The organism is Mediterranea massiliensis (assembly GCF_900128475.1).
In the GTDB taxonomy this organism is placed as follows: domain Bacteria; phylum Bacteroidota; class Bacteroidia; order Bacteroidales; family Bacteroidaceae; genus Bacteroides; species Bacteroides massiliensis_E.
The window spans coordinates 1,333-116,675 of sequence record NZ_LT635834.1; the positions used below are offsets into that span (position 1 = coordinate 1,333).

General features: G+C 53.6%; 101 protein-coding genes and 5 tRNA genes. 59 read left to right on the forward strand and 47 right to left on the reverse strand.

The window, feature by feature from the left end; all coding sequences use genetic code 11:
• From BQ7483_RS01260 to BQ7483_RS01280, 5 genes are all read right to left on the reverse strand, one after another.
• On the reverse strand, positions 1-725 hold a 725-nt coding region (locus BQ7483_RS01260), incomplete at its 3' end, for an ATP-binding cassette domain-containing protein (protein WP_139247506.1).
• Between the two features lie 541 nt (positions 726-1,266).
• Positions 1,267-2,604 carry a peptidoglycan DD-metalloendopeptidase family protein gene (locus BQ7483_RS01265; RefSeq protein ID WP_317041258.1) on the reverse strand — a complete coding sequence of 446 codons (1,338 nt, stop codon included), beginning with the start codon at positions 2,602-2,604 and terminating at the stop codon, positions 1,267-1,269.
• A 36-nt stretch (positions 2,605-2,640) separates the two neighbouring features.
• Positions 2,641-4,638, reverse strand: a complete 1,998-nt coding sequence (pulA, locus tag BQ7483_RS01270) for a type I pullulanase (RefSeq protein WP_072544562.1) — start codon at positions 4,636-4,638, stop codon at positions 2,641-2,643.
• Between the two features lie 67 nt (positions 4,639-4,705).
• Positions 4,706-5,272 (reverse strand): crossover junction endodeoxyribonuclease RuvC, encoded by a 567-nt coding sequence (gene ruvC / locus BQ7483_RS01275; RefSeq protein ID WP_072544563.1) that lies wholly within the window; start codon positions 5,270-5,272, stop codon positions 4,706-4,708.
• Positions 5,269-5,574: a DUF4286 family protein gene (locus BQ7483_RS01280; RefSeq protein WP_022021167.1), complete on the reverse strand. Its 306-nt coding sequence runs from the start codon at positions 5,572-5,574 to the stop codon at positions 5,269-5,271. The genes ruvC and BQ7483_RS01280 overlap by 4 nt, the downstream gene beginning before the upstream one ends.
• Positions 5,575-5,678: 104 nt before the next feature.
• Between BQ7483_RS01280 and BQ7483_RS01285 the strand changes: the two genes are divergently transcribed.
• The 11 genes from BQ7483_RS01285 to BQ7483_RS01335 all read left to right on the forward strand — a co-directional run bounded on the left by BQ7483_RS01285 (position 5,679) and on the right by BQ7483_RS01335 (position 17,370).
• Positions 5,679-5,752, forward strand: a tRNA-Ala gene (locus BQ7483_RS01285).
• A 138-nt stretch (positions 5,753-5,890) separates the two neighbouring features.
• The gene (pheS, locus tag BQ7483_RS01290) at positions 5,891-6,925 is read left to right on the forward strand and encodes a phenylalanine--tRNA ligase subunit alpha (protein WP_072544564.1); all 1,035 of its coding nucleotides are present in this window, start codon (positions 5,891-5,893) and stop codon (positions 6,923-6,925) included.
• 123 nt (positions 6,926-7,048) lie between these two features.
• Entirely contained in the window at positions 7,049-8,245 is a 1,197-nt protein-coding gene (locus BQ7483_RS01295) for an MFS transporter (protein ID WP_072544565.1), read from the forward strand.
• Positions 8,242-8,904: an endonuclease III gene (gene nth, locus BQ7483_RS01300; protein ID WP_072544566.1), complete on the forward strand. Its 663-nt coding sequence runs from the start codon at positions 8,242-8,244 to the stop codon at positions 8,902-8,904. Before BQ7483_RS01295 ends, nth begins: the two co-directional genes overlap by 4 nt.
• 140 nt (positions 8,905-9,044) lie before the next feature.
• Complete coding sequence (locus tag BQ7483_RS01305) at positions 9,045-10,304, forward strand: phosphoglycerate kinase (protein ID WP_139247495.1); 1,260 nt, start codon at positions 9,045-9,047, stop codon at positions 10,302-10,304.
• 69 nt (positions 10,305-10,373) lie between these two features.
• On the forward strand, positions 10,374-11,432 hold the full coding sequence (locus BQ7483_RS01310) for a porin (protein ID WP_072544567.1): 1,059 nt from the start codon (positions 10,374-10,376) through the stop codon (positions 11,430-11,432).
• Between the two features lie 31 nt (positions 11,433-11,463).
• Positions 11,464-12,378: a glutaminase gene (locus BQ7483_RS01315; protein ID WP_072544568.1), complete on the forward strand. Its 915-nt coding sequence runs from the start codon at positions 11,464-11,466 to the stop codon at positions 12,376-12,378.
• Positions 12,379-12,488: 110 nt separating this feature from the next.
• Positions 12,489-14,219 (forward strand): lysine--tRNA ligase, encoded by a 1,731-nt coding sequence (gene lysS, locus BQ7483_RS01320; RefSeq protein ID WP_022021160.1) that lies wholly within the window; start codon positions 12,489-12,491, stop codon positions 14,217-14,219.
• A gap of 10 nt (positions 14,220-14,229) precedes the next feature.
• Positions 14,230-15,225, forward strand: a complete 996-nt coding sequence (locus BQ7483_RS01325) for an NAD(P)H-dependent glycerol-3-phosphate dehydrogenase (protein WP_022021159.1) — start codon at positions 14,230-14,232, stop codon at positions 15,223-15,225.
• Between the two features lie 56 nt (positions 15,226-15,281).
• Positions 15,282-16,619 carry a glucose-6-phosphate isomerase gene (locus tag BQ7483_RS01330; protein ID WP_022021158.1) on the forward strand — a complete coding sequence of 446 codons (1,338 nt, stop codon included), beginning with the start codon at positions 15,282-15,284 and terminating at the stop codon, positions 16,617-16,619.
• A gap of 4 nt (positions 16,620-16,623) precedes the next feature.
• Positions 16,624-17,370 carry an inorganic diphosphatase gene (locus BQ7483_RS01335; protein WP_072544569.1) on the forward strand — a complete coding sequence of 249 codons (747 nt, stop codon included), beginning with the start codon at positions 16,624-16,626 and terminating at the stop codon, positions 17,368-17,370.
• Between the two features lie 63 nt (positions 17,371-17,433).
• Here the strand turns inward: BQ7483_RS01335 and BQ7483_RS01340 are convergent, their stop codons facing one another.
• Entirely contained in the window at positions 17,434-17,607 is a 174-nt protein-coding gene (locus BQ7483_RS01340) for a hypothetical protein (protein ID WP_022021156.1), read from the reverse strand.
• 149 nt (positions 17,608-17,756) lie between these two features.
• Here BQ7483_RS01340 and BQ7483_RS01345 point away from each other — a divergent pair, with 149 nt between their 5' ends.
• The 5 genes from BQ7483_RS01345 (at position 17,757) to BQ7483_RS01365 (ending at position 21,273) form a co-directional block, all read left to right on the forward strand.
• Positions 17,757-18,401, forward strand: a complete 645-nt coding sequence (locus BQ7483_RS01345) for an AlbA family DNA-binding domain-containing protein (RefSeq protein ID WP_072544570.1) — start codon at positions 17,757-17,759, stop codon at positions 18,399-18,401.
• Positions 18,402-18,423: 22 nt separating this feature from the next.
• Positions 18,424-19,827, forward strand: a complete 1,404-nt coding sequence (locus BQ7483_RS01350; RefSeq protein WP_072544571.1) for an alanine/glycine:cation symporter family protein — start codon at positions 18,424-18,426, stop codon at positions 19,825-19,827.
• Positions 19,828-19,907: 80 nt separating this feature from the next.
• The gene (locus BQ7483_RS01355; RefSeq protein WP_072544572.1) at positions 19,908-20,537 is read left to right on the forward strand and encodes a hypothetical protein; all 630 of its coding nucleotides are present in this window, start codon (positions 19,908-19,910) and stop codon (positions 20,535-20,537) included.
• Between the two features lie 8 nt (positions 20,538-20,545).
• Positions 20,546-21,121 (forward strand): uracil-DNA glycosylase family protein, encoded by a 576-nt coding sequence (locus BQ7483_RS01360; protein ID WP_072544573.1) that lies wholly within the window; start codon positions 20,546-20,548, stop codon positions 21,119-21,121.
• Positions 21,122-21,197: 76 nt separating this feature from the next.
• Positions 21,198-21,273 (forward strand) — tRNA-Trp (locus BQ7483_RS01365).
• A 60-nt stretch (positions 21,274-21,333) separates the two neighbouring features.
• Here BQ7483_RS01365 and BQ7483_RS01370 read toward each other — a convergent pair.
• The 5 genes from BQ7483_RS01370 to queD are packed head-to-tail and all read right to left on the reverse strand — an operon-like array spanning position 21,334 to position 24,930.
• Positions 21,334-21,912: a LutC/YkgG family protein gene (locus BQ7483_RS01370; RefSeq protein ID WP_072544574.1), complete on the reverse strand. Its 579-nt coding sequence runs from the start codon at positions 21,910-21,912 to the stop codon at positions 21,334-21,336.
• Positions 21,909-23,297 (reverse strand): lactate utilization protein B, encoded by a 1,389-nt coding sequence (locus BQ7483_RS01375; protein WP_072544575.1) that lies wholly within the window; start codon positions 23,295-23,297, stop codon positions 21,909-21,911. Before BQ7483_RS01375 ends, BQ7483_RS01370 begins: the two co-directional genes overlap by 4 nt.
• Positions 23,294-24,034, reverse strand: coding sequence for a (Fe-S)-binding protein (locus BQ7483_RS01380; RefSeq protein WP_072544670.1), 741 nt, complete (start codon positions 24,032-24,034; stop codon positions 23,294-23,296). The genes BQ7483_RS01375 and BQ7483_RS01380 overlap by 4 nt, the downstream gene beginning before the upstream one ends.
• A 31-nt stretch (positions 24,035-24,065) precedes the next feature.
• Positions 24,066-24,611 (reverse strand): 7-carboxy-7-deazaguanine synthase QueE, encoded by a 546-nt coding sequence (locus BQ7483_RS01385; protein WP_072544576.1) that lies wholly within the window; start codon positions 24,609-24,611, stop codon positions 24,066-24,068.
• Entirely contained in the window at positions 24,598-24,930 is a 333-nt protein-coding gene (gene queD / locus BQ7483_RS01390; RefSeq protein WP_022021147.1) for a 6-carboxytetrahydropterin synthase QueD, read from the reverse strand. Before queD ends, BQ7483_RS01385 begins: the two co-directional genes overlap by 14 nt.
• A gap of 112 nt (positions 24,931-25,042) precedes the next feature.
• Here queD and BQ7483_RS01395 point away from each other — a divergent pair, with 112 nt between their 5' ends.
• Positions 25,043-25,402, forward strand: coding sequence for a YbaN family protein (locus BQ7483_RS01395; RefSeq protein ID WP_072544577.1), 360 nt, complete (start codon positions 25,043-25,045; stop codon positions 25,400-25,402).
• Between the two features lie 10 nt (positions 25,403-25,412).
• On the opposite strand, the gene BQ7483_RS01400 is transcribed toward BQ7483_RS01395, so the two are convergent.
• Together BQ7483_RS01400 and BQ7483_RS01405 are read right to left on the reverse strand one after the other, a co-directional pair.
• Complete coding sequence (locus tag BQ7483_RS01400; protein ID WP_072544578.1) at positions 25,413-26,282, reverse strand: NHL repeat-containing protein; 870 nt, start codon at positions 26,280-26,282, stop codon at positions 25,413-25,415.
• Between the two features lie 21 nt (positions 26,283-26,303).
• Positions 26,304-27,539: an MFS transporter gene (locus BQ7483_RS01405; RefSeq protein WP_072544579.1), complete on the reverse strand. Its 1,236-nt coding sequence runs from the start codon at positions 27,537-27,539 to the stop codon at positions 26,304-26,306.
• A gap of 242 nt (positions 27,540-27,781) precedes the next feature.
• On the opposite strand from BQ7483_RS01405, the gene BQ7483_RS01410 reads away from it, so the two are divergent.
• Positions 27,782-28,090 (forward strand): hypothetical protein, encoded by a 309-nt coding sequence (locus BQ7483_RS01410; RefSeq protein WP_139247496.1) that lies wholly within the window; start codon positions 27,782-27,784, stop codon positions 28,088-28,090.
• 113 nt (positions 28,091-28,203) lie between these two features.
• Here BQ7483_RS01410 and BQ7483_RS01415 read toward each other — a convergent pair whose 3' ends face one another.
• From BQ7483_RS01415 to BQ7483_RS01425, 3 genes are all read right to left on the reverse strand, one after another.
• The gene (locus BQ7483_RS01415; RefSeq protein WP_407657196.1) at positions 28,204-30,882 is read right to left on the reverse strand and encodes a putative LPS assembly protein LptD; all 2,679 of its coding nucleotides are present in this window, start codon (positions 30,880-30,882) and stop codon (positions 28,204-28,206) included.
• 134 nt (positions 30,883-31,016) lie between these two features.
• The gene (locus tag BQ7483_RS01420; RefSeq protein WP_072544582.1) at positions 31,017-31,553 is read right to left on the reverse strand and encodes an HD domain-containing protein; all 537 of its coding nucleotides are present in this window, start codon (positions 31,551-31,553) and stop codon (positions 31,017-31,019) included.
• Positions 31,554-31,559: 6 nt separating this feature from the next.
• Entirely contained in the window at positions 31,560-33,290 is a 1,731-nt protein-coding gene (locus BQ7483_RS01425; protein ID WP_072544583.1) for an ArnT family glycosyltransferase, read from the reverse strand.
• Positions 33,291-33,379: 89 nt separating this feature from the next.
• Here BQ7483_RS01425 and BQ7483_RS01430 point away from each other — a divergent pair, with 89 nt between their 5' ends.
• A complete protein-coding gene (locus BQ7483_RS01430) occupies positions 33,380-33,790 on the forward strand; it encodes a GtrA family protein (RefSeq protein WP_072544584.1) in 411 nt (136 codons plus the stop codon).
• Between the two features lie 38 nt (positions 33,791-33,828).
• Complete coding sequence (locus BQ7483_RS01435; RefSeq protein ID WP_072544585.1) at positions 33,829-34,776, forward strand: glycosyltransferase family 2 protein; 948 nt, start codon at positions 33,829-33,831, stop codon at positions 34,774-34,776.
• Positions 34,777-34,782: 6 nt separating this feature from the next.
• Here BQ7483_RS01435 and BQ7483_RS01440 read toward each other — a convergent pair whose 3' ends face one another.
• A complete protein-coding gene (locus BQ7483_RS01440) occupies positions 34,783-35,748 on the reverse strand; it encodes a hypothetical protein (protein WP_022021138.1) in 966 nt (321 codons plus the stop codon).
• A 216-nt stretch (positions 35,749-35,964) separates the two neighbouring features.
• On the opposite strand from BQ7483_RS01440, the gene BQ7483_RS01445 reads away from it, so the two are divergent.
• The 3 genes from BQ7483_RS01445 to dnaA all read left to right on the forward strand — a co-directional run bounded on the left by BQ7483_RS01445 (position 35,965) and on the right by dnaA (position 39,842).
• Positions 35,965-37,179: an N-acetylmuramoyl-L-alanine amidase family protein gene (locus BQ7483_RS01445; RefSeq protein WP_072544586.1), complete on the forward strand. Its 1,215-nt coding sequence runs from the start codon at positions 35,965-35,967 to the stop codon at positions 37,177-37,179.
• A 27-nt stretch (positions 37,180-37,206) separates the two neighbouring features.
• A complete protein-coding gene (locus BQ7483_RS01450; RefSeq protein WP_022021136.1) occupies positions 37,207-38,100 on the forward strand; it encodes an MlaD family protein in 894 nt (297 codons plus the stop codon).
• A gap of 344 nt (positions 38,101-38,444) precedes the next feature.
• The gene (gene dnaA / locus BQ7483_RS01455; protein ID WP_072544587.1) at positions 38,445-39,842 is read left to right on the forward strand and encodes a chromosomal replication initiator protein DnaA; all 1,398 of its coding nucleotides are present in this window, start codon (positions 38,445-38,447) and stop codon (positions 39,840-39,842) included.
• A gap of 32 nt (positions 39,843-39,874) precedes the next feature.
• On the opposite strand, the gene BQ7483_RS01460 is transcribed toward dnaA, so the two are convergent.
• On the reverse strand, positions 39,875-40,609 hold the full coding sequence (locus tag BQ7483_RS01460; RefSeq protein WP_022021134.1) for an NADPH-dependent oxidoreductase: 735 nt from the start codon (positions 40,607-40,609) through the stop codon (positions 39,875-39,877).
• A gap of 346 nt (positions 40,610-40,955) precedes the next feature.
• On the opposite strand from BQ7483_RS01460, the gene BQ7483_RS01465 reads away from it, so the two are divergent.
• The 6 genes from BQ7483_RS01465 to BQ7483_RS01490 all read left to right on the forward strand — a co-directional run bounded on the left by BQ7483_RS01465 (position 40,956) and on the right by BQ7483_RS01490 (position 49,849).
• Entirely contained in the window at positions 40,956-43,493 is a 2,538-nt protein-coding gene (locus BQ7483_RS01465; protein WP_022021133.1) for an adenosylcobalamin-dependent ribonucleoside-diphosphate reductase, read from the forward strand.
• Between the two features lie 131 nt (positions 43,494-43,624).
• Positions 43,625-46,315: a 4-alpha-glucanotransferase gene (locus BQ7483_RS01470; protein ID WP_072544588.1), complete on the forward strand. Its 2,691-nt coding sequence runs from the start codon at positions 43,625-43,627 to the stop codon at positions 46,313-46,315.
• 351 nt (positions 46,316-46,666) lie between these two features.
• Positions 46,667-46,960 carry a hypothetical protein gene (locus BQ7483_RS01475; RefSeq protein ID WP_072544671.1) on the forward strand — a complete coding sequence of 98 codons (294 nt, stop codon included), beginning with the start codon at positions 46,667-46,669 and terminating at the stop codon, positions 46,958-46,960.
• 18 nt (positions 46,961-46,978) lie between these two features.
• Entirely contained in the window at positions 46,979-47,275 is a 297-nt protein-coding gene (locus BQ7483_RS01480; RefSeq protein ID WP_022021130.1) for a cell division protein ZapA, read from the forward strand.
• 144 nt (positions 47,276-47,419) lie between these two features.
• On the forward strand, positions 47,420-48,958 hold the full coding sequence (rny, locus tag BQ7483_RS01485) for a ribonuclease Y (protein WP_022021129.1): 1,539 nt from the start codon (positions 47,420-47,422) through the stop codon (positions 48,956-48,958).
• 132 nt (positions 48,959-49,090) lie between these two features.
• Positions 49,091-49,849, forward strand: coding sequence for a copper homeostasis protein CutC (locus BQ7483_RS01490; RefSeq protein ID WP_072544589.1), 759 nt, complete (start codon positions 49,091-49,093; stop codon positions 49,847-49,849).
• Between the two features lie 165 nt (positions 49,850-50,014).
• Here the strand turns inward: BQ7483_RS01490 and BQ7483_RS01495 are convergent, their stop codons facing one another.
• The 3 genes from BQ7483_RS01495 to panC all read right to left on the reverse strand — a co-directional run bounded on the left by BQ7483_RS01495 (position 50,015) and on the right by panC (position 52,929).
• Positions 50,015-51,526 carry an IS1182 family transposase gene (locus BQ7483_RS01495; RefSeq protein ID WP_072544590.1) on the reverse strand — a complete coding sequence of 504 codons (1,512 nt, stop codon included), beginning with the start codon at positions 51,524-51,526 and terminating at the stop codon, positions 50,015-50,017.
• 185 nt (positions 51,527-51,711) lie between these two features.
• On the reverse strand, positions 51,712-52,065 hold the full coding sequence (panD, locus tag BQ7483_RS01500) for an aspartate 1-decarboxylase (protein ID WP_022021127.1): 354 nt from the start codon (positions 52,063-52,065) through the stop codon (positions 51,712-51,714).
• An 18-nt stretch (positions 52,066-52,083) separates the two neighbouring features.
• Complete coding sequence (gene panC, locus BQ7483_RS01505) at positions 52,084-52,929, reverse strand: pantoate--beta-alanine ligase (protein ID WP_072544591.1); 846 nt, start codon at positions 52,927-52,929, stop codon at positions 52,084-52,086.
• Positions 52,930-53,173: 244 nt separating this feature from the next.
• On the opposite strand from panC, the gene BQ7483_RS01510 reads away from it, so the two are divergent.
• Positions 53,174-53,992 carry a glycogen/starch synthase gene (locus BQ7483_RS01510; RefSeq protein ID WP_022021125.1) on the forward strand — a complete coding sequence of 273 codons (819 nt, stop codon included), beginning with the start codon at positions 53,174-53,176 and terminating at the stop codon, positions 53,990-53,992.
• A gap of 39 nt (positions 53,993-54,031) precedes the next feature.
• Entirely contained in the window at positions 54,032-55,630 is a 1,599-nt protein-coding gene (locus BQ7483_RS01515; RefSeq protein ID WP_072544592.1) for a BamH family beta-barrel-assembly machinery protein, read from the forward strand.
• Positions 55,631-55,715: 85 nt separating this feature from the next.
• On the opposite strand, the gene BQ7483_RS01520 is transcribed toward BQ7483_RS01515, so the two are convergent.
• From BQ7483_RS01520 to BQ7483_RS01530, 3 genes are read right to left on the reverse strand one after another with little or no spacing between them, the layout of a single operon-like run.
• On the reverse strand, positions 55,716-57,116 hold the full coding sequence (locus tag BQ7483_RS01520; RefSeq protein ID WP_072544593.1) for a glycoside hydrolase family 57 protein: 1,401 nt from the start codon (positions 57,114-57,116) through the stop codon (positions 55,716-55,718).
• Between the two features lie 17 nt (positions 57,117-57,133).
• The gene (locus BQ7483_RS01525; RefSeq protein ID WP_022021122.1) at positions 57,134-58,402 is read right to left on the reverse strand and encodes a glycosyltransferase family 4 protein; all 1,269 of its coding nucleotides are present in this window, start codon (positions 58,400-58,402) and stop codon (positions 57,134-57,136) included.
• Positions 58,399-60,366: a glycogen debranching enzyme N-terminal domain-containing protein gene (locus BQ7483_RS01530; protein WP_072544594.1), complete on the reverse strand. Its 1,968-nt coding sequence runs from the start codon at positions 60,364-60,366 to the stop codon at positions 58,399-58,401. Before BQ7483_RS01530 ends, BQ7483_RS01525 begins: the two co-directional genes overlap by 4 nt.
• Before the next feature lie 198 nt (positions 60,367-60,564).
• Here BQ7483_RS01530 and BQ7483_RS01535 point away from each other — a divergent pair, with 198 nt between their 5' ends.
• The gene (locus tag BQ7483_RS01535) at positions 60,565-61,269 is read left to right on the forward strand and encodes a rhomboid family intramembrane serine protease (protein ID WP_022020068.1); all 705 of its coding nucleotides are present in this window, start codon (positions 60,565-60,567) and stop codon (positions 61,267-61,269) included.
• A gap of 138 nt (positions 61,270-61,407) precedes the next feature.
• On the forward strand, positions 61,408-62,919 hold the full coding sequence (locus BQ7483_RS01540; protein WP_022020069.1) for a TrkH family potassium uptake protein: 1,512 nt from the start codon (positions 61,408-61,410) through the stop codon (positions 62,917-62,919).
• A gap of 15 nt (positions 62,920-62,934) precedes the next feature.
• Here BQ7483_RS01540 and BQ7483_RS01545 read toward each other — a convergent pair whose 3' ends face one another.
• Positions 62,935-63,531, reverse strand: coding sequence for a MarC family protein (locus BQ7483_RS01545; protein WP_072544595.1), 597 nt, complete (start codon positions 63,529-63,531; stop codon positions 62,935-62,937).
• Between the two features lie 264 nt (positions 63,532-63,795).
• Here BQ7483_RS01545 and BQ7483_RS01550 point away from each other — a divergent pair, with 264 nt between their 5' ends.
• A complete protein-coding gene (locus BQ7483_RS01550; protein ID WP_072544596.1) occupies positions 63,796-64,464 on the forward strand; it encodes a Crp/Fnr family transcriptional regulator in 669 nt (222 codons plus the stop codon).
• On the opposite strand, the gene BQ7483_RS01555 is transcribed toward BQ7483_RS01550, so the two are convergent.
• From BQ7483_RS01555 to BQ7483_RS01570, 4 genes are all read right to left on the reverse strand, one after another.
• The gene (locus BQ7483_RS01555) at positions 64,465-65,151 is read right to left on the reverse strand and encodes an SGNH/GDSL hydrolase family protein (RefSeq protein ID WP_072544597.1); all 687 of its coding nucleotides are present in this window, start codon (positions 65,149-65,151) and stop codon (positions 64,465-64,467) included.
• A 121-nt stretch (positions 65,152-65,272) separates the two neighbouring features.
• Positions 65,273-66,826, reverse strand: coding sequence for a glutamine-hydrolyzing GMP synthase (guaA, locus tag BQ7483_RS01560; protein WP_072544598.1), 1,554 nt, complete (start codon positions 66,824-66,826; stop codon positions 65,273-65,275).
• A 231-nt stretch (positions 66,827-67,057) separates the two neighbouring features.
• A complete protein-coding gene (locus BQ7483_RS01565; RefSeq protein WP_072544672.1) occupies positions 67,058-67,603 on the reverse strand; it encodes a GNAT family N-acetyltransferase in 546 nt (181 codons plus the stop codon).
• 361 nt (positions 67,604-67,964) lie between these two features.
• Positions 67,965-69,611, reverse strand: a complete 1,647-nt coding sequence (locus BQ7483_RS01570) for a diphosphate--fructose-6-phosphate 1-phosphotransferase (protein WP_072544599.1) — start codon at positions 69,609-69,611, stop codon at positions 67,965-67,967.
• A 154-nt stretch (positions 69,612-69,765) separates the two neighbouring features.
• Between BQ7483_RS01570 and BQ7483_RS01575 the strand changes: the two genes are divergently transcribed.
• On the forward strand, positions 69,766-71,127 hold the full coding sequence (locus tag BQ7483_RS01575) for a DUF3667 domain-containing protein (protein ID WP_072544600.1): 1,362 nt from the start codon (positions 69,766-69,768) through the stop codon (positions 71,125-71,127).
• 35 nt (positions 71,128-71,162) lie between these two features.
• Positions 71,163-72,437 (forward strand): DUF3667 domain-containing protein, encoded by a 1,275-nt coding sequence (locus BQ7483_RS01580; protein WP_072544601.1) that lies wholly within the window; start codon positions 71,163-71,165, stop codon positions 72,435-72,437.
• Between the two features lie 148 nt (positions 72,438-72,585).
• Here BQ7483_RS01580 and BQ7483_RS01585 read toward each other — a convergent pair whose 3' ends face one another.
• From BQ7483_RS01585 to BQ7483_RS01595, 3 genes are read right to left on the reverse strand one after another with little or no spacing between them, the layout of a single operon-like run.
• Positions 72,586-73,974, reverse strand: coding sequence for an efflux transporter outer membrane subunit (locus tag BQ7483_RS01585; protein WP_204245996.1), 1,389 nt, complete (start codon positions 73,972-73,974; stop codon positions 72,586-72,588).
• Positions 73,974-77,108 (reverse strand): efflux RND transporter permease subunit, encoded by a 3,135-nt coding sequence (locus BQ7483_RS01590; protein ID WP_072544602.1) that lies wholly within the window; start codon positions 77,106-77,108, stop codon positions 73,974-73,976. Before BQ7483_RS01590 ends, BQ7483_RS01585 begins: the two co-directional genes overlap by 1 nt.
• A 48-nt stretch (positions 77,109-77,156) precedes the next feature.
• Positions 77,157-78,341: an efflux RND transporter periplasmic adaptor subunit gene (locus BQ7483_RS01595; RefSeq protein ID WP_072544603.1), complete on the reverse strand. Its 1,185-nt coding sequence runs from the start codon at positions 78,339-78,341 to the stop codon at positions 77,157-77,159.
• A 1,021-nt stretch (positions 78,342-79,362) separates the two neighbouring features.
• Between BQ7483_RS01595 and gap the strand changes: the two genes are divergently transcribed.
• From gap to BQ7483_RS01630, 6 genes are all read left to right on the forward strand, one after another.
• A complete protein-coding gene (gap, locus tag BQ7483_RS01605) occupies positions 79,363-80,373 on the forward strand; it encodes a type I glyceraldehyde-3-phosphate dehydrogenase (RefSeq protein WP_072544605.1) in 1,011 nt (336 codons plus the stop codon).
• Between the two features lie 138 nt (positions 80,374-80,511).
• Entirely contained in the window at positions 80,512-82,563 is a 2,052-nt protein-coding gene (locus tag BQ7483_RS01610; protein WP_407657197.1) for a M3 family metallopeptidase, read from the forward strand.
• A gap of 4 nt (positions 82,564-82,567) precedes the next feature.
• Positions 82,568-83,062 carry a DUF4847 family protein gene (locus BQ7483_RS01615; RefSeq protein ID WP_022020083.1) on the forward strand — a complete coding sequence of 165 codons (495 nt, stop codon included), beginning with the start codon at positions 82,568-82,570 and terminating at the stop codon, positions 83,060-83,062.
• Between the two features lie 15 nt (positions 83,063-83,077).
• On the forward strand, positions 83,078-83,509 hold the full coding sequence (locus BQ7483_RS01620; RefSeq protein ID WP_022020084.1) for a deoxycytidylate deaminase: 432 nt from the start codon (positions 83,078-83,080) through the stop codon (positions 83,507-83,509).
• 28 nt (positions 83,510-83,537) lie between these two features.
• Positions 83,538-85,271, forward strand: coding sequence for a S41 family peptidase (locus BQ7483_RS01625; protein ID WP_072544607.1), 1,734 nt, complete (start codon positions 83,538-83,540; stop codon positions 85,269-85,271).
• A complete protein-coding gene (locus BQ7483_RS01630; protein WP_072544608.1) occupies positions 85,186-85,716 on the forward strand; it encodes a 5-formyltetrahydrofolate cyclo-ligase in 531 nt (176 codons plus the stop codon). The genes BQ7483_RS01625 and BQ7483_RS01630 overlap by 86 nt, the downstream gene beginning before the upstream one ends.
• 22 nt (positions 85,717-85,738) lie before the next feature.
• Here the strand turns inward: BQ7483_RS01630 and BQ7483_RS01635 are convergent, their stop codons facing one another.
• Both BQ7483_RS01635 and recF read right to left on the reverse strand, forming a co-directional pair.
• A complete protein-coding gene (locus BQ7483_RS01635) occupies positions 85,739-86,029 on the reverse strand; it encodes a DciA family protein (RefSeq protein WP_022020087.1) in 291 nt (96 codons plus the stop codon).
• Positions 86,026-87,138, reverse strand: coding sequence for a DNA replication/repair protein RecF (recF, locus tag BQ7483_RS01640; protein WP_072544674.1), 1,113 nt, complete (start codon positions 87,136-87,138; stop codon positions 86,026-86,028). The genes BQ7483_RS01635 and recF overlap by 4 nt, the downstream gene beginning before the upstream one ends.
• A 160-nt stretch (positions 87,139-87,298) precedes the next feature.
• Between recF and BQ7483_RS01645 the strand changes: the two genes are divergently transcribed.
• The 4 genes from BQ7483_RS01645 to BQ7483_RS01660 all read left to right on the forward strand — a co-directional run bounded on the left by BQ7483_RS01645 (position 87,299) and on the right by BQ7483_RS01660 (position 88,865).
• Positions 87,299-87,982 (forward strand): tetratricopeptide repeat protein, encoded by a 684-nt coding sequence (locus BQ7483_RS01645; protein WP_022020089.1) that lies wholly within the window; start codon positions 87,299-87,301, stop codon positions 87,980-87,982.
• A gap of 163 nt (positions 87,983-88,145) precedes the next feature.
• Complete coding sequence (gene ribH / locus BQ7483_RS01650) at positions 88,146-88,640, forward strand: 6,7-dimethyl-8-ribityllumazine synthase (protein WP_022020090.1); 495 nt, start codon at positions 88,146-88,148, stop codon at positions 88,638-88,640.
• A 61-nt stretch (positions 88,641-88,701) separates the two neighbouring features.
• Positions 88,702-88,784, forward strand: a tRNA-Tyr gene (locus BQ7483_RS01655).
• A gap of 8 nt (positions 88,785-88,792) precedes the next feature.
• Positions 88,793-88,865: transfer RNA gene (locus BQ7483_RS01660), tRNA-Gly, on the forward strand.
• 314 nt (positions 88,866-89,179) lie between these two features.
• Here BQ7483_RS01660 and BQ7483_RS01665 read toward each other — a convergent pair.
• The gene (locus tag BQ7483_RS01665) at positions 89,180-90,223 is read right to left on the reverse strand and encodes an IS110 family RNA-guided transposase (RefSeq protein ID WP_072544395.1); all 1,044 of its coding nucleotides are present in this window, start codon (positions 90,221-90,223) and stop codon (positions 89,180-89,182) included.
• Positions 90,224-90,859: 636 nt separating this feature from the next.
• Between BQ7483_RS01665 and BQ7483_RS01675 the strand changes: the two genes are divergently transcribed.
• The 8 genes from BQ7483_RS01675 (at position 90,860) to BQ7483_RS01700 (ending at position 94,787) form a co-directional block, all read left to right on the forward strand.
• Positions 90,860-91,162 carry a hypothetical protein gene (locus tag BQ7483_RS01675; RefSeq protein ID WP_139247497.1) on the forward strand — a complete coding sequence of 101 codons (303 nt, stop codon included), beginning with the start codon at positions 90,860-90,862 and terminating at the stop codon, positions 91,160-91,162.
• A gap of 196 nt (positions 91,163-91,358) precedes the next feature.
• Positions 91,359-91,559 (forward strand): hypothetical protein, encoded by a 201-nt coding sequence (locus tag BQ7483_RS17420; protein ID WP_139247498.1) that lies wholly within the window; start codon positions 91,359-91,361, stop codon positions 91,557-91,559.
• A gap of 484 nt (positions 91,560-92,043) precedes the next feature.
• Positions 92,044-92,397 (forward strand): hypothetical protein, encoded by a 354-nt coding sequence (locus BQ7483_RS01680; protein ID WP_072544611.1) that lies wholly within the window; start codon positions 92,044-92,046, stop codon positions 92,395-92,397.
• 1 nt (position 92,398) lies between these two features.
• Positions 92,399-92,743 (forward strand): hypothetical protein, encoded by a 345-nt coding sequence (locus BQ7483_RS01685; protein WP_072544612.1) that lies wholly within the window; start codon positions 92,399-92,401, stop codon positions 92,741-92,743.
• A gap of 10 nt (positions 92,744-92,753) precedes the next feature.
• The gene (locus BQ7483_RS01690) at positions 92,754-92,957 is read left to right on the forward strand and encodes a hypothetical protein (RefSeq protein WP_072544613.1); all 204 of its coding nucleotides are present in this window, start codon (positions 92,754-92,756) and stop codon (positions 92,955-92,957) included.
• Between the two features lie 4 nt (positions 92,958-92,961).
• Entirely contained in the window at positions 92,962-93,357 is a 396-nt protein-coding gene (locus BQ7483_RS17425) for a hypothetical protein (protein WP_139247499.1), read from the forward strand.
• The gene (locus tag BQ7483_RS01695) at positions 93,338-94,249 is read left to right on the forward strand and encodes a penicillin-binding transpeptidase domain-containing protein (RefSeq protein ID WP_139247500.1); all 912 of its coding nucleotides are present in this window, start codon (positions 93,338-93,340) and stop codon (positions 94,247-94,249) included. The genes BQ7483_RS17425 and BQ7483_RS01695 overlap by 20 nt, the downstream gene beginning before the upstream one ends.
• Positions 94,250-94,355: 106 nt before the next feature.
• Positions 94,356-94,787 carry a DUF6078 family protein gene (locus BQ7483_RS01700; protein WP_072544614.1) on the forward strand — a complete coding sequence of 144 codons (432 nt, stop codon included), beginning with the start codon at positions 94,356-94,358 and terminating at the stop codon, positions 94,785-94,787.
• A 291-nt stretch (positions 94,788-95,078) separates the two neighbouring features.
• On the opposite strand, the gene BQ7483_RS01705 is transcribed toward BQ7483_RS01700, so the two are convergent.
• Complete coding sequence (locus BQ7483_RS01705) at positions 95,079-98,447, reverse strand: glycoside hydrolase family 2 TIM barrel-domain containing protein (protein ID WP_072544615.1); 3,369 nt, start codon at positions 98,445-98,447, stop codon at positions 95,079-95,081.
• Positions 98,448-98,698: 251 nt separating this feature from the next.
• Positions 98,699-98,771 (reverse strand) — tRNA-Arg (locus BQ7483_RS01710).
• A gap of 228 nt (positions 98,772-98,999) precedes the next feature.
• Between BQ7483_RS01710 and asnA the strand changes: the two genes are divergently transcribed.
• The 3 genes from asnA (at position 99,000) to folB (ending at position 101,195) form a co-directional block, all read left to right on the forward strand.
• Positions 99,000-100,037, forward strand: coding sequence for an aspartate--ammonia ligase (gene asnA / locus BQ7483_RS01715; RefSeq protein ID WP_022021209.1), 1,038 nt, complete (start codon positions 99,000-99,002; stop codon positions 100,035-100,037).
• Between the two features lie 114 nt (positions 100,038-100,151).
• Positions 100,152-100,814, forward strand: coding sequence for a uracil-DNA glycosylase (gene ung, locus BQ7483_RS01720; protein WP_072544616.1), 663 nt, complete (start codon positions 100,152-100,154; stop codon positions 100,812-100,814).
• 21 nt (positions 100,815-100,835) lie between these two features.
• Positions 100,836-101,195, forward strand: coding sequence for a dihydroneopterin aldolase (gene folB / locus BQ7483_RS01725; RefSeq protein WP_072544617.1), 360 nt, complete (start codon positions 100,836-100,838; stop codon positions 101,193-101,195).
• Between the two features lie 9 nt (positions 101,196-101,204).
• On the opposite strand, the gene BQ7483_RS01730 is transcribed toward folB, so the two are convergent.
• From BQ7483_RS01730 to mtaB, 3 genes are read right to left on the reverse strand one after another with little or no spacing between them, the layout of a single operon-like run.
• A complete protein-coding gene (locus BQ7483_RS01730; protein WP_072544676.1) occupies positions 101,205-102,221 on the reverse strand; it encodes a glycosyltransferase family 2 protein in 1,017 nt (338 codons plus the stop codon).
• Complete coding sequence (locus BQ7483_RS01735) at positions 102,214-103,116, reverse strand: lysophospholipid acyltransferase family protein (RefSeq protein WP_072544618.1); 903 nt, start codon at positions 103,114-103,116, stop codon at positions 102,214-102,216. The genes BQ7483_RS01730 and BQ7483_RS01735 overlap by 8 nt, the downstream gene beginning before the upstream one ends.
• A complete protein-coding gene (gene mtaB / locus BQ7483_RS01740; RefSeq protein ID WP_072544619.1) occupies positions 103,113-104,429 on the reverse strand; it encodes a tRNA (N(6)-L-threonylcarbamoyladenosine(37)-C(2))-methylthiotransferase MtaB in 1,317 nt (438 codons plus the stop codon). Before mtaB ends, BQ7483_RS01735 begins: the two co-directional genes overlap by 4 nt.
• A 232-nt stretch (positions 104,430-104,661) precedes the next feature.
• Here mtaB and BQ7483_RS01745 point away from each other — a divergent pair, with 232 nt between their 5' ends.
• Positions 104,662-104,865 (forward strand): hypothetical protein, encoded by a 204-nt coding sequence (locus BQ7483_RS01745; protein ID WP_021847091.1) that lies wholly within the window; start codon positions 104,662-104,664, stop codon positions 104,863-104,865.
• 250 nt (positions 104,866-105,115) lie between these two features.
• On the opposite strand, the gene BQ7483_RS01750 is transcribed toward BQ7483_RS01745, so the two are convergent.
• The 4 genes from BQ7483_RS01750 to BQ7483_RS01765 all read right to left on the reverse strand — a co-directional run bounded on the left by BQ7483_RS01750 (position 105,116) and on the right by BQ7483_RS01765 (position 111,359).
• Entirely contained in the window at positions 105,116-107,797 is a 2,682-nt protein-coding gene (locus tag BQ7483_RS01750; RefSeq protein WP_072544620.1) for a transglutaminase domain-containing protein, read from the reverse strand.
• A gap of 103 nt (positions 107,798-107,900) precedes the next feature.
• Entirely contained in the window at positions 107,901-108,314 is a 414-nt protein-coding gene (locus BQ7483_RS01755) for a DUF2141 domain-containing protein (protein ID WP_072544621.1), read from the reverse strand.
• A 56-nt stretch (positions 108,315-108,370) separates the two neighbouring features.
• Entirely contained in the window at positions 108,371-110,311 is a 1,941-nt protein-coding gene (locus BQ7483_RS01760; protein ID WP_072544622.1) for a TonB-dependent receptor plug domain-containing protein, read from the reverse strand.
• A 142-nt stretch (positions 110,312-110,453) separates the two neighbouring features.
• A complete protein-coding gene (locus BQ7483_RS01765) occupies positions 110,454-111,359 on the reverse strand; it encodes a LytTR family DNA-binding domain-containing protein (RefSeq protein ID WP_235847285.1) in 906 nt (301 codons plus the stop codon).
• A gap of 224 nt (positions 111,360-111,583) precedes the next feature.
• Between BQ7483_RS01765 and BQ7483_RS18130 the strand changes: the two genes are divergently transcribed.
• The gene (locus BQ7483_RS18130; protein ID WP_022021218.1) at positions 111,584-111,712 is read left to right on the forward strand and encodes a hypothetical protein; all 129 of its coding nucleotides are present in this window, start codon (positions 111,584-111,586) and stop codon (positions 111,710-111,712) included.
• A 101-nt stretch (positions 111,713-111,813) separates the two neighbouring features.
• Here BQ7483_RS18130 and BQ7483_RS01770 read toward each other — a convergent pair whose 3' ends face one another.
• The 3 genes from BQ7483_RS01770 to BQ7483_RS01780 form a co-directional block, all read right to left on the reverse strand.
• Positions 111,814-112,188 carry a YccF domain-containing protein gene (locus tag BQ7483_RS01770; protein WP_022021219.1) on the reverse strand — a complete coding sequence of 125 codons (375 nt, stop codon included), beginning with the start codon at positions 112,186-112,188 and terminating at the stop codon, positions 111,814-111,816.
• An 81-nt stretch (positions 112,189-112,269) separates the two neighbouring features.
• Positions 112,270-113,364: a DNA polymerase IV gene (gene dinB, locus BQ7483_RS01775; protein WP_072544623.1), complete on the reverse strand. Its 1,095-nt coding sequence runs from the start codon at positions 113,362-113,364 to the stop codon at positions 112,270-112,272.
• A gap of 439 nt (positions 113,365-113,803) precedes the next feature.
• A complete protein-coding gene (locus BQ7483_RS01780) occupies positions 113,804-115,159 on the reverse strand; it encodes an MATE family efflux transporter (RefSeq protein ID WP_022021221.1) in 1,356 nt (451 codons plus the stop codon).
• Between the last annotated feature and the right edge of the window lie 184 nt (positions 115,160-115,343).

Below are 115,343 nucleotides of genomic sequence, written 5' to 3' on the forward strand. Positions count from 1 at the left end.
TCGGCCCGGCGGAAGGCAGCCAGATACTCGTCGCGCGTCTGCTTGCGGCCCACGCGCCGCTCCGCCACGGGCACCACGTGGGTGATGAACGGGGGCACGTCGTCGAGCATCGAGAGTACCAGCACCAGCTGTACCGTGCCCGTGCGGGCGATACGCTCCAGCAGGTCGGCCAGCAGCCGGCGCGTGTCGGCGTCGAGGCCGATGAAGGGGTTGTCCATCACCAGCACGCGGGGCTGGGTGAGCAGGGCCTTGGCCAGCTGGAACTTGCGCAGCTCGCCGCTGCTCAGCAGGATGATTTTCTTGTCCATGAGCGGCTCCAGCCCAAAGAGGTCGAAGAGGTGCCGGCGCCGTTCCTCGTCCCTTACAGGGCCCAGCTGCTGGCGCACGGTGGGTGCCTCGTCCTGGTCGTGGGCATTCCAGCGCTGCTGGTAGTAGTAGTTGGCATCGGCGCTCCCGTAGGTGTCGCGGAAGGCGATGGTGCGGATGTTGTCGTAGGCCGAGGCCGAAGCCGAGGGGCGGAAGTCGTAGGCCAGCGTGCCTCCGGCCAGCGGATACTTGCCCGTCAGCAGGTCCACCAGCAGGCTCTTTCCCGCGCCGTTGGGGCCCATGATGGCAATGTGTTCGTCCGCCCCGAAGGCCACCGTAGCAGGCTCAGCCAGCCTCACCTGCGGCAGGCGGGGCACGCCGGCAGTGAGGCATATTGTTTGTTGTCCGTTCGTTTCCATATCATTCTGTTGCATTTACGCCGCGAAGATACGACATTTTCACTTACGATGTTGCTCCCCGGCCGACAAATAGTTTCCGGCAAAAAACGGACGGATGAAGAGCCGAAAATCTGAAGCGAGACACCCATCCAGCCCGTTACGTTACAATTGTTACAACGTTACAATTAGTTTTTTCAATTTCCTCCTCCCTGTAAAGAAAAAAGTGTTAAATATTTTAATACTATATATTATATATATAAATATATATAATATATAGTATTAATTTTCTCTCCCGCATTTTTTCGTGTGACAATTTTGCTAATTGTAACGTTGTAACAATTGTAACGCGTAACGCCCAAAATGTCTTTTCCTGAATTCAGTAGACTAACCCAATCCTGCAAAAATCCTCAAACAAATCGGCGGAAAGCCCGAAATACATTTAGAGACCGCGCGCGCCGCGCACGAAAAGCACCGCCCTGCGCATGCAAAAACGGTGCCTTCCCATCAGAAAATCAGCGAGTTATTTTTATTAACACAAAAAGCATATTTCGTTAACAGATTTTCACTGAATACCGATATCCTGTTTTTGGCCGCCGGCCGCGGAAACGGTATCTTTGTCAGTGCCGGCCGGTTCGGAGGGCGGAGCGAGGGTCGCGAGCCGCTTCACCAACGAATCGCACAGCTGGCCGAAGGCCGCACGGTGGGCCGGGGCGATGGGTTTCTTGGGTTGCGACTTGATGGTGAGCGGGTTGATGGGGCGCCCGTTCTCGTAGACGCGGAAGTCGAGGTGGGGTCCCGTAGAGAGGCCGGTAGACCCCACGTAGCCGATAATCTGCTTCTGCTGTACCATGTCGCCCACCTTCAGGCCCTTGGCGAAGCGCGACAGGTGCATGTAGGTGGTGGTGTAGGTGCTGTTGTGGCGTATCTTCACGTAGTTGCCCCCGCCGCCGGCCTGGTAGGCACGGGCGATGACCTTGCCGCTGCCGATGGCATAGACGGGGGTGCCGGCAGGAGCGGCATAGTCCACGCCGTGGTGGGCCCGGTAGCGCTTCAGCACGGGGTGGTAGCGGCTGTTCGTGAAGCGCGAGGAGATGCGGTAGAAGTCGAGCGGTGCCTTCAGGAAAGCGCCCTCGAGGCTGTTGCCCCGCTCGTTGTAGTAGAGCTCCTCGTCGTCCTGCACGAAGGGGATGGCATAGTAGGTGCTGTCCGAGGCACGAAACGAGGCCGCCAGGACGTGGAAGTTGTCGAGCGCCTGCCCGCGGACGTACTCCTGCTCGTAGATGACGCGGAACTCGTCCTCCTTCTGCAGGCCGAAGAAGTCGATGGTCCAGCCGAAGATGTGCGACAGGGTGACGGCCAGCAGGGGCGACGTGCCGCTGCGCTGCATGGCCACCCAGAGCGACGACTCCACCTGTCCGACGACCGTCTGCGTGCGCCACTCGGCAGGGTTCTGCCCGCGGCTGACGGCCAGGTCGCCGCGGAGGTCGAAGACGACGTACGACTTGGGGTCTTCCTCGTAGACAAAGAAGCGCGGAGGAGCCAGGCTGTCGCGCTTGCTGAAGAACAGGGCGTAGGCCTGGCCGCTACGGATGCGGCGCACGTCGAACACGCCGCGAGCCTTCTCGCCCAGGCGGTGCACCGTGCGGGTGTCCACGCCATGTCCGCCCAAGATGGAGCCCAGGCTCTGGCGGGGCTGTACGATGCCATACTTCAGGTTGTAGCGGTCCACCGGGATGCCATATTCGCAGACCATCTCCTGCACGTCGGCAGAGTCGGTCACCGTCACTTCGTCGAGCTCGCCGCCACCCCGGTAGGTGGGCAGGAAGAGCAGCAGCGCTCCTGCCGCCACCATCACCAGCAGGGCAGAAAGCCATATTTTCTTGTTACTGAACTTGAACACTTCTTTAATTGAAAATGGAGAATGGATAATTGAGAATTATTTCCAGGCGATGAGGGCCGACTGGGCAGGCACCGTCAGTTCGGCACCCGACACCTTGGCCAGGCCGCCTTCATTAATCGCCCCGTCCTTGCACACTATAGTATAATTCCCCTGGGGCACGGCCACACGGGCGGGCTCGCGACGCGAGTTGAGCACCACGACAATGTCTTCCCAGCGGTCGCCGCCGGCATGTTCCTTCAGGCGCCAGGCCACGAGGTTCTTGCCCTCGACAGGCAGGAACTCCAGATGGCGGCGCACCAGCTCGGCCGAACCCAGGCGGAAGGCCGGATGGTTCTTGCGCAGCTGTATCAGGCCCTTGTAGTAGGCAAAGACATCGGCATGCAGGGCCTTGCGGCTCCAGTCGATGGCGTTGATGGAGTCGGGACTCTGGTAGCTGTTGTGCACGCCCTTCTTGTCGCGCATCACCTCCTCGCCGGCATAGATGAAGGGGATGCCCTGCGAGGTGAAGACGGCCGTCTGGGCCAGCTTGTCGAGGCGGGCCAGCTCGTCGTCCTTGATGCCGGGGATGCTGGCACGCAGGCGGTCGACGAGGCACATGTCGTCGTGACACGACACGTAGCTGATCATCTGCGTAGGTTCGCCCGCCCAGGGTGCCTGGCTGTAGTTGACGGAGTCGTTGCACACCTGCGGATGCTGCACGGCACCCACGATGCCAAACTTGATGCTCTCCTCACCGCCCGGCAGGCCTGCCAGGAAGGCGCCCTGCTTGTTGTCGTTGAAGGGGCCGCGGAGGGCGTCGCGCATCTCATCGCTGAAGGCGGCGATGCCCGGCATGCGGTAGGTATTGGCCTTCATGGCCAGCGAGTCCTGCGGGAGCTGGGGCGCCTGGGCCGCCCATCCCTCGCCGTAGACGATGATGGAGGGGTCGAGGGCCGTGAGGGCGGCACGCACCTCGTTCATCGTACGGATGTCGTGGATGCCCATCAGGTCGAAGCGGAAGCCGTCGATGTGGTACTCGCGCGCCCAGTGGAGCACGGACTCGACGATGTACTTGCGCATCATGGGACGGTCGCTGGCCGTCTCGTTGCCGCAGGCCGAGGCGTCGGCATAGGTGCCGTCGGGGCGCTGGCGGTAGAAGTATCCGGGAGCGGTGCGCTCGAAGTTGCTCCCGTCGATGCTGAACGTATGGTTATAGACCACGTCGAGGATGACGCGGATGCCTGCCTGGTGGAGCGCCTGCACCATCTGCTTGAACTCGCGGATGCGCACGTCGGGGCGGTAGGGGTCGGTGGCATACGAGCCGTCGGGCACGTTGTAGTTCAGCGGGTCGTAGCCCCAGTTGTAGCGGTTCTCGTCCAGGCGGGTTTCGTCGATGGAGGCATAGTCGTAGGAGGGCAGCAGGTGGACGTGCGTCACGCCCAGCTCGCGCAGGTGGTCGATGCCCGTGGCCAGTCCTTCGGGCGAACGGGTACCCGCCTCCGTCAAGGCCAGGAACTTGCCCTTGTGCTCGATGCCCGATGCGGGCGAAATGGAGAAGTCGCGGTGGTGCATCTCGTAGATCACCACGTCGGCCGCCGAGCGGAGGGGCGGACGGCGGTCGTCGGCCCAGCCTTCGGGGTCGGTAGAGCGAAGGTCGATGATGGCGGCCCGATGGCCGTTCACGCCGACGGCCTTGGCAAAGATACCGGGCGTATCGCCCAGCCAGCGGTCGCCGGTCTTGACGTTGAAGGTGTAGAACTTGCCCAGGAGGTCTTCCGCAACGGTGGTGTGCCACACACCTTCTTCACCCGCCTCCATGCTGACGGTGCGGTAGGCATGTCCGCCCTCGCCCTCGTTGTAGAGCATGAGGCGCACCTCGTCGGCCGTCGGTGCCCAGAGGGAGAAGCGGGTGCCCTCGGGGGCATATTCCATCTCCGCCAGGCTGCCCGAGCGCACGGGGTAAAGCTCGTAGGAGGCATACTCGTTCTTCGCGGGCGCACAACCGGTAGCCGTTGCCACCGCCACACCCAAAATGGCCAAATCATTCAGTTCCATGGCTTATTTCTCTATTAATTGTTACATTATATATATAATTCTCAACTCTTCACTCTCAACTCTCCACTCACCTCACCTTGTCGGGATTCTTGGCAATGAAGTCTTTCCAGCCGCGGTAGGCCTTGTCCACCGTGGGCCGCCCCATCTGTAAGTAGTGGCAATAGGCGGCGGCCAGGGCATCGGTGGCGTCCATGAAGGTAGGCATGTCGGCCTTGTCGAAGCGGAGCATGCGCTGGAGCATGTCGGCCACCTGTTCCTTCGAGGCCTGCCCGTTGCCGGTGATGGCCATCTTGATCTTGAGCGGCGCATACTCGGTGATGGGGATGTCGCGCCCCAGGGCGGCGGCCATGGCCACTCCCTGCGCCCGCCCCAGCTTGAGCATGGACTGGACGTTCTTGCCGAAGAAGGGGGCCTCGATGGCCAGCTCGTCGGGCAGGTAGCTGTCGATGATGCCCAGCACACGCTGGTAGATGTGCTTCAGCTTGAGGTAGGTGTCGCCCACACGGCGCAGGTCCACGACCCCCATGGCCACCATCTCGGGCTTGGTGCCCGTGACGCGCAACACGCCGTAGCCCATGAGGTTGGTGCCCGGGTCGATGCCCAGGATAATCTTTTCCTTGACCGGCGCTATCACTCCACCACCTCCATCAACGTGGGAAATCCCACCACCTTGTCCTTGAACATACGGAGCAGCTCGTCGTTGAGCTTCACCCCCTGGGTGCAATGCCAGCGGTGCAGCAGGGCCGAGCTTTCCACCTCAAACTGAACGGAGTAGCAGGTGCTCCCCTCTTCGCGATGACTCAGGATGCGCAGGATGCGCGGGGCATGCAACGTGCCCTCCTTCTCCACCTCGGGCAGGTAGCATTCCTTCATCCAGATGAGGAAGTATTTCTCCTGTCCCTCTTCCACGTGATACGTCGTATTATAGACCAACATAATTTTTTTCGTTATTTTTTCTGCAAACATAGCAATTATTTCAGAAATATGCATTATCTTTGCGCCATCAAAACGAAAGCCATGGTGCAAACGTTTACAATTTTGGGGTATTAGCTCATCTGGCTAGAGCGCGACACTGGCAGTGTCGAGGTGAGCGGTTCGAGTCCGCTATGCTCCACGCAAAGTCCTTGACAACGGAAGTTTCAAGGACTTTTTTCGTATCTTTCCGGCTCTTGGCGAAACGAAGTGACAAGAAAGTTGTATCTTTGCAACGTTTTCAAGACAAAAGACGAAAAATCAAAAAGACAACAACGATATGATAGCTAAAATCAACGAGCTTCTGCAGGAAGTGGAAGCACTGACGGCCTCCAACGCCGAAGAACTGGAGGCACTCCGCATCAAATACCTCAGCAAGAAGGGTGCCATCAACGAACTGATGGCCGACTTCCGAAGCGTGCCCGCCGACCAGAAAAAGGAAGTGGGCATGAAGCTGAACGAGCTCAAGAACAAGGCACAGGAGAAAATCAACGCCCTGAAGGAGCAGTTCGAAAGCCAGGACACGGGTTGCGACGACCTGGACCTGACACGCACCGCCTACCCTGCCTCGCTGGGCACACGCCACCCCCTGTCCATCGTCAAGAACGAAATCATCGACATCTTCTCGCGCATGGGCTTCAACATTGCCGACGGCCCCGAGGTGGAGGACGACCTGCACGTGTATACCAAGCTGAACTTCGCCGCCGACCATCCGGCACGCGACATGCAGGACACCTTCTTCGTGGACGTGAACCCCGGCGACGTGACCAAAAACATCATCCTGCGCTCGCACACCAGCTCCGTGCAGGTGCGCACCATGGAGCACGCCCAGCCGCCCATCCGCATCATCTGCCCGGGACGCGTGTACCGCAACGAGGCCATCAGCTACCGCGCCCACTGCTTCTTCCACCAGGTAGAGGCCCTGTACGTGGACAAGGGCGTGTCGTTCACCGACCTGAAGCAGGTATTGCTGCTCTTCGCCCAGGAGATGTTCGGCAGCGACACAAAGATACGTCTGCGTCCGTCCTACTTCCCCTTCACGGAGCCCAGCGCCGAGATGGACATCAGCTGCAACATCTGCGGTGGCAAGGGATGCCCCTTCTGCAAAGGTACCGGTTGGGTGGAAATCCTCGGTTGCGGCATGGTGGACCCCAACGTACTCGAAGCCTGCGGCATCGACAGCAAGGTCTACTCCGGCTACGCCCTGGGTATGGGCATCGAGCGCATCACCAACCTGAAGTATCAGGTGAAGGACCTGCGCATGTTCTCTGAAAACGACACCCGCTTCCTGAAGGAATTCGAAGCGGCCCGATAAGACATAGAGCAGCGGCGAGCGGTGAGCGGTGAGTGGTGAGCATCCGTCCGAAAATCCACTGACCGCTGACCGCTCATTACTAACCGCTAACCACTCACCACTAACCGCTAAAACCGACCGTTCATGAAAGACCGGCTCATCACTCCAAGTTACTGCTTCATTCTGGCAGCCAACTTTCTGCTCTACTTCGGCTTCTGGCTGATGATGCCCGTACTGCCCTTCTACCTGACGGAGGTATTCGGGGCAGACAAGTTCACGATGGGGCTCGTCCTGTCGTGCTACACTATTGCGGCCCTGTGCATCCGCCCCTTCTCGGGCTACCTGCTCGACACGTTCGCCCGCAAGCCCCTCTACCTGGTGGCCTACTTCATCTTCACGTCCATCTTCGGGGGCTATCTGCTGGCCGGCACCCTGACCCTCTTCATCATCCTGCGCATCGTCCACGGCGTGTCGTTCGGCATGGTGACGGTGGGCGGCAACACGGTGGTCATCGACATCATGCCCTCGTCGCGCCGCGGCGAAGGGCTGGGCTACTACGGACTGGCCAACAACATCGCCATGTCCATCGGCCCCATGGCAGGCCTCTTCCTGCACGATGCGGGCATCGGCTACACGTGGATATTCTGCACCTCGCTGGGTTCGTGCCTGGCCGGTTTCTGTTGCGCCACGCTGGTCAAGACACCCTACAAGCCGCCCGTGAAGCGCGACCCCATCTCGCTCGACCGCTTCATCCTGCTCAAGGGTCTGCCTGCCGGAGCCAGCCTCCTGCTCCTGTCCATCCCCTACGGCATGACGACCAACTACGTGGCCATGTATGCCCGCCAAATCGAGATAAACGCCTCCACGGGCTTCTTCTTCACCTTCATGGCACTGGGTATGGCGGTGTCGCGCCTCTTCTCGGGCCGACTGGTGGACAGAGGCAAGATTACGCAAGTCATATCCGCAGGACTGGTGCTGGTGGTGTTCAGCTTCTTCCTGCTGGCCGCGTGCGTGTACATCATCCGCTGGGACAGCCAGGCCTGCACGGTGGTGTTCTTCACCATCGCCCTGCTGCTGGGCATCGGCTTCGGCACCATGTTTCCCGCCTACAACACCCTGTTCGTCAACCTGGCGCCCAACAGCCAGCGCGGCACGGCCACCTCGACCTACCTCACCTCGTGGGACGTGGGCATCGGCATCGGCATGCTGGCCGGCGGATACATTGCCGAAATCAGCACCTTCGACAAGGCCTACCTCTTCGGTGCCTGCCTGACGGTGGTGTCCATGCTGTACTTCAACCTGAAAGTGGCTCCCCACTATCACCGCAACAAACTGAGATGAGAAAGAAAGAACGATACGAAAAGATACTGGCCTGGTTCAGGGAGAACCGGCCCGTGGCCGAAACGGAGTTGCACTACAACAACCCCTTCGAGCTGCTCATCGCCGTCATCCTGTCGGCGCAATGCACGGACAAGCGTGTCAACATGATCACGCCTCCGCTCTTCCACGACTTCCCCACCCCCGAAGCGCTTGCCGCCACCACGCCCGAGGTGGTGTTCGAATACATCCGCAGCGTGTCCTACCCCAACAACAAGGCCCGCCATCTGGTGGGCATGGCGCAGATGCTCGTCAAGGACTTCAACAGCCAGGTGCCCGACACGCTGGAGGAACTCATCAAGCTGCCCGGCGTGGGACGCAAAACGGCCAACGTCATCCAGTCTGTCGTGTTCAACAAGGCCGCCATGGCGGTAGACACGCACGTCTTCCGCGTGAGCCATCGGCTGGGGCTGGTGGGGCCGAGCTGCACCACCCCGCTGAGCGTGGAGAAGGAGCTGACCAAGCACATCCCTGAGACCGACATCCCCATCGCCCACCACTGGCTCATCCTGCACGGACGCTACGTGTGCCAGGCCCGCACGCCCCAATGCGATGCCTGCGGCCTGAAGATGCTGTGCAAAGACTATGAAAAAAGGACGGGCGCCAAAGAGGCAGAAAGCTAAAGCGGCATGCCCCACCCCCTATATTTTTAAGATTCACAACGTAAAAAAACACGCTTTGCGAACATTTTACAGAAAATAATGCTAACTTTGCGGGCAAGTTTAAAAGAGAATATTCGTAACACTTTTAAATAAAATAGAGCATTATGACAATTGATCAATTCAACTTTGCCGGTAAAAAGGCATTCGTCCGCGTGGACTTCAACGTGCCCCTGGACGAGAATTTCAACATCACAGATGACACCCGTATGCGTGCCGCTCTTCCCACTCTGAAGAAGATCCTGGCCGACGGAGGCAGTTTGATTATCGGCTCTCACCTGGGCCGTCCGAAAGGCGTAGCCGACAAGTTCTCCTTGAAGCACATCCTGAAGCACCTGGACGAGCTGCTGGGCATTGAAGTTCAGTTTGCCAGCGACTGCATGAGCGAAGAAGCCGCCGCAAAGGCCGCTGCCCTGCAACCGGGTGAAGCCCTGCTGCTGGAAAACCTGCGCTTCTACGCTGAAGAGGAAGGCAAACCCCGTGGCCTGGCCGACGACGCTACCGACGAAGAGAAGAAAGCCGCCAAAGCAAAAGTTAAGGAAAGCCAGAAGGAATTCACCAAGAGACTGGCTTCGTATGCCGACTGCTATGTGAACGATGCCTTCGGTACCGCTCACCGCGCACATGCTTCTACGGCACTCATCGCTAAATATTTTGACAAAGACCACAAGATGTTCGGCTACCTGATGGAGAAGGAAGTGAAGGCCGTCGACAAAGTGCTGAACGACATCCACCGTCCGTTTACCGCCATCATGGGTGGTTCGAAGGTTTCTTCCAAGATTGAAATCATCGAGAACCTGCTCAACAAGGTAGACAACCTCATCATCGCCGGCGGTATGACCTATACCTTCACCAAGGCTATGGGCGGCAAGATCGGTATCTCCATCTGCGAGGACGACAAACTCGACCTGGCTCTCAACCTGATGAAGGAAGCCAAGGAAAAAGGCGTGAACCTGGTACTGGCTACCGATGCCAAAATCGCCGACTCCTTCTCGAACGACGCCAACACGAAGTTCTGCAAGGTGAACGAAATTCCTGACGGATGGGAAGGCCTCGACATAGGCCCCGAGAGCGAGAAGCTCTTCGCCGACGTCATCAAGACTTCCAAGACCATCCTGTGGAACGGCCCGACGGGCGTATTCGAATTCGACAACTTCACTCACGGCTCTCGTGCCGTAGGCGAAGCTATCGTAGAGGCTACAAAGAACGGCGCCTTCTCACTGGTAGGTGGCGGTGACTCCGTAGCTTGCGTCAACAAGTTCGGCCTGGCCAGCGGTGTATCTTATGTATCGACCGGCGGCGGCGCTCTGCTCGAAGCCATCGAAGGCAAGGTACTTCCGGGTATTGCAGCCATCAACGAATAAGACATAATCACCAACCGAAAGAGGGTGTGTCAAGGAAAGATACGCCCTCTTTTCTTTTTTAAAACTTCCATGAAGAAACTGCTGATACTATGGCTTGCCTGCGCCTTCATGGCTTCGGCCGCCGCACAAGAAAAACAGGAAGAAGGAAAGAAATCCCAGGCCAAGACGCTGACCAACGTCGTGAACACCCTGAAGGACCGCATCACCCTCGAAGGATACATCCAGCTGGGATATACCTACAACGACCAGCCGGCAAGCAAAACCAATACGTTCGACATCAAACGCGCCATCCTCATGGCCCGCGGACGCATCACCGACCACTGGTCGTGCTACTTCATGTACAGCCTGGCCAACTCGCCCAAGATACTGGAAATCTACACCGAGTATCATTTCCTGCCCGAAATCAGCGTGCGCGTTGGCCAGTTCAAGACGATGTACACCATCGAGAACCCCATGTCGCCCAGCGTACTCGAACTGATCAACGTCAACTCACAAGCCACCAACTACCTGGCCGGATACAACGGAAGCGACCCGCTCTACGGCTCGACCACCGGCCGCGACATGGGTCTGATGATTTACGGCGACCTCTTCAAGGGCCTGCTGAACTACAAACTGGCCGTCATGAACGGACAGGGCATCAACCTGAAGGACGGCAACAACCAGAAGGACATCGTGGGCAACCTGATGGTCAACCCATTGGAATGGCTGTCCGTGGGCGGCTCCTTCATCAAAGGAAAAGGCTGTGCCGTAGCCACTTCGGACATCAACCCCGACATCCAGGTGGGCGACAGCTATACACGAAACCGCTGGGCCGCAGGCTTGAAAATCAAACTGAAACAACTGGACCTGCGAAGCGAATACCTGGCCGGCAAGGACGGCACCGTGAAGAGTGACGGCTACTATGCCACGGCCAACGTGCACCTCATCAGCAACAAACTGGACTTCATAGCCTCCTACGACTACTTCAACAAGAACAAGGCCGCCGACAACAAGCAGACCAACTACATCGCCGGCCTGCAATGGTGGTTCTATCCCAAATGCCGCCTGCAGGTGCAATACACCTATTGCAACCCTCATCTGGGCGAGAACTACAACCTGCTACAAACCCAAGTACAAGTCCGATTCTAAAACTCACCCTGCTTCCCAAACCTTACCAACCATGAATTACGACCGCATTCTGCAAGAAATTTATCAGGAAATACAGCCATACGCCCACCAGGGAGAACCCGCCGCATATATCCCCGACCTGCTGAAAGTAGATCCCGACCGCTACGGCATCTGCCTCCATACCCTCGACGGGCACGAGCATGCCATGGGAGATTGCGACGAGCGCTTCGCCATCCAAAGCATCTCCAAGGTCTTTGCGCTGGCTATGGGTTTCGCCCGATTGGGCGACCGCCTGTGGCAACGCATCGGTGTAGAGCCGTCGGGCAACGCCTTCAACTCCATCTTCCAGCTCGAGCTGGAGCACGGCATTCCCCGCAATCCCCTCATCAACGCGGGCGCACTGGTCATGACCGACATCCTTCTCTCTTCACTGGAGTATCCCGAACGTGAATACCTGGCCTTTGTACGAAGCCTTTGCGGATGCGACTCCATCCAGTATGACGAAAGCATGGCCGCCTCGGAGCGTGACCACGGCTACCTGAATGCAGCCATCGTGAACATGTTGAAATATTATGGCAACATCGAGAACGATGTGGAGCGCGTGCTCCGCTTCTACTTCCGCCAGTGCTCGCTCAAGATGAATTGCCGCGAATTGTCACGCGCCTTCCTGCCCTTCGCCGACCATACGCACGCCTTCAGCTTTGACGGCACCGACCTGACCACCTCACAGGTAAAGCGCATCAACGCCATCATGCAGACATGTGGCTTCTATGACGAAGCGGGTGAATTCTCCTACCTCGTGGGTCTGCCCGGCAAGAGCGGTGTGGGAGGAGGTATCGCCGCCATCTGTCCCCGCCAATACTCGGTAGCCGTCTGGAGCCCCCGCCTCAACAAGAAAGGTAACTCCATCATGGGCCTGAAAGCACTCGAATTGCTCACTACCAAGACCGCCGTCAGCATTTTCTGATTGCCTGACGCCCCTATCCGCCTGCCTCTCCTGTCATTTTGCTGAAAAAAGCATGCGAATGTGAAAAATGTTTCGTATTTTTGTACCCAAATTGAGTGAATTTTAACGATATGAACGTTTTAGAACTAAGTGAACAGGAAATCATTCGCCGCAACAGCATGAATGAACTTCGCGCGATGGGCATCGACCCCTATCCCGCAGCAGAGTATGTAACCAACGCTTTCTCTACCGACATAAAAGCCGAATTCAAGGACGACGACGAACCGCGCCAGGTGTCCATCGCCGGACGTATGATGAGCCGTCGTATCATGGGGAAAGCCTCTTTCATCGAATTGCAGGACTCCAAAGGACGTATCCAGGTATACATCACCCGCGATGACATCTGTCCCGATGAAAACAAGGACATGTACACCACCGTGTTCAAACGTTTGCTCGACCTGGGCGACTTCATCGGCATCGAAGGCTTTGTCTTCCGCACCCAGATGGGTGAAATCAGCGTTCATGCCAAGAAACTGACTGTACTCGCCAAGAGCCTCAAGCCCCTGCCCATCGTGAAATACAAGGACGGAGTGGCTTACGACTCGTTCGAAGATCCTGAACTCCGCTACCGCCAACGGTACGTAGACCTCATCGTGAACGACGGCGTCAAGGAAACGTTCCTGAAACGCACCAAAGTCATCTCGACCATGCGTGCCGCCCTCGACGAAGCCGGCTATACCGAAGTGGAGACACCCATCCTCCAATCTATCCCCGGCGGTGCAAGCGCCCGTCCGTTCATCACCCACCACAATTCGCTGGACATCGACCTGTACCTGCGTATCGCCACCGAGCTGTACCTGAAGAGACTCATCGTAGGCGGATTCGAAGGTGTATACGAAATTGGAAAGAACTTCCGCAACGAGGGTATGGACCGCACACACAACCCCGAATTCACCTGCATGGAGCTCTATGTACAGTATAAGGACTATAACTGGATGATGAGTTTCACAGAAAAGCTGCTGGAGCGTATCTGCATCGCCGTAAACGGTTGTAGCGAAACCGTCATCGACGGCAAGACAATCAGCTTCAAAGCTCCCTACCGCCGTCTGCCCATCCTCGATGCCATCAAGGAAAAGACCGGCTACGACCTCAACGGCAAGAGCGAAGAGGAAATCCGCCAGATTTGCAAGGAACTGAAGATGGAAATCGACGACACCATGGGCAAGGGCAAGCTCATTGATGAAATCTTCGGAGAATTCTGCGAAGGGACCTTCATCCAGCCGACCTTCATCACCGACTACCCCGTCGAAATGAGTCCGCTGACCAAGATGCACCGCAGCAAGCCGGGCCTGACCGAACGCTTCGAGCTGATGGTGAACGGCAAGGAACTGGCCAATGCCTATAGCGAGCTGAACGACCCCATCGACCAGGAAGAGCGCTTCAAGGAGCAGCTGCGCCTGAGCGAAAAGGGCGACGACGAAGCCATGTTCATCGACCAGGACTTCTTGAAAGCCTTGCAATACGGTATGCCTCCCACATCGGGTATCGGTATCGGTATCGACCGTCTGGTCATGCTGATGACAGGCAAATCCTATATCCAGGAAATACTGCTCTTCCCGCAGATGCGTCCCGAAAAGGTGGCTCCCAAAGACGCACCGGCCAAATATATCGAACTCGGCATCCCCGAAGCATGGGTACCCGTCATTCAGAAAGCCGGCTATAACCAGGTGAGCGACATGGCGGAAGTCAATCCTCAGAAACTTCACATGGATATCTGTGGCATCAACAAGAAATATAAGTTGGAACTGACCAATCCAAGCGTCAACGACGTGGCCGGATGGATAGAAAAATTGAAGAACTAACCGAACAGAAATGAAAGTTCCCGGAAAGATAGCCATCATGGGCGGAGGTAGTTGGGCGACAGCCATTGCCAAAATGGTGCTCAACCAAGCCGAGTCGATCAATTGGTACATGCGGCGCGACGACCGCATTGCCGACTTCAAACGGCTGGGCCATAACCCCGCCTATCTGACGGGCGTCAAATTCGACACCAAGCGTATCAATTTCAGCTCCAACATCAACGATGTAGTGAAGGCTTCCGATACGCTGATATTCGTCACTCCGTCTCCCTATCTCAAGTCGCACTTGAAGAAGCTGAAGACCAAAATCAAGGACAAGTTCATCATCACGGCCATCAAAGGCATCGTGCCCGACGACAACCTGATTGTGTCCGAATACTTCACCAAAGAATATGGGGTACCGGCCGAGAATATCGCCGTCGTGGCAGGTCCCTGCCATGCTGAAGAAGTAGCGCTGGAGCGTCTTTCTTACCTTACTATCGCCTGCCCCGACATTGACAAGGCCTCTATCTTTGCCCGCCAGCTCAGCTGCTCGTACATCAAGACATCCGTAAGCAACGACGTGGTTGGCATTGAGTATGGTTCGGTCCTGAAAAACGTATATGCCATCGCGGCCGGCATCTGCAACGGGCTGAAGTATGGAGATAACTTCCAGGCCGTACTCATTTCGAACGCCATACAAGAGATGAACCGTTTTCTACAAACCGTTCATCCCCTGGACCGCAATGTCAACGAATCGGCCTATCTGGGCGACTTGCTGGTAACGGGGTATTCCAACTTCAGCCGCAACCGTACCTTCGGCACCATGATAGGAAAGGGATATTCAGTAAAAAGCGCACAGATTGAAATGGAAATGATCGCTGAAGGCTATTACGGCACCAAGTGTATCAAGGAAATCAACAAGCACTACCACGTCAACATGCCGATTGTAGACGCCGTCTACAACATCTTGTACGAACGGATATCTCCCATGATCGAAATCAAGCTACTGACCGACTCTTTCAGATAATTCGGACGTCGAATAAAAGACAGACACAGAAATAACTTTTTAAATTAATAAGGAATATGATTAGTTTAAACATCGAAAAAACCTTTGGATTCATCTCCAAAGAAAGCATCTCAGCTTACGAAGCCAAGGTAAAAGAAGCACAGGAAGCACTCGAAAACGGTACCTGCAAAGGCAGCGATTTCTTGGGATGGCTGCACCTGCCTTCTTCCATCACCAAAGAACACCTGGACGACTTGAAGGCTACCGCCCAAGTATTGCGTGACAATTGCGAAGTCGTAGTTGTAGCCGGCATCGGTGGAAGCTACCTCGGTGCACGCGCCGTCATCGAAGCCCTGTCCAACAGCTTCGTATGGTTGCAGGAAAAGAAAAATGCGCCTACCATCCTTTTTGCCGGACACAACATCGGCGAGGATTATTTATATGAACTGACCGAATACCTGAAAGGCAAGAAATTCGGCGTCATCAATATCTCCAAATCGGGTACGACTACCGAAACCGCCCTCGCCTTCCGTCTGCTGAAAAAGCAATGCGAAGACCAGCGTGGCAAGGAAACAGCCCAAAAAGTCATTGTAGCCATCACCGACGCCAAGAAAGGCGCTGCACGCGTTACGGCCGACAAGGAAGGCTACAAGTCGTTCATCATCCCCGACAACGTGGGCGGACGTTTCTCCGTACTGACTCCGGTAGGCTTGCTGCCTATCGCCGTAGCCGGATTCGATATCGACAAACTGGTGGCCGGTGCCGTTGAAATGGAAAAAGCCTGCGGTGCAGACGTTCCTTTCGAACAAAATCCTGCCGCCCTGTATGCCGCTACCCGCAACGAGCTCTACAAGAATGGCAAGAAGATCGAAATTCTGGTCAACTTCAACCCCAAACTCCACTACGTCAACGAATGGTGGAAACAGCTCTATGGCGAATCCGAAGGCAAGGAAGGCAAAGGTATCTTCCCCGCAGCCGTAGATTTCTCGACCGACCTCCACTCCATGGGACAATGGATTCAGGAAGGCGAACGTACCATCTACGAAACGGTTATCTCCGTTGAACAACCTACTCACAAGCTGGTAGTACCCAGCGATGACGAAAACCTGGACGGTTTGAACTTCCTGGCCGGCAAACGCGTGGATGAAGTCAACAAAATGGCCGAACTGGGCACTCAGCTGGCTCACGTAGACGGTGGCGTACCCAACATGCGCATCTCTGTACCCGCACTGACTGAGGAATGCATCGGCGGCCTGCTCTACTTCTTTGAAAAGGCTTGCGGCATCAGCGGTTACTTGCTGGGTGTCAATGCCTTCAACCAGCCGGGTGTAGAGGCTTACAAGAAGAATATGTTTGCCCTGCTCAACAAGCCGGGCTACGAAGCTGAATCCAAAGCGATCCGCGCAAGACTGTAACCACATGAATTCCATTCACGAATCCATGGCCCGCTATCTTCAAGGTAGCGGGCATTCTTGTGTCCGCCTCAAGGCTGTATTGTTCGACATGGATGGCGTGCTCTTCGACTCCATGCCCTATCATGCCGATGCCTGGCACACGGTGATGGAACGCCATGGCCTTCACTTGAGCCGCGAAGAAGCCTTCCTGCACGAAGGGCGCACCGGTGCAGACACCATCAACCTCGTTTACCAGAGGCAGTTTGGCAAGGATGCCACTCCCGAAATGATTCAAGAGATTTATGAGGAGAAGAGTCGGGAGTTCAACAAGAATCCCGAGCCCAAACGCATGCCGGGAGCATGGGAACTGATGCAGAAAGTCAAGGCAGCCCACCTGACTCCTGTACTGGTCACCGGTTCGGGCCAAACCTCCCTACTGGACAGGCTGGAGCACAGCTATCCAGGGACATTCGACTGTGCCCACATGGTCACGGCATTCGATGTCAAATATGGCAAACCCAACCCCGAACCCTACCTGATGGGATTGGAAAAGGCACACGTGGCAGCCAACGAAGCCATCGTCGTAGAGAATGCCCCTATCGGAGTGCAGGCAGGAGCAGCCGCAGGAATTTTCACCATAGCAGTCAATACCGGCCCCTTGGACGGACAAGTACTGCTTGACGCCGGCGCCAACCTGCTTTTTTCTTCCATGTCAGACTTCTGCAACCATTGGGAAGAAGTTTATCAGGCGTTTCAACAAACTTCCTTATAAAAAAGAAGGTGGACATGCCTTTCCGGCACGTCCACCTTCTTTTTTACTTTTCACTCTGCTATCTTATTTGGCAGCTTCCAAAGATGCTTTACGGAAAGCCTTCATAGCCTTTTCAATTTCCAACGAAGCCTTGCGTGCACGAGTACCGGCAGCTTTGTTACCATTTTCAACTTGTGCTTTCGCATCTTTCTCGAATGCTGCATATAATTCAGCAACCTTCTCTACTAATTCTTTCATAATCCCTTTTTATTTACTTTGTTAATAATGTACGGCAAAAATACATTCTTTCGCGAAATAAAAACACAAAAAGGATATTTTTTTTTATCTAAAACGCAATTTTATGATAAAAAATGAATAATCGGCGTTTTTTCCCTACTTTTGCAGCCATGAAGACTCTCACTGACACTGAATATATACATGCGCTCATTGACGAAGGAGAACACCAGCAACAGGACTTCAAATTCGAAATTTCGGATGCCCGCAAGATTGCCAAGACTTTGTCGGCTTTTGCCAATACCGATGGCGGACGGCTGCTGATTGGCGTCAAGGACAACGGGAAAATTGCCGGAGTACGCTCCGACGAAGAAGTCTATATGATCGAAGCGGCTGCGCAGATGTACTGCTCTCCCCCCATGGAAGTACAAACCTATACCTATCAGGTGGAGGGAAGAACGGTCCTGCTGGCACAAATCAATGAAAGCGACCGGAAGCCCGTATATGCCAAAGACGAAAGCGGCAAGCTGCTGGCCTACCTCCGCATCAAGGACGAAAACATCCTGGCCACTCCCGTACACCTGCGTGTGTGGCAACAACAGGAAAGCCCCCGCGGAGAATTGATGGAATACACTGAACGAGAACAACTGCTGCTCGACCTGTTGGAACAGAACGACCGCCTGTCGCTGAACCGATATTGCCGGCTGGCCCGGCTTTCACGACGTGCCGCCGAACATCTGCTGGCCAAATTCATCCGATACGGCATCGTAGAAACCGTTTTCGAAGGGCACAAGTTTCATTTCCGCCTGAAAAAATAAATCACCTCACCACACAACCCTTATGCAAGCAATCAACTTTATCAACGACATCCTTTGGACCTATCTTCTCATCGCCCTCCTGCTGGGATGCGCCGTCTGGTTCACGCTGAAAACCCGCTTTGTCCAGTTCCGCATGGTCAAGGAAATGATACGCCTGCTGGCCGACTCCACGGGGAGCAACAACGGCACCAAGCACATTTCGTCTTTCCAGGCATTCGCCATCTCGATAGCCAGCCGTGTAGGCACAGGAAACCTGGCGGGTGTTGCCACCGCCATTGCCATAGGCGGGCCGGGAGCCGTCTTCTGGATGTGGGTTATCGCCCTGTTCGGAGCCTCCAGTTCGTTTGTCGAGTCTACCCTGGCCCAGCTTTACAAGGAAAAAGGCAAAGACTCGTTTGTGGGAGGACCGGCCTACTACATGAAGAAAGGTTTGAAGCAACCCTGGATGGGCGCCCTCTTTGCCGTACTGATTACCGTGACCTTCGGCTTTGCCTTCAATTCGGTACAGAGCAACACACTGTGTGCAGCTTTCGAAAACGCTTTTGGCGTCAGCCATAGCCTTACGGGAGGCATCATCACCCTGTTGACCCTCCTCATCATCTTCGGCGGCGTACAGCGCATTGCCAAGGTCAGCAGCATCCTCGTTCCCGTCATGGCATTGGGCTACGTAGCGCTTGCACTCGCAATCGTCCTGATGAACATCACAGAACTTCCCGCCGTCATTGCCCTGATTGTCGGCCATGCCTTCGGTTGGGAGCAGGCGCTGGGGGGAGGCGTAGGCATGGCGCTGATGCAAGGCATCAAGCGCGGGCTCTTCAGCAACGAAGCCGGTATGGGTTCCGCTCCGAACGTGGCCGCTACCGCCAACGTTACCCACCCCGTCAAACAAGGACTTATCCAGACACTGGGCGTATTCACCGACACATTGATCATCTGCACCTGCACGGCCTTCATCATCCTGTTCAGCGGAGCACCTCTGGACGGTTCGACCAATGGCGTTCAGCTCACCCAACATGCCCTGACCAACGAAATCGGTCCCTCGGGAGGCATTTTCGTGGCCATCGCGCTCTTCTTTTTTGCTTTCAGCAGCATCTTGGGCAACTATTATTATGGAGAAGCCAACGTACGCTATCTCACCCGCCGGAAGTGGATCCTGACCGTCTACCGCCTGCTGGTAGGCGGCATGGTGCTGTTCGGCGCCCTTACGACGCTGGACGTTGCCTGGGGACTGGCCGACATCACCATGGGACTGATGACCCTCTGCAACCTGACAGCCATCACCCTGCTGGGGAAATATGCCTTCCGATTGCTCGAAGACTACCGCATGCAGAAGCGGAACGGCATCAAGGACCCCGTCTTTACCAGCGACCGGCTGGAGGGACTGGAAGACGACCTGGAGTGCTGGAAGAAGAAAGTTGAGAAATAAGCCCCTTACAATATTGGCGTAAACCTACTTATTTCGTAAATTTGCGCCACAACTGAAAAAATCATACATAACTAAGATATATGGGAATATTTGCCAATCTGTTCAAGAAGAACGCAGGAGAAAACTCCTCGAAGAACGTGGAAGACTTCGTGTTGCTGACGCGTGTCTATTTCCAGTCCGTAATAGCCTCCAACCTGGGCATCACCAACATACGCTTCGTGCCTGATGTAGCCACCTTCAAGCGCTTGTTCAAGATACCTACCCAAGGCGGACGACTGGGCCAAGGCGAGAAGACCGCCTCCAAGAAGATGCTGATGCAGGACTACGGACTGAGCGAAAACTTCTTCAAGGAAATCGACGCCTCCATCAAGAAACATTGCCGCACCCAAAACGACGTGCAGGCCTACCTCTTCATGTACCAGGGCTTCTCCAACGACCTGATGATGCTGATGGGCAACCTGATGCAATGGAAATTCCGCATGCCGTCCATCTTCAAAGGTGCCCTGAGAACCATGACCGAAAAGACCGTACACGACGTCTGCACCAAGACCGTGTGGAAGAAGGACGACGTCCACAAGACCGCCGCTTCCGTACGCCAGTACAAGGAACGCTTGGGCTACTCGGAGCAATGGATGACGGAGTATGTCTACAACGTCGTCATGCTGGCCAAAAAAGAAGCCAAGCATAAAAACCACGAAGAGAAGAAATAGGCCGTATCATGGAGATCGAACAGCATCCGCTGGAACCCTTCCTGCCGGCCAACGCCCGCCTGCTGATGTTGGGCAGCTTTCCTCCCCAACGCAAACGGTGGAGCATGGAGTTCTACTACCCCAACTGGAACAACGACATGTGGCGCATTGTAGGCCTCATCTTCTTCGGCGACAAGGAGCACTTCGTTGTCAAGGGGAAAAGGGCCTTTTCCAAGGACGAACTCATTGCTTTCCTTCAGGAAAAAGGCATTGCCCTCTACGACACGGCAACTGCCGTCCGACGATTGCAGGACAATGCCTCCGACAAGTTTCTGGAAGTGGTCCAGCCGACCGATGTCCGCGCTCTGCTCGAAAAGCTGTCCCAATGCCAAGCCATCGTCACCACCGGCGAGAAAGCAACGGAAACCCTCTGCCGGACCTTCGCTCTCACGGCTCCCAAGGTGGGCGACTTCACCGAATTCGTTTTCGAAGGACGTCCCTTGCGCCTCTACCGCATGCCCTCCTCATCGCGCGCCTACCCGCTGGCCCTGGACAAGAAGGCGGCTGCCTATCAGGTCATGTACCAGGACCTGCAGATGCTATAATCTCTGCGTCACACAGAAAATAAAGCGGTAAAGGCTTGCGGAATCAAAACTTTCCACTACCTTTGCAGCCGCAAACACGGGAATAGCTCAGTTGGTAGAGCATCGGTCTCCAAAACCGAGTGTCGGGAGTTCGAGCCTCTCTTCCCGTGCCACACAAAAAAATCCGGTATTCCTCGAAAGGATATCGGATTTTTCTATTTCTACATGTACCGTCACTTCAACACTACCAGTACCTTGCGTGCTCCATGGGCGCCCATCACCAGTGCCTGCTCGATATCGGCCGTCTTCGAGGGGCCCGAGATAAATACACCATAAGGATAGGAAGCCTCCTTCAAGGCGGCATAAGCCTCGTGCATGTTGTTGACCAGCCGGTTGCGGTCTACCACAATCAGCAACGCCTCCGCTATGAAATAAAGCAATTTGTGCTTAACCGTTTGCGGAATCCAGACAGCCCCATTCTCGGCCACTCCCATTTCTCCCGACACCACGGCCAGATCCACTCCGTTCAAGTCCTGCGCACGCTCCACTTCATCGGGGTTCAGTGTGGTGCAGGTCACTTCCGACAGGGTCGAAGCAATGCTGCGCGCCTCGGGAAAACGGGAACGGATGATGTCGTCCAACGTTTCACCTTCCTGCCACACCATCGCGTCACCACCTACCTGGCGGCTGACCTCACAAAACTGTTTCACCTTGTCGGCATAGGTCGTAGCCTTTATCTCCCAACGGGGATAGTCGAAGCGCTGCTTCGTATTCCGACGTATCTTGTCCAATATTTCGTCACGATTGCTCATTTCTTCTGGTCCTCCTTTCCCTGTACTTTGTTTTTCTTCCACATTTCGTTGAACGACTCCGAAGCAAACTTGGGCAGTTCACGTCCCTTGCCCCATTCGTTCAGGCCGTTGTACTTCATGAAGCGGGGCAGGCCGTTCACCATCGGAGCCGCCCACAGCGCCGCGTTGAACAAGGCCGGACGCTCCATCAGGAACTTCATACCGCCGGACATGTACTGCTTCTCACTGCTGGCCTTGCCGATGGCCTTCAGTCCCTGGCGCCGCTTGTAAATCTGCTCACCCAAATCGACCTTTGCCGGACAAACGTTGGAGCAGGAAAGGCAGAGCGAACAGGCCGAAAGATTGTCATAATACTTATGCGGATCATGAGCCATACCCAGATTGATGCCGATAGGACCGGGAATGAAATAGGTATAGGAATATCCGCCGCTCCGCCGATAGACCGGGCAGGTGTTCATGCAGGCTCCGCAACGGATGCAGTTCAGCAGACGGATGTGGTCGGTATTGGCCAGCATGTCGCTACGACCATTGTCCACAATAATGATGTGGTACTCGCCTCCCGGACGCGGGGAACGGAAATGGGACGTATACGTCGTGCTGGGCTGCCCCGTACCCGAACGGGCCAGCAGACGGGTAAAGACGCCCAACGCCTCCAGGTCGGGCACGATTTTCTCCAGCCCGAACGCCGAAATGTTCAGCTTGGGGCAGGACATGCCCATGTCGGCATTGCCCTCGTTGGTACACACCACCACGTCACCCGTCGAAGCCACGGCAAAGTTGGCTCCGGTCATGGCCGCATCGGCGTTCAGGAAAATGTCGCGCAGGTTCTTGCGGGCCACATGGGTCAGATAGGTAGGGTCGTAATTACCCTTCTCGGCTCCCATCTCCTTCTCAAACAGTTCGCCCACCTGCTGGCGCTTGATGTGTATGGCCGGCAGTACCACGTGGCTGGGCGGCAGGTGCATCAGCTGCAGGATGCGTTCGCCCAGGTCGGTTTCTACCGTATCGATACCCTTGGATATCAGGAAGGGATCCAGTTCGCACTCTTCGGAAAGCATGGATTTGCTCTTGACAAAGCGCTTGACGCCGTGGCTGCGCAGCAGGTCGTAGATGATGTTGCGGTATTCCTCCGCATCTTTGGCCCAATGCACAATGGCACCATTGGCCGTAGCATTTTCCTCAAAATCAACCAGCAGCTCTTCCAGATGGCTGTTGGAGTATAGTTTCAGCTGGCAAGCCTTCTCGCGCAGGTCTTCCCACTCGGGCAGCTCCCGGCTCATCTTGTCGCGCTTGGCACGGACCATCCAGAGGGTCTCGTTGTGCCATGCCACCTGTTCCTTGTTCTGGAGGAACTTCTCGGCAGCTTTTGAATGCTTGGTACTCATAGTTGTGAAGCTAATATTTCTACAATATGAATGGTTTTGATGGGCAGGTGCTCACGGTCGATGACGCCCTGCATGTGCATCAGGCAGGAGCTGTCGGCACCGGTGATGTACTCGGCCCCCGTCTCCATGTGGTGTCTGATCTTATCCTGGGCCATGCAGACCGACACGGCCTGCTCTTCTACGGCAAACATGCCGCCGAAGCCGCAACACTCGTCCGGATGGGAAGGTTCGAACACTTCGATGTCCTTCACCATCCCCAGGAGGTTGCGCAGCTTGTTGTAGTACGGGATGTTGCGCTCGCTGGGCGAAGACAGGTTCAGTTCGCGCACTCCGTGGCAACTGTTGTGGATGCTCACCTTGTGGGGAAAACGCGCTTTCAGGCCGGACGGCTTCACTACGTCGTGGATAAATTCACAGAGGTCGTAAATTTTTCCTGCACTTTGGCACACGTGTCCTTCGTGCTTCAGGATATCCGGATGGTTCAGCTTCACAAAGGCCACGCAGCTGGCCGAGGGGCCTACCACGTAGTCGTAATCCTTGAACAAGTCGTCGAAGCGGAGGGCCAGCTTGGTAGCTTCGCCTTCGAAGCCCGCGTTGGCCATGGGCTGTCCGCAGCACGTCTGGTCCAGCGGATAGTCCACGTCTACTCCCAGGCTCTTCAGCAGCTTGTAGGACGCCACCCCCACTTGCGGATAGATGGCGTTGATATAGCATGGAATAAACAAACCTACTTTCATGGGGTTCATCAGATTGAATGATTAGATGTTTCTATTGTATGTTGATCAGTTTATGCGTTTGCAGACTGAGCCGCCAGCGCGGATGGGCCAGTACGCAGGCCACCGTCTCGGCCGTATTCAGGCATGAACAGGGCTGGAGGAAAAAGTGTGCGGCAGGCAGCTGCTCGTAGGGCGCCAGGTCCTGACCCTCGTACACCACCTTCACTTCGTCCATGCGGGCCAGCTGCAACGCGCCTCCCCTCTTGGGCGAACAGGTCACCCAGTCGATGCCTTCCGGCAGGGGGCGGGTACCGTTGGTCTCGATGCAGACGTACTTCCCTGCCCGATGGAGCAGGTCCACGAACGCCCCGTCAATCCAGAGCGAAGGCTCGCCGCCGGTCAGTATCACCATGCGGGCCGGATATTTCCGCACTTCGGCCAGGATGGCCTCATCGGTCATCAGCACGCCGTCCTCGTGGTGCGTGTCGCAGAAAGGGCATTTCAGATTGCACCCCGAGAAGCGCACGAATACGGCAGGAGTCCCCGTGTGGAAACCCTCGCCCTGCAGACTGTAGAATATTTCGTTAATCTTTCTCATAAATAGCCGTGTTGCCTTCGGACTCCTGCACTTCCACCTTGAAGCAGGTGGGTATCTGGTCGCACACCCAACGGGCAATGTTCTCGGCCGTCGGGTTGCAGGGGATGACTTCGTTCAGATTCTTGTGGTCGAGACGGTCCATCACCGCCTGCTTGATGTGGGTAAAGTCGACCACCATGCCGTCCCGGTTCAATTCGCGCGAACGGCACCAGACGGTGATAATCCAGTTGTGACCGTGCAGATTCTCACATTTGCTGGGATAAGAGAGGCACAGGCTGTGGGCGGCCGACACCTCCATGCGCTTGACTACTGTATACATAGGTTTAATACGCTTACTAAATAAAGGGTCCTACATGAATTCTGCATCTAATGTCACCTCGATGCGGCGGCAAAAGTACAAATTTCTTCGTAATTTTTTCTACATTTGCGCCATGAAAGTAATCTGCATCCTTCTGGGAAGCCTGTCACTGGGACTGGGCATTGCGGGCATCTTTCTGCCCCTGCTCCCCACCACGCCCTTCCTGCTGCTGACGGCAGCCCTCTACTTCCGCGGCTCACCCCGCCTGTACGACTGGCTGCTACGACAGAAGCGGCTGGGTCCCTACATCCGCAACTTCCGCGAACACAAGGCCATACCGCTTCATGCCAAAATTGTTTCCGTCGGCCTGACGTGGATTACCATCCTCTATTGCGTGGCATTCCTCCTGCCACAGGTGTGGCTGAAGGTTCTGCTGCTGGCACTGTCTGCAGGCATCACCTGCCACATCCTGTCCTACAAGACCCTGAAATAGGCCGGACTGCCTACTCCTTCACCACTACGACACGACTGTTGGGCAGGTCGGGGATGTAGAGGTATCCGCCCGTCACCGTGATGTCTGCCGGGCCCACCAGTGCCTGGGGCAACTTAAGGTCCAGCGGGCTGATCTGACGCGTGTTCAGGTCGATGCGGCTCACCTGGGCCGGCGTCCAATTGGTCACGTACAGGGCTTTTCCGTCCGAAGCCACGGCCAGGCCGTCATATTGTCCCGGTACTTCCATCCATTTTTCGGCTACAGGATTCTTCAGGTCGGCGATGCGATAGACCACATGCGCGTCGGTGGTACGGCCGTCGGCCGGATAGGAAGCCACGTACAGGCTGCCTTCGTGCAGCAGCAACCCGTTGGGGCCGGCAACGGAAAGCCACTCCTGGGGCTGGCCGGGCTGACCGGGACGGCTGATGTCCACCCGGAAAATCCGATCCGTATTGGTCACCGACACATAGAGATAATCGCCCTCTGACACCAGGTCGTTGGCAAACAGATTCCCTTCCGGCAAGGCGATCGTCCGCGGCTCGGCAGCTTTGTCCGCCAGGTTATAGACCATCACCTTGTTGACGTCGCACACGTACAGATAACCGTCGCGCACCAGCATTCCCTTGGGGGCCGACAGGTGTCCGTCGGCAGGTATCAGCACTTCATTCTTTCCATCCTTGTGCAGGACGATATAGCCCTTGCCTTCGGTGTTCAGCGGATTGAGCTGCTCCGTGCCGAAGTTGGCTATCAGCAGACCGCCGTCATACGGATATGTACTCTCGCAATAACGGATACCCTTGTCTATCACATTCACTACCGTTTGCGCCGATGCCGCTACAAACGACAGGCAAACCCACATTGTACAAATTAAAGTCTTCATGTTTTCTTGTTATTTTGAGGATTAAGAATTAATGCTATGTTTCACCGGTCGCAGCACCAGCCGATGGACAGGCAACGCCACACACGACACTCCGAACGACACGCCCACCAGCACCGTGAGCCCCGCTACAAAGACCGGCCAGCCATAGTCGGACAGCAGAATGCCCGTGGCCGAACCCAACAGGCTCGAACCGGTGTAGTAGAACAGCCAGTACAGGCTGGTGGCACTGCTCCGCGCCTCGCGTGCCTGCATCGAGACAATGCGGCTGGCCATGGTATGGGTACTGAAGAAGGCGAAGGTCAGGATGCCCACTCCCACAACGATGCTGTCCAGACGCGGTACCAGCAGAAGCAGCAGGCCCAGCACCATCAGCAACAGCGAACCGCGCAACAGCGTGTACGGGCTGTGGTGGTCGGACAAACGGCCCGTCAGCACCGAACCGGCCACGCCGGCCGTGTACATCAGGAAGACACCCGCCACCACGTAGTGGGGCAACCCGAAGGCCGGAGACTCCAGCAGGAAGGACAAGTAATTGTAGACGCTCACAAAGACACCCATCGACAAGGCGGCAATGAGGTAGGCCCCTACAAAGCTACGGCTGCCCAGCAGACGGGCCATCTGCCCCAGCTTGACCCTGACGGGCACAGCCGACGGACGGAAGTGGCGCGAAGCGGGAAGCAACCGCACAAAAATCATGCCCAGCAGCAGGCTGACGGCTCCGATGACCAGCACCGCCACATGCCAGTCGGCCCAACCGGCCAGCAGGGTGCCCGACACTCGGCCTGCCATGCCTCCCAGCGTATTGCCGCTCAGGTACAGACTGATGGTCAAACCGATGACCGCGGCATCCACCTCCTCGGTCAGGTAGGCCAACGCTACGGCCGAGACACCGGCCAGCACCGCCCCCTTCAGGAAATTGGCCAGCAGGAGCAACGGATAGTTGAAGGCAAGCACCGAGAGCAGCGTCAGCAGACTCGAAGCGATGAGCGAACCGCCCATCAGCCTGCCGCGCGACACGGCATCGGCCTTGAAGGCCAGCACAAACAGTCCGAAGGCCATCCCGATGGTAGAGGCCGAAACAGACAGACTGCCCGTCACCGCCGATATACCGTAAAAGCTGCACAGGTCCGACAACAAGGGTTGGAACAGATACAGCTGCGCAAAGACCGAAAGGCCGGAAAGGAGCATGCACAGACGGATGCGGCGGAAGCGTTTCCGCTCGGCGGGGCTGACGGGGTGTGAAGAGGTTGGTATCATCGTTGCATCGTTCTTGATTACGGTGCAAAAATACAGGGAAGCGACAGAACGCCATCTATCTAAAAAATACTATTTTTCGATAATATTCATCGATAAAACCGATGGATAAAAGAAACCTCTGCCAACTGAATGAACAATGCTCCTCAGCTATCACCCGGGAAAGACACTCACGGATTGACACTTTGACACTTTGATTTCCCAAGGCACTGAGAATCGCTTCTTTCGGCCCGAAGATGGAAGGGATGGAAAAGAACGGAGAAGGAAAGGCGTTTCTACTTGTTTTACAACAAGATATCGAAATCTTTACACTTGAAATAGAGCGCAAAAACACCCTTCAAGGTCCCTCTGAACGCAAAAGCCGGGCAAAACGTCCTCAAGATATGGGCAAACCGAACACAAAACGTGGGCAAACTGACTGGAAGAGCTGGGCAAACAGACGAAAAGATACGGGCAAGCGGGTGAAAAGAAGCAGTCTTTTTATCCAAAACATACTATCATTTATTGGAAAACAAGGCATGAAATGCCGAAAAGGCAAGCATAAAGCGCCCTGAAAGCTCCTATTTCAGCCATTCGGGAAACAATGTCCGTCAGCAAAACAATGAATTGAAAAGAAAATCGTCAAGAAAGAACAGCAAACAGGCGTCCTTTTGTCAGACCACAAACATCAATACCACTGGATGTTGCTCTGCGTCTGGCTGCGCTGCTCCCACTTCAGGTCCTGCAGGATGCTGGCATTGGCACGGATAGTGAAGTTATAGTATTTCCAGCGACCGAAGGGCGAAAGACTGGCCGACATGCTGAAGCAGTGCAGGTCGCGCGTAATGTTGAAGGCCGTCTGTACAATCTCCTTCGCATCGAAGTCGTAGCCCGAGTTGAAGCTGATGGCCCACTTGTTGGAAATCTTGATATTGCCGTTGATGCTGAGGTTCTGCGTATATTTGTAGGGATAGCGCATCTTCTTCTTGTTGATTTCCGCGCTACGGTCTTCCGTAATGCCGAAACCATAGTTCACATTGATGGACCACGGCATCTTGAAGGCCTGATAGCCGTCACTGTCTACAGCCGCCTTCTCTTTCTTGCGCTTGCCTGGTACGCCCTCCGTGTTTTCTTCATCTCCGGCATCCTCATCCGCCTCGGTATTGTTGCCATCCTTGCCTTCATCCAACTTCTCGCCGCGGAAGAAAGCCATCCACTTCTTCCAGGTATCGTTGTTGAAGGTGTAGCTGAACGAGGAGCTGTAGCCCTGGAAGATACCGAAGCGACCGTACGACCACTCCGTGCGGTCGTTGTCCACCACGTTGCCGCGCTCGTCGAACTTGTAACCGTAGGTCTTGAACGTCGAGCTCATACTGAAAGTATAATTGCCGGGGAACTTCAGACGCGCGTTCAGCGTCAGGTCACTCCAAGGCTTCGTAGCGGCGGCCATGTTGTAGGAAAGATTGGCACCCAATTCATCAATCAGGCTGACCTTGCGGATGGAGTCGTTCTTGTCCTTGTACTTCATCTCCAGGTTGTTGGAGATGCTGAACGTGATGTTACCCTGCCTGCCTCCGCTGGGCACGCCGAACATTTGGTTGGCGTAGTAGGAATACTTCACCGTGTCCTGCGTACCGTCGGCGTTGGGACGGTAGTAGGTGTCATAGTAACCATAGCGCGAGGTAGTGAAGTCGGGCGCGGCACTGAGGCTGATGGACGGCGTGATGATGTGTCGAATCTGAATCTCCTTCTTCGGAAAGAGGAGCGGCTTGTACATGCCATAAATCTTCGTGTTCAGACCGAGGCTGGCGTTGTAGTTGTACACGCGGTGGAAACCGTAAATAGTATCGGTGTTCACCTCCTTGTTGGCTTCCTGATCCCATCCCTTCGTCACCTTACGGGTATACCAGCGCTCGGTATAGCTTACCGAAGGTGTCAGGTTGAAGTACTTGAAGAGCGTGAAGGTGGCGCTGATGGGCACTTCGTGCTGCATGCCGTTCTCCCAGTCCTTGATCAGGTTGGACTTGAAGAGCAGGTTGTCCTTGGTATTGATGCTGTTCTTGAAACGTCCCGTGTAGCGGACCGAGATCTTTTCGTACCAGCGTTCGTCGCCCACCGCCTTCTTGCGCTTGAAGGGATAGATGTTGCTCAGCGAAATGGTCAGGTCGGGCAGGGTGACCGAAATGGAGGAGTCTCGCATGGTCTGCGCGATGTTCGACGTAGCCGAAATGGTCAGCTTCTGGTCAGGGAAGCTGCGGGTATAGCTGATACTCGAAGTCTTGGTATTCTGCGTCATGGCCTGCGAGTTGTACAGGTTGTTGATGTTGGACTGCTCGTAACTACTGGTCGAGAAGTTCACGCTGGCCGAGAAGGTAGAGTTAGGATTAGCCTTGGGGTCCTGACGGTGGCTCCACACAATCTTGAAGTCCTTCGACACGGAATAGTCGGGCAAACCCTTGTCGCCCGTCTTGGTCACCTGGTAACTGGCCTGGAACAAGCCGGAATAGCGGTAGCGCTTCACATAATTGCTCTCCGCATTCAGCGCCCACGAACCTTTGGTAAAGATGTCGCCGCGCACTTTCAGGTCCATCTTGTCGCTGATGGCGAAGTAATATCCACCGTCGGTCAGACCGAATCCGCGGCTGGAGTCGTCCATATAGGTAGGCATCAGGAATCCCGACGAATAGCTGCTGGAGAACGGAAAGAAGAAGAAAGGCACCGCCAGCGGCAGCGGCACGTCCTCGACCACCAGATAGGCCGGTCCGGTCACCACATTCTTCTTGGGACGCACCTTGGCGTAGGTCATCTGCATGTAGAAGTGGGGATGCTCGTGATTGTCGCAGGTGGTATATTTGCCGTCCTTCATGTACAGTTCGTCGCCCGAGCCCTTCTTGGCGTTGTTGCCCGTCACATATCCTTCGCCCTGCTGGCTCACGACGTTGCTGATGATACCCCGCTTGCTCTTGAAGTTGTAGCGGATGGTATTGGTTTCATAGGGTGTCTCCCCGTCCTTGAAGACCGGCTTGCCCGTTACCACTCCCAACGAATCCTCCACGCCGTGGGCATAGACGGTGCTGCTGTCCATGTTCATGGAGATGACGGCGGCTGTCAGTTCGGCCTGCGGATAGGTCACCTTGCCTTCGCCGTACAGGTGGGCGTAGCCGTTCTGCGTGAACACAATGGAGTCCGAGGCCTCGTAGACAACGGGGGCGTCCAATGCACTCTTTTTGGCCGGAACAGAGTCAACGGCAAGGGAATCGGCAGACAACGTATCGCCCGCCAGCAACGAATCCCGCTGGCTTCTGTTGGGATGCGCCACGTTCCTGCCCCGACGCTGAGATTCGGCTTCAGCAGAAATGATCAGCAAGAGAAACAGCAATAGAAATGATATGATGTTTTTTGGCTTCAATGGTTCAAATCAACAAACAATATTTCGCTTGATGCGGCAAAAGTACGTAAAATACACGGATTAGCACTTCCTTTTTAAAGAAAATTAGATAGCTACAAGAAGAGTTCGCACCAGCGGTCAAACCTTTTCAGACCCGCTTCCCCATAGCGCTCGAGGCTTTTCCGTGCCTTTTCCACCGATTTCTCCTTGTCAAGTTTGGTCTTGGAATAAAATTTGTCGGCAAAGCAGACAATCTGTTCCTCGATGCTGACGGGCACCATCTCCCGATGGGGCACCGGCAGGTTCTGTGCCACAATCTGCTCCAACGACAGCCCGGCGCCCGTATGACGCTCGCACACCAGGGCATGGCGCGGATAGCCTTCGGCCCGCATCAGGTCGGCCCCCAGATAGCCATGACAGATGTAAGGCTTGTCGCCGAAACAGCAGATGCCGTCGGCATCGGTCAGGAAGATACCGATATCGTGGAGCATGGCCGCCTCGTACAGGAAAGTGCGGTCGGCCTGCAGTTCGGGATGGTGGTCGGCTATCTGCACGGCCTTGTCGGCCACAGAACGGCTGTGGGTCAGGAGGATGTGGCGCAACTCGCTGCCCTCCTGATAATATTTGTCGATAATGTCAATAGGATTCATAACGAATTATTTCTTCTTACTGAAACGAAACAGAATGACTTTCGAACGGGTATCGCAACTGCGCTTGTCGGTATAGAAGACTTCTTCCACCCGATACTGATGTTCTTCCAGCAGACTGAGCGCCTCCTCCTTCTGGGGTTCCGCCACCAGTGCATATCCTTCGGACACCTCGGGCACCGCCTTGGACAGATAGCGCATGCGGTCGCCCAAATAATAGTTCACGCCATAGAAGTTAATGCGCGAACACGAATAGATGGGTCCTTCGGGGATAAGGGCATCCAGCCGTTCGGCCAATGCCTTGTCGGACTTCACCGCCAGCACCGTAGGCTGATAGACACCGTCGAGCGAGACGAACAGACAGAGCATGCAGCCGGCCACTCCGTAAAGCAAGGCATAGCTTCCGGCCCGCCGGGCCACCAGCCACAGGGCGCAGACAGCCGCTACCACCGGCAGGGCAACCAGCAACCACTGGGGGACAGACAACGAAACATCCCGCAGGGCATGCATGAAAGCAATGTTCTCGGCCGCATGACGGCCCGTACCCCAAATGCTTTCAGGTATCAAGTCGGCACGCACCGCCGCAAAGACAACGGTCAGCAGCAGGCCCAACGAAGCGAAGATGACGGCGCATACCTTGAACATCCGAGCTCCCTGACGGACCCTGGCCAACAGGTATTCGGCAATGAGCAGGGCCATGAAGGGATAGATGGGAAGCAGGTACACGCTGCGCTTGCTCTTGGGGATGCAATAGAAAATGAAAATAATCAGAATGGTCAGCCACGTGAAGAGCTGCAACGGCGACTGGTTGCGGAAAGCCTGCCAGGCCTTTCTGATCCGCAAGCCCAACGTCTCTCCGGCAGGCAGCAGACGCATGTTCTTCCACTTCAGTCCGAAAAGCGAAAGCAACAGCACCAGCGTCCAGGGAATCCATCCCCAGATAATCGTCAGGAAGTTATACCAGATGGGATTTTCGTGCGACTCATAGGACATCTTGTGGAAGAAACGGCCCGTATTCTCTTCGAGCATCAGGTCGACGAAAGGCTGGCCGCCCTGCTTCCAGGCCGCCCAGAACCACACGGCAAGCGGTACCAGCGAAAGAAGTCCGATACCTGCCAACGAAAAGAAAGCCTTGGCAAACGAACGTCCGCGCACCAGCTGATAGACTCCCACAACCAGACATGGGAAGATGGTGCCGACCGGCCCTTTGGTCAACGAAGCGCAGGCCATCAGCACGATGGCCAGCCAGGGCACCCGGCGGCACCCCTGCTCGTCCCAACGGTAAAGCAGGCACAAGGACATCACAATCAACGATACCTGCACCATGTCCAGCCGACAGGCCACAGCCGCCCGATGAACTTCGAAAGAAGTCAGAAGCAGGACAGAGGTCAGAAAAGCGGTCTTCACATCCTTCCGCCGGGCCACAAAGACGAAGAATACCAGCTGCATGGCCAGAAACATGACGGCCGACGGCAGGCGCGACGTAAACTCGCTCACGCCGCCCGCAATAGCCGAAAAGACGGCAATCATCCAATAGAGGAAAGGCGGCTTGTAGGCGATGTCGCCTCCATGGTTCAAAGGCAATATCCAGTTGCCGCTCTCCAGAATGGCATAGCCGACAATGGCCTCGCGAGGCTCACCCTTGGAATAAAAAATGGTTTCACCCAAAAAAGGAACGATGACCAGCACGCTCAGCAAGGCGATGAACCAGAACGCTTTCTTTCGATTGTTGTCCGACATATCCGAATCGTTTTTTAAAGTTAGTTTCGGCGCAAAAGTACGAATTATTCTCCAACAATGCCTAACTTTGCCCCATAATTCAAAGAAAGATGAAACAAGTCAGCCAACTGCCCGCATTCATCCGTTTCGTCATGGTGGGGACACTTGCCACGGCGATACACTACGGCCTCTATTTCCTCCTCCAGTTCGTCATAGAGGTCAACATCGCCTATACGACAGGTTATCTGCTCAGCTTCGTAGCCAATTTCTACCTGACTGCCTACTTCACGTTCCACTCCCGTCCGTCATGGGGCAAAGCATTCGGATTCGGAGGAGCACACCTGTGCAACTACCTCCTGCACATGGGCCTGCTGAACCTGTTCCTCTACCTGGGCCTCTCCAAGCCGCTGGCTCCCATCCCCGTGTTTGCCATCGCCATCCCGACCAACTTCCTGATGGTGAAATTCGTATTCAGAAAGAAAAAGGCCGAAATACCGACAGACATGGACAGCAATAACTAAAAAAGTCCTATATTTGTCCTGGAATTGACTGAAAGCCCATGAAAAAAGTAACATTATTGATTCCCGTCTACAACGAAGAGGACAATCTTCCGACTCTCTACAAACGTCTGACTGAGCTTATCGGACGCAATGAGAAATACGATTGGGAGATTCTGTTTGTCAACGACGGCAGCAGTGACCGCACACTGGAAGCTGTCCGCGAATTGAGGCAGAAGGACCGCCGTGTCAACTATGTCAACCTTTCGCGCAACTTCGGCAAAGAGATAGCCATGCTGGCCGGCTTCGACTACACCACGGGAGACTGTTGCGTCATCATGGATGCCGACCTGCAGGACCCGCCCGAACTGGTGGACCAAATGCTGGTGTATTGGGAAGAAGGCTACGATGACATCTATGCCAAACGACGCAGCCGCGGAGAAGAAAGCTGGATGAGGCGCAAGCTCTCGCTCGCCTTCTACAAGCTGCTGCAAAAGATGAGCCGCATTGACATCCTGCCCAACGTGGGCGACTTCCGCCTGCTGGACAGACGCTGCATACTGACCCTCCGCAAGCTGCGCGAACACGAACGTTATACCAAAGGGCTTTTCTGCTGGATCGGTTATCGGAAGAAAGGCATCGAGTTCGACCGCGGCGACCGTGTAGCCGGACAGTCGTCGTGGAGCTTCCTGAAACTGCTGAACCTGGCCATCGAAGGTATCACTTCCTCCTCGACCGCCCCGCTTCGCATAGCTACCGTCTGCGGTATTCTGTTCTCCATCTCCAGCTTCGTATATGCCATTTATTTCCTCATCAAAACACTGGTTTTCGGTGACCAAACGGCCGGTTTCCCAACCCTGATTGTTACCATTCTTTTCCTCGGAGGCATCCAGCTGTTCTCCCTCGGAGTCATCGGCGAATACATCGGCCGCATCTTCAAGGAAACCAAAGGCCGACCGACCTACATCGCTTCGGATTACAACGAAAAGAAACTGGGATACGACGACTAAAGACGCCTATTCTGCAGCCGCTTCCTTCTTTCTCTTCTTCCACAGCTGCCAGGAATTGATGATGTTCTGCCACAACACATAGGACCCCGGACCAACGGAAGACAAAGGATTCAGATAGGTATATGCCATCCAGATGGCCAGCACGGTATTCTTCTGACCGAGAGCCTGACCGCCGCTGATGCGTTCCTTGTAATGTCCGCCGATGCGCTTGCCCAGATAAAACTGCAGGCAACAAGTCACCAGCCCTGCCAAAGCAATCAGGATTTCCACATAACCGGGAGCCGTGCTGTTGACCAGGGAACGCACCGTCTGCCCGGAAACGATGGCCAAGGCCACTCCCCACAAATAGAAAGCAGCGTCATGACGTTCCAGCAGCCAATGGTGTACCTTCGGCACCCAAATGCGCAACAGCCAAGCCAGCAGGAACGGACAAAGCAGCAGGGGGAACACTTTACTGAGAATCTTCAGGAAGGCCAGCCAGAAAGTAATGTCGGCATGAGGCTCGACCAACGGGAAAACCAACGGAACGGCAATGGCCGCCAACAGATTGGAAGCCAACGTATAGGTAGTCAGGCTGGCGGCACTGCCACCCAACTTGCCTGTAATGACGGCTGCCGCCGTAGCCGTCGGACAGATCAGACAAACCATAGCTCCCTCGAACACTTCCCGATACAGCTCGTCCATCGGACAGAACACCAGCAAGGCCGCAATGGCCAGACAAGACACCGTCTGAAACAGCAACAGCCAGACATGCCATGCCTTGGGTTTCAATTCGCCCACCTCCACTTTGCAGAACGTGAGCAACAGTTGGGCAAAAATAAGCAACGGTGTCAGAACAGCCACCAGTCCGTTAATGAACGGCTTGGCCGGTGCCAACACAGAAACTTTGGCAAAAAGGAAATATGCCAATGTACCGGCAACCATGGCTACCGGCAACGTCCAGTTCTTGAGAAATCGAATCAATGCACCCATAATGTATACATGTACTTTTCATCCATCATCCATCGGAGGATCACCGCTTCTGTCAGTTTCCCCTCACAAAATCGGTGCAAAATTAGCTTCTATTCACGAAAGATGTTCTCCATCCAGCCTAAATCTGCCCAAAATAGATGGAAAAAGAATAAAACCTAAAACAATCCCACAGTTTTCGGCAAAATTACACTACATTTGCAGACGCATTTATCTATAATGAGACTGAACAGACTTCACATACAATCATGGATTGTCAGCTTATTGGTGCTGATGCTTCCCTTCTGTTCTGCCGGTGCCCAGAAACACAAATTTGTGGTAGTCATCGACGCCGGACATGGCGGACATGACCCCGGAGCCATCGGAAAGATTTCCAAGGAGAAGAACATCAACCTGGGTGTCGCTCTCCTGCTGGGCAATCTGATTAAAGAAAAGTGTCCCGACACCAAAGTGGTCTATACCCGGAGTCGGGACGTATTCATACCCTTGGCACGCCGGGCGGAGATAGCCAACGATGTCAAGGCGGATCTCTTTATCTCCATCCACACCAATTCGGTTGGCGGAAACCGGAACGTTCAGGGGGCATCGACCTGGACCCTCGGTCTGGCCAAGTCGGATGCGAACCTCGAAGTGGCCAAACGGGAAAACGCCGTCATCCTGTACGAAGACGATTACAAGACCCGCTACGCCGGCTTTAATCCGAACTCTGCCGAGTCGTACATCATTTTTGAATTCATGCAGGACAAATACATGTCCCAGAGTGTCCATCTGGCTTCGCTGGTACAAAAGGAATTCAAGCAGCACGGCCGACGCATTGACCGCGGCGTACACCAAGCCGGATTCCTGGTGCTGAAAGCCAGTGCCATGCCCAGCATCCTGGTGGAATTGGGTTTCATTTCCAGCCCGCAGGAAGAACGCTACCTGAACAGCGACAGTGGAAGAAAAACGTTGGCCAACAGCATTTTCCGCGCGTTCCTTACCTATAAACGGGAGCAGGAAATGCGTCTGAACGGACAGGCAACAACCACAATACCGCCTTCGGAAGCAGATTCATTTGTTGATACGCCGGTTGATACCCCAACCGTTGCCTCCGACGAGGAAGTGGAAGCTCCCAAAAGTAAACCGGTTGCCAAAGCCAAAACAACAACTTCGTCCGACAAACAGGCACCAGTATTCAAAATCCAGATACTGACGTCCACCAAATCCCTTTCCCTGCATGACAAGCAATTCAAAGGGCTGAAAGGAATAGAATACTATAAGGAGAACGGTCTGTACAAGTATACTTACGGAGCTTCGACCGACTATAACGAAATCCTCCGACTAAAGAGATCCATCTCTTCCAAAATAAAGGACGCATTCATCATCGCCTTCAAGAACGGCAAGAAAATGGATACGGTCAAAGCCATCAATGAGTTTAAAAAGAACAAGAAATAAACAACCTCATAAAGAAACAGAAACATCATGAAGTATATCACAAAAGAAGTAAAGATAGGTATTGCCGGCATCGCCGCCCTGTGTATATTGGTCTATGGCATCAATTATCTGAAAGGTATCCACATGTTCAAGCCTGCAAGCTATTTTTATATCAAATTCAACAATGTGAACGGTCTGACCAAATCGAGTCCGGTCTACGCCGACGGATTCCGAGTAGGTATAGTCCGAGAACTCTATTACGATTACGACAATCCGGGCAATGTCCTGGCAGAAATAGACGTGGAACCCGACTTGCGCATCCCCAAAGGGAGTACGGCAGAACTGGCAGCTGAGATGCTGGGAGGGGTTCGAATGAACCTATTGTTGGCCAACAACCCTCGTGAACGCTATGAAATCGGTGACACCATCCCGGGCAACCTGAACAACGGCATGATGGAAAAAGTAGCCAACATGGTACCTCAAATTGAGAAGATGTTGCCCAAACTGGATTCCATCCTGGCTTCACTCAACAGTGTGCTGGCCAGTCCTGCCATTCCGGCCACCCTACAGAATGTACAGGACTTGACAGCCAGCTTGGCCGTTTCAAGCCATCAATTACAAACCTTGATGAACAAGGATATTCCGCAACTGACAGGGAAATTAAATACTATCGGCGACAACTTCATTGTCATGTCCGACAACCTGAAACAAATAGACTATGCTGCAGCCATGCAGAAAGTTGACTCTACTCTTGCCAACGTCAGGACTCTTACCGAAAAATTGACAAGCAAAGACAACACCGTAGGGCTTCTGCTGAACGACCCCAGCCTCTACAACAACCTCAATGCAACTACCGCCAACGCGGCCAGCCTGCTGGAAGACCTGCAAGCTCATCCCAAACGATACGTGCACTTCTCCCTCTTCGGCAAAAAGGACAAATAATGCATTATATAGAATTCATCTAAATAGCGACATTCCATTTTCAAACAAACGATAAAAGCGAAAAGAAGTATATTCAAAGCATTAGAAGCCATTTTCCGCAGCAGGAATAAAAATGGAATAGACATCCAACGAAAGGAATAACTTCCTATTTTTCAGGAGGTTTTAAAAAAGCAACAGCCCTATAAAAAGGGCTGTTTGCACATATAGTCGTAAATCACTGAAAGTAAAGCCCTTATTCATCCATCGAAAAAAACAAGAAAAAAGGCATTTGTTTTTTCCAAATAAGATTACCAATTTTGCAAACGTAGAAGTTTTGCTTAATCAATAAATGTAGAGTAACCGCTATGAGTAACAACAATCATGTCGGAAAATGGAATGCGTGTCTCGATATCATTCGAGACAACGTGCCAGAACAGACATACAAAACCTGGTTCTGCCCCATTGTCCCCTTAAAATTTGAGGACAATACACTGTACCTGCAGGTGCCGAGCCAGTTTTTCTATGAATTTCTGGAAGAAAAATTCTTGGACTTGTTACGACAGACAATCCACAAGGTGTTTGGCGAAGGTGCCAAACTGATGTACAGTGTGATGGTAGTAAAAAACCCTCCCACAGCTGTGCCATTGCCTCCTCATGCCGGTGCTTCATCATCCACCCTTTCCGCCCAACGGAAAGTGGTGACCAAAGACATTCCCCAAACTCCCCAAATAGCAGAACTCGACCCCCATTTGAACAGGGACTACAACTTTGATACATTTATTGAAGGGGAAAGCAACAAACTCTCGCGCAGTGTGGCTGAAGCCGTTGCGCTCAATCCGGCAAAGACCATCTTCAATCCGTTGTTCTTCTACGGAGCATCGGGAGTAGGTAAAACGCACCTGGCCAACGCCATCGGTACAAAGATTAAGGAACTTTATCCCGAAAAGAGAGTTTTGTACGTATCGGCTCACTTGTTCCAGGTACAATACACCGATTCGGTACGCAACAATACGACCAATGACTTCATCAATTTCTACCAGACCATTGACGTACTGATTATTGATGACATTCAGGAATTTGCAGGGGTTACCAAGACACAGAACACGTTCTTCCACATCTTCAACCACCTGCACCAGAACGGCAAGCAACTCATCCTGACTTCCGACCGTGCCCCCGTGCTCCTGCAAGGCATGGAAGAACGCCTGATTACGCGCTTCAAATGGGGAATGGTAGCTGAACTGGAAAAACCGACCGTCGAACTTCGCAAGGACATCCTCCGCAACAAGATTCGCCGCGACGGACTGCAATTTCCGCCCGAGGTCATCAATTATATTGCCGAGAATGTCAGTGACAGCGTACGCGATTTGGAAGGCATTATCATCTCCATCATGGCCCATTCGACCATCTACAATCGAGAGGTGGATTTGGAACTGGCCCAACGGATCGTACGAAAAGTATCGCATACCGAAAACAAGCCTGTTACAGTAGACAACATCATACAAGCTGTATGCAGCCACTTCGGGCTTGACATTAACGCCATCCACTCCAAGTCGAGGAAAAGGGATGTTGTACAGGCCAGGCAAATCGCCATGTATCTGGCCAAGAACTATACCGATTTCTCTACAGCCAAAATCGGTTCACTGATTGGGGGAAAGGACCATGCGACCGTACTGCATGCCTGTAAGACCATCACAGAGCTGAAAGAAGTGAACAAGCCTTTTGCAGCCGAACTGGACGAAATCCAGGCGACATTGAAACAATAGACCTAATTCCCTTTAGAATAAAAAGCAGGACTTTAAAAGCCCTGCTTTTTCATTACATTCCATAACAAATCGGACATGGCCTCCGCATCCTTCTTGGTGTAGCGAACATCGGTAAAGACCTGCGCCAGCGTTTCCTTTCCATTCTCCTGCACAAAGCCCTTGTTTTCAGGCAAAGACTCTTTGTAGGCATACAGGCGGTCAATGTCGTCGGCAGAATAATCATGATAAACTTCCTCATGAACCACTGCCTCCAACGGCAAGCGGTCCACCTGTACCGGATCTTCGGCCGGCCACCCCACCGTCACTGTTGTAATCGGGAAAACCAGCTCCGGCAATTCCAGAGCGTCGATAATCAGATGGGGATTGTAAGTCGTGGTTCCCAAATAACAGATGCCCAGTCCTTTCTCCTCGGCTGCCACACAAAATGTCTGCGCCGCCAGCAACGCATCCACCGCTCCCGTAACGAACCACTCAAAATTGTTGTAACCAGGCTCAGCTTTACGTAATCTGCACCACTTGCTGAAACGGTTCAGATCAATGCAGAAAGTGAGTACTACAGGAGCTTCCGTCACCATTGGCTGATTGAAATGCGCCGGTGCCAGACGAGCCTTCCGACCAGCGTCACGGGTCACCACTACGCTGTAGACTTGCATGTTTCCTACGGTAGAAGCCCGGAAAGCGGACTCCAACAAATCATTTAACAAATCGGCAGGAATATCTTTCTGCTGATATTTCCGAATGGTTTTTCTTAACTTCAAGCTATCCATACTTCCTTTTTTTTGCAAATATAAGAAAGAATCGACAAAAAACACATTCTAGACGGACAAACTTGCATAGAAAAAATTTCCAAGCCGGGAATTCAGTCAGACAGTAAATCCATACACGGTTTTCCCTTTTGGAAAAGTTCAAGCAATATGGGAAATACACAAACAACTAATATCCAATAATATAAGTTTTTAAAATAAGAAACTTTTCATTCCTGAACAAAAAGAGTAGCAAATTATTTTGTAGAATAAAAAAACATTCATAGATTTGCAATCACATTTATTGGCCTTAAGCACAACTCCTACACTTTTACAGACAAAATCATTAGAATCTAAAGAATAGAATATCGTGGAAAAGAGAACTTACACTTACCAGGAAGCCTTTGAAGCATCTTTACAATACTTCCAAGGAGACGAGCTGGCAGCCAGAGTTTGGGTTAACAAGTATGCCGTCAAAGACTCTTTCGGGAATATCTATGAAAAGTCGCCCGAAGACATGCATTGGCGCATCGCCAACGAGATTGCCCGCATAGAAGCCAAGTACCCCAACGGGCTCAGCGCCGAAGAACTGTTCGGTCTGCTGGACCACTTCAAGTACATCGTTCCGCAGGGAAGTCCGATGACCGGCATCGGCAACAATTATCAGGTAGCCTCCTTGTCCAACTGCTTCGTGATTGGCGTGGACGGGGAAGCTGACTCTTATGGTGCCATCTTCAAGATTGACGAAGAACAGGTACAACTGATGAAGAGACGTGGCGGCGTGGGACACGACCTTTCACACATCCGTCCTAAAGGTTCTCCCGTGAAGAACTCCGCATTGACCTCTACCGGGCTGGTACCTTTCATGGAACGCTACTCCAACTCCACTCGCGAAGTAGCACAGGACGGACGACGTGGTGCCCTGATGCTGAGTGTATCCATCAAGCATCCCGACTCGGAAGCCTTTATCGATGCCAAAATGACCGAAGGGAAGGTAACCGGAGCCAACGTTTCAGTTAAGATTGACGACGCCTTCATGGAAGCAGCCATCAACGGTACTCCCTATGTTCAGCAATACCCCATCGATTCTCCCAACCCACTGGTCAAGAAAGACATCGACGCCAGTGCTCTTTGGAAGAAGATTGTTCACAACGCCTGGAAGTCTGCCGAACCCGGCGTGCTGTTTTGGGACACCATTCTCCGCGAATCTGTTCCCGACTGCTATGCTGACTTGGGCTACCGCACCGTTTCCACCAATCCGTGCGGCGAAATTCCCCTCTGCCCCTACGATTCCTGTCGCCTGCTGGCCATCAACCTGTATTCCTATGTGGTCAATCCCTTCAAGCCGGACGCCTACTTCGACTTCGAGCTGTTCAAGAAGCACGTAGCCTTGGCCCAGCGCATCATGGACGATATCATCGACCTGGAGCTGGAGAAGATTGAACGCATCATGGAAAAGATAGACTCCGACCCGGAAAGCGACGAGGTCAAGGAAACCGAACGCAACCTGTGGAAGAAAATCTATAAGAAGAGCGGACAGGGACGCCGCACCGGCGTAGGCATCACGGCCGAAGGCGACATGCTGGCCGCCCTGAACCTGCGTTATGGTACGGAAGAGGCTACAACCTTCTCTGAAGAGGTACACAAAACCATTGCCCTCAACGCCTACCGTTCATCGGTACAGATGGCCAAGGAACGCGGCGCATTCGAAATATATGACACCGAACGCGAGAAGAACAACCCCTTTATCGCCCGTCTGCGCGAAGCCGACCCCGAGCTCTACGAAGAAATGGCCAAGTACGGTCGCCGCAACATCGCCTGCCTCACCATCGCCCCCACGGGTACGACCAGCCTGATGACGCAAACCACTTCGGGCATCGAACCCGTATTCCTGCCGGTATACAAGCGCCGCCGCAAGGTGAACCCCAACGACACGAACGCACGCATCGACTTCGTGGACGAAACGGGCGACGCCTTCGAAGAATACATTGTCTTCCATCCGAAATTTGTCACCTGGATGGAAGCACAAGGGCTGGATCCCGCCAAGCGCTATACACAAGAAGAAATAGACGATATGGTAGCCCGTTCTCCTTATTATAAAGCGACATCCAACGATGTGGACTGGCTGATGAAAGTCAAGATGCAGGGACGCATCCAGAAATGGGTAGACCACTCCATCAGCGTCACCATCAACCTGCCCAACAACGTGGACGAAGAACTTGTCAACCGCCTCTACGTGGAAGCCTGGCGTTCGGGCTGCAAAGGCTGCACCGTCTACCGCGACGGCTCCCGCTCGGGCGTACTGCTCTCCACCAAGAGCGACAAGAAGGAAGAGTTGCCTCCCTGCAAGCCGCCTACGATTGTCGAGACACGTCCCAAGGTGCTTGATGCTGAAGTGGTACGTTTCCAGAACAACAAGGAGAAATGGGTGGCCTTCGTGGGTCTGCTCAACGGCCATCCCTATGAAATCTTCACTGGTGTGCTCGACGACGACGAAGGCATCGTCCTCCCCAAGAATGTCGTTTCTGGACACATCATCAAGAACGTCGATGAGAACGGCGTCAAGCGGTACGACTTCCAGTTCGAAAACAAGCGCGGCTATAAGGTTACCATCGAAGGCTTGTCTGAGAAGTTCAACAAGGAATACTGGAACTACGCCAAGCTCATCTCGGGCGTTCTGCGCTACCGCATGCCCATCGAACAGGTCATCAAACTGGTCAGCTCCCTGCAACTCGACAGCGAGAACATCAACACTTGGAAGAACGGTGTAGAACGCGCCCTGAAGAAATACGTGCTCGACGGTACCGAGGCCAAGGGGCAGAAATGTCCCAACTGCGGCAACGAAACCCTCGTCTACCAGGAGGGCTGCCTCATCTGCAAGACCTGCGGAGCGTCGCGCTGTGGATAAGTTCCGTGCAAACACAAACGTTTGCATAGGAATTTGAAAGACTTGAACATGCATAGCTGCATGACTAAGAAGAATAATCCCTATACTTGCATAGTCATTGCAGCTATGTCATTTATTATAAATCTAATAATATGATCCTATCGTTCAATATCGAGTACCGCACCAATTGGGGAGAGGAAATCTGTGTTTCGGGTTCCATCCCCGAACTTGGAAACAATGAAGCAGGCCATACACTGGCCCTGCATACGATGGACGGCATCCACTGGACATCGGGAGTCGAAATCCAACAACCAGCTGACGGAACCATCCGCTACAGTTATCACGTCTGCCGCGACGGCGCCATCACGCGCAGCGAGTGGAACGGTCTGCCGCGTACCCTTTACGTATCCGGCCTCGACACCAAAGTCTACCGACTGGAGGACAGCTGGAAGAACCTGCCCGAGCAACAGTATTTCTATACCTCGGCCTTCACCGAATCGCTGTTGGCACATGCCCACCGCGACCCCGCCCCCAAAAGTCCGCAGAAGGGACTGCTCATCAAGGCATACGCCCCCTGCATCGACAGTGACCACTGCCTGGCCATCTGTGGCAGCGTCGATGCGCTGGGCCGTTGGGACACAGGCAAGGCTGTCCTGATGAGCGACGCCAACTTCCCCGAATGGCAGGTGGAGCTGGACGCTTCGCAGCTGACCTTCCCGCTGGAATACAAGTTCGTGCTGTACAGCAAGACCGAACGGCGCGTCGTAGCCTGGGAGAACAACCCCAACCGCTACCTGGCCGATCCGCATCTGACCGACCAGGAAACACTGGCCATAGGCGACCGTTACGTCTACTTCGCCCTGCCTGCCTGGAAAGGTGCTGGCACAGCCATCCCCGTCTTCTCGCTCCGTTCCGAAGGCAGCTTCGGCGTGGGCGACTTCGGCGACCTGATGCAGATGATAGACTGGGCCGTTCTGACCCGTCAAAAGGTAGTACAAATCCTACCCATCAACGATACGACCATGACCCACTCGTGGACTGACTCCTACCCCTACAGCAGCATCTCCATCTACGCTTTCCATCCCATGTACACCGACCTACGGCAACTGGGACGACTGAAAGACGAAGAGCAGATGGCCCGTTTCGAGCAGCGCCGCCGCGAGCTCAACGCCCTGCCCGCCATCGACTACGAGGCTGTGAACGAGGCCAAGTGGGAATACTTCCGCCTGATTTTTGCCCAGGAGGGAGAAGCGGTGATGCAGTCACCGGAATACCAGGCCTTCTTCGAGGCCAACAAGGAATGGCTCCAACCCTACGCCGTATTCAGCTATCTGCGCGACGCCTACCGGACGCCCGACTTCCGCCAGTGGCCGCGCTACAGCGACTACTGCCAGGAGGACATTGACGCCCTGTGCCGACCCGACTCGGCCGACTATCCGCACATCGCCATTTACTGCTACATCCAGTACCAGCTCCACCGCCAGCTGCTGGCCGCCAGCCGCCATGCCCGTGCCAACGGCGTGGTGCTCAAGGGCGATATTCCCATCGGCATCAGCCGCAACAGCGTCGAGGCTTGGAAAGAGCCCCACTACTTCAACCTCAACGGACAGGCCGGCGCCCCACCCGACGACTTCTCGGCCAACGGACAGAACTGGGGCTTCCCCACCTACAACTGGGACGTTATGGAACAGGACGGCTACGCCTGGTGGATGAAGCGTTTCCGCAAGATGTCCGAATACTTCGACGCCTACCGCATCGACCACATCCTGGGCTTCTTCCGCATCTGGGAGATTCCGATGAACGCCGTTCACGGCCTGCTGGGACAATTCGTCCCCGCCCTGCCCATGTCCCGTGAAGAAATCGAGAGCTACGGCCTCCCCTTCCGCCCCGAATACCTGCGACCCTACATCCACGAATACTTCCTCGGACAGATGTTCGGCCCGCACACGGACTACGTGAAGCAGACTTTCATCGAGCCCACCGACACGTGGGAGGTGTACCGCATGCGTCCCGAGTTCGACACGCAGCGCAAGGTCGAAGCCTACTTTGCCGGCAAGACCGACGACGACAGCGTGTGGATACGCGACGGCCTCTACGCCCTCATCAGCGACGTACTGTTCGTGCCCGACCGCACCGACCCCACGAAGTACCACCCGCGCATCGGCGTGCAGCACGACTACATCTACCGCTCGCTCAACGACTGGGAGAAGGCCGCCTTCAACCGTCTGTACGACCAATACTACTACCACCGCCACAACGACTTCTGGGGACAGCAGGCCATGAAGAAGCTGCCGCAGCTCACGCAGTCCACCCGCATGCTGGTCTGCGGCGAAGACCTCGGCATGATACCCGCCTGCGTGGCGTGGGTAATGAACGAACTGCGCATCCTCTCGCTCGAGATACAACGCATGCCCAAAGACCCCAGCCAAGAGTTCGGCCATCCCGAATGGTATCCCTACCGCTCTGTCTGCACCATCTCCACCCACGACATGTCCACCCTGCGCGGCTGGTGGGAGGAAGACTACCAGCAGACGCAGCGCTTCTACAACCACGCCCTGGGACACTATGGTACAGCACCCGCCACGGCCACGCCCGAGCTGTGCGAGGAAGTGGTGCGTGCACACCTGACAAGCAATTCCATGCTCTGCATCCTCTCCTTCCAGGACTGGATGTCGATCGACGGGCAGCTGCGCAACCCCAACGCTGCCGAAGAACGCATCAATGTGCCGGCCAATCCGCGCCACTACTGGCGCTATCGCATGCATCTCACGCTGGAGCAGCTCATGGCTGCCGACGCCCTGAACGAGAAAATCCGCCGGCTGACCGCCGAAAGCGGACGCTGACGCACACTGACAAACGGAAGTACGCAGCCATAATGTAACCCGGAATAAACTGACCGACTGCCTCCCGCCCGCTGTGGAGAAAGAGATACTATATCAACTCCCCTCCTTCCAAATGGAGTGGAGTTGATATAGTTCTGTTTTGATACGCGCCCGCTTTCCATCCCCACTCGCAAGCCGGGCGGACGTACCAAAGTGCATTCCTCCATCTCCACTTGCGCCCTTCCTCCGCCCGCAAAACCGACCATATTCCCCCTCCGCCCGCAATAATTTCGCAAAAAACAAGAATTTTCGGCAAAAAGTTTTTGTAATATCCAAGTAAATAGTATTTTTGTGTACAATTTTGGTGTAGTGATGACAGAAGAAGAAAAAGAGCTATTGCAAACCTTTGAAGCCCGGCTGCGACACTTGATCTATCTGCACGATGAATTGAGACGCGAAAACGCCAGCTTGAGGCAGCTCCTCACCGACTGCCGGGCCGACTGCGAAAAGACCAAAGCCGACCTGAAGACCCTGGAAAAGCGCTACACCGACCTGAAGACAGCAACGACAATCAGCCTTAACGGCAGCGACGTCAGGGAGACCAAGCTGCGATTGTCCAAATTAGTGCGTGAAGTCGACAAATGCATCGCCCTACTGAATGAATAACGAAGGAGAAGAAGATGTATGAACGATAAGATAAAGATACACCTGCTCATGGCAGGCACCGCCTACCCCCTCACCATCCGCCGCGAAGACGAGGAAACGGTGCGCGAAGCCGCCCGGCAGGTCAATGTCAGGCTCAAACAGTATAGGGACTACTACCCCGAAGCCAGCACGGAACAACTGCTTGGCATGGTGACCTACCAGTTCGCCATGGAAAACCTGCAGATGAACCGGCGCAACGACACCGCCCCCTATACCGAAAAGCTGAAGGAACTGACCGGACTGCTGGAAGCCTGCTTCAAGGAAGACGAACCCTGAAGACAGCCCACCCCGCATCCCCGGCCGGACATCCGGACCCGAACAAGAACCCGCGCACTGCACGAGGCCCCCTCCCCCACCGGGGAACGGGATAAGCCACCGACAGTGCGCTTTTTATTTATTATATATAAACCAATTATCAAAATGACAGCAGTTACAATAGTAGTATCCATCGTCTGTTTCATCGTCGGAGCCGCCGCCTCGTACATTCTGTTCAAGCACGGCCTGAAGACGAAATACGACGGCATCCTGAAAGACGCCGAGGCCGAAGCCGAAGTCATCAAGAAGAACAAGTTACTCGAAGTAAAGGAAAAGTTCCTCAACAAGAAAGCCGACCTCGAAAAAGAAGTGGCCGCCCGCAACCAGAAGATACAGCAGGCCGAAAACAAGCTGAAACAACGCGAACTGGTGCTGAACCAGCGCCAGGAAGAGCTGCAGCGCAAGAAACAGGAGGCCGACGCCATCCGCGAGAACCTCGAGGCACAGCTGGGTATCGTCGACAAGAAGAAGGACGAACTGGACCACCTGCAACGCCAGGAGATCGAAAAGCTCGAAGCCATCTCGGGCCTCTCGGCCGACGAAGCCCGCGACCGCATGGTAGAGTCGCTCAAGGAAGAGGCCAAGACCCAGGCACAGTCCTACATCAACGACATCATGGACGATGCCAAGATGACCGCCACCAAGGAAGCCAAGCGCATCGTCATCCAGACCATCCAGCGCGTGGCCACCGAAACAGCCATCGAGAACTCCGTCACCGTGTTCCACATCGAGTCCGACGAAATCAAGGGCCGCATCATCGGCCGTGAGGGACGCAACATCCGTGCCCTCGAAGCCGCCACCGGCGTCGAAATCGTAGTGGACGACACGCCCGAAGCCATCGTCCTCTCCGCCTTCGACCCCGTGCGCCGCGAGATAGCCCGCCTGGCCCTGCACCAGCTCGTCACCGACGGACGCATCCACCCCGCCCGCATCGAGGAAGTAGTGGCCAAGGTACGCAAGCAGGTCGAGGAAGAAGTAATCGAGACCGGCAAACGCACCACCATCGACCTGGGTATCCACGGCCTGCACCCCGAACTGATCCGCATCATCGGAAAAATGAAATATCGCTCGTCCTACGGGCAGAACCTCCTGCAGCACGCCCGCGAAACGGCAAACCTCTGCGCCGTCATGGCCGCGGAGCTGGGCCTCAACCCCAAGAAGGCCAAACGCGCCGGACTGCTGCACGACATCGGCAAGGTGCCCGACGAAGAGCCCGAACTGCCCCACGCCCTCTACGGCATGAAGCTGGCCGAGAAGTATAAGGAGAAGCCCGACATCTGCAACGCCATCGGTGCCCACCACGACGAGACGGAGATGACCAGCCTGCTGGCACCCATCGTACAGGTGTGCGATGCTATTTCGGGCGCCCGCCCCGGCGCACGCCGCGAAATCGTGGAAGCCTACATCAAACGCCTCAACGACCTGGAGCAGCTGGCCATGTCCTACCCCGGCGTCACCAAGACCTACGCCATCCAGGCGGGCCGCGAGCTGCGCGTCATCGTCGGCGCCGACAAGATAGACGACAAGCAGACAGAAAGCCTCTCCGGCGAGATCGCCAAGAAGATACAGGACGAAATGACTTACCCGGGACAGGTGAAGATTACCGTCATCCGCGAGACGCGTGCCGTCAGCTACGCCAAGTAAAATTACAGCACATAATCCCTCCGTCGGGCACGGACCACCGGCTTCAGCCAGTGCCCTCCGTGCCTGACTACTTTTTCAACTCCCCCCATACATCCTCCCGATATGACAGCAAATCTCTCAACCTCGGAACCCATGAAACAGTATCAGTTTGAAGTCTGCGCCAACAGCGTGGAGAGCTGCCTGACTGCACAGGCAGGCGGAGCCCACCGTGTGGAACTCTGCGCAGGTATTCCCGAAGGGGGCACCACTCCCCCGTATGGCGACATCGCCACCGCCCGCGAACTGCTGACCCGTACCCGCCTGCACGTCATCATCCGTCCACGGAGCGGCGACTTCCTCTATTCCGACCTCGAGCAACGCATCATGCTGAAAGACATCGAAAATGCCCGCCGACTGGGCGCCGACGGCGTGGTCTTCGGCTGCCTCACCGCTGACGGCGAGGTGGACAAGGCCCTCACCGGCCGCCTGATGGCCGCTGCCCAAGGGCTGTCGGTCACCTTCCACCGGGCCTTCGACGTATGCCGCGACCCGCACCGTGCGCTCGAAGACATCATCGCCTTGGGCTGCCACCGCATCCTTACCTCGGGCCAGCAGCCCACCGCCGAACAGGGCATCGGCCTGCTGGCCGAGCTGCAACGGCAAGCCGCCGGACGCATTACCCTACTGGCCGGTTGCGGCGTGAACGAGAGCAACATCGCCCGCATCGCCCGCGAAACCGGCATCTGCGAGTTCCACTTCTCGGCCCGCGAGACACTGGAGAGCGGCATGACGTGGCACAACGATGCCGTGTCGATGGGCGGCACCATCCACATAGACGAGTACACGCGCCCCGTCACCACAGAACGCCGCGTGCGCGACACCATCGCCGCGGCCCTCAACACCGACCGGTAAGAGACGGAAACGCACCACAAGAGAAGAGGCTGTCTCAAAATAGACTTGAGATGGCCTCTGTTTGTTTCATCTCAGATTGAAGTCATTTTTCTCAAAAGAGGAGTTTACAAACTTACTTTTGAAGATATCATTCTTTCAAACTGTTTATTCGTTGTCATAAGCCTCCTACGAGGCTACTTTTGCAAGATTATGTGCCATGGCCAGCAGTCCGAACTCAATCTCAACCTTCTTAAGTCCACGAAGCTGGAACCTCTTGAAGTGCTTGTTGTTCTTGAGGTTTCCAAATACAGCCTCCACATCCTGTGGTCGCTGACTGCGATATTTCAGACCTTCATCAGAGAGTAGCTTTTCACGTTCTCTTTCCTTGATTTTCCTCAGACGGTGATTTACCTGTACAATCCTTTCCGACTGGCTTCTGTGACACCGGCATCTTAACGGGCAGCCTTTACAGTTACGTGCTCTGTATCTTGATATGGTCTGCTCAAAACCGTTGTCTGTCGAACGCGTTATATCAGCAAGTCTTTCCATCCTTTGTCCCATCGGACAGTACATTCCGTCCGTTTCTTCATTATAGTAGAAGTTGGCAGACAGAAAAGGGTCATTTCTGAAGTTCTTTTTCTGTTCCTTATGAAAATAATTGTACTTTATGAAGGTTTTAATGCCATGTCTGGAAGCATACAGATAGTTCTCTTCACTCCCGTATCCGGCATCACAGACAGATATGTCAGGGTATCTGTCGTAAAGGAAATGAAAATCATCCATATGCAGAGAATAGGTGGAGGTATCTCCCGCACACTGATGGAGGGTATAGTCCAGAATGAACTGCCTGTTGGTACTGATTTGGGTATTATATCCGGGTTTGAGTTGTCCATTCCTCATATGGTCTTCTTTCATACGCATGAAGGTGGCGTCATTGTCCGTCTTTGAATAGCTGTTGCGTCCGTCAAGTATCTTTCCCTGTGATTCATATTTCCTGAGCTGTTCTGGCCATGACTTCCTTACACGTCTTACCTTCGCTTTCATTTTCTTGTCCGCATCCACTTCATTCAGGGCATCATCAATCTGCTTGAGTGCCTTTTCTACTTTCTCCGGAGTGATATCCTGACAGGTGACCGGAGCGGAACCACGCAGTTCCTGTTTGGTGACAGACTCGGCGTACTGCCATATCTCTTCAAGCTGTTCCGCGATTCTGGATATGCGGGTATGTATGGACTTGCCCCAGACGAACGTATAACGGTTGGCGTTCGCCTCCATCTTCGTCCCGTCGGTACAGGCTACATCCAGACTTACAAAACCTTCCGACACGAGAAACTTTACAATGGTGGCAAATATTGTCTTCAGTACATCCTTCAGCCGGCTGCTGCGAAAACGGTTGAGGGTGTTATGATCAGGAGTCACATTGCCGGTAAGCCACATGAAGCGGATGTCATTGCGACAGAATTCTTCTATGCGACGGCTGGAATAGATATTACGCAAATAAGCATAGACAAGAATTTGAAGCATCATACGTGGGTGGTACGCAGAACAGCCTTTAGGGGAATACTTACGGTAAAGTTCTTCAAGGTTTATCTGTTCAATGATACGGTGAACAACACGGACTGGATCGTTCTGGGGGATAAAATCGCCTAAACATGGAGGTAAAAGCAGATTATCGTTGGATGTGTAACTTTTAAACATTATCTTTGGGATATCTTAACTTGGTTCCCTAAGATACAAAAAATTAGGGAAACGGGCAAGTTCTGGCTGAGAGAAGTTCGGGCTTGCCCATTTTTTTATAGACACAAAAAAGGCCATCTCAAAGTTTATTTGAGACAGCCTCTTCCACTATTTACCAGAATTGAAAACCGATGAATCGGAACCGATCAGCCCACCACTCGGTTGGTGTCCGGGTCGGGGAAGACCACGGTCGGTTTGAAAGTCTTGGCTTCCTCGAAGTCCATCAGTGCGTAGGACATGATGATGACAATGTCGCCGGGCTGCACACGCCGTGCGGCGGCGCCATTGAGGCAGACCTTGCCGGAGCCCCGTTCACCTTTAATGATATAGGTCTCAAAACGTTCGCCATTGTTGTTGTCGGCAATGTAGACCTTCTCGCCGGCAATCATGTTGGCCGCATCCATGAGGTCCTCGTCAATGGTGATGCTGCCCATGTAATTCAGATTAGCTTCCGTGACACGGGCGCAATGGATCTTGGACTTCAATACTTCAATCATCATAGAGCTTTCTGTTTATTGTTAAGACTTGTACTTGATATTATCAATCAGGCGGACCTCCCCGCAAAAGACGGTAATGCAACCCACGGCATAGTCGGTATCGGCCCAGTCGGCAATCTTCTGCAGCGTGTTGCCGTCCACCAGCTCGAAATACTCCAGCCGGAGGCCCGGAGCGGCGGCGATGGCATCCTCGACAAATTGTTGCGTCTGGGCCACGGTGTGAGTGGCAGCGTAGTCGACGCTGGCAAAAAGGGTCTGCGAAATCTTCAGGGCCTGCTGGCGCTGCTCGGCCGAGAGGCGGGTGTTACGGCTGCTCAAAGCCAGGCCATCGGCCTCGCGGACGATGGGGCAGCCAACAATCTGGAGGGGAAACTTCAGCTGACGGACCATCTCACGAATGATAGCCAACTGCTGGAAATCCTTCTCGCCGAAGTAGGCGCGGTCGGGCTTCACCAAGTCGAACAGTTTGCTCACAATCTGGCAGACGCCGTTGAAGTGGCCCGGACGGTAAGCCCCTTCCATCACCGTGTCGAGCGGCGGGAAACTGAAGTGACGCATATCGGGTTCGGGATAGATTTCCTCGACCGAAGGCGCAAAGACTACCGTGGCTCCGCATTGCTCCAGCAAGCGGCAGTCGGCCTCTAGCGTACGAGGATATTTAGCCAAATCGTTCTTATCGTTGAATTGGGTAGGATTGACGAACACACTGACAACCGTGGCATCGTTCTCGGCCACACTGCGCTTCACGAGCGAGGCATGCCCCGCATGCAAAGCACCCATTGTAGGTACCAGGCCTACCGTTTTACCCTGGGCACGCAGGTTAGCCAATGCCTCCTGCAAGTCCTTGATAGCATGTACTATTTTCATTACTTTTTTAGTTAGATATTTACAGGGTTGTTTCAAAAAGCGGTGCAAAATAAGCTATTATTTGCCACATAACGAAGAAATATTGCATTTTTCTCATAAAATCCACCTGTGAAGAGGAGTATAAAGGCCCCTATGCAGAATTGAAATACAAGTACTTAACAAATCATAAGGAATAATAGCCAAGGCTTTTTTGGCGTAATGAGCGTTTTTTTTGTAACTTTGCGCAATAATTTGAGAACTGATTATGACAAAGGCTAATAAGGTTTTATTTATCACCCAAGAAATTACTCCTTACGTACCGGAAACCGAATTGTCTCTGACCGGCCGCAATCTGCCGCAAGCCATCCAGGAAAGAGGCAGAGAAATCAGGACGTTCATGCCCAAATGGGGAAATATCAACGAACGGCGCAACCAGCTCCACGAAGTGATCCGCCTGTCGGGTATGAACCTCATCATCGACGATACTGACCATCCACTCATCATCAAGGTAGCCTCCATCCAGTCGGCACGCATGCAGGTATACTTCATCGACAACGATGACTACTTCCAAAACCGCTTGCAGGCAACCGACGAAAACGGAGAGGAATACGAGGACAACGATGCACGCACCATCTTCTACGCCCGCGGTGTACTTGAAACGGTGAAGAAGCTGCGCTGGTGTCCCGACATCATCCATTGCCAAAGCTGGATGACGGCTCTAGCTCCCCTCTACATCAAGAAAGCCTATCGGGACGAACCTTCGTTCAGAAGTTCCAAAGTGATTTTCTCACTGTATGGCAACGACTTCAAGCAGACCTTCCATCCGGAATTCACCAACCTGCTGATGCTGAAGGGCATCACCAAGAAGGATATCTCCATACTGAAGGATCCCATCAACTATACCACCCTATGCAAGCTGGCAGTAGAATACTCGGACGGCATCATCCAGCAGAGTCCCAATGCCAACCAGGAAGTACTGGACTATGCACGCAGCCTGGGCAAACCGATACTGGAATACCAGAACGACGACAACTTTGCCGACCGCTGCAACAGCTTCTACGACTTGGTGAGTGAAACCGAATAAATATCCTTAAACTACATAGAACCTGAACTCGTAAATAAAATGAAAGCAAAATTCATAGGAGCCCTGCTCACCTCGGTGCTGACTCTGCTGACAGCCTGCGATGATACGACCAACACACTGGGCATGAGCATGCTTCCCTCATCAGACGGAATGTCATCGCACACCACAACTTTCCAGGTTACTACCCAATCGTACCTGGTAGATTCGGTCTACGCCAAGACCAGTACCGGCTACGTGGGCCGCTTTACCGACCCGGACTTCGGCAGCTACACCGCCAGCTTCCTGACGGAACTGAACTGCACGGACAACTTCAAGTTCGAAGATATCCTGCCCGATGTCTACGAGGAATACATCGAGAACGATACACTGAAAGGAAAGGGTACACTGGTGGATGAAAAGGTAAGAGGTGTCCGACTGATTGTCTACTACAGCACGTGGTTTGGAGACTCGCTGAACGCCTGCCGCATGAGCGCCTATGAACTGAACAATCAATGGGCACAGGAACGGAAAGACGAGAATCGCCACTATCGCTATACGGACATCAATACGGACCTCTACAAGGGCACCCTGCTGGGACGAAAGGCCTATACAGCCTACGACGCCACCGTGTCCGACTCTATACGGAAAGCCACCGACTCCAACGGGAATGCCATCTACTCGCCGAACATCGTGTTCAACCTGGATACGGAAATCGGACAGAAGATATACGACGAAAACAAGAGCCATCCCGAATATTTCAAAAATGCGGACGCCTTCATCGAAAATGTATTCCCCGGCGTATGCATCCAGAATGACTATGGCGACGGTACCATTCTCTACGTGGACCGTGTGGACCTGGAATTCCAGTTCCAGTTCCATTACGTGGACAGCCTGGGCGTGAAGCTGACGAAAAAGGTGAACGATGCCAACGGCAGCATCGGCGACGACTCGACCTACATTGGTCGGCAGACCATCTTTGCATCTACCAAGGAAGTAATCCAAGCGAACCATTTCGAAAACTCGGACAAGCTAAAGGAAAAGGCAGCCGAAAAAGAATGGACCTACATCAAATCGCCGGCCGGCATCTTTACGGAAGCTACCCTGCCCTACGATGAAATCTATGAGGAACTGGCCAACGACACACTGAACGCCGTGAAGCTGACCTTCACCAACTATAACGAAAAGAGCAACTACAAATTCAGCATGAACGTACCCAGCAACGTACTGTTACTGCGCAAACAGGACTTAAGCACGTTCTTTGAAGAAAATAAGGTGAACGACAACATCACTTCATTTACGGCCAGCCACAACAATGTAGCGACCAACCAATATACTTTCCAGAACATCGCCCGACTGGTATCGACCTGCATCAATGAAAAGAAGGCTGCCCGCAATGCCGCCCAACAGAGTGCAGGAGCCAACTGGGACGAAGCGGCCTGGAATGAGGAATGGAATGCACAACACCCCGACTGGAACAAGGTATTGCTCATCCCCGTCAGCATCACGACACAAAGTACAAGCAGTACCAGCAACAGTAGCACCACCACAGCCGTACAGCACGACCTGCAGCCCGGCTATGCCAAACTGCAAGGCGGTGACCCCGAAAACGGAGGTACAAAGCTGACGCTGGAGGTAACCTACACACAATTTGAACAATAATCCCTTTATACACACAACATAAAATAAAGAAAGACTCCCGCCCTCCTTCTGAAGGGCGGGAGTCTTTCTTTATACTGTTCTAGCGTTACTCTTCCTTAGTCTTGGCTGTTGTCTTCTTCTTGGTAGCAACAGTCTTGGAAGTAGTTTTCTTGGCAGCAGCCTTCTTTTCGGTCAGCTTCTCCACCGTTTCCTTTTCCTTCACCAGCTTGCTGCGTACATCATCAAGTTCCTTATGCAGCTCATCAATCTCATCCCCCTGGTTCTTGATGGTAGTAAGCAGGGCATTCAGTTCTTCATTGTCGATGTCTACAGGGTACAGAGAATCCACCCGCTTGATGAAATCGCCCAAGATATTCATGTAGTTAGTGAATGCATCGTAAGGCGACTCATAGATACCACGATACAGAGAGATACTGGAACTCTTGGTAGTCATGAAACGGAAATTATTGCTGGCCTGCAGATAATTCCAGTCCTGCTTGATACGACGGTCGTCGCACAAATGTACGCGTTCGGCCACACTATAGAGCTTGTTGAAAGCTTCACGCTGCATCACGTTTCCAAGCCAGCAGCTGGTATCTCTCTCTTCGTCGACCCATGACATCGGATAGGGAACATCGAGCTGGGATACGGACTTCAGCTTCGTCACGATTTCGGTTGGTGTAGAGAACGTAATGCCCTTCTCCTTGGCACAAGCAGGCAACGCCTTCATGAACTCCAGAATATTGGAAGACAGCGGCTGATACTTGCCCAGCGCACACAATTCCATAAAGATATTGATGACCTGCTCTTCCTGCGGCAATGAATCAATCCAGGAGATATACTTGTCAGCAAACAGCGGATACTCGCTCCAGTCGGAATTGGAGAAACGCAGACTGATATCGTCGGACAACTTGAAGTCGCGCAACAGCAACTTCAGATTGGGATTCATGTTGCAATGGTATACGTAGTGCGGACTCTTCCAACCCAGCACATGCTTGGCACCCTCGGTCAGCATACCCTTGAAGCCCATGCTGGCCACTACGGCACCGATCTCATCGTTGTAGATCAGGCTCGAGTTACGGAACACCTTGGGGGTTTTGCCAAACATCTGTTTCATCTTGTTGCTCTGGCGCATCACTTCTTCCTTGAAGCAATCTTCGTTGGCCAACGAAGACAGGCCATGGGAATAAGGTTCTGCCAGGAATTCGCAGCAGCCGGTGTCGTTCAGCTGATGCAGGAGGTCCAAAACGGTAGGAGCATAAATCTCCAGCTGTTCCAGTGCCACACCCGAGATGGAGAAGGCGACTTTAAAAGCTCCTCCCGAATTTTTGACCATTTCCAGCAGAGTTGTCAGTGCCGGAATATAAGAATGTTCGGCCACATCACTGATACTGGTTTCATTGGCGTAGTCATCATAATAATAGTGGTCAGTGCCAATGTCGAAGAAACGATAACGTTTCAGGTGAATAATCTGGTGTATTTCAAAATAAAGACAAATCGTTCTCATTTCCTATTCTTGTTTTGTTATTTACCATAGTTTCTTAATACATTCTCGTAGAGGGCACGGATACGCAGGCCTACCTTTTCCCATGTGATACCGTCAACTTCCTTCTTGCCCTCTTCCTGCAGATACTGGAACAGGGCCGGATTGGTACAAATGGAATAAATGGCATCGGCCATGGCGTGGATATCCCAGTAATCTACCTTAATGACCTTGTCCAGAATTTCACCGCAGCCCGACTGCTTGGAGATAATGGAAGGAGTGCCGCACTGCATGGCCTCCAGCGGCGCTATGCCGAACGGCTCCGACACGGAAGGCATGACAAAAACGTCGCTGTCCTTGTAAACCTCGTACACCTGCCGTCCCTTCATGAAGCCGGGGAAATGGAAGCGGTCTGCGATGCCGCGCTCGGCAGCCAGATTGATCATGGCATTCAGCATATCGCCCGAACCAGCCATCACAAAACGAATGTTCCGTGTACGGCTCAATACCATAGCGGCAGCCTCCACGAAATATTCCGGGCCCTTCTGCATGGTGATACGACCCAGGAAGGTGACAATCTTCTCCTTGGAATGATCGGGACGAGGAATGTCCTGCAGATCCTGCGACAGCGGATACACGGCATTGTGCATGGCAAACACCTTCCGCGGGTCCTGATGATATTCGTTGATAACTGTACGGCGGGTCAGCTCGGACACACACATGATACAGTCGGCATAATCCATACCGTTCTTCTCGATGGAGTAGACTGTCGGATTGACCTTACCGCGCGAGCGGTCGAAGTCCGTGGCATGTACATGAATGCACAATGGCTTGCCACTTACCATCTTGGCATGTACCCCGGCCGGATAGGTCAGCCAGTCGTGGGCATGGATAATATCAAATTGTTCCTTGCGTGCCACCACCCCGGCAATGATGGAGAAGTTATTGATCTCTTCATGCAGATTGCCCGGATAGCCGCCGGCAAACTCCATGCAGCCCAGGTCGTTGACGTGCAGATAAGAAAAATCGGCATAAATATGGTCGCGGTAACTGTAATAGTCCTCCGGCGTCATCTGACCATAAAGGCGGGACTTCAGATAGTCGTAGTCGACCCCGCGCCAGACAACCGGCACCTGGTTCATTCCGACAATCTTGAGGAACTTCTCTTCATCACCGTTAGGCTTAGGCATGCAGAAGATGGTTTCTACATCGCCTTGCAGACTCAGGCCTTTGGTAATGCCGTAAGAAGCTACCGCCAGACCTCCATATATTTTGGGAGGAAATTCCCATCCAAACATTAATACTTTCATTTGCGTTCCTCCTCTTTTTTCTCTATTTGTTCATACTTATACAGCAAACTCAAAATGCGCAGGATTTCGGCCACATTCATCGCAAACGAGATGGCTCCTCTCCCAACAAACGGCGGATTGCCATCGAAGAGTTCGGGCAGAGTACTGATGCAATGGCGGCCCATCTCGTCTTCCATGCCGATGAGATGCCGCTCCACAAACGAAATGCCGCTCATCTTGTAGATGCGCAGATAAGCTTCCATGTAGAAGCCCATCAGCCAGGGCCAGGCTGTTCCCTGATGGTAGGCATAATCGCGCTGCGTCTGCGGCCCTACATAGTTCGGATTGTAACCGCCGCTCTTCGGGCTCAACGTACGGAGACCTTTCGGTGTCAAGAGTTCCTTGGTCACAATATCCAGTACCTGGCGCTTCTGTACGCGGTCCAGCGGAGAATAATCGAAAGCCACGGTAAATATCATATTCGGACGAACACTCCAGTCCATCATATAGCCATCCACATAATCGAACAGATAGCCATATTCATTGCGGAAGACTTCGACAAACGACTTGCCCGTCACTTCCGCCTGTTGCTCCAACGCCTGTGCCAGGGGCTCGTTACCGCCTTCGCGAACCATGTCGGCCACGAAGCGAAGGGCATTGTACCACAACGCGTTGATTTCGACCACATACCCCGTACGCGGAACGACCGGCCGTCCATTGGCCACGGAGTTCATCCACGTCACCGGATGTTCGGTCCCGTTGGTATAGAGCAGGCCGTTGTCGTGCAAGAACAGGTTGTCGTGCTTGCGGCTACGGATATACTCGAGCATATCTTCGAGCAGGCTGCCATACATCTGGCGGCAACGCTCACGGGAAGTGAACTTGGCATACTGCTGCAAGCACCAGATAGCCCACAACAGGATGTCGGGATGCTCCATCTCGTAAATTTTATAGGTCACAGTCTCGCCGTTCATAAACTGGCGGAGCGCCTTCTCGGCCGTCTTCATCACATCCTCGAACTCATCCTGTTCGTCGACGGCCAGCGTCAGGCCGGGCAGTGAGATGAAGAGGTCGCGCGCACGACACTTGAACCAGGGATAGCCTGCAAGGATGTAATGTTCGTCACCCTGCTTGTTGTGGAACTGATGGGCCGAGTTCTTCAGGCAGTGGTAGAAGCTGTCGCGCGGAGTACGGTCGGCTGCTTCTGCCTCGAATGTCTGCTTCAGCTTGCGGGTGTCCACTTCCGAAATACCGGCAGAGAACACGACGCTCTCCCCTTTCTTGATATCCACTTCAAAATAACCGGGCACATACAGGTCCTCATTGAAATCGTAACCACGTTCCTGCTCCTTCGGATACTCAATGCCCCGATACCAGTCGGGCTGGAAGTGGAATTCATTTTTCTTGTTCAGCTGCATGAACAATTCCGGATAGCCGGGATACATGCACGTCTTGATACCGTTCTCCACCAGCTGGTACTCACGGCTTGCCTGAGGATTCTCGTGCGTGTACTCGCGCACGCTGCGGAAAGCCAGGAACGGCCGGAAACGTAAAGTCGTGGCCGAATGGGCATCGACCAGCGTGTAGCGTATCAGAATGCGGTTCTCATGGTGTACAAAAATCTTTTCCTTACGGAGGATAACGCCTCCCACACGGTAAGTTGTAGCCGGGACATGCTCGCAGTCGAACTCACGGATGTATTTATGTCCGTTGGGACTGAAATGATTGCCTTGATACTTGTGCAATCCCAGGTTAAACTCTGCACCGTGCTGAATTACCGTTTCGTCCAAAGAAGAGAGCAGCACATGATTCTCATCGTCCAAGTTGGGGACGGGGATCACCAACAAGCCGTGATATTTGCGTGTGTTACAATCTACAATCGTTGTACAATGATAGGCACCCGACTTGTTTGTACGGAGTATCTCCCGCGGGAGCGACTCTTCCAAATTAATCATCAGCGTCTTGTCAAATCGTAAATAACTCATAGTTGTGCATTATTTAAATTAAAGGTTAAAAATTCAGGTTCACTATGCCCTACAGATAGTTGTAGCAATGCCCAAAAATACAAATTAATGTATACACGCAAAATAAAAAATGACTTTTTTTTCGCTTTTCGACCAAATAATTGTAGTATTGCATCCGATTAGCATATAGCATGTGTCAAAAAGCCTCATGAACGCCCTATGAAACGAGATATACAACGAATTTTTCTGGCAGCCGCCATCCCGCTGTTCTTTCTTTTCATCCTGTACATGTTGAAGATTTTAGAGGTCGGCATGGGATGGGATTTCACCCATCTGGGAATCTATCCGAGGGAAAAACGGGGGGTGTTCGGCATCTTCGCCCACCCGCTGGTCCATAGCAGTTTCAGCCATCTGGCAGCCAACAGTCTTCCATTGTTCTTCCTGTCCTGGTGCCTGTTTTATTTTTACAAAGGCATCGCGCCCCGCATTTTCTTCCTCGTCTGGATAGGAGGCGGCATCTTTACCTTTCTGTTCGGCAAGAGCGGATGGCATATCGGTTCGAGCGGCATCATCTACGGCCTGGCCTTTTTCCTGTTCTTCAGCGGCATTTTGCGCAGACATGTACCCCTCATCGCCATTTCATTGCTGGTCACCTTTCTGTACGGAGGACTGGTCTGGAACATGTTTCCCCAATTTGCCAAAGCCTCTACCTCCTGGGAAGGACACATGGGAGGAGCCATTGCGGGCATGCTGTGTGCAATAGGCTTCATGAACTACGGTCCCCAACGCCCCGATCCGTTTGCCGACGAAGACGAACAGGATGAGGAAGACGAAGAAAAAGAGGGAGAAGATAGAACAGACGGCATCCCACCCGATGACCAGCAGTTGCAAGGAGAAGACAAGCATACGGAGGAACCCGAATGAGCCCTTATTTTCATGTTTTTAAACGCAAAAAGTTGTTTAATTCCTCTCACAATCTTATTTTTGCCCTGCCAAACAGAAGAGGGACATCCTGTAACTCCCTGTTTGTAAACCCAAAAGACTTTTAACAACCCTAACGGCATGGAAGGATTTATTGCGGACACACTATACGACCAGTCGATGAGAAAACGGAAAAACAGCCTCATCAATACGAAAATCATCATACGTGTACTGGGCATCCTGCTCTTCGTGGAAACAGCCATGTTCCTGCTCTGCGCGCTGGTTTCTTGGTTTTATGAGGAGAAAGAAACACTGACTTTCCTACAAACGGCAGCAATCAATACAGCCGTAGGCATCGTTCTGATCCTATTGAGCCGCGGTGCCGAACGGAAGCTGACCAAGCGTGACGGCTATTGCATTGCCAGCCTGTCGTGGGTACTGTTTTCGGCCTTCGGCATGCTCCCCTTCTACCTGAGCGGCAGTGTAGACAGCATTACCAACGCTTTTTTTGAAACCATGTCGGGGTTCACCACAACGGGAGCCACCATTATGGACAACATTGACAGCCAGCCGCACGGCATCCTCTTCTGGCGCAGCCTGACCCAATGGATAGGCGGTTTGGGAATTGTCTGTTTCGCCATTGCCATCCTGCCCATTTTCAATGAAGGGAACATGCAACTTTTTTCAGCCGAAGCAACAGGGGTCACCCACAACAAACTGCATCCCAAAATCAGCATCATGGTCAAATGGATCTGGGGGGTATACCTCATGCTAACGACCTCGGTCACTCTCCTATTATACATCGGTGGCATGAACTGGTTCGATGCCGTCTGTCACGCCTTCGCCACGACCGCTACCGGCGGATATTCGACCAAACAAGCCAGTGTAGCCTATTGGAATTCTCCTTTCATCGAGTATGTGATTTCGTCCTTTATGATTATTTCCAGCTTCAACTTCGGGCTGTTCTACCTGATAATAAAAGGCAAAGTATCCAAGATGTTCCGCGATGAGGAACTCCGCTGGTTCCTGTCCTCCATCTTCATTCTGACAGGCATCATCACGGTAGCCCTGTTCATCTACAACCAATATGACATTGAGACCGCATTCCGCAAATCCCTGTTCCAAGTGGCCAGTATTCATACTTCCTGCGGTTTCGGCACCGACGACTATTGCTTGTGGCCTCCGTTCACATGGGTACTGCTCATCTTTGCCATGCTGGCCGGCGGATGCACGGGTTCAACAGCTGGCGGCATCAAGTATATGCGCCTTCTGATGATGGTCAAAGGTATCCGCAACAGTTTCCGACGCATGCTCCACCCCAATGCCGTACTGCCTATCCGCGTAGACCGGCAGGCCATCGCGTCGAATACCGTGCTGTCCGTAGCCTTTTTCATTGTCCTCTACATGATTATCATCCTGATAGGCTGGATAGCACTCATGTTTTTGGGCGTCGGCTTCGAAGAGTCGCTTAGTACCGTCATCTCGAGTATCGGAAACGTAGGTCCCGGCCTGGGCAACTTCGGACCCGCCTACTCCTGGAATGCTCTGCCCGATGCTGCCAAATGGATTCTTTCCTTCCTGATGCTGGTGGGCCGTCTGGAAATGTTCTGCGTACTGCTGCTTTTCTACCCCAGCTTCTGGAAGAACCGGTAAAAGGTGTTGTATGGATTACTTTTGCAGAGCCTCGATGAGGGCGGTGATGTTGACCGTGAACAGGCGGACAGAAACGGCCAACAGAATAATTCCAAAGAATTTACGGATAATGTAGATGCCCCCTTTACCGAGAAAACGCTCCACACGTCCCGTCATGCTGACCACAAAATAAACCCAAATCATGTTCAGCACCAAGGCGATGATGATGTTGATACTGGCATACTCGGCACGCAGGGTAAGCAAGGTCGTAAAAGCGCCGGCACCGGCCAGCAACGGGAAGACCAGCGGCACCAGCGTAGCTTCCTTAATCGGTCCCTGGTTCTTGAAGATTTCGATGTCGAGAATCATTTCGAGCGCCATCAGGAAAATGACCACCGCACCCGCAATGGCAAACGACTCGATGTCTACATGGAACAGCTGGAGCATCCAGTCGCCCGCATAGAAGAAGCCCAGCAGAAGGGCAAACGATATCAAGGTAGCTTTCATCGCATTCACATCCTTGCCTTTCTCCTTCAGGTTGATGATGATGGGAATGGCTCCAATGATGTCTATCACAGCAAAAAGTACGATAAATGCACTGATCATCTGCTGAAAATTGAATGCTGAAAACATGATATATTCCTCCTTTTTTCCGCAAAGATACTCTATAATCTCCTATTCCACAACAGAAAAATGAACGGATTGAACAGTACGCTTAAGAAATAATAAAAAAAATAAAAAGCAATGGTCGCAGCACACCGCCGAAGCCTATTATCACTATTTTTGGATAAGATTAAGATGAAATTTGACATAGCCCCATGAACGGGACTCCGTTTCCATCGGCCATGAGCACTTCCTTCATCCTTTTTTATTCCAAACCAAAAGCAATTCTTAGCTATGGATACGATGTTCGATACGTTACTACAGCTCCCCTTGCTCCAAGGACTGGCTCCGGAGGACTTTACCAGCATACTGGAAAAAGTGAAACTGCATTTCGTCAAACTGAAAATCGGCGAAACCATCGCACGGGCAAACACGCCCTGCAATGAACTTATCTTCCTCCTCAACGGAGAAGTGTCCGCCACCACAACCTCCTCTGACGGAATCTACAGTCTGACGGAATTTGCGCAAGCCCCTTACCTGATAGAGCCCCAATCCCTGTTCGGTATGCGCACCGACTACACGGCCAAATATGTGGCCACTACCGAGGTAAACAGTGTACGCGTCAGCAAGACAGCCGTCACGGGACATCTGTTGAAATACGAAATCTTCCGGCTGAACTATCTGAACATTGCCAGCAGCCAGTCACAGTCCCTGCACAGCAAATTGTGGGGCCAGCCCAGTCCGACCACGCTCGAAGGACGTATCCGCCTTTTCATCCTGAGCCACTTGAGACGGCCGGAAGGAATGAAACTGCTGAAAATAAAAATGGAGGACCTAGCCACGATTGTCAACGATACACGCAACAATGTGTCGAAGGTCCTCAATGACATGCAGGACAGGGGGCTGCTGGAGCTTCACCGCGGCGAAATAGCCATTCCTGCTGCCGAGCATCTGCTGCTCTGATTACTTGTCGCGTACCTGTTCGATAGCATTCTTTATCAGGGGTTCCATCACCCGATAGCCTTCCAGCGTCGGATGAACCCCGTCCTTCGTATAGGCAGCTTTCAACGAACAGCCATCGTCCGCTACCAGTGCCTCGTAATAGTTCACATAAGGTATCCCCTCTGCCGAGGCATATTCGGCAATGCGTTTGTTCAGCGCCGTTATCTTCTGGGGAGCATCCGCAACGGACGCATTCCAGCTGAAACGGGCTGCAGGCAATACGGATGTCAGTATCACTTGGATGCCATTCACACTGGCCAGTTCCACCATCGAAACAATATTGCCGAAGGTATAGTCTTCTACATAAGCTCCCGTATTCTCGGCCACGTCGTTGGTACCGGCATTGATGACTACAATCTCCGGCCGCAACTTGATGACATCCTCACGGAAACGCAACAGGAACTGCATCGAGGTCTGACCGCTGATGCCGCGACCCACATATCCGTTCTTTTCAAAGAAAGCGGCATCGGCACGCACCCATCCTTCGGTAATGGAATTGCCCATAAACACAACCCTTCCCTTGACCGGTCCCTGCTCCTCCAACACACGATTGTCGGCAGCATAGCGTTTGAAATTGGCGAAATCCTGAGATTGAGCCTTACATTCTGCCAACCCGAAGGCAGAAGCTACAAGCAAACATGCCAGCATGCTGGCACCTGAAATAAATGTACGTAACATAAGCTATGATTTAAGAGTAAAAAGAGAAAGCACGGACTTGAGCCGCCTTTGGCTTGTCCGTGCCTTGATTTGATATTGATATAAAGATTTCTTATTCCCACTCGATGGTCGAAGGTGGCTTCGAAGAGATGTCGTAGGTGACGCGGTTCACGCCCTTCACCTTGTTGATGATGTCGTTGGACACCTTGGCCAGGAACTCGTAAGGCAGGTGTGCCCAGTCGGCGGTCATGGCGTCGGTCGATGTCACGGCACGCAGGGCCACGGCACGCTCGTAGGTACGCTCGTCGCCCATCACGCCTACCGACTGAACGGGCAAAAGGATGACGCCGGCCTGCCATACCTGGTCATAGAGTGCCGTCTCCTTTCCATCGGCATCCTTCACCTTCCAGTCGCGCAGGCCCTGGATGAAGATGTCGTCGGCATCCTGCAGGATGCGTACCTTCTCGCGGGTGATGTCGCCCAGGATACGCACGGCCAGACCCGGACCGGGGAAGGGATGGCGGTTGATGAGGTGGTCGGGGATGCCCAACTGACGGCCCACACGGCGTACCTCGTCCTTGAACAGCCACTTCAGCGGCTCGCACAGCTGGAGGTTCATTTCCTTGGGAAGTCCGCCCACGTTGTGGTGGCTCTTGATGGTCTTGCCGGTGATGTTCAGGCTCTCGATGCGGTCGGGGTAGATGGTACCCTGGGCCAGCCATTTGGCATCGGTTATCTTATGTGCTTCGGCGTTGAACACTTCCACAAAGTCGCGGCCGATGATCTTGCGCTTCTGTTCGGGGTCGGTCACGCCCTCCAGGTCCTTGAAGAACTTCTCGCTGGCGTCCACACCGATAACGTTCAGCCCCAGGCACTCGTAGTCGTGCATCACGTTCTTGAACTCGTTCTTGCGCAGCAGACCGTGGTCCACGAAGATACACGTCAGGTTCTTGCCGATGGCCCGATGGAGCAATACGGCAGCTACCGACGAGTCCACACCGCCACTCAAGCCCAGAATGACACGGTCGTTGCCCACCTGCGCCTTCAGCTCGGCCACGGTGGTATCAACAAACGAAGCGGCGCTCCAGCTCTGGCTGCAACCACAGACGTCCACCACGAAATTCTTCAGCATCTGTGTGCCGTCCTCGCTATGGAACACTTCGGGATGGAACTGTACGCCCCACATCTTTTCGCCCTCAGCCTGGTAGGCAGCGATTTTCACCTTGTCGGTCGAAGCGATAACGCGGAAGTTGTCGGGGATAGCTGTGATGGTATCGCCGTGGCTCATCCACACCTGCGTATTCTCGCGCACGTCCTTGAAGAGCACATTGCTCTTGTCGAAGGTGCTGAGGTGGGCACGTCCGTATTCGCGTGTGCCGGCCGGTTCAACCTTACCACCGTTGCTGTACGAGATGAACTGGGCGCCGTAGCAGATACCCAGAATGGGATACTTGCCGCGCAGCTGGCTCAAGTCCACCTTGAAAGCGCTCTCGTCGTAAACGGAGAACGGGCTGCCCGATAGGATGACTCCCTTCACACTGTCGTCGCCTTGCGGGAACTTGTTGTAGGGCACAATCTCACAGTAAACATTCAGTTCGCGGATGCGGCGGCCGATGAGCTGCGTAGTCTGCGACCCGAAATCGAGAATGATGATTTTTTCCTGCATATATGTGTCTATTGATAAAATGATTGTTTCAAGTTTTATTGATTGTGCAAAAATAGTGAAAGGCGAAAGCAATACAAAATAAGCCCGCTTATTTTTATTGCTGAGCCGCATCCTATTTTCGTGCAACAAAAATAGTGAAAGGTGAGCGCATAGGCAAATGAAAACGAAGTTTTTAATTAGCCCATACCCCACCGCCTCTTGTTGCTCAGTTACATTATAGTCCCCAAAACATTACATCGGAGATTTCATTGCTTTCCATTCTTCTTTAGTCAACAATGTAAAATGTTCCGTCCGAATGTCTCCTAATGGAGAAGTCTTGCCTTCCTCTGTATGATGAAATTTAAAACCACATTTATCCATCACTCTACGCGATTTGATATTTCCGTCATAATGACCACACCAAACTCTTTTAATATCAAGTTCATCAAAGCAGCGTATTAACAGACGGTTTACAGCCTCCGGTATGAGTCCCTGTCCCCAAAAAGGAACACCGATCCAGTATCCAATCTCTGCATCCCCCTCTTCCATCTCTGCACTATGTAAACCATCACTAAACATAATACCTACACTACCAATCGGTTCATTGGTTTCCTTCAGTACTACAGCATATGTTTCTGGAGCAGAAAAGATATCACGTATTACCTCTCTACTGTTTTCAATTGACGTATGCGGCGGCCAACCAGCAATTGGACCTATAGCTGGATTTTGCGCATATTTGTAAAGCGATTCTGCATCATCTTCCGTCCACCGTCGGAGTATAAGTCTCTCAGTTTCCATAAACCAATCATTTGGAATGTCTTTAAAATATGATTCATTTATGCCCCTAAAGGTAAGCATTTATCTGAAAAAATCTTTCCCCAATAGATTATTTTGTAATAACACCCACATTGAACCGTCAGTACAAAGGCGTTAAACCGACAGTTTAAACGGAGTAAACTGACGGTTTAAACGGATTAAACTGGCAGTTTAAAGCCATTAAACTGAGAGTTTATTCCGGATAAACTAAAATAAACTGCAACACATCTGTTTATCAACAACTTACAATTACAGGTTCAGTGAGCGGACAGGCACAAAAAAAAGATTGCAGGAACACAGCGTCCTGCAATCTCTTGCTTATACCTTATTATATATAGGTTTATTATTTAGCTTGCTCCAGCTGCAATGTCTTGGTAGGCTGGTCGCAAACTTCCGTAGGACCGAAGTACTGGATAGGACCCGGATATACGTAAGCTGTTTCCATAGCCCACTGCTCGCGCTGTGCGGCGAAAGCCTTGAAAGGTGCACCATCCAGCTTCACGAGAGCTTTCTGGATAACGGGCTTCATTTCGCCGTGACGACGCTCCATGTTCATCATCATCGTGATGGGCACACCACCTGCAATCCACTCTTCGGCAGGAGCCGTCGTGTTGCGTACGGAAGCCATGTAGCCGGTCTTGCCGTTGGCAATCAGGGCAGATGCTGCATAACCCAGCGAGTAGCAGTAGTCGGCATCAAAGTTCGACGGAGCAGCGCAACGTCCTTCGTAACCGAAGAAGTGGTGCTGGGCGGCAAACTTGCCCACGTACTTGCCTTCTTCCTTCCAGGCAGCCAGCTTGGTGGCAACCATTTCGGAGAGCAGCTTCTCAGTCTCGATCAGCGAAACCTGTACGTTTCCGTGCGGGTCGCGGTCGAGGGTCAGCTGACGGGCTACGCCTTCGGGCAGGCTGGCGTAAACAGCCGAGTTGGCCGGAGACAGCTTGCTGATGATGTAGTCGCGCTGGTGAGACTTCTTGATGTGGGAGAACTCTTCGGCGTTGGCAGCCAGGAAGTCGTTCAGTTCAGAGATGAGTCGCTTCATAGCCGGGATGAATTCAACCAGACCTTCGGGGATGAGGACAGTACCGAAGTTGTTGCCCTGAGCGGCACGGTCGGCCACTACCTTGGCAATGTAAGTAACGATGTCGTCCAGTGACATATCCTTAGCCTCTACTTCCTCGGAGATGATACAGATGTTGGGCTGTACCTGAAGAGCGCACTCCAATGCGATGTGAGAAGCCGAACGGCCCATCAGCTTGATGAAGTGCCAGTATTTGCGTGCCGAGTTGCAGTCGCGCTGGATGTTGCCGATTACTTCAGAGTAGGTCTTGCAGGCAGTGTCGAAACCGAAGCTGGTCTCGATCATGTCGTTCTTCAAGTCGCCGTCGATGGTCTTGGGGCAACCGATAACCTGTACGCCGTAGTTCTTTGCAGCATAGTATTCAGCCAGTACGCAAGCGTTCGTGTTGGAGTCGTCGCCGCCGATGATAACCAATGCCTTGATGCCCAGCTCCTTCAGGATTTCATAACCTTTCTCGAACTGATCTTCCTTCTCCAGTTTCGTACGGCCCGAGCCGATGATGTCGAAACCACCGGTGTTGCGATACTCGTCGATGATGTCGGCCGTCAGCTCCATGTAGTTGTGGTCAACCAAGCCGCCGGGGCCCAGGATAAAGCCGTAGAGCTTGTTGGCGGGGTTCAGCTTCTTGATGCCGTCGAACAGGCCGGAGATAACGTTGTGTCCGCCGGGAGCCTGACCACCAGAAAGGATAACGCCTACGTTCATTACAGGGAATGAAGCAGCCTCAGCAGAAGTTTCGAACTTGATGAGCGGCATGCCATAGGTGTTGGGGAACAGCTTCTGGATAGCTTCCTGGTCGGCAACCGACTGGGTAGCCTCGCCGGCTACAGCTTTCACATGTCCTTTCAACGCCTTGGGCAACTTGGGCTGGTAAGCAGCCCTTGCGATTTGCAATGCACTTTTAGTCATATTGTACTATTGTTTAAAGGTGAATATACTTTACCATCTAAAGGTGGTGCAAATTTCGCCTTTTTCCCTTAGACTACATAACTTTTCTATGTAAAACCTAAGCAACTATCACATTTTTTATAATTTTGTCGCCGAATTACAAACACACCCCTTTATGCTACAAGACTGGAAAGAACATTGGAAAGCCCGCTCCCGACGCGTGCGCCGCAAGATAGAACTACTCCGCCTGAAGCGGATACGCCAAAAGAAAACACCGAAATACTCCTACTGCAAGAACTGCGGTACCCCGCTCGAAGGCATGTACTGCTACCGCTGCGGCCAATATGCGCTCGATGCGGAACAGCCTTTCTGGAAGTACGTGCGCCAGTATTTCGAAAACGTCTATCAGTTCGACACCAAGATATGGCATACCCTGTGGTACCTCTTCACCCGCCCCGGTTTCCTGACCTCCGAATTCAATGCGGGCAAAATAAACTCTTACGTCCACCCTTTCCGCCTGTACATGTGTATTTCGGTGGTGTTCTTCGCCGTGTTCTTCATGCTGGTGGGCGAACGGGCGAACGACTTCAACGCGCTGAACGACGGACGGCTGCGCCGCAGCGTCGTGAAACAGCTCGGGACGCCTGCTGCCGGGGCCGACACCACCCTCTACCTCTACCAGGCACCGCGGCTGGTGAAGACCCTCAAGCTGCGCTTCGGCATGGAGGGAGCCGACAGCCTAGTGCGCTACCAGCCTGTTGACAATCCTTACGGATTGTCGCGCGTCACCCTACCCCGTCTGCTGGCGGACTCCTGCTTCAAGCAGACCGACATCCTGCCTGAGGACTGGGACTTCATCCGAAAGGCGCGCGCCTTGAAAAACCTGAACATCGAGAACTGGATAGACGGACGTGACTACGGCCCGGACAACGTGGCCGCCATCCGAGCCTTCCACGTGGACAGTACCTACATGCAGACGGCCGAAGGCACAGACAGCCTCGTACTGCGCCCGCAGCGGGTCTGGCTCTGGACGGACGAAGTGAAGAAGGACGCCGAAACGGACGAACTGCAGAAGCAATTGTTCGTCAACGACATCGTAGGCGGCCTGTCCAAGTGGACACCCTTCTACATGATGTTCCTCCTGCCGCTGTTTGCCGCCTTGCTGAAACTGTTCTATCGCCGCAAGCAGATGCCCTACATGTGGCACTTCGTCCACGCCATCCATCTGAATACCGTCTTCCTCATCCTGATCTGCATCCCGCTGGTGCCGCTCTTCGCCTACGGGCTCGACGACCTGATGGCAGCCGGACAAACACTGAACACGGCACAACTGAACTCCCTACGCATCACACTGGTAGGTTTTCCAGTTGCCATGTTCCTCTATCTGCTGGTGTCCTTCCGCACGGTTTACCGCCAGGGCTGGGGCAAGACCACGGTGAAGGCAGTGCTGTTCTACGTGCTGTTCACCGCCATCGCCACCCTACTGGCCGCCGTACTGCTGCTGTGGCTGCTGGCGACGGAAGCAGAAGCTATATAAATGAAGAATGAAGAACGAAGAATAAAGAATAAACGATGAAACTCATAGAAATACTCCGACAACGACGCAGACGTATCCGACGGAACATCGAGGCCATGCGCCTGCGACGCATCCGCCGCCACACCCGCCCCGGCTACACCCACTGCATGAACTGCGGCACCCGCCTGAAGGGTATGTACTGCCACCAGTGCGGCCAGTATGCCCTCGACATCCACCAACCCATGTGGAAATACATCCGTCAGTACTTCGAGAACGTCTATCAGTTTGACGGCAAGATATGGATGACACTGCGCCTGATGTTCACCCGCCCGGGCTTTCTGACGAACGAATTCAACGACGGCAAGATCAATTCCTACGTGCATCCTTTCCGGCTGTACATGTGCATCTCCGTCGTCTTCTTCACCCTGTTCTTCATGGCCGCCGAGCGCAGCACGAACCATGCGCTGCTGACGATGGCCGGCGAACAGATACCGGACACGGTGATGGACGTCCTGCGCCGTGCCAACCCTACCTCCCTGCCGGACACGACAGTCTATGCCTACAACACGGAGACTCTGCTACAGGTGCTCGACGCCCGCGGAGCCAGCCGCGCCGACCTCCTCGTCCACCTGCACTACAAGGACCGTGGCGATGAGCTGAACCTCGTCACCCTGCCCCGCCTGCTCTTCGACTCGTGCCTGACGCGTACCGCCGTCCACGAGGAGACACAGACCGAAGTCAACGTCCTCCGCCGTACCGCCCGGCTGGGTATACCCGACGAAGAGGAACAGTTCAGTCTCACCCTGCCCGTCGACACAGTGACAGGCCGCATCACAGCCGACACGTACGACTGGATGACGAGCCTCGACCAGACTGACCAGCTGCACCAGCAGGCCACGGCTTCGTTCGTCCTGGGACAGCTGTCCAAGTGGACGCCCCTGTTCCTGATGTTCCTCCTGCCTGTACAGGCTTTGATATTCAAATTCTTCTACCGCAACCGCCGCTACATGGAGCACTTTGCCCACGCCACACACCTCAGCAGCCTGCTGCTCGTGCTAATGGCCGTACCAGCTTCCATCTTGCTGCGGAGTTTCAATGCGGGACACGACAACGACCTCTTCACCAACAGCTGGGAGAACGCGATTCTCTTCCTCACGCCCCTCGCCCTGCTGGCCTATCAGTTCGTGTCGATGCACACCGTCTACCGTGAGGGCTGGGGCAAAACCACGACGAAATGCCTGCTCACGTTCTTCCTCTTCAACCTGCTGGCTCTCGGCTCCGCAACCGCACTCATCCTCTGGCTGGTGCTCAAAGCAATGGGGAGGATCTGACCCTTATTTTCCATAAGAGGATTTTGCGTCATTCTAAGACACAAAAAAAATGCGGGTTACGCAGATTTCACAGCAAATAGCTGCCTGTGAAATCTGCGTAACCCACATCCAAAAGACTATTTCTTTCCTGAGACAAGAACTTCCGGCCCTACTCCCAGCCTCCGCCGAGGGCCTTGTAGAGGTTGATCATCGTGATGCGCTTGTCGCGCACGGCGTTGCTCAGGCTGAGCTGGGCGTCGAAGTAAGTACGCTGGGCGTCGAGCAGGTCGATGTAGCCGATGGCACCATTGACATACTGCAACTGAGCCAGTTCGAGCGTCGTCTTGGCCGCCTGTTCCAGTCGGAGGCGGGTATCATAAATGTCCTTTATCTTGTTGAACTCCGTAATAGCATTATAAGCATCCTTGAAGGCACTGAGCACAGCCTTCTCGTAGGCGTACGTGGCACGCTCGAAAGCGGCCTTCTGAGCCTTGAGGCGGGCACGGTTCTTGCCCATGGCGAAGATGGGTTCCAGGAGTGTGGCCGAGAAGAGGTGGTAGGGAGACTTCAAGATGTCACCCAGTTCGCCGCTCTCGCTTCCTGCCGTAGCAGTGAGCGCAATGCGGGGGAAGAGGGCGGTGAAGGCCATGCCCACCTGCGCATTGGCGGCAATGAGTTCCTGTTCGGCCTGACGCACGTCGGGACGGCGTTCCAGCAGGGTGCTTGGCATACCCACAGGTAGGGCATCAGGCAGCTGTACATCTGCCGCCTGACTGGCACGGGCGATGCTGTGGGGATATTCACCCGTCAAGAAAGCCAGTTCGTTTTCCTTGAGCGTAATCTTGCGTTCGAGGTCGGGCACGAGGGTCACGGTCTTGGCCAATTCCACCTGCGCCTGGCGAAGAGGAATTTCGGAGATAAGTCCGGCTTCGCGACGCAGACGCACCAGATGGAGGCTCTCGCGGCGGGCTTCAACGGTCTGACGCACGATGGCCAGCTCGTTGTCCAACGCCACCAGCTCGAAATAAGCTTGCGCCACCTGGGCGATAAGACTCATCTGCAAGGCACGCCGGTTCTCGATGGAACCCATGAAGTCGGCCAGGCTCTTGTCGCGCGCCCAGCGCAGGTTGCCCCACAGGTCGAGCTCCCACGTGGCCGATGCCTTGATGCCGAACTCATCGCTGTTCTTGGGGTTGTCACCGCCGTAATTCTCGCGCTCGGGCTCAAGGTAAACCTTGGCCCCCACTTGCGGGAACATGTTAGCCACATCGATACGCTTCAGTGCGGCCAGCTCCTTGACGCGGGCGGCCGACATCTGCATGTCCTTGTTATACTCCAGCGTCTTGCGGATGAGCCCCTGCAGCAGGGTATCGGTGTAGAGTTCCTCCCACGAACGGTCGGCAATAGAGGCCGAATCCTCGGCCGTCTGGCTACCCAGCGTCGTGGGCAGGACCAATTCCGGTCGTGTATAGTGCTTGCCCAGCTGGCATCCGGCCAATAATAGTACCACAGCGGCCAGCACGCCCGTCATATATATCGTTCGTCTAAGCATCTTCATCATTTTTTTCTTTTAAAGAGTTGTACGTTCAGTTTGCGGGTACGCATCCGGGCCTTCACCTTGTAAATCATCACGAAGAAGAAGGGCACCAGCAAAATGCCGACCGTAACGGCCACAATCATACCGAAGAACACGCCTGTACCGATGGCCTGTCGGCTGGCCGAACCCGGTCCCGAAGCCAACACCATGGGCAGCATACCGAGGATGAAGGCCAGTGACGTCATCAGGATGGGGCGGAAGCGCAGGTGCGCCGCATGCAGGGCCGACTCTACCAGGTCGCCACCCTTGTCTACCTCGTCCTTGGCAAACTCCACGATAAGGATGGCATTCTTGGCAGCCAGACCGATGAGCATCACCAGACCGATCTGGAAATAGGTATCGTTCTCGAGCCCGCAGATGGAAATACCCGCATAGGCACCCAGCACGGCGATGGGCAGGGAAATGAGCACGGCGATGGGCACGCTCCAGCTTTCATAGAGGGCTGCCAGGAAGAGGAACACAAAGAGGAACACCAGTCCCAGAATGAGTCCCGTCTGTCCGCCCGCCTGTTTCTCCTGATAGGACAGGCCGCTCCACTCCACGCCGATGTTGTCAGGCAGACGGTCGCGGGCGATGCGCTCGAGCAGTTCCATCACCTGTCCGGAGCTGGCTCCACTGGCTGCCGTACCACGGATGACGGCGGCGTTGAACATATTGAAACGCTTGATGCTGCCCGGGCCGGTGGTGTACTCCGTCGTGCCAAGCGAGGTAAGCGGAATCATGTCGCCATCGCTGCCACGCACAAAGTAGAGGCCGATGTTGTCGCGATGCTCACGGTAGGGAGCCTCAGCCTGCAGGTAGACGCGGTAGACACGGTTGAACATGTTGAAGTCGTTCACGTAAACCGAACCCGTATAGGCCTTCATCGTCGAAAAGACATCGGCCATGGGTACACCCGAAAGCTTCACCTTGTCGCGGTCCACGTCGAAGTAGAGTTGCGGGATATCGGCCTGCAACGAGGACGAAAGTCCTTCAATCTCCTTGCATTGCGAAGCATAGTACATCAGCGTGTCGGTGGCGCGCACCAGGTCGTCGAAGGTAGCGTCGCCACGTGCCTCGAGCTGCATCTCGAATCCGCCCGACGTACCCAAGCCGGGGATGACCGGCGGGGTGGACAGGTAGACCTTGCACTCGGGATATTCACTGATTTCGCGGCGGACGGTCTCCATCACCTCGTCGATAGTGGTGTTGTCGCGCTCCTCCCAAGGTTTCATAATGACGGTCAGCTGGCTGCGCGCCTGGCTGGTGCCCACACGCGGACTGGAACCTGTCACGTTCTGTACATACTCCACTTCAGGCTGTTGCATCAGGAAGGCGATGGCACGCTCGGTCACGTTACGGGTACGCTCCAGCGTAGCGCTCTCGGGCAACTCCAGCTCGACGGTAAAGTAGCCCTGGTCTTCGACGGGCAGGAAGCTGGTGGGCGTAAAGCGGTGCAGGATGAAGATGCACAACAGGCCGATGCAGAAGTACATGGCGATGCGGCGCGGATGCTTCACAGTGCTGCCGATAATCTTAACGTATTTTGCGTTGCCAATGGCCAGCCACTTGTTGATAAAGGCAAATACCCGGTTCTTGGGCTTATTGGAATCCTCGGGTTTCAGGATGAGCGAACACATCACAGGGCTCAGGGTCAATGCCACGACGGTGGACAAGAGTACCGATACTACGATGGTCACCGTGAATTGGCGATAGAGCTGGCCCGTAATGCCCGGCAAGAAGCTAACCGGCACGAATACCGCCGCCAGCACGAGTGACGTGGCGATGATAGCGCCCACCAGTCCGTTCATGGCCTTCTTGGTGGCTTCATAAGGACTGAGGTGTTCCTCCTCCATGATGCGCTCCACGTTCTCGACCACCACAATGGCATCGTCCACCACAATACCGATGGCCAGTACCAGACCAAGCAAAGTCAGGATGTTCAGCGAGAAGCCGAAGATGAGCATGAAGCCGAAGGTACCGATCAGCGAAATGGGTACTGCCACCACGGGAATGAGCGTGGCACGCCAGCTCTGCAACGACAGGTAGACTACCACAATCACGAGGAACAGGGCTTCGAACAGCGTCTTGTACACCTCGTGGATGGACTCGTTGATGTAAGTGGTCATGTCGAACGGGATTTCATACTCCAATCCTTCGGGGAAGTTGGCGCTGATTTCCTTCATGGTCTTCTTGACGTTCTCGGCCACCTCCATGGCGTTGGCGCCGGGCAGCATGTAGAGCCCCAGCACAGCGGCATTGCCGGCATTGATACCACTCTCGGTATTATAGGACTGCGCTTCCAGCGAAATGCGGGCCACGTCGCGCAGGCGGATCAGCGAACCGTCGGCATTGGCACGCAATACGATTTCCTCGAACTGGGAAGCCGACGACAGACGTCCCTGCGCCGTGATGGGGATAGTGATGTCGAGCCCCGTCACAGGCTGCTGCCCCAGGACACCGGCCGCCGACTCGCGGTTCTGGTCCTTCAAGGCATCCTGCACGTCCTTCACCGTCAGGCCGTAGTTGGCCAGACGGGCGGGGTCTACCCATATCTGCATGGCGTAGTAACGGCTTCCGATGTTGGACACACGCCCCACGCCGGGGATACGCCGCAAGAGGTCGAGCACATTCAGGGTGGCAAAGTTACTCAGATAGATTTCATCGAACTTGGGGTCGTCCGACGTCAGGCAGATGGTCATCAGCTGGCTGGGCGACTGCTTGTCCACCTCGATGCCGTTCTGCACCACTTCGGCGGGCAGACGCGACTCGGCCAGCTTGATGCGGTTCTGTATCTCGACGGCGGCCAGGTCGGGGTCGGCTGAGATGTCGAAAGTGACGGTAGCCGAGAAGCCTCCCGTGTTGGAACTGGTAGACTCCATGTAGAGCATGCCCGGCGTACCGTTGAGTTCCTGCTCGATGGGGGTGGCCACGGCCTGCGACACGGTGACGGCACTGGCGCCCGGATAGGAAGCCGAGATTTTCACCACAGGCGGCGTTATCTGAGGATACTGGTCGATGGGGAGCATCATCAGGCCGATGATACCCACAATGACAATCAATATGGAGATGACGGCCGAGAATATCGGTCTGTCTATAAAGAAATTAACTTTCATAAGCGGGATAGGTTTCTGATGTTAGACTTCTGTGATGGCAACACGCCGTTATTCTTCTGTACCCTCTACTTCGGTCGGCTTGCCCACCCGCACCTTCATGCCAGGGGTCAGCTTGTGGTAACCTTCGGTCACGATGTTCTCGCCGGGCACGATACCACGTTCCACCACGACGTTGTTGCCAAACTCGGGACCCAGCTCGATGAAGCGGCGCTCCACGGTAGAGTCGCGGCGCATGACGTAGACGTGCGCACCACCTTTCTCAATCATCAGAGCCTTCTGGGGTACGACGGTGGCATGCTCACGCACGTCGAGCAGTACACGTACCTTGGTGAACTGGCCAGGCAAAAGCACGCGGTCGGGGTTGGGCATCTCGGCACGAACGGAGAAAGTTCCCGTCTTGGGATTGACCTGCGGCTCGGCAAAATCCACTATACCTTTATATATATACTGGCTGTTGTCGGGCAGGGTGATGGTAACCGTAGGCTGCCAAGAACGGGTCGAGTCCTTCTGGCCAATGACCACGTTGCGTTCCTTGCCCTTCAGATAATCGAGGGCCGTCATGCTGAAGTCCACCAGCACCGTGTCGCTCTTGACAATGGTGGCCAGCAACGACTTTCCGCTGGTACCCACCAGCGTACCGAGGTCGACGTGACGTTCGCTGATGTGGCCCGAAATCGGAGAACGCACCCACGTGTAGCCCAGTTCCTGTTCAGCCTGGTCAAGGTCAGCCTGGCTCATGCCCATGCTGGCCACAGCCGTCTCGTAGGCAGCAATGGCGTTATCCCGGTCGAGCTGGCTGGCCGCGTTCTGCTCAAACAAGGGACGGATACGCTCCAGGTCGCGTTTGGTCTTGCGCACCTGAGCCGAGTCCTTGCGAAGCTGGGCACGTGCCTTGTCGGCCTTGGCGCGGTACTGCTTCTGGTCGATGACGAACAACACCTGATTCTTCGTCACATACGTACCCTCTTCGAAAGCCATGCTCTCCAGAAAGCCTTCGACACGCGCACGCACTTCGACGAACTGCTGGGCACGGATGCGGCCCACATAGTCGCCGTATATCTCGACATCGTCCTGGCCGACGGGTTCCACCACCACTACGGGAGGGATGGGCTCGACCTTCTTCGGCCAAGTCACCACGATATAGATGCCCAGCAGCACTGCCATGCATACCACCATCGTCACCAGTCTTTTCTTTCTCAGCTTTAATTCCTTCTTCGTAAAAAATAGTCTCATGTCTGTTTGTTTAGCTAATTAAACCCTGTTTTTAGGAATGAGGGTGCAAAGATAATACCATTTTTCCAATTTTCCACCATAAACCGGCGTAACCGTTTAATTTTCAATAGAAAAACTTTCCCGTCTGCAATCTCGCGGAAGCCCTTCAGACGGCCCGCCCTGTAGAAAGCATCTACAAACTTGTAGAAATATTCCACACCCTCGGCCCGCCGCACTTCCCCAACGCCCTGCCGACAAAATGACACTTTGATTTTCCAACCGCCCGAGAATCGCTTCTTTCCGCCCCAAGTCAAGGCCGATGGGAAAGAACGAAGAGCCGGAAGGCTTACACGCTCGCACACAGCCGGATAGCGAAATCCTTACATTTGAAATAGAAGTTTCATCCTCCCCAAACGAAGAAAAAACCGCGGGAAACCGATGAAAAACCGACAAAGCGACCCTTCGTCGAACGAAAAGCAGGCACTTTCCGAGCGAAAAGCGGCGTTTTTCCCAAAGAAAACCTACGTTCTGACGACTGGATACCTACGATCTGACGACAGAAAACCTACAATCAGGCAGCAAAAAGCCTGCTTTTTAACCCCTCAGAAGCCGGCATTTCCTCCGTTTCCGCCTCCAGTTTCTTCCTTTCATGCAAGGAGCCTGTCAGCAAAAACAGCCCATTTACATCTATCTGTCAACAAAACCAAGAAAACAGACAACAGAATGACAATCCGCCCTTCCGGCTATTCTTCGCCAGAAGGCCCCGTTCATCGGCTTCCCAAGCATACATATATATAAAGGTGAAAAAGGAGTAATACACTCCCCTTCCACACGCTATGGATGTTCCGACAAGCCTCTTTTAACGATAAATAACCCTAACGGGGGCCTTGGAATGAAAAAAAAGGAAAAATTAAACCTACACGATATACCAACATACAAAACAATTTCGTACTTTTGCAGCGCATTTGGAAAACAAACGCAATTAGGTTAAAGAGAGATATTCAAGATAAATATTTATTGAACCTTTAAAAGTTTAAACAAAATGATTAAAGTAGGTATTAATGGATTCGGACGTATCGGACGTTTCGTATTCCGCGCAGCTCAAAAGAGAAACGATATCCAAATCGTTGGTATTAACGACCTTTGCCCGGTTGACTACTTGGCATACATGCTGAAGTACGATACAATGCACGGCCAGTTCGACGGCACTATCGAAGCTGACGTTGAAAACAGCAAGCTGATCGTTAACGGCAAGGAAATCCGTGTAACAGCTGAGAAGAACCCTGCTGACTTGAAATGGAACGAAGTTGGTGCAGAATATGTAGTAGAATCTACAGGTCTGTTCCTGACTAAAGAAAAAGCTCAAGCCCACATTCAGGCTGGTGCAAAATATGTTGTAATGTCTGCTCCTTCCAAGGACGACACTCCGATGTTCGTTTGCGGTGTAAACGAGAAGACTTACGTTAAGGGTACTCAGTTCGTATCCAACGCTTCTTGTACTACTAACTGCTTGGCTCCTATCGCTAAGGTTCTGAACGACAAGTTCGGTATCGTAAACGGTTTGATGACTACTGTTCACTCTACAACTGCTACTCAGAAGACAGTTGACGGTCCGTCTATGAAGGACTGGAGAGGTGGTCGTGCTGCTTCTGGCAACATCATCCCGTCTTCTACTGGTGCTGCTAAGGCTGTAGGTAAAGTTATCCCCGAACTGAACGGCAAGCTGACTGGTATCTCTATGCGTGTTCCGACTCTGGATGTATCCGTAGTTGACCTGACTGTAAACTTGGCTAAGCCCGCTTCTAAGGAAGCTATCTGCGCTGCCATGAAGGAAGCTTCTGAAGGCGAACTGAAGGGTATACTGGGTTACACAGAAGATGCAGTTGTTTCTTCTGACTTCCTGGGCTGCACACTGACTTCTATCTTCGATGCAAACGCAGGTGTTTACTTGACTGACACATTCGTTAAGGTTGTATCTTGGTACGATAACGAAATCGGTTACTCTAACAAGGTTCTCGACCTGATCGCTCACATGGCATCTGTTAACTGCTAATTGACAGTTAGAAAATATTAAAGTATAGGCGGCTTCTGCGGAAGTCGCCTATTTTTTTTGCATTTTTGCGTAATGTTTGAGAAAGGCCTTATCTCGATGAAAATCAGAGAGGCCGTTGTTTTACTTTGCATATTGAATATGACAGAAGCTCAGAATCCTTTTTTTGAAAATATCCATACACCCCACGGCACCGTCCCCTTCGACCGCATCGCCGTGGAGCACTACGCCCCCGCCATCCGCCGGGGCATCGAATGCCAGAACGAGGAGATAGACGCCATCGTCCGCAATCCCCAGCCTGCCGACTTCCACAACACCATCCTGGCTTTGGAAAAGTCGGGCCAACTGTTGCATCGCGTGGAAGTGGTGTTCGACAACCTGCTCAGCGCCGAAACCAACGATGCCATGCAGGAGCTCGCCAAGGAACTGATGCCCCTGCTGAGCGAACATGCCAACAACATTACGCTGAACGAACGCCTCTTCGAACGGGTCAAGACGGCCTACGAGCACCGCAACGACGAACCTCTGACCGCCGAACAACGGAAACTGACGGAAGATACCTACGAAGGATTTGTACGCAGCGGAGCCAACCTGCAGGGAGCCGACAAGGAGAAATACCGTGAACTCTCTCGCCAGCTGAGCCTGCTGACCTTGCAATTCAGTGAGAACAACCTGAAGGAAACCAACGACTACCAGCTGGTGCTGACCGACGAAGCCCAACTGAAGGGCCTGCCGCAGAGCGCCATCGACGCCGCTGCCGAAACAGCTCGCGAGAAACAGCAGGAGGGCTGGGTCTTCACCCTGCATGCCCCCAGCTACGTGCCTTTCCTGACCTATGCCGCCGACCGCAATCTGCGCAAGGAAATCTACATGGCCTACAACACCAAGTGTACGCACGCCAACGCCTGCAACAACCTCGACATCGTGAAGCAGCTGGTCAACACCCGTCTGGCCCTTGCCCAGCTGTTGGGATATAAAGATTATGCCACCTACAAGCTGGAACGCCGCATGGCACAGAACAGTGCCAACGTCTATCACCTGCTCGACCAGTTGCTCGAAGCCTATAAGCCAACGGCGCAGAAGGAATATGCCGAAGTACAGGCACTGGCCCGCGAGGAGCAGGGAGCTGACTTCACCCTGATGCCCTGGGACTGGAGCTACTACTCGCAGAAGCTCAAAGACCGCAAGTTCAACCTCAACGACGAGATGCTCCGCCCTTACTTCGAGCTGGGAAACGTCAAGAAAGGCGTATTCGGCCTGGCCACCCGCCTCTATGGAATCACTTTCCAAAAGAACTCCGACATTCCCGTCTATCACAAGGACGTGGAAGCCTTCGATGTATTCGATCAGGATGGCAGCTTCCTCGCTGTACTCTATACTGACTTCCACCCGCGCGAAGGCAAGCGTTCGGGTGCCTGGATGACCAGCTACAAGGAACAATGGATTGACGAAAAGACAGGCGAGAACAGCCGTCCGCACGTGTCGCTGGTGATGAACTTCACCAAACCCACGCAGGACAAGCCAGCCCTCCTCACCTTCGGCGAAGTGGAAACCTTCCTACACGAGTTCGGCCACAGCCTGCACGGCATGTTCGCCAACACGACCTACGCCAGCCTGAGCGGCACCAATGTCTATTGGGACTTTGTGGAACTTCCCTCGCAATTCATGGAGAACTTTGCCGTCGAAAAGGAATTTCTGCATACCTTTGCCCGCCACTACCAGACGGGCGAACTGATACCCGACGAGCTGGTACAACGCATCGTGGACTCGCGCAACTTCAACGCCGCCTATGCCTGCCTGCGCCAGGTCAGCTTCGGTCTGCTGGACATGGCATGGTACACCCGCACCACGCCCTTCGAAGGCGACGTGATGGCCTACGAGAAGCAAGCCTGGACCCGTGCCCAAATACTGCCACCCGTTGAAGGCACCTGCATGAGCACCCAGTTCTCGCACATCTTTGCCGGAGGCTATTCGGCCGGCTATTACAGCTACAAATGGGCCGAAGTGCTGGACGCCGACGCCTTCTCGCTCTTCAAGCAAAAGGGCATCTTCAATCGGGAGGTGGCCGAATCTTTCCGTGAGAACATCCTGTCCAAGGGTGGAACTGAACACCCGATGATGCTCTACAAGCGCTTCCGCGGACAAGAGCCCACCATCGACGCATTATTGATCAGAAACGGAATAAAGAAATAAAAATATGATGAAATATAAATTGTTTGCCTTATTGGCCGCCATCCTGCTGCTGGCCGGATGCAACAACGAAGACGATGTGCTGGAGATCTTCACCGGCAAGACCTGGAAGCTGACCTACATTGCAGCCGAGAACTCGCACGAGCAATACAACTTCTGGAGCAACGACAAGGAATCCGAACAGAGCTTCAGCGCCCTCAAGCAGGAGGGTACCTTCATCGTGACCTTCGAAGGCACCAATCTGAACAACGCAGTCGGAGGAACCTTCAACGCCAAAGGTATCAACGCAACCATAGACGGAGAGTGGAACGCCAACGGCGGAAGCCACGAGATGAGTACGGCCAAGACTCACGTCAGCATCTCCGAGAGAGACAAGCTGGCACAAGCCTTTGTCACAGGACTACAGAATGCCATCAGATATGGAGGCGACGACAGCAACCTCTACATCTATTACGAAGACAAGGACGGCACCGTCAAACGAATGAACTTCAAAGCACAATAAAATCAGAATACAGCCATGGACCACGAAGCCAAACAAGAAGCATTGGACAAACGCTACATACGCATGGCCGGCATTTGGGCAGAGAATTCCTACTGCAAACGCCGCCAGGTGGGCGCGCTCATCGTCAAAGACAAGATGATTATTTCGGACGGATACAACGGCACTCCTTCGGGATTCGAAAACGTATGCGAGGACGAGAACAACCTGACCAAACCCTACGTTCTCCACGCCGAAGCCAACGCCATTACCAAGATAGCCCGCTCGAACAACAGCAGCGACGGAGCCACGATGTATGTCACCGCCTCGCCCTGCATTGAATGTGCCAAACTGATTATCCAGGCCGGCATCAAACGGGTGGTCTACTCCGAGAAATACCGGCTGGAAGACGGCCTGAACCTGCTGAGACGGGCCGGCATCGAAGTGGTATACATCTCGGCCAACGAATAAACGGAAATGATTAAAACAGAATAACGATATGAGTACAAAAAACTCTTCCCGCTTCCCCCCCCTTATCATTGCCATCAGTGTGGTGGTGGGAATATTGATCGGCACATTCTATGCCAAACATTATGGAGGAAACCGGCTGGGCATCATCAACGGCTCATCCAACAAGCTGAATGCCCTGCTGCATGTCATCGACGACCAGTACGTAGACACCGTAGACATGAGCCAACTGGTAGAAAAGGCCATGCCGCAGATACTGGCCGAACTGGACCCCCACTCCACGTACATTCCTGCCCAGAAACTGGAGGAAGTCAATTCTGAGCTGGAAGGCAGCTTCAGCGGTGTGGGCATCCAGTTCACCATTCAGGAAGACACCATCCACGTCAACAGCGTCGTATCGGGCGGCCCTGCCGAAAAGGTGGGCATCATGGCCGGCGACCGCATCGTGACCGTGGACGACAGCCTGTTCGTCGGCAAGGACCTGACCAACGAGAAGGCCATGCGCCACCTGAAGGGTCCCAAGGGCAGCCAGGTGAAACTGGGCATCAAGCGCATGACCGAGAAAAATCTGCTCGACTTCGTGGTGACCCGAGGCGACATTCCCCAAAACACCATCGATGCCGCTTATATGCTGAGCCAGGACTTTGGCTACATACAAGTGAGCAAGTTCGGCCGTACCACCCATGTCGAACTGCTGAATGCCATCGCCCAGCTGAGCCACCAGAACTGCAAGGGCATCATCATCGACCTGCGCGAGAATACGGGAGGCTATATGGAAGCCGCCATCCGCATGGTCAACGAATTCCTGCCCGAAGGCAAGCTGATTGTCTATACCCAAGGACGCAAATATCCGCGTATGGAGGAATATGCCAACGGTACGGGCAGCTGCCAGAACACTCCGCTCGTCGTACTGATTGACCAGGGTTCTGCCTCGGCCAGCGAGATTTTTGCCGGTGCTATCCAGGACAACGACCGCGGCACCATCGTCGGCCTCCGTTCGTTCGGCAAGGGACTCGTACAGCAGCCCATCGACTTCAGCGACGGTTCGGCCATCCGCCTCACCATTGCCCGCTACTACACCCCGTCGGGCCGCTGCATCCAGCGTCCTTACGAAAGCGGCAACGACAGCAAGTACGAAATGGATTGGCTGGACCGCTACGAACACGGCGAATTCTTCTCCAAAGACAGCGTGAAGCTGGACAAGAGCACCAGCTATTACACTTCCCTCGGACGTCCAGTCTATGGTGGAGGAGGCATCATGCCCGATGTGTTCGTGCCACGAGATACAACCGGCGTAACCTCCTACCTGATCGATGTCAGCAACAAGGGCCTGCTCATCCAATTCAGCTTCCAGTACACCGACCGTAACCGTTCCAAACTGAACGAATATACGACCGAAGAAGATTTGCTGAACTACCTGAAGAAACAGAACATCACAGAACAGTTTGTCCGCTTTGCTGCAGAAAAGGGCGTGAAGAGACGCAACCTGCTCATCAACAAGTCACACAAGCTGCTGGAAAGGAATCTCTACGGTAATATCATTTACAACATGCTGGGTAAGGAAGCCTATATCCGCTACATCAACCGCGACGATGCCACCGTCCTGAAGGCACTGGAAATCCTGGAACGCGGTGAAGCGTTCCCCAAAGCTCCTGAAACCGTAACAGACAATAAAGACAATGAAAACAGGAAAAAAAGAACTGCGCAAGTATATAGCAGAACTGAAAACCCTGCACGCCACTTCCGCTACGCAGTTGTCGGCTGAAATCATGGCACGTCTGGAGACTCATCCCCAGTTCCAGCAGGCCAAAACAGTTCTGATGTACCACTCCCTTGCGGATGAAGTCAACACGCACGACTTCATCCGCAAGTGGTATGCCTCCAAACGCATCCTGCTGCCTGTGGTCAAAGGAGAATGGCTCGAGCTGTATACCTATAACGGTCCCGACCGGATGAAGATTGGAGCTTATGGGATAGAAGAACCGACGGAAGGCAAGTTTACCGACCTGATGCAGATAGACCTGGCCGTCATACCGGGTGTGGCCTTCGACCGCCGTGGCAACCGCCTCGGACGCGGGAAAGGATATTACGACCGCCTGCTCCCTTTCCTGGCTACCACGTATAAACTGGGTATCTGCTTTCCCTACCAATTACTGGAAAACATTCCTACCGAACCTTTCGACATACGTATGGACGAAGTACTCTGCTAAGCATCAGCCGGGCGGAAAACGCTTATCGGAAAATAATGTTGGTGATGACCTGAGCCCCGACATGCTGGTTCAGGTTACGCACAAGCAGCTCGCGCCCCATCATCAGCTCCTGACGCAGGGCAGCCGATGTGAGCGAGACGTACAGCACCTGATTTTTGATGAAAAGGTCACGCGTATAGGAAGCGATGACCGGCCCCAACACTTCGGGCCACGCATTGATGAGACGGCGTTCGTTCAACGGCGACTCCAGACTCTCCTGCCGCAAGAAATTGCGTATCAGCACTCCTATCTGTTCGGCATTGTTTCTTTTCATACCTCACCCTCCTGCATTTCCGTCACCGCCCCCTGCTCCACCCGGAACATCCGATAGTCTCCGCCTACCTTGTGCAGGATGTTGTCCAGATGGCTGCGGTTGGTGTCTGTAATGAAAATCTGCCCGAAGCGGTCGCCCGCCACCAGCTTGACGATCTGCTCCACACGCGAAGCATCCAGTTTGTCGAAGATGTCGTCCAGCAACAGCAGCGGAACGGTGGTACCCGTACGGCGAAGGAAGTCGAACTGGGCCAGTTTCAACGCCACAAGGTAAGTCTTGTTCTGCCCTTGCGACCCCTCGCGCTTGATGGGAAAATCGCCGAGCAACATTTCCAGATCGTCCTTATGGATACCGCGCAACGAAAAGCCCATGATACGGTCGCGCTCACGGCTTTCCTTCAGCACCTCCAGCAGGGATGCTCCCCGTGCATGCGAGCGGTAGCTCAGTCCTACCTGTTCCCGGTCCTGTGATATGAACGAATAGAAGGACTGAAAAATAGGAATAAACTCGTTGACAAACGCTTCCCGCTTGCGGAACACCACTTCACCCGCCTGGGCCATCATCTCCTCCCACACCAGGAAAAGCTCTTCCTCGACCGGCTGTTCACTCTTCAGCAGCGTGTTGCGCTGGGTCAAGGCCTTGTTGTAACGAATCAGCGCATCGAGATACTCTTTGTCGTATTGCGAAACGACCACATCCATGAAGCGGCGGCGTTCGTCGCTTCCGCCGGCAATCAGTTCCGTATCCGCCGGCGACACCATCACCAACGGCAGGAAGCCGATGTGGTCCGACAGACGGGTGTATTCCTTCTTGTTGCGCTTGAACTGCTTCTTCTGCCTGCGCTTCATGCCGCAATACACCTCTTCCGGCGTGCCGTCCTCCGCCTCGTAAAATCCCTGGATGACAAAGAAGTCGGCCTCGTGGCGGATGTTCTGCGAGTCGATGGGGTTGCCCGCACTCTTGCAGAACGAAAGGAAATACACCGCATCCAGCAAGTTCGTCTTCCCCATGCCGTTCTGCCCGAAAAAGCAGTTCAGCTTCGGCGAGAAAGACAGTTCCACCTGCTCTAAGTTCTTATAATTGAGTATAGAAATGCGTCTCAGTATCATAATTGTCACTCCATTCACCTGCAAAAATAGGAAGATTTTCGGGCTTTTCCGGCACAAAGTAAAAAAAGATGCCGTGAAATTTCGCCAAAACCTATAAAAAACTTACTTTTGCCATTCGAAATCTCAAAGACCGAATAATAACAAAAAAGAATCTATAAAAATGGCAGAACAAAAGAAAACAAACGAAGCCCTGAATGTGGAAGAGGCACTTACGCAGTCGGAAGCATTCCTCATCAAGTACAAAAAAGCAATTATCGGTGCCGTAGTGGCAGTCATCGTCATCGTGGCCGGTGTAGTGATGTACAAGCACCTCTATGCCGAACCCCGCGAACAAAAGGCACAGGCCGCCCTGTTCAAAGGAGAAGAATATCTGGGAGCCGACGCCTACGAACTGGCCCTGAACGGCGACAGCATCGGTTATGCAGGATTCCTGAAAGTAGCCGAAGAATTCAGCGGAACCGACGCAGCCAATCTGGCCCACGCCTATGCAGGCATCTGCTATGCTCACCTGGGCAAATATGAAGAAGCCATCAAAGCCTTCGAAAGTTTCGACGGAAACGACCAGATGGTTTCTCCGGCCATGAAGGGTGCCATGGGCAACTGCTACGCTTCCCTCGGTCAGCTGGACAAGGCAGCCGACATGCTCCTCAAGGCAGCCAAAGAAGCCGACAACAACACCTTGAGCCCCATCTATCTGCAGCAGGCAGGTGAGATTCTTGTGAAGCAAGGCAAGTACGACCAGGCTATCGAGGCCTACACGACCATCAAGGACAAATACTTCCGCTCCTACCAGGCCATGCAGGCAGACAAGTTCATCGAGCAGGCCAAGCTGATGAAGAAATAAAAGCTGATGAAGAAATAAACCGCTACACCTTATTATAATAAGTGACGGTCCCCGGTCACGGATTAAACGGGAAACACGGTCCATCCACAGGAATACCGTGAAGTTCGTGTAATCCGTGACTTTTTTATCTACGATGTTCAACCCCATAAAAACCATCCACACTATGGCAACAGCTTATCACAACCTGTCCGAATACGATTTCAACTCAGTACCCGATGCCGCAAGCATGAAGTTCGGCATTGTCGTATCCGAATGGAACTATAACATCACCGGCGCCCTGCTGAGAGGAGCCGTAGAGACTTTGAAGAAACATGGAGCCAAAGACGAAAACATTCTGATAAAGACCGTCCCCGGCAGTTTCGAACTGACTTTCGGATCCTGCCAGCTGATCAGGCAAACCGATGTCGATGCCGTCATCGCCCTGGGCTGCGTGGTACGTGGAGATACCCCTCATTTTGACTATGTTTGCATGGGAGCCACCCAAGGTATCGCCCAATTGAACGCAAACGGCGATGTACCAGTTATTTACGGCCTCATTACGACCAATACAATGGAACAGGCAGAAGACCGTGCCGGCGGCCGGCTGGGCAACAAAGGTGACGAATGTGCAATTACTGCAATAAAAATGATAGATTTCGCTTGCAGTTTACGAAAATAGTCGTATCTTTGCACCGCAATTGAGAAACAAAGGTGCTTCACCGAGTGAATCAAGAGCGATTGGGCAAATACCAGAGTGGCCAAATGGGGCAGACTGTAAATCTGCTGGCTTACGCCTTCGGTGGTTCGAATCCATCTTTGCCCACTAAATTTGCGGAAGTAGCTCAGTTGATAGAGCATTAGCCTTCCAAGCTGAGGGTCGCGGGTTTGAGTCCCGTCTTCCGCTCTTAAGAAAATCAGATAGTTATCGAAAGATTTCTATCTGATTTTTGTTTTAACATTGTTCAGCCTTCCCCTAAAAGACAGAGATACCATGAACGTTTATAGCCAGCACATCATCAAGACCCCTGACGACAACACCCAAGAACTATATCCTTTCCACTATCTCGAATTCTACGAAGCCAACATCCATCCTTACGACGAATTTCTAATCAACGAAAAGCCCGAACGTATCTATCAAGGCTGTACGGCCCAAAATTTCTTTCAGTCACACAAAGACGGCTTCCAAAAAATCATCCCCCTCATTCTGTTTTCTATGATTTACGCAAATGTAACAACATCTTTTTGCAATAAGTTAACACAACTTGTAGGACTTCCCTTCACATAGTCCCAACAGAAAGGTGTTTTGTTGCGTATGACAGCGAACAGTCGATGTATTGTTTTATTGCGTATGTTATTGACTATGAATCCGAAGGGTTTTCCTTCCGCTTTTTTTCTCTGTGCATACTCCTTTGTCCGGGGATTATGTGTTAACAACGAGAGTGCACCTTGTGTGAGCAGGGAATTGACATAACGGTTCGATGCCTTGCTCACTCTGGGCTTCTTGTTGATACTTGTGCCGGATGAATGTTCATGGGGAACACATCCCGTATGGTTGGCATACTGGCGGGCGCTATCGAATCTCGTAAAGTTTCTCGTATCCAGAATGATGGCTGATGCTGTTACCCACGATATGCCGGGGACGCTGAGCGCCAGTTCCGTATTTTCCTTGAACTCGTCTTCTTCCATTAGAGTTTCACGTATCTCTTTCTCCAAGGACTTGACGGACTCCATAATGGCTTTCATCACTTTCCGAAGGGCTTTGGATGCTTCGGAGGAGGCCTTTGACGTACTGCCGGAGAAATTGCGTAATTTGACCTCACATTCCTTCAGCATTCTTCTTGTCAGATGGAGTTCCCGCAATTTTTTCAGACCTTTGTCGGGAAGGGTGCATCCCTTTGCCTTGTCACGGTGCCGGCAGGCGTATTCGGCAATCATGCGCGCATCAAGTCTGTCCGTCTTGCTGCGCTGTATGCCGCTGCTCAACTTGATCTGAAGCGGATTCTCCAGCCAAAACAAATATTTCCTTTGGGTGAAGCATTCAACGACCTCCATGCTGTACATCCCGGTATTTTCACCGCAGAACAGGAAATCGGCCGCTTTCAGCCCCTTGTACAGACTACGTAGGCGGCCTGTCATCTGGGCACATCCCTTGCGGCTGTTTTCTACCTCGCCTTCCTGAAGGATAGACATACTTTCACTTTCCATGCAGCAGTAATTCATTTTTTCCTTGCTGAAATCAATTCCAATGATTAACTTTGCCATATTCTTTAATTTTTAAACAGGTCAGCTACAACAGCCGTGAGCCATCTCCCTTAACTACCATTACCTTTAGGGTAAAAAGGCAAAGTTTTCTATGTGGCTTTTTGACTGTTAACTGCAAGGTCCAAAACAGAATATAGATTTTATCTGGAACGAGCATGGTTTACCTTGCAGTTGGCTGGTCTGTTTCTTTCACACAACAAAAGTAATCATTCCAACCGTATTTCCTTTTATTGCGCAAATCTAAGGGAACGACTCCAAGCTGAGCAAGCTGCAAAACGAACTGGAATCCGAGGGGAAACAGGTCTGCATGTTCAATCTCTTCATCCTCGCCATCTTTCTTGTCATGAGAGGAAAATCCCGCTATGTATTCCTACTGAAGCCCCGCATACAAGAAACCCTTTCCGCGTTGAATAACGTAACCAAAATCACATTTACCAACGCGGACGGCACCACGACAGAAAGCACCAGTTCTACCCTGATAAAGGCAATAATGGAAACGCTGAATCACAAAAGACAAGCGACTGCAAATCCTACGAAATAGAAAGAATCGTTTCATGGGACCAGCTTTCCAATAAATCTGTCCTGCAAAGCTACTTCGTCCACGATTTGACTGTATTCCTGAACCGATACTTTCCCATGAAGAGAAAGAAAGATGCACAAGTATCCACCAAAGAAGTAGAGTTGATTCTCTATCTGATGAAACTTGTCGATCTTTCCAAAGAAGAGCTGACCAACAAACGCTACTGGCAGCTGATGGCTGTCTACGAAAAAATCAGCCATCATACCACCGATATAGGAAAATTCTGCATCAATGGAACCGACAGGCTGATTCCTTTGATTTTCATTCCATACGAAGCATGGAGCAAAGGGAAAATAGACTGGACGGAAGAAAATATCCCCCAATTAAACTGCGAAGAAGGCGACATCATTCAATTCTGATTATTCCCTCCTCCGTCAGGACACACCACTCTCCAGAAAAACAGTTAATTATTTTCCCCCGTCCATAACTTACCATTTTTTGTTTCAACAAATCAGTTTCCCCCTCTAACTTTGCGGCAACAAACGGGAAAAGAGATATAGTCTCTACCGTTTGTCACAGTAAACAGATTGTCCAATCATGTAATACGAACTGAATATGAAACAAGAAAACAAGTGCCCGAATACCCTGCACACCAGTCCAAATAACGTTGAAGAAACGACAAATAAAGCTGCAAATAAAATTTATTCGTCTCAAAGCCATTACAATTCAAAACCTTTCGCTAACTTTGCCACAATTTCAGGAAGCTTGTTGCGTCAAGCCTTGAAAGGACATATGATTAACGAAAGGTGTTATTGAAATTATCTTCTACATTCAAACTTCGCAACTTTGAAAACTAGCATGAAGATGATAGCAATAGCACCGCACCATTTGATACATACCTGCCTTGTATTGTTATATAAGGTCTTTAGATATTATCAATTTGGTGTGGGCTATTGTTTTATCCATGCTAGAGGTAATGCGAAGACCTGAATGTAGGATAAAACCAATAAGTTCCCACACCTTTTTTATTTACAGCTTATCAAAGGGAACAGATAAGCACAACTTATCAAAAGATGAAATTACTAATATCTCTTACCGCTTTAAGCGTTCTTTTTTATTCGGTGGTTGCCATTGCAGACAGAAACAACATACAGAATCCCTAAAATATGGAATGAAGTATTCTGCTGATGATATAAATACTGAACTACATACTGAACTACATAAAGCTTATCGTTTAGCACATCATTTAAAAGATTACAATTGTATACCAAATTTATATCCTAATTAAAAAACAAAAAAAATGAAAACACTAAGATTATTAACAATTCTATTAGCCGTCGGATTGTGTACAGAGTTAAGTTCTTGTGGAAATAAATCACAAGATTTAAGCTCCATAATTGGTACTTGGCAAGAGTACAGAGCTGATACAAGTGACGACTACGGACTCTCCACATGGAAATTTAATAGCGATGGAAGTGGATTATTCATAGTTGAAGGAATAACTAATACACAAAAAGTTGGCTTCACTTGGGAAAGTTCAAATAATTCTACTATCAAAATAAATATAAATGGAGAAGAATCAACTTTTAAGCAGAACAATGGACTATTAATCGAAAATAGTGTTTTAGGAAGTGTAGTATTTAAGAAGCAATAATATGGGAAAAATAATATGGATAATCGTAGGAATCATAATATATTTTGGTGGTGGCTGGATTGCTAAAGATATTGTGTTTTCAATGATAGAAATAACGAATGAAACCACCTTAAAGGATTTGGCCTCATATGAATTTATAACCTATTCTATTATTGCAGGAATAGTGTCTTTTATTGCTAGCATATATGAAGATAATGAGATTGGTTATATCTCATTACTTGCTATTGGAATAACATGTGGAGTTGCTAAAGAAATGCCCTTTTCTATAGGGCTTATCATTTTGTACAATATTATAAATGTAGGAGGGATAATTTGGGCAATCTGCACAAATAAACATATTAAATAAATAAAATATTATGTGGATTTGGATTATTATTATTGCAATCATTATTGGTGCTATATGGGGAGCTTCAAACTCTAAAAACGGAGAAAGAGGCGCTGGTGCTTTTTCTGGCGCCATCATGAGTGGCATGGGATGTGGATATATCCTATTCCAAATATTTATATGGGGAGCAGGAATACTACTCATTTTATGGCTATTTGGAAAATTATTTGGATAATCTTATGAAGAAGATATTTTTACTAACAATAATGTTGTTTTTGGTTTGTTCATTAAAAGCGCAAACCTACAAATATTATACTAACAGTTTTGCTTACAAATTTTATGAAAACAGCAGATGGACAAACTGGAGCGATTGGCAGGAATCTCATATGCTTGTAGTCATTAGTTTAGACAGAAATATCATAAACATATATAGTGAAACAATGCAAGAATATGATATATATGAATATACAGGAGAAGAAAAAGATAATGACGGAGGTACTTCCTTTTTATTTCAATGCGTAAACAAAGATGGGTTACGTTGCCAAATACGACTTAGAGTACAATCTGATGGAAGCAAACAGCTTTACGTTGATTTCAATGATCTCATGTGGGTTTATGGATTACAAGAACGATAAATATATAAAACAGATTATTAGTTGTTTACTAATTTTATTTTATTTGACAGCCTCCTGCCAATTCAAACCGCAAGGAGTTAAAAGAGACGTAGCTATAGACAGCATATTACAAACAAACGCAACCTTTATCTTAAAACACAATCTATCAGAATTAAATGCCCTATCTGGACAAGCTATCATTATGGAAGTTCAGACAGGGCAGATTAAAGCGATGGTTGGACTTGAGAGGAAGGATAGTGCAAACTACCAGCCAAGTGAGAATCTACCTCAAACACAAACAGAGGGGTTGATACAACCCATATCCATATTGGCTGCATTAGAAACAGGGAAAGTCAAACTGTCTGATACGGTAAACGTTGGAAATGGTATTTATTCAGCAAATGGAATGGAGATAAAAGACCATAACTGGCATAGAGGTGGATATAGTGCAATCACCATCCAGCAGGGATTGGCGGTCAGTTCAAATGTCGCTACTTATAAAACGATAGAAAAAGCTTTCGGCAATGAACAGGCATATCAAGCCCAGTTAAAGAAAATGGGAGTTGATTTAGATAGTTTGACTACTATTAAGATGCTTACCTTATATAACGAGATTGCTAAGAATGGAGATATAGCAAGCAAGGCAAATACAGACAGTTTGAAACAGGCGTTAAAATATGTGGTTACTGATGGACTGGGGCAATCGGCTAAATCAGACAAGGTACAAATTGCAGGAAAGACAGGAGCTTTGCAACTGGAAGATGGCAGTCACATAATAGAGTTTTGTGGTTATTTCCCCGCTGAAGATCCTCAATATTCCATTATTATTTCTATCCACAAGGAGAAAGTCCCTGCAAGTGGAATGATGGCAGGTGAAGTGTTTAAGCAAATAGTAGCTAATATGGTTAAATAGGCCCGTAGAATTATATGAAAGGCCAATTTAAAAATTACTTTTCCATTTGCCACTCCACAAGCTTTTCCGTACCTTTGGAACAAATAGAAAACCAATCGTACAAACCATGGAAAATTTCGATTACTCTGTAGTACCCCGCGGATTCGGCCATTGCATGGCCAGCTGCCCGCAGGCTGCGACCTGCCTGCGCCACATCGCCTATGAACACCTGCCTGCCGACAAGGCTTTCGTCTGGATGCTGGTGCCACACATGGCCGGGCAGGCGCAGGGAAAATGCAAATACTATTGCCCCAACACCAAGGTGCGCTATGCCAAAGGATTTGCCCGAATCATCGACGAGCTGTCAGTGAAGCAGGCGGCTGCTTTCCGCGAACGGATGATAGGAAAGATGGGAAGAAAGAACTATTACGCCTCGCGCAAGGGAGACCGGCTGCTCCCGCCCGCCGAACAGAAGCAGGTACGTTCCGTGCTCCGCTCGCTGGGAGCACCGGACGAGAACTGTTTCGACGGTTACACCGACTGCTTTGTCTGGGAATAAACGACGGACTCCCCTGCCCTCGCGGCATGTTTCCGCGTATTTCCGCAGGGGGAACTCCGTTTCCCCTATAAGGAAACGGTCGTTACCATTGAAGGGAACGACCGTTACCATTGAAAGGGAACGCCTGTTTCCTTATAGGGGAACGGGCGTTTCCTCGCACAGGAAACGGGGAAAGGCTGCCGCATTCCGGGTTTCCAAGACTATCTGCTTTTCAAACAAAGCGAAGCCGGCAGCGATACGCACCTTCGCCCGTATCCGACTGCCGGCTTCGAATATCACCTACATTCTTTCTCAATACCTATACTGCAACGCCTTGTCGTAGTTTCCGCCTTTGACGGGAACCAGCGTAAAGCCCCAGGTGTACAGGCGGTTGGCAGGGATGGTGTAGCCCGGCTGTACCTTGGCCCCCCAGCTGTCGTAACCGGCCACGCCCTGCTGCTTCATGTCCAGGCAGACTTCCACGAAATTGCGCGGAACGATGTCGTTCACGTGGGTCTGACGGCGCATGACGTTGCGGGCTTCGGCTTCATTCTTGTCGGCAATCTCCTGCGGAGAGCGGTTGCGCCACTGGTAAGGATGAGAAGACTCTTCACTGTCGAAATCCTCCACCGTGTTGCGCAAGGCATTGAAGCCGATGATGCTGTCGGCCACTACCAGCAGGCCCTTCCGCTTGCCGTCCGAGAAGGCCACCCAACGCGTATCGGTACGGTGGCCGTTCTCCTGCGGACGCACGTAGCGAACGTACATGTCTTCGGCAGTCGTCGTGTAACGGCCAATCATGGAACCGGCATTGCGGTCGATGTAGTTTTCTTCAGGACCACGGCCGAAATATTCCACCTGATGCAGCGAGGCCGGCATCCGGAAGCGTACGCCCAGACGGGGCAATTCGAGCTGACTGCCGTCTGCCTTTTTCTTGCCCGGTGTATAGGTTGCCAGATTGGTATCTTCCAGCACTTCGGTCTTCACAGCCTTGAAATCGGTCGGGGTGAACTTCAACGATACGTTGACCACGCCGTCCGGATAAATACGGTAGTTCACGAAGTATTCGTTCCGGGTGGGAAGGTCGTACACCACGCTCAGGATACGGGTGTCACCGTCTTTCTTCACGTCAGCCGAACTGATGCGGAAGTCATGACTGGCCTGCTTCCATATCTGCAGACGCTTGGGGTTGCTGTTTCCATAATCGTTGTCATTGGGCGCACGCCAGAAGTTGGGCTGGATACCAAATCCGTCGGACACATATTCCATGCCGTCCACGCAATAGGAGGTCACCTTGCCCGCTGCCGCATCGAACACGAAACGCACTTTGGACGAAGAAATCACAATGCGGTCTCCCTCGCGGCTATCTGTCAGCTTCGGGCCCGATGCCTTGTAGGCCAGTTCGGGCTGTGCTGCCGACAAGCGGAACTGCTCGCAGGCCACTTCATAGCCTTTGGGAACCAACGGCTCGGCCAGGCGGGTCACCACACCGAAACGCACGAAGCATTCCGTCCCTGCCTTAAGGCGGAAGCCCGATACCGGAATGGAGAACTCGGCAGACTGCTGCGGTGCTACCACCATGTTCAGACGGCCTTTCTTGCGGGTCTCTCCATTGACCTGCACTTCGTACAGGATGTCGTAGTCTTTCAGATCCGTAAAATAGAATCGGTTCAGCACACGGAATTTGCCTGCTGCAGCATCCACCGCCTCGAAAGCCACGTTCTGATACGCGTATTTCACTTCAGCCATAGCCGGATGCGGCGTGCGGTCGGGAGCTACCAGACCGTTGCAGCAGAAGTTACCGTCGCTTGGCATATCCACTCCATAATCGCCTCCATAAGCCCAATAGGGACGGCCGGCCGCGTCTGTTTCCAGAATACCCTGGTCCACCCAGTCCCAGATGTATCCGCCCTGCAGGTTGGGATACTTGTAGATTTCCTTCCACTGGTCCCACAGGTTACCGTTGGAATTGCCCATCGCATGCGAATATTCTGACGGAACGACCGGACGGTCCGAACCGTTCGCACCGATATAGGCCAGCCATTCGGCACTGGGATACTGGGGCACGTACATGTCGGAGTTCCACTCCCACTGGGCACGTTCGTAGTTCACGGGACGGTTCATCAGGTCTTTTTCCCGTTCCTTCACCCACAGATAGGTCTGGTAGAAGTTATATCCGTTACCGGCTTCATTACCCAGCGACCAGAAGGTTACTGAAGGATAGTTCTTGTTGCGCTCATACATATTCTCCGTACGGTAGAGGTGGGGCTTCAGCCATTCGGGGTTGTTGCCCAGCGTTCCCCCCTTGCGCAAGTCGTAGAACATGCCGTGCGACTCGATGTTGGCCTCATCATATACATACAGGCCGTATTCATCGCACAGTTCATAGAAACGGCGGTCCTGCGGATAGTGAGCCAGACGAACCGTATTGATGTTGTAGCGTTTCATCAGCTCGAAGTCTTTCCGCATCAGCTCCTCGGGTACGTAGTGTCCCGTAGCCTCGTTGTGCTCATGGATGTTCACACCCTTGAGTTTCAACGGCTGTCCATTGATGAGCAGCACGGTATAGGGCTTTCCGTTCTTGGCCAGCTGGTCAATCTGCTTGATTTCGATGCGACGGAACCCAACGTGGAAGGGAACGATTTCGGTCACCTTTCCGTCTTCCTCGACCGTCATCAGCAGTTTGTATAGGTTGGGGTGCTCCGCAGTCCATGTCTTCACACCGGCCAGCGTTGTGCTGAAGTCCACAGTCTGTACACCACCGGCAGGCAGGCTGCACTCCTGAACCGCATTTGCCACCGAACGGCCTTCGGCATCGAGCAGCTCGTAACCCACCTTTACAGATTTCTGTCCGGCTGCCCGGTTTCTCATGTCCACTGCCAGGCGGAAGATACCGTCCTTGTAAGTGTCGTCCAGGGTCGATATAACCCGGAAATCCTTGACGGCCACCTTAGGCTGTGCATAGAGGAAGACATCGCGTTCGATACCGCTCAGACGCCAGAAGTCCTGACACTCCAGATACGAACCCGTGCTCCAACGGAAGATTTTCAGCACCAGGCTGTTCTTGCCCGGCTTTACATAAGAATTGATCAGGAATTCGGCCGGATTCTTGGAATCTTCGTTATATCCCACTTCCTGCCCGTTGATATAGACATAGACACCCGACTTGGCTCCGGCCAGATGGAGGTAGACATCTCTTGTCTGTAACCACTCGGCCGGTATATCTATCTCGCGTCGGTAGACACCCACCGGAATGTCGTCGGGCAACAGCGGCGGCTGAGGGTCGCTGGCCTTGAACTCAAACCACTGGTTGGTATAGATGGCCACGCCATGTCCCTGTACTTCCCAGTTGCCCGGCACCTGGATGTCACACCACCCTGCCAGGTCTGCTGTAGCCGAAGTCACATCGGCAGGCAGCCTGCGATGGGAATCGGAATACAGGAACTTCCACGTTCCGTTCAGCAGCCGGTAGAAGCGGCTGTTCTCGTATTTACCACTCAGGGCGGCCTCACGGTCGTCATAGGTCATGAACGACGTTCGGGGCGCCTCCCGATTGACAGATACCGTCTGAAGGTCCTGCCAATAAGGCATTTTCGGTTGTTCCTGCTGCGCCGCAAAGCTTTCTGCCGAAGCCAGAGCCAAGCCGCAGCCGACAACGCATGCAAACATCTTGTTTCTCATGTTACTGTTCTTTTTGTTATTTCATCCAACGTTCTCAATCATTGATTTCTTACCTTGAACTCTTGTGGCAGTCGGCCAGCACATTTTTCAAACCAATATCAGCAGCCCTTTCAACTACCGCATACGTTTCTGCAATCCGCCGGACGCAACGCTTACAAACATATGCAAATATAGCCTTTATTCCTTATCTATACACTTTGATGTCACCACAAACAAAAAAAACCGCTGACAATCAGCGGATTTTTTGTCGGTGACCCGGGTGGGACTCAAACCCACGACCTTCAGAACCGGAATCTGACGCTCTATTCACTAAGCTACCAGGCCTCAATTGCGAGGCAAAAGTATAAAAAATATCAGCATCCTCCTAATGTATGCCCGCTTTTTTCAAGTAATTTTTCCTTTGGGAGGCTTCGACCAGCACTATTAAAATGAAACACAAATGCAAAATTTATGGTCATATTGATATTTTATTCACAAAATATCATTCAACAATCAATATTTTGTCTATATTTGCCGGACATATTAACAACCCCATAACAAAAACATAACCGCATGAGTTACCTGATAACCCCAAAAAACTATAAGCCCCTGCTGGACTTGAAGCAGACCGAGCTGGGCATCAAGCAGATCAAAGAGTTCTTCCAGATGAACCTATCGTCCGAACTCCGTCTGCGGCGTGTCACGGCTCCGCTGTTCGTACTGAAAGGCATGGGTATCAACGACGACCTGAACGGCGTGGAGCGACCCGTATCCTTCCCTATCAAGGACCTGGGCGACGCCCAGGCCGAAGTGGTGCACTCGCTGGCCAAGTGGAAACGACTGACGCTGGCCGAATACAACATCGAGCCCGGCTACGGCATCTATACGGACATGAACGCCATCCGTGCCGACGAAGAGCTGGGCAACCTGCACTCGCTCTACGTGGACCAGTGGGACTGGGAGCGCGTCATCACCGCCGCAGACCGCAACGTGGATTTCCTGAAGGAAATCGTGACCCGCATCTATGCCGCCATGGTACGCACGGAATACATGGTATATGAAATGTATCCCCAGATCAAGCCCTGCCTGCCGGACAAGCTGCACTTCATCCACGCCGAAGAACTGCGCCAGCTTTATCCGCACCTCACTCCCAAAGAACGCGAGAATACCATCACCCAACGGTATGGCGCCGTGTTCATCGTAGGCATCGGATGCAAACTGGGCGACGGGAAGAAGCACGACGGCCGCGCTCCGGACTATGACGACTACACCACTCCGGGACTGAATGGCCTGCCAGGACTGAACGGCGACCTGCTCCTGTGGGACGAGCCCCTGCAGCGCAGCATCGAACTGTCGTCGATGGGTATCCGCGTGGACAAGGAAGCCCTGCTCAGACAACTGAAGCTGGAGGGAGAAGAAAAACGGCTGGAACTCTACTTCCACAAACGGCTGATGGACGACACCCTGCCCCTGTCCATCGGAGGCGGTATCGGGCAGTCGCGCCTCTGCATGTACTACCTCCGCAAGGCACACATCGGCGAGATACAGGCCAGCATCTGGCCCGAAAGCATGCGCGAGGAATGCCTCAAGCATAACATCCACCTCATCTGAACATTCGGCAAACGCAGATTTTTGCAAAATATAGGGGCACAAGTTTCCCTATGTGCAGAAATCTGCGTTATTTTGCAGGCTGAAGTCTAACCCATAATGCGCACAACGAAAACCATGAATGTTCAGATAGAAGAGAGCTGGAAGAAACGCTTGCAACCCGAATTCGACAAAGAATACTTCAAGACACTGACCGACTTCGTGCGGGATGAATATGCCAAAGGCCCCGTCTACCCGCCGGGCAGGCTGATATTCAATGCCTTCAACCTCTGCCCCTTCGACCGCGTAAAGGTGGTCATCATCGGGCAGGACCCGTACCATGGCCCGGGACAGGCTCACGGCCTCTGCTTCTCGGTGAACGACGGCGTAGCCTTTCCGCCTTCGCTGGTCAACATCTTCAAGGAAATCAAAAGCGACATCGGCACTGACATGCCCGCCAGCGGCAACTTGACCCGCTGGGCACAACAAGGCGTCCTCCTGCTGAACGCTACGCTGACCGTACGCGCCCATCAGGCCGGATCGCACCAGAATCACGGCTGGGAGACCTTTACCGACGCTGCCATCCGAGTGCTGGCCGAGGAGAAAGAACACCTGGTATTCATCCTCTGGGGAGCATACGCACAGCGTAAAGGCGCCTTCATCGACCGCAACCGCCATCTGGTACTGACTTCGGCCCATCCGTCTCCCCTCTCGGCCTACAACGGATTCTTCGGCAACAAGCACTTCAGCCGCACCAACGAATACCTCACCGCCCATGGGGAAACTCCCATCGTGTGGTAAAACCCTATTGACAAACGACATATGGAAAGCTACATCCTGCTCGAAAATCTCCGCTTCTATGCCTATCACGGGGTAGCCCCTCAGGAAACGACCGTAGGCAATGAATACACCGTATCCCTACGGCTGAAGACCGACATCGCCCGTGCCATGGAGAGCGACGACATGACAGACACCGTGAACTATGCGGAAATCTACCAGGCTGTAAAGACGGAAATGGACGTTCCGTCCAAACTGCTGGAACACGTGGCCGGCCGCATCATCCGCCGCCTGCTCGACGACTTCCCCGCCATCGAGCACATCGACCTGAAGCTCTCCAAGCGCAATCCGCCCATGGGTGCCGACATCGAAACGGCGGGGGTGGAGGTACACGAAGGGAGATGATGCCCCCCTCTACAAATCAGCAAACCGCTTCTTCCCTTTCAAATAATAGCGGAGCAACAAACTATAGCCTGTACGTTCGGGAATGACCGGAGTGCAGGCTTTTTCCATGTTCTCCTCACGCGAAGGTCGGAAAGACGGACGAAGCCGGCGGAACTCCCTGCGGGCGCGCCAGACGGCACGGGCATTGGGCCACTGCCCTTTCAGCAGGAAGACAAGGGCCGCCACCTGGTCGAGCAGCCAACGGACGCGCATCACGCCCTTCAGTTCTCCTTCCGGCAGGTTCTTGTAAAGCATCAGAAGGTTGTTGCGGAAGTTGAGAAAGGTCTTGCGCGGATTTTCTTTCTTCAGCGTGGCACCGCCGACGTGATAGACCACACTCTGGGGCACACACACCAGCAGCCGGCCGCGGGCACGTAGCCGCCAGCACAGGTCAATCTCTTCCATGTGGGCAAAGAAGCGACCGTCCAGCCCACCGGCCTTCCAATAATCTTCGAGCCGGATGAACAAGGCAGCCCCCGTAGCCCAAAAGACCGGCGCCACCGCGTCGTATTGCCCATCATCCTGCTCCACCGTACTCATGATACGCCCCCGGCAGAAAGGGTAGCCGTAACGGTCGATGAACCCACCTGCCGCTCCGGCATACTCAAAGGCGCTTCTGTCTCTCCAACTGAGCAGCTTGGGCTGGCAGCCCGCCACTTCCAGATGGGCATCCATATAGGCCGCCAACGGATGCAGCCAGCGGCCGGTCACTTCGACATCGGAATTGAGCAGCACGACATACTCGGCCTCCACCTGCCGCAAAGCCCGGTTGTACCCGTCGGCAAAACCGTAATTCCGGTCCAGCAGTATGAGGCGGACCGAAGGGAACTCGCGGCGGAGCATCTCTACCGAATCGTCCGTCGACCCGTTGTCGGCCACGTATACCACCGCCCCGTCGGCCCCGGAACAGGTTACGACGGAAGGCAGAAACGAACGGAGCATATCGCATCCGTTCCAGTTCAGAATGACTACAGCTATCTTATCCATGATGGGCAACAATGTTTTCGGGTTTCAGTTTCCAGCGCTTGTGCGACCAGAACCAGTAAGGAGGATTGTCGCAGATAGTCTTCTCCAGCCTGCGGGCAAACATTTCGGTAATCTCGCCGTCGGCCGTCTGCTTGGGGTGTTCCACCAGCAGATCGAAGTTCACCCGGCAATATCCGCGCGACACGCGGTGCAGGTCACAGTAGAAGACGGGGAAATCCATCAGCTTGGCTATCCGCTCCGCCCCGTCCATGAATACAGTCGGCTGGTGCAGGAAGGTGGTCCAGTAATGGGCCTCTATCACATTGGGCGACTGGTCGGTAATCAGTCCCACAGCCATCCGCTTGCCGGCCCGGCGGAGCTTGACCAGTTCGCGTGCCGTGGCATGTTTGGGCACATTGTATCCGCCGAACCTCGACCGGATGCGCTGGAACAGTTCGTCCAGATAGGGATTGCGCAAAGGCTTGTAGACCTGTACCGGCACGTCTTCGGGACGCATGATGGAACTCATGCCCGTTATCCACTCGAAATTGGCATAATGGGGAATGAGCAGCACGATGCCTCCCCGCTTCTCGATCATTTCCAGATAAAGTTCCTTGTTGACATATTCCATGCGCCCCGTCAGTTCACGAAACGACATGCGCATCATCTTGACTTCCTCGAGCATGTAGTCGCAAAGGTAATGGTAGAACTCCCGTTCTATCTCCTTCAGCTCTCCGGCAGACTTTTCGGGGAAGGAGTTCCGTAAATTTTGCCGGACCACCTTCCGACGGTAGTGAAACACGTGACGCATCAGCAGGTACAGCCCGTCCGAAAGGATATACAGCAGGCTGAAAGGCAAAGAGGCCAGCAGCCACATGCCCGCGTACGTCAGTCCATAGATAATGCGATGTTTCATATCCGTTCTCCCTTCAGGGCCGTCCCGTCGTCGTTCCATTCCTTCAGGCGGAGCGTGACCACACAGTTGTCCAAGGCATCGTCGTGCGGCACTTCCACCCGGATGTAGTTGGGCGTAAAGCCGTGCATGGGCGTACCGGGCTTGGATTTCTCCAGCAGCACCGGCAGACACTGGCCGATATGCTTCTCATAAAACGCCTTGGTTTTCCGGTCGGACAGCTCCAGCAACCGCTGGCTGCGGCGGTGCTTTTCCTCGGGCGCCACCACATGGTCTATCTTCAACGCCTGCGTACCCGGACGTTCCGAATAGCTGAACACATGCAGCTGGGTGACGTCCAGACTTTCGATAAAGCGGTAGGCCTCCTCAAAATAGTCTTCCGTCTCGCCGCGCGTCCCCACGATGACATCCACACCGATAAAGGCATCGGGCATCACCTCCTTGATTTTGTGCACCTTGGCTGCAAACAGGGCCGTGTCGTAGCGGCGGCGCATCAGCTTCAGCACCGCGTCGGAGCCCGACTGCAACGGGATGTGGAAATGGGGCATGAACCGCTTGGACCGCGACACGAAGTCTATGATTTCGTCGGTCAGCAGATTGGGTTCGATGGAGGAAATGCGGTAACGTTCGATGCCCTCCACCTCGTCCAGCGCCTTGACCAGGTCGAAGAAGGTTTCTCCCGTCGACTTGCCGAAGTCGCCAATGTTGACACCCGTCAGCACAATCTCCTTTCCGCCTTCGGCGGCTGCCTGGCGGGCCTGCTCTACCAGCGAAACGATGCTGCCGTTGCGGCTGTGCCCGCGGGCAAAGGGAATAGTACAATAGGAACAGTAGTAATCGCAACCGTCCTGCACCTTCAGGAAGAAGCGGGTGCGGTCACCCCGCGAACACGACGGAGCAAACGAACGGATATCCTTCAACGCCGAAGTAAAGGCCTCGCCCGATTCATGTTTCTGCAAATCGCCCAGGTATTGCAGGATATCCTTTTTCTGCTCGGCTCCCAACACCAGGTCCACCCCTTCGATGTGGGCCACCGTGTCGGGCTTCAGCTGTGCATAGCATCCTGTCACTACCACAAAGGCACCCGGATGCTGTTTCACCAGCCGATGGATGGTCTGGCGGCACTTCTTGTCGGCCACCTCGGTCACCGAGCAGGTATTCACCACACAGATGTCCGCCTTCTCGCCCTTCCGGGCCGTACGCACTCCCGCTTCCCGCAGCGTCCGGCCGATGGTAGACGTCTCCGAGAAGTTCAGCTTGCAGCCCAACGTATAATAAACCGCTGTCTTGTTCTGGAATATATTGGTATCAATCATAAATCTTCCTATAGCTGTATCGGGCACAAAGGTACACATTATTATTCGAATTCCCTACTTTCGGTCCATCTTCCCCGTTTCCCGCCCCTCTTTGCAGGCCTTCTGAGGAGAAGACACAAAAAAAACATAAAAAAAGTTGGGGTTTCGAGAACAACGTATCCAAAAAGTCTATACCTTTGCAGCGTTTTAATAAAGCAATTGATTGTATTACGTTTTTAAAAGTAAAAAGAAAATGAAAAAATTAGTTTTGATGGCAGCAGCTATCGTAGCAGTATCTTTCGCATCTTGTGGTAACAAAGCAGCTAACGCTGAACAAGCAGCAGCTGATTCTATCCGTATCGCTGACTCTATCGCAGCTGTTGAAGCAGCCGCAGCCGAGGCAGCAGCTCAGGCAGCTGATACTGTAGTAGCTGACAGCGCTGTTGTAGCTGAATAATATTCAGGACAACACCAGAGAGAATTGAAAGTCTGACGTGCGAAAGCACACCAGACTTTTTTTATGCCCGTACGGTTCGTATTTCCTTCCCCTATAGGGGTTCATTTCCATACCTTTCATCCTACCTCCCTCACGAAGCACTGCGTGAGGGTCTGACGAAGCACTTCCTTACCTCCTCACGAAGCACTGCGTGAGGGGGTAAGGAAGCACTGTGTCGGACTCTGACAAAGCACTGTGTCAGGGAGCGTGATTACAGTCCTTTCACAGTCTGCATCAGTTGTTCGCCCAAACCGATGGTATAGCCCTGCGATACAAACACTACGCGGTTGAACGTGTCGGCAATCACGAATACCGGCAACGTATCCTTGTGCTTCAGCTTCATGTTCTCTATAATCTGGGCGGCAATGCCGTGGCTGTCAATGCCATAGACAATGGTGGTAGGCAGGCCGGGGAAGTCCTGTGGACGGAACTTGCCGTATTTCTCGGCATCGGGGAAGAGCAGTACGATCTTGCGTCCCCACTTCTCCAGTTCCTTGCTCAGTTTGGCCATATCCTTCAAGGCATGGTTGGTAGGCTCCTGTCCCACGCCCAGCACACCGACCACAAAGTAACCGCGCCCGCAAGCCGTCAGCAGGCTGATGGGGTCGGCGGCCACCGTACCCTCCGTAATGGGTGTGAAGAGCGATTCGGAGTTGAAGTTACCGATGACCTGCACCTGGTCCGAGCTTTCGCGCATCGTCAAGGTGGTTTCCAGTGTCTTACCGGCCTCCACATTCAGGCCGCTCATGTGTACCAGCACCCCGCCGCTGGCCAGACGCGTGCCGCTCACCAGCACATAATAGCCGGCCGGCATCTGCAGGGGCGAGCGGAGCAGCGTGTTCCACGAAGCGCCGTTCTCGTCGTAGCTCTGCAGGCGGAGCACACCGTCTTCACAGCGCGACAGTGTGAAGTGGCTGTAGTATTTGGGATTGTCGTTGAACTTGGTCGGCTGGAAGGCTGCCACCAGACTGCCCACAGGCGCAACGCCTTGTGCCCGGCCCTCGCTGAAGTCCACGTCGAACGTCTTTCCGCCTTCGGCCAGATTCTGATAGCGCACGCGGCCCGTCACTTCGTCTATCCATGCCGGGATGCCCAAGCTGCGGGCAACGGCCACAAAGAAAATGTCGCGCGAATACGTGTCGGCCATGCGGGCGTTCCACACACCTTCGGGCGACATGGGGATGCGCTGCGAGTTCAAGGTATCGTTCAGCACAATGTTCTCGCGGCACCAGTCTACCAGCTTCTGCGGCTGGGCCCGGTAGTCTTCGGCCGTCTGTTCGTCCAGGGTCTGCTGGAAGAAAGACTTGTAGGCGGTCAGCTCTTCGGTGGCGATACGCGGATTCAGCACTGCCGGCACGCTCCGTTCGCAAGATACCGAGGGCGTATTCAGCAGGTGGTCTTTCAGAATGGAGAAGCGCGCATCACGCAAGTCTTTGGCAGACACGGCTCCCAGCAATTCCACGGCCCGGCTGCCCTGCCCCTGTTCCAATGCAAAGGTGACAAGCGCCTTGATGGCAGCATGATTGCCGCGCGAGGCAACCAGGAAGTCGGCCACACGCTGTTGCTCCGCCTCGTTCAGGCCCTTCTGGGAGGAAGCCCAGGCACGGGCCGTCTCGGGTGTCATCATCGTAGCCACATAGGCACGGCGGATGGAGTCTTCCACAGCCATGCGGCGGTCGTTCTCGGCCCGCTGTTCGGGCGTAACGGCCGGCAGGTTGGCCGACTCGACAGGCGGAACGATATCCAAATCCAACTCAAACGGATCACCGTCGCGACGGTCGAGCTTCACGGTCAGGGCCTCCTGCTTGCCGAACGACAGCTTCTGGAAGCCGAACCGCCCGTCTTTCGACGCCCACACCAGCATGTCACCCTTTCCGGCGGTCAGTGAGGCCTGTCCCGATGCATCGGTTTGCTTGCGGGCTACGGTATAGAACTCGGCATAGTTATAGAGCTTGAACTCCACCAGTGCCCCGCCGACGGGTTGTCCGGCCTCATCGGTCACGGTCACCGTGGCCTGCGCGGTGGGAGCATAGTTGTCAATGACGTTGATTTCGGTATAGTTGGGTGTGACGGACATCACCTCCTCCGGTCCCTCATAGCGGCCGAACACCTTGGTGTGCATCAGCATGCCGCGGCTGGCAGGTGCATTGAACCATCCCAGGTTGAGCACCGGTTCGGGCTCGCAGGCACCGAGGAAGTACCACTTACCGTCGGCCCAGGCCTCCACCCAGGCATGGTTGTCGTCGGTATGGGCCCAGCGGGGCGTATAGACCTGACGGGCGGGAATGCCCACCGAGCGCAGGGCGGCCACCAGGAAGGTCGACTCCTCGCCGCAACGTCCGTAGGCCGTGCGGACCGTAGCCAGCGGCGCGCTGGTGCGGGCGTCACTGGGCTGATAGACAGCCTTCTCGTGACACCAGTGGTTCACCTCCAGAATGGCGTTGCGCATGGAGAGGTTCTGCACCCGTGGCTTCAGCTCCTCGTAGAACACCACGCGGGCACTGTCCAGCGGTTCGTTGTTCACCCGCACGGGGAGGACGAAGTGGCGGAACAGTTCCTCGGACACCATCCGTCCCCAAGGCATCTCCTCGGCCGCACGGCGGGCAGCCTGTACGTTCATCAGGTGGAAGCTGCCGGGATAGTCGGTAATGTCGGCCAGCGGCATGTAGGCGTAGAGGAATTCAAGGGCTTCACGCTCGTAAAGCGTCAGGTCGGTGTCGAAAATAGCAAACAAATTGCCTTTGGACATGACGGCCTGCTTCTGCTGGAAGTCCTGCTCCACATGCGTACGATAAGTTGAGTCACTGATGAAATGGGCATGTTTGCTGCTACACGAAGCAAGCATGGCTACCAGCCAGCCCAGACAGAGGAGTTGATAGGTGAAATGTTTCATATTCTATTAGTTGTTGACGGCCAAATTTACAACAAGTTTTCCACTCCACCAAACCGGACGCCCACAGAATGTGCTTCTGCCACCATGCCACACCGTCCGCCCGTTACCGCAACCGGACGGTCATGGTCGTATCACTCTGCAAGCGGAAACGGCATTTGTCGTAGGACGGCGGCCCCATTACCGCCTCGGCATCGTTGCTGAAGGCGTATTTTTCTGTCGGAATGCCGAAAGCGGCCGTATCCAGCCGTCCGTTGCCGTTCGTGTCCTGAAAGAGCGCAAAGGTGTACTCGCCCGCCGGAAGTCCGCGGCAGGGAATGACGAGCGTGGTGTCGGTCACCGCCACGCGGAAACCCGTCAAGGGTTTCTTCAGGAAATCGGCCTCAGAGGCATAAAAGGCAACATAGAGGTGTCCCTCCGCTTTCGGAATGTCGCGCACGCGGAGGGTCAGCGTTTGCGCGTCGAGCGCGCCGGAAAGGCCCTGAAGGGCCAGCAAGGCAAGCAAAATCAAAGTTTTCATACTCGTTTGTTTTTTAAAATGAATCATCTCGTTTTAATATTTGAAAAAGTAATTGGCTAAAAGCTGGAAACGTCGTAGGCCGCATGCTTTCCCAGCGTCACGAAGATGCCTATGTAGAAGAAGCGGTCCATGGACGCCAGTACCGGCCGCCCGTCTACCCGCCCGAACTCATTGCGGCGGCCCAGCACGTTGGTGGCCGAGGCGTGGACAATGACCTTCTTCGAAGGCAGGAAGGTCAGGCCCACGTCGAGGCTGTTGTAGGGCTTCACCTCGTCGTTCATCAGGCCGGGGCGTTCGGGGTTGTGCCACGGACGCCCGCTGCTGAAGCGGTCGGTCAGGCTCAGAACGGTGCGCAGGCGGGGCAATGACCACTTGACGACGACCGATGCGTTGTGGCGCGTGGCATACTGGGGGATGGTCAGCTCGGAGTCGTGATCCGTCCGGCGTCGGGGCAGGTTGTAGGTATAGGACAAGCGGTATTCCAGGTTTCTGAGCGACACACGGTCGGCCAGGAAGAGATCGATGCCCTTGCTGTAGCCGTAGCCGCCGGAGGTCAGCACCGGCACCGCGCCTTCACTGTCTTCCCACAGCGGCAGGCGGCTGTACTTCTTATAATAAGCCTCCACCTTGACCAGGCGGCCGTCGCGGCGATACTGCAGGCCCGCGTTATACTGCCAGCACACTTCGGGCCTCAGCCCCTCCTGCCTCACCAGCAGGCTGTCTGCCGTCAGCTGGGTGTATCGGCCCGCCACAGCCGTCAGCACGACGTCGCCCTGAAACCAGTTCAACGCCAGGCGCGGCGACACCTCCGTCGCTCCGCTCTGTCCGTGATGCTCGGCCCGCACGGAAGCCTCCACCTTCAGCTGCTCCAGCGGGAAGTAAGCGCCTGACAGGAAGGCGGCACCCAGCGAAGGCGACACCCGTTCCTCCGCTTCGCCGTCCGAAGCCGGAAAGCGGTAGCGCGTGGCATAGCTGCGGAAAAAGGCCTCCACCCCGCCGTCCAGGCGGAAGGCCGGAGACAGATGCCGTCCCAACTTGGCCTTCAGATGCAGTTCCTGCTGGTGTTGCAGCCAGGCGTCTCCCTTGGCCGCGGCATTGTCCACCGTCCGGCGGTTGTACGACCAGGCCGCCCCCGCAAACCATTCCCATCCGGCATCGGACGTATGGCGCATCGTGGCGTTCAGGTAAACATTGTGCTCGTTCAGGCCGAAAAGGCGACGGTCGTCACCCTCGTAGGTGGAGAAGTCCGTCCGGTCGTACTGGGCATAGACCTTGGCCACGGTCGAGTCATCGGGCGTAAAGCGCAGCTGCGTGGCTCCCGACAGCAACTGATAGGGACGGTCGTATTCTTTCCGTCCGGGTTCAATCCGGTTGTGCAACGCCATGTTCTGATAGTTCAGGTCTACCGAGGCCGAGCCCTTGTCGAACGTGCGCGTCCCTCCTCCGCCTGCCCCCACGATGGAGGCGTTCAGTCCCAGCTTGTTCACCGTGCTGTAGTCTTTCGTCTCCAGCGGCAGGACGGCCGAGAGTGCCCCGCCATACTCCAGTGGCGCACCGCCCGAAGCCAGGTTTATCCCGCTAAACAGAAAGGTGGAATAGCGGCTGCGGGCCGAAGCGCCGATGCCCACCGACGTGTAGGGCACCAGCACATGCATGCCGTCAATGTAGGTCTGCGTCTCGCGGTCGTCGCCTCCACGCACCAGCAGGCGGCCCGTCTCGCCCTGCACCTGCGTGCCGGGCAGGGTCTGGAGCGCCCGGTAGAGGTCACCGTTTGCCCCGCCCACCGTCACCAGCTCCACCGGATGCATATCGCTCCACCGGCTGTTGGCCGTCGGCGTGCGTCGGCTCTTCACCACCACTTCGTCCAGCCCCACACTGTCTGTCACCGCCAGGCCGCCCAAGGTCAGGCGGATGGTGTCAGTCGCCACGGTCTGCGCATCGGCAGCCGGGCCGCCCGTTCCATAGCACACCATCAGAATAAAGAATAACCGTTTCATCCTTCCGTTTTTCTTTTCGTTTAGCGGAAGCGAAATTACACGGAGACAAACAGACAAAAAAATATCCGGGACAGACTGCCCGGATATGTGACCAGCCGCATCCACGAGGGACGAACGGCAAACGACTGGGACGAACGGCAAGCTACCTGATGTCCGCCAACCCCCTTTTCACGCCGGCGGCATAGCTCCGCGAAACGGGCACTTCCGCCCCGCATCCCTCCAGATGGAGCCGGTAGCCCTGCGCATTGCCCGTCACCTTCGCCACCCGATGCAGGTTGACGAGATAGGCGCGGTGACACCTTATTATATAGGGATAATCCGAAAACGCCTCCTCTGCCTGCTTCATCGTGAGGCGCAGCAGCTTCACCTTCGGCTGGTCGCTACCGGAGGCCAGGTAGTTCAGCCGCACGTAGTTGCCCTCCGACTCGGCATACAGCAACCGGACGGGGTCAAGCGCCAGGCTTTCCCTTGTTCCGCTCTCCAGCCGGACTTCCGCTCCGGCCTCCGCCGGGACGCACGCCGATGCCGCTTCCGCCCGCATCCTCTCTCCAAGGCGGACATTCATTTCCACCGCCTCCTGCAGATTGCGGCGCAGTTGCAGGTTACGGTTCCACATCACGAAGAGCACGATGGGGAACGGCCCTATCACCACCATCCACATCAGGCAGATACCCAGCAGACGCATGTCCAGCTCCAGGCCGAACACCGCAGCCGTATAGCACCAGTTACCCAGCGTGATCAGCACACACAGCAGCAGCGTGGCAATCATTTCCTTCCCCACCGTCCACCGCTCCTCCCGATACCACGCGGGAAACAGTGCCGGAAGCACATAAACCGACACCGCCAGCATGGCCGACGACACCACGGCATAGCCTGCCAGCACCGGCAACTTGTTTTCCCCCATCTTCGAAATGCCGAAAGGCTGAAGGACGTAGAGGATGAAGAACACCAGCAACGAAGGCAGCACCACCGTCTTCCACCGTTGCCGCAACTCGGGATAAGGGCTGCGGAGCAACGTCACCAACCGTTTGAATGAAGTAACCATCATATCCGAATCTGAATACAGGGACAAAGATATGCAATATTTCTGTAATCTCCATATAGCAAAACAGCCCATATCCAGCCACCCGAAAGAGAAATTAGCAAGATTTTTATGTTGTAGAACATATTTTCAGCAAACAATTCGTATCTTTGCAGTGTTATTAATAGAGAATAGAAGAAAAGATGTAGAACCGCTTTCCGAAACGCGGAAAGCACAAAACCAAGACGATTATGAAAAAGAACGTAAATGAAATCATGATGTTGCAGTACCGTATCAAACGCTATCAGACGATGAGAAACGGTGCCATGTGCCAAGCCTTGAACGGCCAACTCCAGAAGCTGCTTGCCCGGCAAGCTTAATCCGATACAGACCCCAACAACCCTTTAAACAAATATGAAGAAGACGACGGACGACCGGAAGGTCACCCGTCGTTTTTATTTTTCCCCCACAGCCTCCTCCGTCAGGCCGCCACGATATCCTTGCCGAAAGGCATCAGGGCCACGGCCGCCAACTTGAAATGCTGCAGGCCGAAAGGTATGCCGATAATCGTGATGCAAAGAAAGGCGCCGAAAAGCAGATGCGACAGACAAATCCAGATTCCGCCCAGCAGAATCCACAGCACATTCATCAACACATACAGGCAGCCGTCCGAACGGCTTCCGCTCCTCACCTCCTTGCCGAAAGGCCACAAGGCCAGTGAAGCCATCTTCAACGTCTGCATGCCGAACGGTATGCCCACAATGGTTAGCATCAGCAGCAAGCTGGCCACCAGGTATTCCACTGCCGTCAGAATCCCTCCGAACAGCAGCCACAAGAGGTTCATCAAACAACCCATAGCAATTTATCGTTTAATTGTTGTCCGGGAGCAAAGATAACATAAACCGGAGAAAAACAACCCTCTGTCCCTGCCTTTTTCCTATTTCCAGTCGCTGAATTCAAAGCTGAGCTGTTCCCATACGCCATGCCGGTCCGCCTCCTCTTCGCGCGGATTGGACACCGACAGGCCGATGAGCCGTATGGGATGTTCTTCATAGTCCACTTCGCGGAGCAACCGCTTGGCCAGGGGCAGGATGACAGACAGTTCCTTCAGCTCCTGTCCCTGCTGCGTCAGGCTGCGGGTAATCTGCCGGAAGTCGTGGAACTTGATTTTCAGCGTCAGCGTGTTGCCGTGGAAGTCCTTGCGCTTCAGGCGGTCCACCAGCTCCACCGCCACATGATACAGCTCGATGATGACCGAAGACGTACGGCTGATGTCCCGCTCCAGCGTATGCTCGCACCCGATGGACTTGCGCACGCGCACCGCTTCGACCGGCCGCAGGTCAATGCCCCGGGCAAAGTCGTAGTACACCGCCCCCACCTTGCCGAACTCCCGCGTCAGCATCTCCAGCGAGCGTGCCCGGAGCTGCGCCCCGTTGTGTATGCCCAGCAGGTGCATCCGCTTGGCCGTGACAGGGCCCACGCCCCAGAAGCTCTCGACGGGCAGGCGGGCGATGAAGTCCAGTGCCTGGTCGGGATGGATGGTGCAGAGCCCGTCGGGCTTGCGGTAGTCCGACGCAATCTTGGCCAGGAACTTGTTGTAGGACACGCCGGCCGATGCCACCAGGTTCAGCTCCGCGCGTATCTTCCGTTTGATTTCGCGGGCGATGTCCACCGCCAGCGGGATGCCCGGCTTGTTGACGGTCACGTCGAGGAACGCCTCGTCGAGTGAAATCGGCTCGATGAGGTCCGTATATTCGTGGAAAATTTCATGTATCTGGCGGGACACCTCTTTATATACCTCCATCCGCCCGGGGATGAAGATGAGCGATGGACACAACCTTCGCGCCTTCTGCGACGACATGGCCGAACGCACCCCGTAGCGGCGTGCCTCGTAGCTGGCGGCAGCCACCACACCCCGCTCCTCCGCATGGCCCACGGCGATGGGCTTGCCGCGCAGTTCGGGGTTGTCGCGCTGCTCCACGGACGCATAGAAAGCATCCATGTCGATGTGAATGATTTTGCGCTCGGTCATTGTTCCGTTCTCCTCCTTCCGGAGGACAAAGATAGTGCAAACCGAGTGAAGTACAAAAGACGAAAAACACGTTTTCAGACTTATTCAATTCATTGACTATCGTTCTCCCATCGTTTCTCCATAAACAATTATTTCCAACCCAAGTCCATAGTTGGCGCGCTGAAGTCCATAGTTAGCACGGAAAACATGCCTTGTCTGGAGGCAAAACATTGCTTGTTTGGGGGCAAAAGGTCGTATGTTTTGAAGGAAAAGATTGCCGGAAAAGCGGAAGCAGCCGGCATGCCCGGCCCAAAGCGCCGCTTTGCCCAGCCTAAACAAATGGTTTACCCAGCTTAAACGAATGGTTTGCCCAGCCTAAACGAATGGTTTGCCCAGCCTAAACGAATGGTTTGCTCGGCTTAAACGGACGCTCCATCCGGCTGAAAGAAAGAGAAGCCCGTCAGGATACAGCCGTGAAGACCGTCCGCTTCATCCGCCGGTAGACGTAGACAAAGGCGGGAATGAGGAAGGCGTCGGCAAAAATCCAGGCGGTGGGGTCGCCGAAGCAGACGGCCAGATAGCCCCACGCAGGTACTGCAATGACGCTGACCAGGATACGGGCAATCATCTCGGATACGCCCGAAAGCATGGCCAGGTTGGTGAAGCCGGAACCCTGAATGGTGTAGCGCAGAATGCAGAGCACGCCCAGCACGGGGAAGAAGCAGACAGCCGTATGGAGGAACAGCACGGCGTCCGCCAGAATCTCGACCTCGGAGGCATCGACAAACAGCCGGACAAACATGCGCGAACCCGGCATGAGGACACAGAAGGTGAAGACCCAATAGACCATCATCATCAGCGCACTGGACTTCACGCCCTGCCAGATGCGCTGGGGCTTGCCCGCCCCGTAGTTCTGCCCGGCAAAGGTGGCCATGGCGATGCCCAGACTCTCGAAGGGACACATGAAGAACATCTTGATGCGGATAGCAGCCGAATAGGCGGCCACGCAGGCGGTGCCCAACGCGTTGTTGGCACTCTGGAGCATGATGCTGCCGATGGCGGTGATGGAGAACTGGAGTCCCATGGGCACACCGATGGAAAGCATCGTGCGGGCCAGGCGGCTGTCGAAGCGGCGTTCGGCCGGCATGGTGCGGAGAATGTCGAAATGGCGCATCATGTAGAAATAGCAAAGGACGGCAGACACGCCCTGGGCCACCAGCGTGGCAATGGCGGCACCGGCCACGCCCCAGCCCAGCACGAGGATGCAGAAGAGGTCGAGCACGATGTTGAGCACGGTGGAGAAGAGCAGGAACCAGAAAGGTGTCTTGCTGTCGCCCAACGCACGGATGATGCTGGACAGGAGGTTGTAGAAGAAGGTGCAGGGGATGCCGATGAAGGTAATCAGCAGGTAGTAGTAGGCATCGGTGAAGATATTCTCGGGCGTGCGGATCAGGTGCAGGATCCAGTTGCAGAGCAGGGCAGTAACCACCGCCAGCGACAGGGACATGAACGCCGCCAGCTTGAGGCTGACCGCCACATAACGGCGCATGGTTACGTAGTCGCGCGCACCGAACTTCTGGGCCACGGGGATGCCGAAGCCTCCGCAACAGCCGTTGCAGAAACCCAGAATCAGGAAAACCACCGACGTGCTGGCACCCACCGCCGCCAGCGGATTGATGCCCAGAAACTTTCCGACGATGGCAGCGTCGACCATCGAATAGGTCTGCTGCAACAGGTTGCCCATCAGCAGGGGCAATGCAAAATAAAAGATTTGCGGCAGGGTGCGTCCCTCCGTCATTTCCACCGACTTGGCCATGTAAATATCCTCCTGAATTCGGGCGCAAAATTAGTAAAAAAAGAGACGCAGGCGAATTGATTTATATCAAATACCACAGACTTCCCGGCATAAAAGGGAGCTGTGACACCCGGCACCCGCAGTTTGCAACCCGGTTGCATCCGCAAAGCCTTACCTTTGCAGCAGGAAAACAATCAAATCATTA

Bases quoted from the DNA above. Each gene is read 5' to 3' on its own strand.
- BQ7483_RS01770 (WP_022021219.1), bottom strand. From the start codon at position 112,188: ATGGGTTGTTTGATGAACCTCTTGTGGCTGCTGTTCGGAGGGATTCTG.
- BQ7483_RS17425 (WP_139247499.1), top strand. From the start codon at position 92,962: ATGAAGAAGATATTTTTACTAACAATAATGTTGTTTTTGGTTTGTTCA.
- panC (WP_072544591.1), bottom strand. From the start codon at position 52,929: ATGAAAATAGTACATGCTATCAAGGACTTGCAGGAGGCATTGGCTAAC.
- dinB (WP_072544623.1), bottom strand. From the start codon at position 113,364: ATGACCGAGCGCAAAATCATTCACATCGACATGGATGCTTTCTATGCG.
- BQ7483_RS01730 (WP_072544676.1), bottom strand. From the start codon at position 102,221: ATGGATAAGATAGCTGTAGTCATTCTGAACTGGAACGGATGCGATATG.
- pheS (WP_072544564.1), top strand. From the start codon at position 5,891: ATGATAGCTAAAATCAACGAGCTTCTGCAGGAAGTGGAAGCACTGACG.
- nth (WP_072544566.1), top strand. From the start codon at position 8,242: ATGAGAAAGAAAGAACGATACGAAAAGATACTGGCCTGGTTCAGGGAG.
- BQ7483_RS01580 (WP_072544601.1), top strand. From the start codon at position 71,163: ATGAAACTCATAGAAATACTCCGACAACGACGCAGACGTATCCGACGG.
- BQ7483_RS01520 (WP_072544593.1), bottom strand. From the start codon at position 57,116: ATGAGAACGATTTGTCTTTATTTTGAAATACACCAGATTATTCACCTG.
- BQ7483_RS01345 (WP_072544570.1), top strand. From the start codon at position 17,757: ATGAAGACTCTCACTGACACTGAATATATACATGCGCTCATTGACGAA.
- BQ7483_RS01695 (WP_139247500.1), top strand. From the start codon at position 93,338: ATGGATTACAAGAACGATAAATATATAAAACAGATTATTAGTTGTTTA.
- BQ7483_RS01615 (WP_022020083.1), top strand. From the start codon at position 82,568: ATGATGAAATATAAATTGTTTGCCTTATTGGCCGCCATCCTGCTGCTG.
- BQ7483_RS01585 (WP_204245996.1), bottom strand. From the start codon at position 73,974: ATGAAGATGCTTAGACGAACGATATATATGACGGGCGTGCTGGCCGCT.
- BQ7483_RS01350 (WP_072544571.1), top strand. From the start codon at position 18,424: ATGCAAGCAATCAACTTTATCAACGACATCCTTTGGACCTATCTTCTC.
- panD (WP_022021127.1), bottom strand. From the start codon at position 52,065: ATGATGATTGAAGTATTGAAGTCCAAGATCCATTGCGCCCGTGTCACG.
- BQ7483_RS01575 (WP_072544600.1), top strand. From the start codon at position 69,766: ATGCTACAAGACTGGAAAGAACATTGGAAAGCCCGCTCCCGACGCGTG.
- BQ7483_RS01360 (WP_072544573.1), top strand. From the start codon at position 20,546: ATGGAGATCGAACAGCATCCGCTGGAACCCTTCCTGCCGGCCAACGCC.
- BQ7483_RS01565 (WP_072544672.1), bottom strand. From the start codon at position 67,603: ATGGAAACTGAGAGACTTATACTCCGACGGTGGACGGAAGATGATGCA.
- BQ7483_RS01450 (WP_022021136.1), top strand. From the start codon at position 37,207: ATGAAGTATATCACAAAAGAAGTAAAGATAGGTATTGCCGGCATCGCC.
- BQ7483_RS01535 (WP_022020068.1), top strand. From the start codon at position 60,565: ATGAAACGAGATATACAACGAATTTTTCTGGCAGCCGCCATCCCGCTG.
- BQ7483_RS01700 (WP_072544614.1), top strand. From the start codon at position 94,356: ATGGAAAATTTCGATTACTCTGTAGTACCCCGCGGATTCGGCCATTGC.
- recF (WP_072544674.1), bottom strand. From the start codon at position 87,138: ATGATACTGAGACGCATTTCTATACTCAATTATAAGAACTTAGAGCAG.
- BQ7483_RS01765 (WP_235847285.1), bottom strand. From the start codon at position 111,359: ATGATGGTTACTTCATTCAAACGGTTGGTGACGTTGCTCCGCAGCCCT.
- BQ7483_RS01760 (WP_072544622.1), bottom strand. From the start codon at position 110,311: ATGAAACGGTTATTCTTTATTCTGATGGTGTGCTATGGAACGGGCGGC.
- BQ7483_RS18130 (WP_022021218.1), top strand. From the start codon at position 111,584: ATGAAAAAGAACGTAAATGAAATCATGATGTTGCAGTACCGTATCAAA.
- asnA (WP_022021209.1), top strand. From the start codon at position 99,000: ATGAGTTACCTGATAACCCCAAAAAACTATAAGCCCCTGCTGGACTTG.
- BQ7483_RS01620 (WP_022020084.1), top strand. From the start codon at position 83,078: ATGGACCACGAAGCCAAACAAGAAGCATTGGACAAACGCTACATACGC.
- BQ7483_RS01405 (WP_072544579.1), bottom strand. From the start codon at position 27,539: ATGATACCAACCTCTTCACACCCCGTCAGCCCCGCCGAGCGGAAACGC.
- BQ7483_RS01680 (WP_072544611.1), top strand. From the start codon at position 92,044: ATGAAAACACTAAGATTATTAACAATTCTATTAGCCGTCGGATTGTGT.
- BQ7483_RS01440 (WP_022021138.1), bottom strand. From the start codon at position 35,748: ATGGGTGCATTGATTCGATTTCTCAAGAACTGGACGTTGCCGGTAGCC.
- BQ7483_RS01425 (WP_072544583.1), bottom strand. From the start codon at position 33,290: ATGTCGGACAACAATCGAAAGAAAGCGTTCTGGTTCATCGCCTTGCTG.
- BQ7483_RS01480 (WP_022021130.1), top strand. From the start codon at position 46,979: ATGAACGATAAGATAAAGATACACCTGCTCATGGCAGGCACCGCCTAC.
- BQ7483_RS01510 (WP_022021125.1), top strand. From the start codon at position 53,174: ATGACAAAGGCTAATAAGGTTTTATTTATCACCCAAGAAATTACTCCT.
- BQ7483_RS01470 (WP_072544588.1), top strand. From the start codon at position 43,625: ATGATCCTATCGTTCAATATCGAGTACCGCACCAATTGGGGAGAGGAA.
- dnaA (WP_072544587.1), top strand. From the start codon at position 38,445: ATGAGTAACAACAATCATGTCGGAAAATGGAATGCGTGTCTCGATATC.
- BQ7483_RS01355 (WP_072544572.1), top strand. From the start codon at position 19,908: ATGGGAATATTTGCCAATCTGTTCAAGAAGAACGCAGGAGAAAACTCC.
- folB (WP_072544617.1), top strand. From the start codon at position 100,836: ATGGAAAGCTACATCCTGCTCGAAAATCTCCGCTTCTATGCCTATCAC.
- BQ7483_RS01625 (WP_072544607.1), top strand. From the start codon at position 83,538: ATGAGTACAAAAAACTCTTCCCGCTTCCCCCCCCTTATCATTGCCATC.
- BQ7483_RS01675 (WP_139247497.1), top strand. From the start codon at position 90,860: ATGAAGAGAAAGAAAGATGCACAAGTATCCACCAAAGAAGTAGAGTTG.
- BQ7483_RS01545 (WP_072544595.1), bottom strand. From the start codon at position 63,531: ATGTTTTCAGCATTCAATTTTCAGCAGATGATCAGTGCATTTATCGTA.
- BQ7483_RS17420 (WP_139247498.1), top strand. From the start codon at position 91,359: ATGAAACAAGAAAACAAGTGCCCGAATACCCTGCACACCAGTCCAAAT.
- lysS (WP_022021160.1), top strand. From the start codon at position 12,489: ATGAACGTTTTAGAACTAAGTGAACAGGAAATCATTCGCCGCAACAGC.
- guaA (WP_072544598.1), bottom strand. From the start codon at position 66,826: ATGCAGGAAAAAATCATCATTCTCGATTTCGGGTCGCAGACTACGCAG.
- BQ7483_RS01630 (WP_072544608.1), top strand. From the start codon at position 85,186: ATGAAAACAGGAAAAAAAGAACTGCGCAAGTATATAGCAGAACTGAAA.
- BQ7483_RS01400 (WP_072544578.1), bottom strand. From the start codon at position 26,282: ATGAAGACTTTAATTTGTACAATGTGGGTTTGCCTGTCGTTTGTAGCG.
- BQ7483_RS01550 (WP_072544596.1), top strand. From the start codon at position 63,796: ATGGATACGATGTTCGATACGTTACTACAGCTCCCCTTGCTCCAAGGA.
- BQ7483_RS01340 (WP_022021156.1), bottom strand. From the start codon at position 17,607: ATGAAAGAATTAGTAGAGAAGGTTGCTGAATTATATGCAGCATTCGAG.
- BQ7483_RS01445 (WP_072544586.1), top strand. From the start codon at position 35,965: ATGAGACTGAACAGACTTCACATACAATCATGGATTGTCAGCTTATTG.
- BQ7483_RS01435 (WP_072544585.1), top strand. From the start codon at position 33,829: ATGAAAAAAGTAACATTATTGATTCCCGTCTACAACGAAGAGGACAAT.
- BQ7483_RS01705 (WP_072544615.1), bottom strand. From the start codon at position 98,447: ATGAGAAACAAGATGTTTGCATGCGTTGTCGGCTGCGGCTTGGCTCTG.
- BQ7483_RS01380 (WP_072544670.1), bottom strand. From the start codon at position 24,034: ATGAAAGTAGGTTTGTTTATTCCATGCTATATCAACGCCATCTATCCG.
- BQ7483_RS01430 (WP_072544584.1), top strand. From the start codon at position 33,380: ATGAAACAAGTCAGCCAACTGCCCGCATTCATCCGTTTCGTCATGGTG.
- BQ7483_RS01530 (WP_072544594.1), bottom strand. From the start codon at position 60,366: ATGAGTTATTTACGATTTGACAAGACGCTGATGATTAATTTGGAAGAG.
- BQ7483_RS01370 (WP_072544574.1), bottom strand. From the start codon at position 21,912: ATGAGCAATCGTGACGAAATATTGGACAAGATACGTCGGAATACGAAG.
- BQ7483_RS01475 (WP_072544671.1), top strand. From the start codon at position 46,667: ATGACAGAAGAAGAAAAAGAGCTATTGCAAACCTTTGAAGCCCGGCTG.
- BQ7483_RS01645 (WP_022020089.1), top strand. From the start codon at position 87,299: ATGGCAGAACAAAAGAAAACAAACGAAGCCCTGAATGTGGAAGAGGCA.
- pulA (WP_072544562.1), bottom strand. From the start codon at position 4,638: ATGGAACTGAATGATTTGGCCATTTTGGGTGTGGCGGTGGCAACGGCT.
- BQ7483_RS01420 (WP_072544582.1), bottom strand. From the start codon at position 31,553: ATGAATCCTATTGACATTATCGACAAATATTATCAGGAGGGCAGCGAG.
- BQ7483_RS01395 (WP_072544577.1), top strand. From the start codon at position 25,043: ATGAAAGTAATCTGCATCCTTCTGGGAAGCCTGTCACTGGGACTGGGC.
- BQ7483_RS01745 (WP_021847091.1), top strand. From the start codon at position 104,662: ATGAAAAAATTAGTTTTGATGGCAGCAGCTATCGTAGCAGTATCTTTC.
- BQ7483_RS01385 (WP_072544576.1), bottom strand. From the start codon at position 24,611: ATGAGAAAGATTAACGAAATATTCTACAGTCTGCAGGGCGAGGGTTTC.
- ung (WP_072544616.1), top strand. From the start codon at position 100,152: ATGAATGTTCAGATAGAAGAGAGCTGGAAGAAACGCTTGCAACCCGAA.
- BQ7483_RS01590 (WP_072544602.1), bottom strand. From the start codon at position 77,108: ATGAAAGTTAATTTCTTTATAGACAGACCGATATTCTCGGCCGTCATC.
- BQ7483_RS01595 (WP_072544603.1), bottom strand. From the start codon at position 78,341: ATGAGACTATTTTTTACGAAGAAGGAATTAAAGCTGAGAAAGAAAAGA.
- BQ7483_RS01495 (WP_072544590.1), bottom strand. From the start codon at position 51,526: ATGTTTAAAAGTTACACATCCAACGATAATCTGCTTTTACCTCCATGT.
- BQ7483_RS01555 (WP_072544597.1), bottom strand. From the start codon at position 65,151: ATGCTGGCATGTTTGCTTGTAGCTTCTGCCTTCGGGTTGGCAGAATGT.
- BQ7483_RS01755 (WP_072544621.1), bottom strand. From the start codon at position 108,314: ATGAAAACTTTGATTTTGCTTGCCTTGCTGGCCCTTCAGGGCCTTTCC.
- BQ7483_RS01515 (WP_072544592.1), top strand. From the start codon at position 54,032: ATGAAAGCAAAATTCATAGGAGCCCTGCTCACCTCGGTGCTGACTCTG.
- BQ7483_RS01750 (WP_072544620.1), bottom strand. From the start codon at position 107,797: ATGAAACATTTCACCTATCAACTCCTCTGTCTGGGCTGGCTGGTAGCC.
- BQ7483_RS01280 (WP_022021167.1), bottom strand. From the start codon at position 5,574: ATGTTGGTCTATAATACGACGTATCACGTGGAAGAGGGACAGGAGAAA.
- BQ7483_RS01310 (WP_072544567.1), top strand. From the start codon at position 10,374: ATGAAGAAACTGCTGATACTATGGCTTGCCTGCGCCTTCATGGCTTCG.
- mtaB (WP_072544619.1), bottom strand. From the start codon at position 104,429: ATGATTGATACCAATATATTCCAGAACAAGACAGCGGTTTATTATACG.
- BQ7483_RS01685 (WP_072544612.1), top strand. From the start codon at position 92,399: ATGGGAAAAATAATATGGATAATCGTAGGAATCATAATATATTTTGGT.
- BQ7483_RS01690 (WP_072544613.1), top strand. From the start codon at position 92,754: ATGTGGATTTGGATTATTATTATTGCAATCATTATTGGTGCTATATGG.
- BQ7483_RS01410 (WP_139247496.1), top strand. From the start codon at position 27,782: ATGGAAAAGAACGGAGAAGGAAAGGCGTTTCTACTTGTTTTACAACAA.
- BQ7483_RS01375 (WP_072544575.1), bottom strand. From the start codon at position 23,297: ATGAGTACCAAGCATTCAAAAGCTGCCGAGAAGTTCCTCCAGAACAAG.
- BQ7483_RS01525 (WP_022021122.1), bottom strand. From the start codon at position 58,402: ATGAAAGTATTAATGTTTGGATGGGAATTTCCTCCCAAAATATATGGA.
- BQ7483_RS01295 (WP_072544565.1), top strand. From the start codon at position 7,049: ATGAAAGACCGGCTCATCACTCCAAGTTACTGCTTCATTCTGGCAGCC.
- BQ7483_RS01610 (WP_407657197.1), top strand. From the start codon at position 80,512: ATGACAGAAGCTCAGAATCCTTTTTTTGAAAATATCCATACACCCCAC.
- BQ7483_RS01735 (WP_072544618.1), bottom strand. From the start codon at position 103,116: ATGAAACATCGCATTATCTATGGACTGACGTACGCGGGCATGTGGCTG.
- queD (WP_022021147.1), bottom strand. From the start codon at position 24,930: ATGTATACAGTAGTCAAGCGCATGGAGGTGTCGGCCGCCCACAGCCTG.
- BQ7483_RS01460 (WP_022021134.1), bottom strand. From the start codon at position 40,609: ATGGATAGCTTGAAGTTAAGAAAAACCATTCGGAAATATCAGCAGAAA.
- BQ7483_RS01570 (WP_072544599.1), bottom strand. From the start codon at position 69,611: ATGACTAAAAGTGCATTGCAAATCGCAAGGGCTGCTTACCAGCCCAAG.
- BQ7483_RS01335 (WP_072544569.1), top strand. From the start codon at position 16,624: ATGAATTCCATTCACGAATCCATGGCCCGCTATCTTCAAGGTAGCGGG.
- BQ7483_RS01325 (WP_022021159.1), top strand. From the start codon at position 14,230: ATGAAAGTTCCCGGAAAGATAGCCATCATGGGCGGAGGTAGTTGGGCG.
- ribH (WP_022020090.1), top strand. From the start codon at position 88,146: ATGGCAACAGCTTATCACAACCTGTCCGAATACGATTTCAACTCAGTA.
- BQ7483_RS01315 (WP_072544568.1), top strand. From the start codon at position 11,464: ATGAATTACGACCGCATTCTGCAAGAAATTTATCAGGAAATACAGCCA.
- BQ7483_RS01780 (WP_022021221.1), bottom strand. From the start codon at position 115,159: ATGGCCAAGTCGGTGGAAATGACGGAGGGACGCACCCTGCCGCAAATC.
- rny (WP_022021129.1), top strand. From the start codon at position 47,420: ATGACAGCAGTTACAATAGTAGTATCCATCGTCTGTTTCATCGTCGGA.
- BQ7483_RS01490 (WP_072544589.1), top strand. From the start codon at position 49,091: ATGAAACAGTATCAGTTTGAAGTCTGCGCCAACAGCGTGGAGAGCTGC.
- gap (WP_072544605.1), top strand. From the start codon at position 79,363: ATGATTAAAGTAGGTATTAATGGATTCGGACGTATCGGACGTTTCGTA.
- BQ7483_RS01330 (WP_022021158.1), top strand. From the start codon at position 15,282: ATGATTAGTTTAAACATCGAAAAAACCTTTGGATTCATCTCCAAAGAA.
- BQ7483_RS01540 (WP_022020069.1), top strand. From the start codon at position 61,408: ATGGAAGGATTTATTGCGGACACACTATACGACCAGTCGATGAGAAAA.
- BQ7483_RS01635 (WP_022020087.1), bottom strand. From the start codon at position 86,029: ATGAAAAGAAACAATGCCGAACAGATAGGAGTGCTGATACGCAATTTC.
- BQ7483_RS01665 (WP_072544395.1), bottom strand. From the start codon at position 90,223: ATGGCAAAGTTAATCATTGGAATTGATTTCAGCAAGGAAAAAATGAAT.